93 protein-coding genes, 2 tRNA genes and 1 riboswitch (1 of these 96 cut by a window edge) are annotated in these 115,343 nt (G+C 34.7%); of the genes, 41 read left to right on the top strand and 54 right to left on the bottom strand.

Annotation, left to right across the window (positions count from 1 at the left end):
* Positions 1–16: 16 nt before the first annotated feature.
* From LNP81_RS09170 to LNP81_RS09045, 26 genes are all read right to left on the bottom strand, one after another.
* Positions 17–367: a cytochrome C oxidase subunit IV family protein gene (locus LNP81_RS09170; protein WP_230035195.1), complete on the bottom strand. Its 351-nt coding sequence runs from the start codon at positions 365–367 to the stop codon at positions 17–19.
* An 18-nt stretch (positions 368–385) separates the two neighbouring features.
* On the bottom strand, positions 386–1,369 hold the full coding sequence (locus LNP81_RS09165; protein ID WP_230035193.1) for a cytochrome c oxidase subunit 3: 984 nt from the start codon (positions 1,367–1,369) through the stop codon (positions 386–388).
* Between the two features lie 42 nt (positions 1,370–1,411).
* Complete coding sequence (locus LNP81_RS09160; RefSeq protein ID WP_230035191.1) at positions 1,412–1,999, bottom strand: cytochrome c oxidase subunit 3; 588 nt, start codon at positions 1,997–1,999, stop codon at positions 1,412–1,414.
* Between the two features lie 8 nt (positions 2,000–2,007).
* On the bottom strand, positions 2,008–2,910 hold the full coding sequence (gene cyoE / locus LNP81_RS09155; protein ID WP_230035188.1) for a heme o synthase: 903 nt from the start codon (positions 2,908–2,910) through the stop codon (positions 2,008–2,010).
* A gap of 157 nt (positions 2,911–3,067) precedes the next feature.
* Positions 3,068–5,206 (bottom strand): energy transducer TonB, encoded by a 2,139-nt coding sequence (locus LNP81_RS09150; protein WP_230035186.1) that lies wholly within the window; start codon positions 5,204–5,206, stop codon positions 3,068–3,070.
* On the bottom strand, positions 5,207–5,950 hold the full coding sequence (gene deoC / locus LNP81_RS09145) for a deoxyribose-phosphate aldolase (RefSeq protein ID WP_230035184.1): 744 nt from the start codon (positions 5,948–5,950) through the stop codon (positions 5,207–5,209).
* 109 nt (positions 5,951–6,059) lie between these two features.
* A complete protein-coding gene (locus LNP81_RS09140; protein ID WP_230035182.1) occupies positions 6,060–6,443 on the bottom strand; it encodes a VanZ family protein in 384 nt (127 codons plus the stop codon).
* Entirely contained in the window at positions 6,436–6,816 is a 381-nt protein-coding gene (gene gcvH, locus LNP81_RS09135) for a glycine cleavage system protein GcvH (protein WP_056188370.1), read from the bottom strand. Before gcvH ends, LNP81_RS09140 begins: the two co-directional genes overlap by 8 nt.
* 87 nt (positions 6,817–6,903) lie before the next feature.
* Entirely contained in the window at positions 6,904–14,118 is a 7,215-nt protein-coding gene (gene sov, locus LNP81_RS09130; protein ID WP_230035180.1) for a T9SS outer membrane translocon Sov/SprA, read from the bottom strand.
* A gap of 24 nt (positions 14,119–14,142) precedes the next feature.
* On the bottom strand, positions 14,143–14,724 hold the full coding sequence (ruvA, locus tag LNP81_RS09125) for a Holliday junction branch migration protein RuvA (protein WP_194618038.1): 582 nt from the start codon (positions 14,722–14,724) through the stop codon (positions 14,143–14,145).
* Positions 14,725–14,801: 77 nt separating this feature from the next.
* Positions 14,802–17,093, bottom strand: a complete 2,292-nt coding sequence (locus LNP81_RS09120; protein WP_230035178.1) for an NADP-dependent malic enzyme — start codon at positions 17,091–17,093, stop codon at positions 14,802–14,804.
* Positions 17,094–17,251: 158 nt separating this feature from the next.
* Positions 17,252–17,677, bottom strand: coding sequence for a CBS domain-containing protein (locus LNP81_RS09115; RefSeq protein ID WP_230035176.1), 426 nt, complete (start codon positions 17,675–17,677; stop codon positions 17,252–17,254).
* A 262-nt stretch (positions 17,678–17,939) separates the two neighbouring features.
* Positions 17,940–19,940 carry an OmpA family protein gene (locus LNP81_RS09110; RefSeq protein WP_230035174.1) on the bottom strand — a complete coding sequence of 667 codons (2,001 nt, stop codon included), beginning with the start codon at positions 19,938–19,940 and terminating at the stop codon, positions 17,940–17,942.
* An 11-nt stretch (positions 19,941–19,951) separates the two neighbouring features.
* Positions 19,952–20,863: a PorP/SprF family type IX secretion system membrane protein gene (locus LNP81_RS09105; protein ID WP_230035172.1), complete on the bottom strand. Its 912-nt coding sequence runs from the start codon at positions 20,861–20,863 to the stop codon at positions 19,952–19,954.
* A gap of 55 nt (positions 20,864–20,918) precedes the next feature.
* Positions 20,919–33,188, bottom strand: coding sequence for an Ig-like domain-containing protein (locus LNP81_RS09100; RefSeq protein ID WP_255700743.1), 12,270 nt, complete (start codon positions 33,186–33,188; stop codon positions 20,919–20,921).
* Positions 33,189–33,682: 494 nt separating this feature from the next.
* On the bottom strand, positions 33,683–34,609 hold the full coding sequence (gene queG, locus LNP81_RS09095) for a tRNA epoxyqueuosine(34) reductase QueG (RefSeq protein ID WP_230035170.1): 927 nt from the start codon (positions 34,607–34,609) through the stop codon (positions 33,683–33,685).
* Positions 34,606–35,952 carry a cytochrome P450 gene (locus LNP81_RS09090; protein ID WP_230035168.1) on the bottom strand — a complete coding sequence of 449 codons (1,347 nt, stop codon included), beginning with the start codon at positions 35,950–35,952 and terminating at the stop codon, positions 34,606–34,608. The genes queG and LNP81_RS09090 overlap by 4 nt, the downstream gene beginning before the upstream one ends.
* Before the next feature lie 11 nt (positions 35,953–35,963).
* Positions 35,964–36,986: a Holliday junction branch migration DNA helicase RuvB gene (gene ruvB / locus LNP81_RS09085; protein WP_065447998.1), complete on the bottom strand. Its 1,023-nt coding sequence runs from the start codon at positions 36,984–36,986 to the stop codon at positions 35,964–35,966.
* A 219-nt stretch (positions 36,987–37,205) separates the two neighbouring features.
* Positions 37,206–39,008 carry a cytochrome c oxidase subunit I gene (locus tag LNP81_RS09080; protein ID WP_065448000.1) on the bottom strand — a complete coding sequence of 601 codons (1,803 nt, stop codon included), beginning with the start codon at positions 39,006–39,008 and terminating at the stop codon, positions 37,206–37,208.
* Positions 39,009–39,039: 31 nt separating this feature from the next.
* Positions 39,040–40,224, bottom strand: a complete 1,185-nt coding sequence (locus tag LNP81_RS09075) for a cytochrome c oxidase subunit II (RefSeq protein ID WP_230035166.1) — start codon at positions 40,222–40,224, stop codon at positions 39,040–39,042.
* 19 nt (positions 40,225–40,243) lie between these two features.
* Positions 40,244–41,623 carry a cation-translocating P-type ATPase gene (locus LNP81_RS09070; protein WP_230035164.1) on the bottom strand — a complete coding sequence of 460 codons (1,380 nt, stop codon included), beginning with the start codon at positions 41,621–41,623 and terminating at the stop codon, positions 40,244–40,246.
* Positions 41,624–41,650: 27 nt separating this feature from the next.
* On the bottom strand, positions 41,651–42,196 hold the full coding sequence (locus tag LNP81_RS09065) for a cytochrome c (protein WP_230035162.1): 546 nt from the start codon (positions 42,194–42,196) through the stop codon (positions 41,651–41,653).
* Between the two features lie 8 nt (positions 42,197–42,204).
* The gene (locus LNP81_RS09060) at positions 42,205–42,729 is read right to left on the bottom strand and encodes a DUF3341 domain-containing protein (RefSeq protein WP_041516373.1); all 525 of its coding nucleotides are present in this window, start codon (positions 42,727–42,729) and stop codon (positions 42,205–42,207) included.
* On the bottom strand, positions 42,722–44,122 hold the full coding sequence (nrfD, locus tag LNP81_RS09055; protein ID WP_089048078.1) for an NrfD/PsrC family molybdoenzyme membrane anchor subunit: 1,401 nt from the start codon (positions 44,120–44,122) through the stop codon (positions 42,722–42,724). The genes LNP81_RS09060 and nrfD overlap by 8 nt, the downstream gene beginning before the upstream one ends.
* Before the next feature lie 34 nt (positions 44,123–44,156).
* Positions 44,157–47,222 carry a TAT-variant-translocated molybdopterin oxidoreductase gene (locus tag LNP81_RS09050; RefSeq protein WP_230035160.1) on the bottom strand — a complete coding sequence of 1,022 codons (3,066 nt, stop codon included), beginning with the start codon at positions 47,220–47,222 and terminating at the stop codon, positions 44,157–44,159.
* Between the two features lie 32 nt (positions 47,223–47,254).
* Entirely contained in the window at positions 47,255–48,586 is a 1,332-nt protein-coding gene (locus LNP81_RS09045; protein WP_230035158.1) for a c-type cytochrome, read from the bottom strand.
* 219 nt (positions 48,587–48,805) lie between these two features.
* On the opposite strand from LNP81_RS09045, the gene LNP81_RS09040 reads away from it, so the two are divergent.
* Positions 48,806–49,195 (top strand): SPOR domain-containing protein, encoded by a 390-nt coding sequence (locus LNP81_RS09040; RefSeq protein WP_230035156.1) that lies wholly within the window; start codon positions 48,806–48,808, stop codon positions 49,193–49,195.
* 241 nt (positions 49,196–49,436) lie between these two features.
* Here the strand turns inward: LNP81_RS09040 and LNP81_RS09035 are convergent, their stop codons facing one another.
* From LNP81_RS09035 to rimP, 4 genes are all read right to left on the bottom strand, one after another.
* A complete protein-coding gene (locus LNP81_RS09035) occupies positions 49,437–50,222 on the bottom strand; it encodes an acid phosphatase (protein ID WP_230035154.1) in 786 nt (261 codons plus the stop codon).
* A gap of 416 nt (positions 50,223–50,638) precedes the next feature.
* Positions 50,639–53,524: a translation initiation factor IF-2 gene (gene infB / locus LNP81_RS09030; protein ID WP_230035151.1), complete on the bottom strand. Its 2,886-nt coding sequence runs from the start codon at positions 53,522–53,524 to the stop codon at positions 50,639–50,641.
* Between the two features lie 48 nt (positions 53,525–53,572).
* Positions 53,573–54,820 carry a transcription termination factor NusA gene (nusA, locus tag LNP81_RS09025; RefSeq protein ID WP_230035149.1) on the bottom strand — a complete coding sequence of 416 codons (1,248 nt, stop codon included), beginning with the start codon at positions 54,818–54,820 and terminating at the stop codon, positions 53,573–53,575.
* Positions 54,821–54,833: 13 nt separating this feature from the next.
* On the bottom strand, positions 54,834–55,298 hold the full coding sequence (rimP, locus tag LNP81_RS09020; RefSeq protein WP_065448130.1) for a ribosome assembly cofactor RimP: 465 nt from the start codon (positions 55,296–55,298) through the stop codon (positions 54,834–54,836).
* A 174-nt stretch (positions 55,299–55,472) separates the two neighbouring features.
* Here rimP and LNP81_RS09015 point away from each other — a divergent pair, with 174 nt between their 5' ends.
* From LNP81_RS09015 to LNP81_RS09005, 3 genes are all read left to right on the top strand, one after another.
* Positions 55,473–56,297, top strand: a complete 825-nt coding sequence (locus tag LNP81_RS09015) for a universal stress protein (protein ID WP_230035148.1) — start codon at positions 55,473–55,475, stop codon at positions 56,295–56,297.
* A gap of 197 nt (positions 56,298–56,494) precedes the next feature.
* The gene (locus LNP81_RS09010; protein ID WP_230035146.1) at positions 56,495–57,910 is read left to right on the top strand and encodes an aldehyde dehydrogenase family protein; all 1,416 of its coding nucleotides are present in this window, start codon (positions 56,495–56,497) and stop codon (positions 57,908–57,910) included.
* A gap of 62 nt (positions 57,911–57,972) precedes the next feature.
* Entirely contained in the window at positions 57,973–58,779 is an 807-nt protein-coding gene (locus LNP81_RS09005) for a helix-turn-helix domain-containing protein (RefSeq protein WP_230035144.1), read from the top strand.
* A 234-nt stretch (positions 58,780–59,013) separates the two neighbouring features.
* Here the strand turns inward: LNP81_RS09005 and LNP81_RS09000 are convergent.
* Both LNP81_RS09000 and LNP81_RS08995 read right to left on the bottom strand, forming a co-directional pair.
* A tRNA-Gln gene (locus LNP81_RS09000) sits at positions 59,014–59,084 on the bottom strand.
* 97 nt (positions 59,085–59,181) lie between these two features.
* Positions 59,182–59,252: transfer RNA gene (locus LNP81_RS08995), tRNA-Gln, on the bottom strand.
* Positions 59,253–59,497: 245 nt separating this feature from the next.
* Here LNP81_RS08995 and LNP81_RS08990 point away from each other — a divergent pair.
* A complete protein-coding gene (locus tag LNP81_RS08990; RefSeq protein WP_230035142.1) occupies positions 59,498–62,776 on the top strand; it encodes a glycosyltransferase family 117 protein in 3,279 nt (1,092 codons plus the stop codon).
* A gap of 95 nt (positions 62,777–62,871) precedes the next feature.
* Positions 62,872–63,507 (top strand): polysaccharide deacetylase family protein, encoded by a 636-nt coding sequence (locus tag LNP81_RS08985; RefSeq protein WP_230035141.1) that lies wholly within the window; start codon positions 62,872–62,874, stop codon positions 63,505–63,507.
* A 28-nt stretch (positions 63,508–63,535) separates the two neighbouring features.
* On the opposite strand, the gene LNP81_RS08980 is transcribed toward LNP81_RS08985, so the two are convergent.
* From LNP81_RS08980 to LNP81_RS08945, 8 genes are all read right to left on the bottom strand, one after another.
* Positions 63,536–63,838 carry a thioredoxin family protein gene (locus LNP81_RS08980; protein WP_068844990.1) on the bottom strand — a complete coding sequence of 101 codons (303 nt, stop codon included), beginning with the start codon at positions 63,836–63,838 and terminating at the stop codon, positions 63,536–63,538.
* A 74-nt stretch (positions 63,839–63,912) separates the two neighbouring features.
* A complete protein-coding gene (locus LNP81_RS08975; protein WP_230035140.1) occupies positions 63,913–65,148 on the bottom strand; it encodes a metallophosphoesterase in 1,236 nt (411 codons plus the stop codon).
* Between the two features lie 177 nt (positions 65,149–65,325).
* Entirely contained in the window at positions 65,326–65,514 is a 189-nt protein-coding gene (locus LNP81_RS08970) for a hypothetical protein (protein ID WP_230035139.1), read from the bottom strand.
* 106 nt (positions 65,515–65,620) lie between these two features.
* On the bottom strand, positions 65,621–66,958 hold the full coding sequence (locus tag LNP81_RS08965) for a sensor histidine kinase (RefSeq protein ID WP_230035138.1): 1,338 nt from the start codon (positions 66,956–66,958) through the stop codon (positions 65,621–65,623).
* Between the two features lie 10 nt (positions 66,959–66,968).
* On the bottom strand, positions 66,969–67,643 hold the full coding sequence (locus tag LNP81_RS08960) for a response regulator transcription factor (RefSeq protein ID WP_230035137.1): 675 nt from the start codon (positions 67,641–67,643) through the stop codon (positions 66,969–66,971).
* 189 nt (positions 67,644–67,832) lie between these two features.
* On the bottom strand, positions 67,833–68,015 hold the full coding sequence (locus LNP81_RS08955) for a hypothetical protein (RefSeq protein ID WP_230035136.1): 183 nt from the start codon (positions 68,013–68,015) through the stop codon (positions 67,833–67,835).
* Between the two features lie 48 nt (positions 68,016–68,063).
* Positions 68,064–68,246, bottom strand: a complete 183-nt coding sequence (locus LNP81_RS08950) for a hypothetical protein (protein WP_230035135.1) — start codon at positions 68,244–68,246, stop codon at positions 68,064–68,066.
* Positions 68,247–68,298: 52 nt separating this feature from the next.
* On the bottom strand, positions 68,299–68,496 hold the full coding sequence (locus LNP81_RS08945) for a hypothetical protein (protein ID WP_230035133.1): 198 nt from the start codon (positions 68,494–68,496) through the stop codon (positions 68,299–68,301).
* 313 nt (positions 68,497–68,809) lie between these two features.
* Between LNP81_RS08945 and polA the strand changes: the two genes are divergently transcribed.
* From polA to LNP81_RS08925, 4 genes are all read left to right on the top strand, one after another.
* A complete protein-coding gene (polA, locus tag LNP81_RS08940) occupies positions 68,810–71,656 on the top strand; it encodes a DNA polymerase I (protein WP_230035131.1) in 2,847 nt (948 codons plus the stop codon).
* 121 nt (positions 71,657–71,777) lie between these two features.
* Positions 71,778–71,978, top strand: a complete 201-nt coding sequence (locus LNP81_RS08935; protein ID WP_230035129.1) for a hypothetical protein — start codon at positions 71,778–71,780, stop codon at positions 71,976–71,978.
* Positions 71,979–71,990: 12 nt separating this feature from the next.
* A complete protein-coding gene (locus LNP81_RS08930) occupies positions 71,991–72,344 on the top strand; it encodes a hypothetical protein (RefSeq protein ID WP_230035127.1) in 354 nt (117 codons plus the stop codon).
* Between the two features lie 130 nt (positions 72,345–72,474).
* Positions 72,475–73,596 (top strand): hypothetical protein, encoded by a 1,122-nt coding sequence (locus LNP81_RS08925; RefSeq protein ID WP_230035124.1) that lies wholly within the window; start codon positions 72,475–72,477, stop codon positions 73,594–73,596.
* Between the two features lie 67 nt (positions 73,597–73,663).
* Here the strand turns inward: LNP81_RS08925 and LNP81_RS08920 are convergent, their stop codons facing one another.
* The gene (locus LNP81_RS08920; protein WP_230035122.1) at positions 73,664–74,689 is read right to left on the bottom strand and encodes a LacI family DNA-binding transcriptional regulator; all 1,026 of its coding nucleotides are present in this window, start codon (positions 74,687–74,689) and stop codon (positions 73,664–73,666) included.
* 195 nt (positions 74,690–74,884) lie between these two features.
* Between LNP81_RS08920 and LNP81_RS08915 the strand changes: the two genes are divergently transcribed.
* The 6 genes from LNP81_RS08915 (at position 74,885) to tsf (ending at position 79,580) form a co-directional block, all read left to right on the top strand.
* The gene (locus LNP81_RS08915; RefSeq protein WP_230035120.1) at positions 74,885–75,631 is read left to right on the top strand and encodes a ferritin-like domain-containing protein; all 747 of its coding nucleotides are present in this window, start codon (positions 74,885–74,887) and stop codon (positions 75,629–75,631) included.
* A gap of 26 nt (positions 75,632–75,657) precedes the next feature.
* Positions 75,658–76,470, top strand: a complete 813-nt coding sequence (locus LNP81_RS08910; RefSeq protein WP_230035118.1) for a ferritin-like domain-containing protein — start codon at positions 75,658–75,660, stop codon at positions 76,468–76,470.
* Between the two features lie 192 nt (positions 76,471–76,662).
* A complete protein-coding gene (gene rplM / locus LNP81_RS08905) occupies positions 76,663–77,118 on the top strand; it encodes a 50S ribosomal protein L13 (protein ID WP_230035116.1) in 456 nt (151 codons plus the stop codon).
* A complete protein-coding gene (gene rpsI, locus LNP81_RS08900) occupies positions 77,118–77,504 on the top strand; it encodes a 30S ribosomal protein S9 (RefSeq protein WP_099710716.1) in 387 nt (128 codons plus the stop codon). The genes rplM and rpsI overlap by 1 nt, the downstream gene beginning before the upstream one ends.
* 176 nt (positions 77,505–77,680) lie before the next feature.
* Positions 77,681–78,481, top strand: a complete 801-nt coding sequence (gene rpsB, locus LNP81_RS08895) for a 30S ribosomal protein S2 (protein WP_072954405.1) — start codon at positions 77,681–77,683, stop codon at positions 78,479–78,481.
* Positions 78,482–78,617: 136 nt separating this feature from the next.
* Entirely contained in the window at positions 78,618–79,580 is a 963-nt protein-coding gene (tsf, locus tag LNP81_RS08890; protein WP_230035114.1) for a translation elongation factor Ts, read from the top strand.
* Between the two features lie 564 nt (positions 79,581–80,144).
* Here the strand turns inward: tsf and LNP81_RS08885 are convergent.
* Positions 80,145–82,262 carry a M3 family metallopeptidase gene (locus tag LNP81_RS08885; RefSeq protein ID WP_230035112.1) on the bottom strand — a complete coding sequence of 706 codons (2,118 nt, stop codon included), beginning with the start codon at positions 82,260–82,262 and terminating at the stop codon, positions 80,145–80,147.
* Between the two features lie 180 nt (positions 82,263–82,442).
* On the opposite strand from LNP81_RS08885, the gene LNP81_RS08880 reads away from it, so the two are divergent.
* The 12 genes from LNP81_RS08880 (at position 82,443) to LNP81_RS08825 (ending at position 92,187) form a co-directional block, all read left to right on the top strand.
* Complete coding sequence (locus LNP81_RS08880; RefSeq protein WP_230040892.1) at positions 82,443–83,123, top strand: queuosine precursor transporter; 681 nt, start codon at positions 82,443–82,445, stop codon at positions 83,121–83,123.
* Positions 83,120–83,758: a hypothetical protein gene (locus LNP81_RS08875; protein ID WP_230035110.1), complete on the top strand. Its 639-nt coding sequence runs from the start codon at positions 83,120–83,122 to the stop codon at positions 83,756–83,758. The genes LNP81_RS08880 and LNP81_RS08875 overlap by 4 nt, the downstream gene beginning before the upstream one ends.
* Positions 83,758–84,324, top strand: a complete 567-nt coding sequence (locus LNP81_RS08870; protein WP_230035108.1) for a DNA-3-methyladenine glycosylase I — start codon at positions 83,758–83,760, stop codon at positions 84,322–84,324. The genes LNP81_RS08875 and LNP81_RS08870 overlap by 1 nt, the downstream gene beginning before the upstream one ends.
* 119 nt (positions 84,325–84,443) lie before the next feature.
* Positions 84,444–84,541, top strand: a riboswitch (TPP riboswitch).
* A gap of 86 nt (positions 84,542–84,627) precedes the next feature.
* Positions 84,628–84,834 carry a sulfur carrier protein ThiS gene (gene thiS / locus LNP81_RS08865; RefSeq protein ID WP_230035106.1) on the top strand — a complete coding sequence of 69 codons (207 nt, stop codon included), beginning with the start codon at positions 84,628–84,630 and terminating at the stop codon, positions 84,832–84,834.
* A 282-nt stretch (positions 84,835–85,116) separates the two neighbouring features.
* Positions 85,117–86,940, top strand: a complete 1,824-nt coding sequence (gene thiC / locus LNP81_RS08860) for a phosphomethylpyrimidine synthase ThiC (RefSeq protein ID WP_230035104.1) — start codon at positions 85,117–85,119, stop codon at positions 86,938–86,940.
* Between the two features lie 79 nt (positions 86,941–87,019).
* The gene (locus tag LNP81_RS08855) at positions 87,020–87,610 is read left to right on the top strand and encodes a thiamine phosphate synthase (protein ID WP_230035102.1); all 591 of its coding nucleotides are present in this window, start codon (positions 87,020–87,022) and stop codon (positions 87,608–87,610) included.
* Positions 87,577–88,329, top strand: a complete 753-nt coding sequence (locus LNP81_RS08850) for a hydroxymethylpyrimidine/phosphomethylpyrimidine kinase (RefSeq protein WP_230035100.1) — start codon at positions 87,577–87,579, stop codon at positions 88,327–88,329. Before LNP81_RS08855 ends, LNP81_RS08850 begins: the two co-directional genes overlap by 34 nt.
* Entirely contained in the window at positions 88,322–88,960 is a 639-nt protein-coding gene (locus tag LNP81_RS08845) for a thiamine phosphate synthase (protein ID WP_230035098.1), read from the top strand. Before LNP81_RS08850 ends, LNP81_RS08845 begins: the two co-directional genes overlap by 8 nt.
* The gene (locus LNP81_RS08840) at positions 88,941–89,717 is read left to right on the top strand and encodes a thiazole synthase (RefSeq protein ID WP_305070235.1); all 777 of its coding nucleotides are present in this window, start codon (positions 88,941–88,943) and stop codon (positions 89,715–89,717) included. Before LNP81_RS08845 ends, LNP81_RS08840 begins: the two co-directional genes overlap by 20 nt.
* A gap of 154 nt (positions 89,718–89,871) precedes the next feature.
* Positions 89,872–90,249: a GxxExxY protein gene (locus LNP81_RS08835; protein ID WP_230035096.1), complete on the top strand. Its 378-nt coding sequence runs from the start codon at positions 89,872–89,874 to the stop codon at positions 90,247–90,249.
* Between the two features lie 38 nt (positions 90,250–90,287).
* Entirely contained in the window at positions 90,288–91,400 is a 1,113-nt protein-coding gene (thiH, locus tag LNP81_RS08830) for a 2-iminoacetate synthase ThiH (RefSeq protein WP_230035094.1), read from the top strand.
* 76 nt (positions 91,401–91,476) lie between these two features.
* A complete protein-coding gene (locus LNP81_RS08825) occupies positions 91,477–92,187 on the top strand; it encodes a HesA/MoeB/ThiF family protein (protein WP_230035092.1) in 711 nt (236 codons plus the stop codon).
* On the opposite strand, the gene LNP81_RS08820 is transcribed toward LNP81_RS08825, so the two are convergent.
* From LNP81_RS08820 to LNP81_RS08805, 4 genes are all read right to left on the bottom strand, one after another.
* Complete coding sequence (locus tag LNP81_RS08820; protein ID WP_230035090.1) at positions 92,184–92,978, bottom strand: MOSC domain-containing protein; 795 nt, start codon at positions 92,976–92,978, stop codon at positions 92,184–92,186. The two genes, LNP81_RS08825 and LNP81_RS08820, sit on opposite strands and share 4 nt — an antisense overlap.
* A complete protein-coding gene (gene aat, locus LNP81_RS08815) occupies positions 92,978–93,619 on the bottom strand; it encodes a leucyl/phenylalanyl-tRNA--protein transferase (protein ID WP_230035088.1) in 642 nt (213 codons plus the stop codon). Before aat ends, LNP81_RS08820 begins: the two co-directional genes overlap by 1 nt.
* A gap of 151 nt (positions 93,620–93,770) precedes the next feature.
* Complete coding sequence (locus LNP81_RS08810; RefSeq protein WP_065448055.1) at positions 93,771–94,142, bottom strand: DUF3127 domain-containing protein; 372 nt, start codon at positions 94,140–94,142, stop codon at positions 93,771–93,773.
* A gap of 29 nt (positions 94,143–94,171) precedes the next feature.
* On the bottom strand, positions 94,172–95,047 hold the full coding sequence (locus tag LNP81_RS08805) for a flavin reductase family protein (RefSeq protein ID WP_230035086.1): 876 nt from the start codon (positions 95,045–95,047) through the stop codon (positions 94,172–94,174).
* A gap of 161 nt (positions 95,048–95,208) precedes the next feature.
* Here LNP81_RS08805 and LNP81_RS08800 point away from each other — a divergent pair, with 161 nt between their 5' ends.
* Positions 95,209–96,357: a sensor histidine kinase gene (locus LNP81_RS08800; RefSeq protein WP_230035084.1), complete on the top strand. Its 1,149-nt coding sequence runs from the start codon at positions 95,209–95,211 to the stop codon at positions 96,355–96,357.
* 165 nt (positions 96,358–96,522) lie between these two features.
* Here LNP81_RS08800 and LNP81_RS08795 read toward each other — a convergent pair whose 3' ends face one another.
* Entirely contained in the window at positions 96,523–96,912 is a 390-nt protein-coding gene (locus tag LNP81_RS08795) for an HIT family protein (protein WP_230035082.1), read from the bottom strand.
* Positions 96,913–96,985: 73 nt separating this feature from the next.
* Positions 96,986–97,462: a transcription elongation factor GreA gene (gene greA, locus LNP81_RS08790; protein ID WP_065448058.1), complete on the bottom strand. Its 477-nt coding sequence runs from the start codon at positions 97,460–97,462 to the stop codon at positions 96,986–96,988.
* Positions 97,463–97,617: 155 nt separating this feature from the next.
* Between greA and LNP81_RS08785 the strand changes: the two genes are divergently transcribed.
* A complete protein-coding gene (locus tag LNP81_RS08785; protein ID WP_230035080.1) occupies positions 97,618–98,031 on the top strand; it encodes a Rieske (2Fe-2S) protein in 414 nt (137 codons plus the stop codon).
* 53 nt (positions 98,032–98,084) lie between these two features.
* Here LNP81_RS08785 and LNP81_RS08780 read toward each other — a convergent pair whose 3' ends face one another.
* From LNP81_RS08780 to LNP81_RS08760, 5 genes are all read right to left on the bottom strand, one after another.
* Complete coding sequence (locus LNP81_RS08780; protein WP_230035078.1) at positions 98,085–100,274, bottom strand: TonB-dependent receptor; 2,190 nt, start codon at positions 100,272–100,274, stop codon at positions 98,085–98,087.
* 340 nt (positions 100,275–100,614) lie between these two features.
* A complete protein-coding gene (gene arfB, locus LNP81_RS08775) occupies positions 100,615–101,019 on the bottom strand; it encodes an alternative ribosome rescue aminoacyl-tRNA hydrolase ArfB (RefSeq protein WP_230035076.1) in 405 nt (134 codons plus the stop codon).
* Complete coding sequence (locus tag LNP81_RS08770) at positions 101,019–103,133, bottom strand: DUF4301 family protein (protein WP_230035074.1); 2,115 nt, start codon at positions 103,131–103,133, stop codon at positions 101,019–101,021. The genes arfB and LNP81_RS08770 overlap by 1 nt, the downstream gene beginning before the upstream one ends.
* Positions 103,094–103,717, bottom strand: coding sequence for a nicotinamide riboside transporter PnuC (gene pnuC / locus LNP81_RS08765; RefSeq protein ID WP_230035072.1), 624 nt, complete (start codon positions 103,715–103,717; stop codon positions 103,094–103,096). Before pnuC ends, LNP81_RS08770 begins: the two co-directional genes overlap by 40 nt.
* 28 nt (positions 103,718–103,745) lie before the next feature.
* Positions 103,746–104,474, bottom strand: a complete 729-nt coding sequence (locus LNP81_RS08760) for a phosphoglycerol geranylgeranyltransferase (protein ID WP_230035070.1) — start codon at positions 104,472–104,474, stop codon at positions 103,746–103,748.
* Between the two features lie 82 nt (positions 104,475–104,556).
* Here LNP81_RS08760 and LNP81_RS08755 point away from each other — a divergent pair, with 82 nt between their 5' ends.
* The 3 genes from LNP81_RS08755 to LNP81_RS08745 all read left to right on the top strand — a co-directional run bounded on the left by LNP81_RS08755 (position 104,557) and on the right by LNP81_RS08745 (position 105,928).
* On the top strand, positions 104,557–105,153 hold the full coding sequence (locus LNP81_RS08755) for a Crp/Fnr family transcriptional regulator (protein ID WP_230035069.1): 597 nt from the start codon (positions 104,557–104,559) through the stop codon (positions 105,151–105,153).
* 80 nt (positions 105,154–105,233) lie between these two features.
* Positions 105,234–105,521 (top strand): hypothetical protein, encoded by a 288-nt coding sequence (locus LNP81_RS08750; RefSeq protein ID WP_065448066.1) that lies wholly within the window; start codon positions 105,234–105,236, stop codon positions 105,519–105,521.
* Positions 105,518–105,928 carry a group III truncated hemoglobin gene (locus LNP81_RS08745; RefSeq protein ID WP_230035068.1) on the top strand — a complete coding sequence of 137 codons (411 nt, stop codon included), beginning with the start codon at positions 105,518–105,520 and terminating at the stop codon, positions 105,926–105,928. The genes LNP81_RS08750 and LNP81_RS08745 overlap by 4 nt, the downstream gene beginning before the upstream one ends.
* 404 nt (positions 105,929–106,332) lie before the next feature.
* Here LNP81_RS08745 and LNP81_RS08740 read toward each other — a convergent pair whose 3' ends face one another.
* Entirely contained in the window at positions 106,333–106,983 is a 651-nt protein-coding gene (locus tag LNP81_RS08740) for a 4'-phosphopantetheinyl transferase family protein (protein ID WP_230035067.1), read from the bottom strand.
* Between the two features lie 428 nt (positions 106,984–107,411).
* Between LNP81_RS08740 and ahcY the strand changes: the two genes are divergently transcribed.
* The 8 genes from ahcY to LNP81_RS08700 form a co-directional block, all read left to right on the top strand.
* Entirely contained in the window at positions 107,412–108,728 is a 1,317-nt protein-coding gene (gene ahcY, locus LNP81_RS08735; RefSeq protein WP_065448069.1) for an adenosylhomocysteinase, read from the top strand.
* A gap of 329 nt (positions 108,729–109,057) precedes the next feature.
* Positions 109,058–111,376, top strand: coding sequence for a patatin-like phospholipase family protein (locus LNP81_RS08730; protein WP_230035066.1), 2,319 nt, complete (start codon positions 109,058–109,060; stop codon positions 111,374–111,376).
* Between the two features lie 617 nt (positions 111,377–111,993).
* Positions 111,994–112,569, top strand: coding sequence for a hypothetical protein (locus LNP81_RS08725; protein ID WP_230035065.1), 576 nt, complete (start codon positions 111,994–111,996; stop codon positions 112,567–112,569).
* Positions 112,570–112,573: 4 nt separating this feature from the next.
* Positions 112,574–112,858: a hypothetical protein gene (locus LNP81_RS08720; protein ID WP_230035064.1), complete on the top strand. Its 285-nt coding sequence runs from the start codon at positions 112,574–112,576 to the stop codon at positions 112,856–112,858.
* Between the two features lie 6 nt (positions 112,859–112,864).
* Positions 112,865–113,503, top strand: a complete 639-nt coding sequence (locus LNP81_RS08715) for a hypothetical protein (RefSeq protein ID WP_230035063.1) — start codon at positions 112,865–112,867, stop codon at positions 113,501–113,503.
* Between the two features lie 57 nt (positions 113,504–113,560).
* A complete protein-coding gene (locus tag LNP81_RS08710) occupies positions 113,561–114,403 on the top strand; it encodes a hypothetical protein (protein ID WP_230035061.1) in 843 nt (280 codons plus the stop codon).
* A 94-nt stretch (positions 114,404–114,497) separates the two neighbouring features.
* Positions 114,498–114,830 (top strand): DMT family transporter, encoded by a 333-nt coding sequence (locus tag LNP81_RS08705; protein ID WP_065448073.1) that lies wholly within the window; start codon positions 114,498–114,500, stop codon positions 114,828–114,830.
* 97 nt (positions 114,831–114,927) lie between these two features.
* Positions 114,928–115,343, top strand: partial view of a GNAT family N-acetyltransferase gene (locus LNP81_RS08700; RefSeq protein WP_230035059.1) — the 5' portion only. It continues 49 nt past the right edge of the window; only the first 416 of its 465 coding nucleotides appear in the window; it begins with the start codon at positions 114,928–114,930; its stop codon lies off the right edge, out of view.

Here is a 115,343-nt window from a genome sequence, read left to right as displayed (position 1 = left end):
TCGAATTAATATCATGTTAAAAATTCCATTTAATGGTAGAATCTTTAAAAACCCCATAAATATAATGTCCTTCTGTCAACAGAATAAACAATAAATATAAAACTAGGAAAATAACTGGCGAAACAACTGACCATCTAAGGCTGCTTTTTTCACCTTCCATGTGCATAAATGCCCATACTATATAATATGCTTTGAATATTGTAAGGATATAAAATATCCAGTTCAATAAATTCAAACCTAAAAAATGATTAAATTCTAATGCTCCCGGTTTAATAATTCCAAGAATAACCTCTACTGTAGTTACTGCAGATAGCAATCCAAAAACAAACCAGATTCTTTTTGTATTTGATACGTGTTCGTGTGACATAATAATTAAAATCTAAAATTAAACTAAGTAGAAAACTGTAAATACAAATACCCAAACTAAATCGACAAAGTGCCAGTACAAACCAACTTTCTCTACCATTTCGTAGCTTCTTCTTTTTTCATAAGTTCCCAATAATACATTAAAGAAAATAATGATATTAATGATAATACCTGAAATTACGTGAAAACCGTGGAATCCTGTAATGAAGAAGAAGAAATCAGCAAACAATTTACTTCCGTATTCGTTTCTTGTTAAGTTCGCTCCTTCTACAACATATTTTGCAGTACTTAAACGTTCTTCAGATTCTGCTCTGCTTAAAACTGTTTTTTTCTTTTCTGCTGTAAGGTGTTCTGTTCTTATTAATAATTCAGGATGTGCTTTAAAACCTGCCTGAATATCTGCTACAGAATATGTTGGTACTGTTTCAGCACTTTCCATAAACCATTTTGCTTTTGCTCTTGTAAGTTCTTCCGGCTGATTAGGTAATTTTACAGCAAACTCTTCAAGAGCTACTCTTTTACCATCTTTATCAACAAACTGCAATAAACTTCCTCCTACTGTTTCAACAGCACCATATTCACCTTTAATGAAGTTTTTCCATTCCCAAGCTTGAGAACCAACGAAAATCATACCTCCAATAATAGTTAAAAACATGTAGATTGCAACTTTTGTTTTTTTCATTTGGTGACCTGCATCAACAGCTAAAACCATTGTTACAGATGAGAAAATCAAAATAAAAGTCATTAAGGCTACATAATACATCGGAGCCGAAACACCGTGCATAAATGGGAAGTGAGTAAACACTTCATCTGCCAAAGGCCAGGTTTCGATAAATTTAAATCGAGAAAAACCATAAGCTGCTAAAAATCCAGAGAATGTCAAGGCATCTGATACGATAAAAAACCACATCATCATTTTACCATAACTCGCTCCTAATGGCTGGATCTCATGCCCGCCTCCCCAATTTTTTTCGTTGTTTGCAGTAGTAACTGTCGCTTCCATAAAAGATATTCGTTAAAAAGTTCCCAAATTTACGTTTTTTTCTTATTTAAAGAAATATAAAAATAAAAATAAATATACCCACAATAAATCCAAAAAGTGCCAATACATCGCACCTAGTTCTATACCAAGAGTTTGAGTCGAATTGTATTTTTGTTTAAAATGATTATAAATTATAATTAAAAGTGAAATCAAACCTCCAGCCAAGTGTAATAGGTGTGTTACAGTAACTACATAAAGAAAAGTTGTAGTAATTGAACTACCTTCTCCAGTAAAATAATAACCACTTTTTACGATTTGTCCAAAACCTACAAACTGTAAAACCACAAATAAAACTCCTAAAGCCAATGTACCCAAAAGTAATGCTGTAGTTGCACCTCTATTATCTTTTTGAATAGCTTTCTTTGCCAGATAAAAAGTAATACTGCAACCAATAATTACTGCTGTACTATAATAAAATGCCGTTGGTAATTCAAAATTCTTCAACCAGTCGGCTCTTGATTTACTTACCACAAATGCGCTTGTAAGTCCGGCAAACATCATTGTCATGCTCACCATTGCAAATAACAAAATCAGTTTTGCTGATTTCGCTTTTCTTAATTGCTCTTCACCTGTTGTCATTGTCATTGTCATTTCCATAACTATCTTAAAAATTTATCTACTATAAATACTATTTGCAGTAACGAAATATACGAAACACTTACCAGCATTAATGTTCTGGCTGCTTTTGCGGTTCTTAACTGATACAAACGTACTGCATAAAACAACATCCATAAACCTAACAAAAACACTAATACTGCTGCAATTGGCGTAATAAATAATTGTCCTGTAAATCCTAAACAAGGAAGCAATGACGCTATAATAAGCCAAACTGTATATAAAATAATCTGCAAAGCAGTCTTTCTGTCTTTTTTACCTGTTGGCAGCATAAATATCCCGGCCTTTTCATAATCTTCGTATAAAAACCAGCCAATTGACCAGAAATGTGGGAACTGCCAGAAAAACTGAATTAAGAAAAGCGTTCCTGCCTCGATACCAAATTCTCCGGTTGCCGCAACCCAGCCTAACATAAAAGGAATTGCACCCGGAAAAGCACCCACAAAAACCGATAACGAAGTTACTGTTTTTAAAGGCGTATAAACACTTGTATATAAAAATATTGAAATTGCAGCAAACATTGCCGACTTCGCATTGATTGTATATAATAGTGAAATACCAATAATAGTAAGTAAACTTGCTACAAGCAAAGCCATTTTTGGTGACATACGCCCTGAAGGAACGGGACGATTTTTAGTACGATCCATTAATGAATCGATATCTTTTTCAATTACCTGATTAAAAGCATTAGAAGCCCCAACCATGCAATATCCACCAATCATTAAAACCAATAAAACACTCCATTTAAACGGATGTGCATCATTAACACCTAACAAATATCCGGCAATCGAAGAGAATAGTACACTGATCGCTAAACCAGCCTTGGTAATCTCTTTGAAATCGTTAAATATTGATTTTATTGAAAATGTATTTTTAGTAGCGTTCAATACGGTATTTGTTTGTATGTTTTTTTTGAGTGGTGCAAATGTACAAATTAGATTGTAGAATACTGACCTATAAAATTAGATTTTTTTCAATAAAACCTTTACAGAATAAGGACTTGCAAATCTTTAACATAATTATTTCGAAAAATCTTATTAAAAACTAGTAATCAAAATACCAATTAAAGACATCTGAACGTAATCCGATACTGAACCAGGTTGTATTTTGTTTAAAAGTTGTTACTGTTTCCTGCGTTGGATCAAAATTTCTGTGAATCAAACTTCCAAATAATTTCAAATTGGTCATGGGATTTATTACATATCCTGCCTGAATATCGGCAATAAAAACATTTGTTTTATTACCCTGACCTACTTTTACACCTTTATCGTAAGGTCGGTCTACATCGTAACTTTTGTAGATATTACCACCGTAGTTATAGCTGTCTTCGGCAGTATCAAAATCTAAACCGCGCTTCCCAACCGTAAATTTAGCATCAGCATAATAACGTCCTTTATGATAACGTCCAATTGCAACGAATTCCTCAAAGTTACCGCCCCATTGATGCCCGACACTTTGATTATTATGTCCGTAATTGGTAATTACAGCACTATGAGAATACACATAAGGACGTACATGATTATACTCTAATTGCACTAATAAATCTTTTATCTTAAAAGCATTGAAATATTTTGCACCTAATTGATATCCAAATTTATTTTTCCAGCTATTTTCTCCAGCCGCCATATCGCCTACTGAAAATTCATCGAGTAAAAACTGAGCATATAAATTCACATTATTGTTCCATTTGTATTTTCCTGACATTCCTAAAAGTGCATTTCCACTTCTTGAAGATGATGAAAATTCTACTGAACGATAAAAAATAATCGGATTCACGAAATTAATATCAAAACCTCTATTATTTGTATCTGTCCAAACAACCGATTCAAAGAAACCTAAATTCAGTTTGTTCGACACATTCCAGCTTAAATAATGATTCGCCATGAATTTTGTCGCGTAAGTTTTCTCTAATGTAACATCAGGACGAACATCCTTAAGCCACATATAAGTGTTGGTATATTTTATTTTCCAGAAATTGGTATTAATTTTAAAATAAGGATAAGGACTTGCACCGTCACTTTCGAACAAAGAACGATATCCGTCTCCAATAAAATTTCTTCCGTATCCTAACTGAAAATCAAAAAACTTACTTGGAGCAAAAGTAATATTAGCTTCCGCTAAAGGAAAATCGTAAGCATCAGTTTTAAATCTTTTTGCGATTCCCATACCCGGAATAATGGCCGGATTTCCTCCTGAAGGTTTTAGTGTTTCGGCATAATCATTATAATAACCCGCAAATCGTCCCTGGCTTTCAAAAACTGTTGTTGTAAAATTAAGGGTCTTTCCTAAACCTCCTCTAAAATTTAAGGCTCGTGTATTTACGTAAGTGTACGAAGCATCAATATCTGACGCTTTACCCAATTGCAAATCAAGAATAGGATTTAAGGACAGCCAGTAATCTTCACCCTGAATCTGAACCAGATTTTCGTTCCAGAATTTTCTTCCTAACCAAGTTGAAACATTTTTTTGAAGTGATTCGTTTACTGCTTTTAAATTGTAATACTTAGAAACCTCAGCATAGGTATAGGGTTTTGATGCAGTATGATTATTACTCCCCACTTGATTCATAGCGCCATCAAATTGTGCATAGTAACTGTGTGAGAAAGGGATATTCAAATGACTTTCGAACTCTGGATTATTGTATTTTTTATATACAATACTATCCAGTTCTGTCATTGGTTTTTCGACCGGTTTTAAAATTTGGGCTGCCGCCAAAGCTTCTTCAGCAATTTGATCTGCGCTTTTTAATGGAATATCAATCGAAATGGTATATTTCGAATAGGTTGGTTTTCCATTATAAGTTGAAGGTTTTATTTTAGGAAATTTTCTAAAAACACGTTTTGCTTCTTCTGATAATGCATCATTTGCAGCATTCACATAAATCACTTTAAACTCTCCATTGGCATCTACTTCAAAAAGCACTTTTACTTCGCCTTTATAGTTTGATTGTTTTAAATTTTCAGGAACTTCAAAGTTTTGAAAAACAAAATCCTGAACTTCTTTATAAAAACAATTCTCTAATTTTTTTGATTGTAAATTTTCGCAATTTGCAAAAACAGGAAATTGTTCTGATGTAAAACCCTGCTTGATCGAAGAATTATTCTCTTGTGAAAAAACAGACAAGGCAGAGAATGTCAAAATAAAAGATAAGAAAATCTTATTTACGTAAATGTAGGTTTTCATTTAATATTGATTTGTGGTATTTTCTCCGTTTGCAATTGCTTTTGCAGCCGAAGTTCCGATACGTTTAACTCCTAAACGAATCATTTCTATCGCATCATCATAAGATCGAACTCCTCCGGCAGCTTTTACTGACAAAGGCGATGCATTTTCTAACATTATTATAATAGTGGGAACTGTCGCTCCGTTTGGCAAGTTATCCTGAGTTTCATAAAAACCGGCTGACGATTTTACAAAAACCGAAGCATAATCATCTTCTTTAAAATGCGATATAACAACATTTTTTATCAAAGCCGAAAGCTGGATAATTTCTTTATCGCTCAAAGCCGCAACTTCAATAATCCATTTTACTGTTTTATTGTTCGCTAAACCAATTTGTGTCCCTATTAAGATTTCCTGTTTTACTAAATCAGTTTCTCCGTTTTTAAAAGCTTCATAATTGCAGACAAAATCAAGATCGTCTGCTCCGTCTTCGATGGCTTTATTAGCTTCTTTAATTTTAGTTTCCAAATTTTCTTTTCCTTCCGGAAAATCGATTACTGTCCCCACCAATAAAGTTGAATTGGCTTTCAAAATCATTTCCTTGGCCAAAACTACATGTTCAGGACGGATCATTATTAACTTAAAACCTTCTACAATCGCTTCCTGAATTGCATTCTTAACCACGATAGTATTTTCTGCTTCCGAAAGTCCGGCTTGCGAGGCAGTTTTTAAGTAGGTCGAATCTAAATATTGCTTAACATTCATGATGATATGGAATTGCGACAAAAATACATTTAAAATTCAGAAAAAAACACACTTTTTAGAGCTTGATTTTTTGGCAATAAAAAACCCACCGAAGTGGGTAATTATATTCTTATATTTTATCTATTTGCTTTTTAAAAGCTATTGCAGTAAAAACTCCAACTAGAGCTCCAAGTGCATTTGCTAAAACATCAGTTACGTCAGACGCTCTTGTGACTGTAAAAACACCTTGCAGGATTTCGATTGTTATTCCAAAAAAAACAGAAAATATAAACGAAATCAGATAAGCTTTATAATCATCAGGAGCTTTCCCTTTAAGTTCTTTTTTGAAGAACAAAATCCATGAGATTGTAAATCCAAAATGAAAACAAAAATGTACAATTTTATCTATACTCGGGAAACTTACAGCAGGGATATTACTTGAATCCGTTAAACAAAAATAAGTAATAATACCTGAGCATAATATTGCCCAGAGCAGCAGGAATTGTTTAGGCACCGATAAGTTGTTTGTAAGCTTCGTCAGATAATAATGAATCTATTTCTGATGCATCAGCAATTTTTATTTTAATCATCCATCCAGCTCCGTAAGGATCAGAGTTTACCGTTTCAGGTGCACTTTCCAGGCTGTCATTAAAAGCAATAATTTCTCCTGTTAAAGGTAAAAATAAATCAGATACTGTTTTTACAGCTTCAACTGTTCCAAAAACCTCATCTTTATCAAGTGTCTGATCTAAAGTTTCTACTTCAACATACACGATATCTCCTAACTCTTTTTGTGCAAAATGAGTAATTCCTACAGTTGCAACATCTCCTTCGATGCTAACCCATTCGTGATCTTTTGTGTACTTTAAATTTGCTGGTATGCTCATAATACTATGTTTGAAAATTGATAATTTAATAATTAAGCCACAAATGTAATAATCTTCTAATGAAATCCAGTTTAGAAACTAAAAAAATTAATTTCCGAAATTATATCGAAGTGTAAACCCTGATCTAATGTTCGTTAAAGGAAATGATGTCGAAATTACTGCTTTCGAGAACGAGTGATCGTAATAGAATATTGCCGTCAGGTTTTTACTGAACGAATAATCTGCAGTAAGTTTCAATGCCCATATATTCTGTCCTGCCGCTAATTGATTGTTGTCATAATCTAAATAACGTACCAAAGTTTCATTTTTTCTAAGAGAAAAATCGGCTTTGATATTAATGTCACTTTTGATAATTCCGGTTGGACTGTCAGCCAGTCTTGATGAGAAAATAACATCTTTAAAACGATATCCCATACCTACTATATATTCCATCCCTTTTACTTCCGTCAATAAATTATTATCAAAACTCATTGATAAAGCCCTGTCTTTTTTGATTTCAGTAAGTATTCTTAAAGAACTTTTCAACTCAAAATCTACTCTGATAAGCGGACTAAACTGCTCTACCAAATTGACATTTGACATGATGGTTTTATTAAAGAAATTGGTATTCACATCTTGCCCGTTCGGTTTTTCGGCATAATCAAAATTAGATCTAAACTGATTTATCGTATACGACGCACGGTAATTGTGCTGCAATGAAAAACGCTTAAACTTATCTTTAAAATATTTATAACGCATCAAACCATTATATTTTATACTCCAGTTTGGAATAGGGAAATTTTTAAAAATACTGGTCGAACTATTTGAAGCATCTCCTCCTGAATAAGCAGCTAAAAATGCCGGTAATAAAACGGCCTGATTACTTTTTGTATACCCTATTGGATACCCAAGATTGGCCATATATATTTTATAATTCGCATCTGTTTCAGCAGGAACAGGATTATTTACATCTCCATATCTTGGAATCGCAGTTCCGGAACCATAACGTTCTTCTGCCAAACGGTTCGCAATAACCAAACGGTTTTCTCTAAAATCATCAAATGCTGAAGATTCAGTTGCACTACTTGTCGAGAATGCGGTTTTGATTAATACAGTCGAAATAGAGAACATCCCGTACGTATAAGGTGACAAAGGCATGTATTGTCCGTTTACAACACTGTACTGCTCAGATGTATTTTCAGAATAAGCACGATCCATAGCCAAATCAATTTTTAAATCCGGTAACAAATCGATATTCGCCGTAACTTTTAAAAGCTTATTGGTTACCTGTGTAAAACTTTGATTAAAATCCTGATAATCGGTCAGCCATCCTCTTTTGGCAGCTTCATAACGTACATCATCCTGACTTCCAAAAATAAATCCTAAAGTTGGTCTTGATGTTCCAAAGAAACCTACACCCGGTGTATAACCCGGTAAAACGGTTCCGCTATTTTTAGTATAGTTAACCTGAATATTTTTTATACTAGTCAAAATACCAATCATACCATCATAAAACGGACTGCTGCTTGTTACAGGTTTTGCTGTATTTACAATTTTCTCTCCCGGTTTTGGCGGCGCTGTTGGTTTTGGTTTTGCAGCTGATTTCGATCCTGGCGTTAATCCTAAATATTTATACAACGTATTCATACTTAAAGTTGTCGTAAGCGTATTTGAATTCGCATTTTGAATTGTATTTCCTAAGTTATAACTAGAGAATGATCCATCAGGATTTTGTTCCTCATATTCAGAAAATGCTGTTGACGAACGCTGCCAGTTATAATCGGCCGTATAAGAATAAGATGCTTTTACAAAACTAAAAACCGGAATTTTATTAATAGGAATTTCATAATTCAACACTAATTGTTGCAAGTGCTGATTTGGAGTTCCAATATCCAGATAATCGTCCCAAATATTAAAATCTTCTTTTGGAGTATTATCATCATTTAAAAAGTTTCGTACGATATTATTTGATGCTGCCGTATAATTTATTTTTAATGATTTTGTCAAATTATAACCAAAACCATATTGATAATTAAAAGCAAAATTTCGTCTGTATAAAGGATCAAGACCAATTCCCTGCACTTCGACTTCTCTATACTGCTGGCGATTACTTTGTCTTAAAATATTGGTATTAAAAGTAATATTAGAAGGCAGGTAATTAAAATTAAAATCACTTAACAACTTCCAATATTCACTTTTTTTCATGAATTTAGTTTGCTTGAAAGGCACTACTTCTTTTGGCTGAAAAGTGTACGCGTAATTTACAGCCGAGTTAGATTGTTCATCCAGATAACTTTCTACTTCGTAATCATGTCTTTCTACCTGATTGTATGATTGAGAGAATGTAAAATTCTCAATATCATAAACATGCGGTTTTTGTTCCGGCGCCCTGTCTTTTCTTACTCCAATAAAATTGATACTTCTACGTTTTGTGTAATCAACTGCACGAGTTCTGATATTTTCTCTTTCTGCGGCATCAGTAGTTTCTCTTAATAACTGATCCAGCTTTATATCCTGATTAAACGGATCGTATTCAGGTGTAATTACTTCTTCTCCGATAGCATAATTAAATGGCAGGTTTATTCCCCATTTTGGAGGTAATAGTTTCCCTAAATTAATATTGGTCACAATATTATATTGCTGAATATCTTCACGATCTCTTTCGTTTGCACCTTGTTCTAAAGATCCAAAACCAATTGTACTCTTTTTACCGGTAGCAGAAACTGTCGCAAAATCGGCCATATTGGTATCTATATTCAATATAGCAGCCATACCGCCTTTATTCTCCAAATCGGCTAAACGAAGTTCATTAAACCAAACTTCTCCTTTTAAGCCTTTATGATCTGTTCTGCTCTTTACACCCACCATTAAATTTCGAACCAAACCAAAGTTAGGATTTCCTTTGATACCAAGTACCAGCTTACCATCTCCATCTCCTCCTGCCATATCAGGGTCATTATCCGGATAATAAATACCATTAACATCTCTCTTAGTCGAATTGATATCAATAGACATAGCCTTGATTTTCATTCTGGTCAATAATTCCAGTGCTAAATCAATATTGTTATCTTCAAGCCATACCTGATCCGGGCTAATAGCACAAGACCCTCCGGTTCTGGTTACTTTTAAAGGAATTTCGACCTGATAAAAGTTTTGCGTAAAGTCATTTCCAAAACGAATGAAACCAATCATTTCATCATCCCCCAAAGTATTTTCATTTGGTAAAGATTCAGCATGTAAAAACATTTTTAATTTTTTGTACTGACGCATGTCAACACTTACATTTTTAAATACTGCTCTTGAATCCTGATATTGCAAACCTGCTCCACCAATACGCAATGCCAGTGCTTGTTCGTTTTGATTAATGATAGTATTGTTGTTGTATAACTGCTCTCTCTGAACTCCCGGAGGAACCACATAATTTACAGGGCATTTTGTGCTGTTTTCCTGAATATTAACTGCCGAAACATCAAACTCAGTACCATCATTAGTAGGATCTGTATCATTTGCATCTAATGATCCTGTATATCTTCTCCACTCTCCTCTTACTAAATCTAACGCTCCAAAACGAACGGTCATCTGGCTGCTAAAACCAGTCATAAACATACGCATGAATCGAACAGATCTGAAATCTGTAATATTACCAATTGTATTTTGAGGCTGAGCAACCGGAATTTTAAACTGAATCCATCTTGCTGTAGTTGTTGAACCGTTTGGTAATTCGATATTACTTACATCACGGATATCTGTAATATAATTTTGTCCTACTTGCATTCCCGGTTTAACATCAATACTATACTCATAATACGCATTAATCGTACTCATTGTATTATCACGGTTAATATCTTCAACATCCGGCAAAGTTGTCGATCCTCTATTTGGATCATCTATACTTACTGCTGAGTTATTTTCGGTTCCATTATAATTTTTATAACGATCCAGAACGCCTCCTTCTGTATTTAAATAATAAGTGTAATCATCTGCTGCAGGATCTTTTTCTCCCGCATAATTAGTATAAACCTCACCCTCTCTTGAACTTGGTAAACCGTCTAAACCGACATCCTGATTTCTACGATTTTCAGCATTGGTATCAAACGCATAAATTAATGATTGTGATGCCGGAACGTCTCCCCAAAGTGGTCTCGGATTTACCATTATCTGACCTGGCCCTAAACCATTCTCATATTGTTTTCTTCCGTCTTTTAATACGTCTTCAGAAATTTCACCTAAGTTAAAATAAATTTTACCTGAATTACTAGCTGGTGCTTCTGCATTTCCAACATAAGGATCTAAAACCCAAAACTGAATATATTCGACATTTCCCTGCTCAAAATTGGTTGAATTTAAAGCACGCATAATACCTCCAAAATTTGAATTTGCAGGACTTGTACCAAAATTTGGATTGTTATTATAAGGTCCTCTATCTGATGGATAATAGGTTAAATCAAGTGTATTGATTACCTGAATTTGCCCCTGAGCGATATCTGTATTTGGATACAATTCTTTGCTATAAACTCTTCTTGTTGTATTTAATGACAAATCATCATTGGAGATACCTGATGGTTTTGAAGAATAAAAAATAGGATCAATGGTATACCAGGATAATTTTGCTCGTTTATAACCGTACTCTAAAGTGTTTGAATTTGCATTAAAGGTGTTATCATTTATAGAGTTTACAAAAGGCGTTGAAGCCAAACTCCATGCATAAGCAGAACGCATATCGATGGTAGATTGCGAGCCTTCGAAATCATCAACATATATGGTTGCTTCACCTTCAAAATCACTTGCTTTTGGCGCATCAGGTCTTAAGAAAGCTACTTCTCCTCTTATCGAAAGATTCGAAGGAACATCAGTATCAATATTTGGTAGTTTATTTACTAATCGGGTTAAAAAAGGAACTTCAGTTGAATAATTTCCATTAAATCCAAAAATAGTATTGTTTACAGATTCCTGACCATAACTCGATTTTTGAGTGAATGGTTTTTCTGTCATTTTTAAAAAGGTTCCGCCAATAACAAAATTTTCTGAAATTTTATGTTCGATATTGAATCCCATAAACCTTCGGGTTTGTTGTCCGAAAATTGAATTGTTCTCTAACGAAACTTCAATTGGTGTATTGGAAGCCTGAAGCGACGGATCTAATATCTGAACACGGCCTAATTGATAATCGACACTGTAATCGATACCTTCTACCAGTCTTCTACCGGCTGCCATTACGACAACAGAACCCTGAGGAACGTTGAATGCCCCAATTGGAATACCATTGCTTCCTGATGATTTGTATTTTCCTCTTAAAAGGAATTTATTTTTATCACTATCCTGTAAAGCTCCTGACTGTGTGTTTTTATACATGTTTCTAAACACGTATTTCTGTTGATTTGCGTTGTATGTAGTAGGGTCATTATAACTTTCGCCAGATCCTGAATTTTGCAATTTTTTAAATATAAGTTCTCCAAAAGGCTCTTTGGTGGTAAAAATAATTCGTCCGTTTTGTACGTCTACCGTTACACCTGGTATATAATCGAAGAAACCATCTCCGCCGGTTTGGGGATCGTTATTATAGTTTAATCGATCTAAGTTGAATACATTTAATAAAGGCGTTTGATCGACTTTGTTATCTGCTGTTGGGTTTGTTGGAAAAGAACTCCCCTGAACCGGTGTTATATAATTTATAGGGGAAGGATCTGTATAAAGGATGTTTAACCTAAAGTCATCTTGCTTGATTTGGTAAGCCTGAGGAATTTGATACACGTTTTTCATCATCAGGTTCCAAACCGGATTTTGAACATTTGTCAAATTACTTTTCAGCATTTTTAAAACCAAACTTTGTGTAATAATAGCCTGATTAGCGTTGTTGTTTCCTGTTACTACAGTTCCATCAACTCCATCACTACCAAATTCCCCTACCTGATACACTTTGCCTCCTATAGTATACTCAAATGCTACGGCAAGGATCTCATCATTTGCTAATCGCTGTTGTAAGGAGATATATCCTAATTGTGCATTAAAGGTAAATTCGTTTGTTGTAAGCTTTCTGGCATTTTCAAGTACAGAATAATCTGTAGCTTCGCTGGTATTAGCGTTATTGAATCCTGATTTTGCCGTTACAATTTCTCTAATATTCGAATTTAAAAAAGCTCCTGGCTGACCAATTGTAGCCGGATCGTATTTGTTATTTCTATTATCTGTTGGTGAATCTATAGGATTATTAAAAAAGCCCGTTGTAGGAGTCACTACTACAATTTCATTATCAGGAATACCGGTCATTTGCCCTTCACCTAAATCCTGAAGTGCTATAATATTTCTTAAGTTATTGTTGTTGGTGCTTACTCTGTTTTGTTTATTGGTCACCCAAACCTCTATTCTTGTAATCTGAACACGGCTGTCTATAAATGGATATTTAAGTAAAGAAGCGTCGTATTTGTTTCTAAAATATTGCGATAAGAAAAAGTGTCTGTCATTATCATAATCCAAAGCATATAAATCGAAGTTTTGCACTGTTCCGCCACCTTCTGCAACTATACTCTTTGTTTGTGACTTCTGTTCTGAGAAAACACCTGTTACGGTTGTTTTACCAAATTGCAACTGTGCCTTCACCCCAAACAAACTTTGGGCGCCGCGAATCAGTGTACTATTTAATGGCATACTAACATTACCAACCTCTACTTTTTGAACAATATCATCTTCGTCTGGTGTATAGGCTAGTTTAAAAAGGTTCTGAAAAGCAAATGTAGACTGCGTATCATAGTTGGCATTTACCTCTAATCTGGTTCCTACTTTACCCATTAAACTCATGCTTATTCTTTGATCAAAATCAAAAGTAAGACTTGATCTGTTTCTTGGGGAGAAAGAAGGATTATCTTGTTTGGTGTATCGAACACCAAGATCCATTTCTACTGATCCTGTTGGCTTTACATCGATTGTATTACTACCAAAAACACTTTCGAAAAGACTGGAATTAATATAATATCGCGGTAATAAATCTTTTTTTGCCGCTTCACTGCCGGCTTTTTTACCATCGATAGCATCTGATTTTTTTCTGAAATAATCTCTTCTGGATTCTTTCAAAACTAAATCTTCGTATTCTTTAGGTGTTAATATAATGGGATAATTGATAGAAAAACCATCAACTGAATTGGTGTAAATATAGCGATCTGTAATAGGGTCGTATTTATAGGCTGAAATTACACTTGGTGGATCTTGCAGTTCTACTTTTCCAACAGAGAATTGAGTTTTCGTTGTATCTTTAACCGCTGGATTTATTTGCGCACGCAAAACATTACCGCAAAACAAAAACAGTAAAAAAATACAAATTTTACGCATACAATTCGTTTATATAAATTGAGTTTAAAGGCTTTTTAACGCTTTCTTAATGATTGTTTCTACAGTAGCTTCCGGATCTTCTTTTACGATTTTCTCTACTACTTTTTCTGAAGTTTTTCTAACAAAACCTAAAACTTCCAAAGCAGATAACGCTTCATCTCGATTTGTATTGTTTTGAACTACCGAAACTTCATCTAAATCGTACAACTTTAACACTTTTTCCTTTAAATCAAGGATAACTCTCTGGGCTGTTTTGTTTCCAATTCCCTTAATTGATTGTATTGTACCAACATCTCCGGACGCAATTGCGTTAATAATTTGCCTCGGCTCGATTGAAGATAACATGGTTCTGGCAATATTGGCTCCAATTCCCGAAACAGACAATAACATCCTGAATATTTCTCTTTCTGATTTCTCTACAAAACCAAATAAAGTATGCGCATCTTCTTTGATTTGAAGATGCGTATACAGTTTTATATTTTCTACATTAGGAATTAATGAAAAGGTATGCAAGGATATATTTACCTGATAACCAACACCTCCACAATCAATTACGACCTCGGTAGGATTTTTCTCTACTAATTTCCCCTGTAAATGTGCTATCATAATATAATTTATTAGGGTCAAATATAATAAAAATGCAATAAAAATACGACAATATTATTCGATCCTTATTATTTATACTATTTCGCTAATTTATTTTTTTTACTTTCTTTTTCCTGAGCGTCAATAACCGCAATTGCTGCCATATTCACCATTTCTTCGACACTTGCTCCTAATTGGAAAATGTGAACTGGCTTGCCCATTCCCATCATAATTGGTCCAATTGAGTTTACTTTATACAACTCTTTCAGTAATTTATAGGTAATATTTGCCGATTCTAAGTTAGGGAAAATCAATGTATTTACTTTTTTACCTGCTAATTTAGAGAAAGGAAATTTCTCTGCAAGCATTTCCTGATTTAAAGCAAAATCTGCCTGAATTTCTCCATCAACGATCAATTCCGGGTGATTTTTATGTAAGTAAGCTACTGCTTCTCTCACTTTTGACGCTCCAGGACTTGTAGATGATCCAAAATTCGAGAATGAAACCATTGCAATAACAGGTTCAACACCAAACATTTTAGCTGTTTTTGCAGTCATAATAGCAATATTCACTAAATCTTCAGCTGATGGATTGATATTAATAGCGGTATCTGACAAGAACATTGGTCCACGAGAAGTCATCATCATGTTTGCTGTTGCAACAAGAGAAGCTCCAGGCGCTTTTCCAATCAATTGTAACATTGGTTTTACAACTGTTGGGTAACTTCTTGTATGACCTGTTACTAAAGCATCTGCTTCGCCTTCGTTGACCATCATTGCAGCGAAATAGTTTCTTTCGCGCATATATTTCTGAGCATCAAGCAATGAGACACCTCTGCGATCTCTTGTTTCCCAGTATGAATTTGCAAATCTGTTACGTCTTGCTTCTTCTTCGTTTGTTTTAGGATCAATGATTTCCAATTCAGCATCAAAACCTAATTCAGCTTTCAACTCTAAAATCACCTCTTTGTTTCCTAATAAAATTGGAAGACCAATTCCGTCCTCATGAACGATTTGTGCTGCTTTTAATACGTTTAATTGATCTGCCTCAGCAAAAACAATTCTTTTTGGATCTAATTTGGCGCGATTAGTAATTAAACGAACCATTTTATTATCGTTACCCATACGTTCACGAAGTGCATCTTCATAAGCTGCCCAGTCTGTAATAGGATTTTTTGCTACTCCTGATTCCATAGCTGCTCTTGCAACTGCAGGCGCTACAACCGTAATCAATCTAGGATCAAATGGTTTAGGAATGATATACTCCTGACCAAAACCTAATTTCATTGCACCATAAGCTACGTTTACCTGCTCCGGTACTGGTTCTTTTGCTAATATAGCCAAAGCTTTTACTGCTGCCATTTTCATGGCTTCGTTAATTTTTGTAGCTCTAACATCTAATGCTCCTCTAAAAATATAAGGGAAACCTAAAACATTATTTACCTGATTAGGAAAGTCTGAACGTCCTGTAGCCATAATAACATCTTTACGAGTTTCTGTGGCTAAATTATAATCGATTTCCGGATTTGGATTTGCCATGGCAAAAACAATCGGATTTTCTTTCATTGACAATAACATATCAGCTGATAAAATATCTCCTGAAGATAATCCGATGAAAACATCAGCGCCTTTTACAGCTTCTGCCAATTCAATTTTAGGACCATCAACGGCATATTTCAATTGCAATTCTGATAGTGCAGGATTATCTTTTGTTAAAAGTCCTTTACTATTATACATTTTGATATTCTCTACTTTGACGCCTAACAAAACATATAAGTCTGTACAAGCGATCGCCGCAGAACCTGCTCCGGAAACTACTACTTTTACATCTTCTGCTTTTTTTCCTGCTAATTCAAGTGCATTGATTAAAGCAGCCGAAGAAATAATTGCTGTACCATGCTGATCATCGTGCATTACAGGAATATCCAATTCTTCTACTAATCTTCTTTCGATTTCGAATGATTCAGGAGCTTTAATGTCTTCCAGATTAATTCCTCCAAAAGTTGGAGCAATATTTTTTACGGTCTGAATAAATTCTTCGATATCCTTCGTTCCGATTTCAATATCAAAAACATCAATATCCGAGAAAATTTTAAACAACAAACCTTTTCCTTCCATTACTGGTTTAGAAGCTTCAGGACCAATATCCCCAAGTCCTAAAACAGCTGTACCGTTTGAAATTACGGCAACTAAATTTCCTTTTGCTGTGTATTTATAAACGTCGTCTACGTTTGCTGCAATTTCTAAACATGGCTCAGCAACACCCGGCGAATAAGCCAAAGATAAGTCTCTTTGGGTTGCATATTTTTTTGTTGGAACTACCTGAATTTTTCCTGGAGTTGGCTCTGAGTGATACAGTAACGCTTCTCTTCTTTTACTCTCTTTGTTCATTATTTTTAGCTTTTATTCTAGCTTACAAAGATATAAGTCTTGGCTTAAAATGGCGTATTTTTAAAGTTTTCTTTTCTTAAAATAACATTTATGCTAACCAAAAAAAATAGTCCACTGTTGTTTGGACTATTTAATAAAGATTATTTTTTGAATTTCTGCTACTGAGAAATATAAGAGTTTAGATGATTTATGGTGTCTTTTTGAATTTCAATAATTGCCTTCACAACATCACTAATAGAAACTATTCCTACTACAATCCCATCTTCCAAAACTGGTAAATGCCTGATTCTTTTAGTACTCATTAATTCCATACAATTTTCTAAATTATCTGAAAGTTTTACCGAAAAAACATTGCTTTCCATAATCTCATGAACAAAAGTCTCTTTTGATGACTTGTCTTTCAAAACAATTTTTCGGGCATAATCCCTTTCAGACAATATTCCTTTTAAATCGTTATTATCAATAACAAGGATAGCACCTATGTTTTTGTCTCCCATTACTTTTAAGGCTTCATAAACCGTGGTAGTTGAAAGGACGGAATAAACATTTTTTCCTTTTGCGTTTAGTATTTGATTTACAGTCATATCTGAAAAATTTTAGATCTATAAAGTTAGAAAAAAATGAATACACACAACAACGAAATCGATTTTTTAAAACTTAACCAATTCATTTTAAACATAATAAGTTAATTTTCATATTAAAGAAATTTAATCCTAAAAAAATGAATGAATTTTAATACTTTTTTATGAAAAATGCAACGTATTTTAATCATTACAGATTTATTCTAAATAAAAAAGGCCTTTTCCAGAATCAGAAAAGGCCTTTTTTGCTTTTTTATTTATTAAGTTACATAGTAGTAACAATGAATTCACTTCGCCTGTTTTGCTGATGCTCTGCTTCAGAACATTTTACACCGTCGGCACATTTATTTACCAATTGTGTTTCTCCAAATCCTTTTGCTGTCAATCGCTTTTCATCAATACCTTTTTTAACAAGCCAGTCTTTGGTTGATTGTGCCCTTTTTTCAGAAAGAATCATATTACTTGAATCAGATTGTCTACTATCTGTGTGCGAACGAATATCCATTGTTAATGTTGGATATTGTTTTAATACATCGACAATTTTTTGCAATTGAGGCTCTGATGATTTTCTGATAGTTGCTTTTCCTAAATCAAAAAAGTTCATTGGGATATTCAGTGTTTTTGCTAAATCTGTTCCAACAGTAATTGGTTTCATTTTTACAGATTTAATCGATACTGTCTTAATCATTATTGTCTTAGCTACTAAAGGAACTGCCTTCTTTTCTATTGAAATTGGCAAAATTGTTTTTCCGTTTTCTTTTTTGATTGATAATGGAACTTCTTTTATTTCGTAATCACTTTTGGAGGTTTTTATGAAATAATTTTTTCCACATTTTACTTTTGAAAAAGTATAGTTTCCGTTTTCGTCTGTAACAACTTGTTTTGCATTTTGTCTGGCTTCATCAAACAAAACCAAAGTTACATTTGCAAGAACTTGATTGGTTTCTAAATCGGTAACGATACCTGTTAATTCTTGTTCGCAAATTAGTCTACGTGTTTCTGTAAATCGATAAACATCGTCTAAACCATGTCCGCTTATTCTGTTTGAAGAGAAAAAACCATTTCTGTGTTTACTATCTATTATAAAAGCAAAATCATCGAATCTACTATTTACAGGTTCTCCTACATTTTGTACGTCATCAAAAGTTCTGTCTTCCTGAATTTTCGAAACAAAAATATCAAGTCCGCCTAAACCCGGACGTCCATCTGAAGCAAAATAAAGTTCATTTTCTTCTGAAATAAAAGGGAACGTTTCTCTTCCTTCTGTATTGATTGAAGGCCCCAGATTCTCCGGATTTCCATAAGCTCCATTTCCGTTAATACTTACTTTATACAAATCAGATTCTCCTAATGTTCCCGGCATATCCGAGGCAAAGTATAACGTTTTTTCATCAGGACTTAATGCAGGATGTGCGGTACTGTATTGATCGCTATTAAATGGAAGTTCTTTTGTGTTTTCCCATTTGCCATCTACTAATTCTGCGCTGTATAATTTTAGTAATGTGATCTGTTTTTCACTCGCTCCTCTTTTACCATCTGTAAAATTATTTCGGGTAAAATACATCGTTCTTCCATCTTTTGTAAAAACAGGAGTTGACTCATTATACTTTGAACTTTCTTTTTTTCTAAAAGGTTTTGGTTCACTTACATTTCCGTCAGGCATTAATTCTGCCACATATAATTTAGAGAAAGATTTATTAGTCCATTTGAAATTATTTTTTGCAACTCCACCTGTATCGCGCGCTGACGTGAAAATGATTTTATTATCATACACTGCACTTCCATAATCTGAATAAGAAGAATTCATTCCGGCATCGGCAATATCAAATCGGCCTGAATTTAATTTTATATCTTCCAGATAGTTTTTTTCGTTTCTAATTAAATCCGCTCTTTTTTCTGCAGCAGATTTTTCATTGAATTTTGCTAAAACGGCATCTGCTTTACGATAATTTCCAACAGATTTAAAACATTGGGCATATCTGTATAAATATTCCGGATCTTGTACTTCATTTATTCTAAACAATTGGTCGTACCATTTTAAGGCGTCTCTTAATTCTCCTGTAAAATAATAGGAATTACCCAATCGCCTTAATATTTTTTCATCTGTTGTACCTTTGTCTATCAGCTCTTCATAAGCTTTTATAGCATCGGCGTAAGCATACTCCTCGTACTTTTTATCAGCGTAGATTGTCTTGGATGTTTGCGCATTTATCTGGCAAAAAAAGCTTAGAAATAAAACAGTAAAGCTTAAATTTTTAATTCTCATAGTAGGTATTATTAGAAGAATCTTGGAGATATCATTTTATTATAATTATTAAAGAACTCAAAACGCAGAAAGATTTCATGTGATCCTGAATTGTACTTTCTTAAATTGGTTGTTTCATGATCATAACCATAACCTATATATAAACCATCTGTTACCTGAAATCCTGCCATTGCACTCAATGATGCACTCCAACGGTAGGCAACACCTACTACAAATTTATCATTGAACATAAAGTTACCTGAAACATCAACCTGCAAAGGAGCTCCTTCGACCATTTTTGTTAATAGGGCGGGTTTGAATTTTATGTACTCTAAACGATCTAAATTAAAGACGTAACCTGCCATAAAATAATAGTTTATTTTATCTTTAAAAATTGCGGTATCACTATCATCATATCTATTGGTTTCGATAAAATTAGGTACAGACAATCCTAAATATGCTTTATCTGAATGCCAATAAACACCGGCTCCTATATTGGGTGTGATTTTATTATTCAGATCCTGAAATTGCGGATCACCCTGATTTTCGGGATTTAATTTATTCATATCTAAATTAAAAAGATTCGCTGTAGCTTTTATTCCAAAAGAAAGTTTGTAGGTTTCAGATGTTGGAATTGTATAGGATAAATCTGCCGATAAGGTGTTTTCGTTTGTTGGACCAATTTTGTCGTTTACCAAAGAAACTCCCAACCCTAAATTGCTATTATTTAAAGGTGTATTTACTGAGAAAGTACTTGTTTTAGGCGCTCCGTCAAGTCCAACCCATTGTGTACGATACAATCCAAAAACACTTAGTACACCACGAGAACCAGCATATGCAGGATTTATAGCAATGGTATTATACATATATTGTGTAAATTGAGAATCTTGTTGCGCCGAACACACAACTGTGAAAAACATGAAAATTAAAACTATCTTTTTCATTTAAAAAGGCTTTTTAAAAGCGGTTCGGTTTGCCACCAAACCGCTCATATTTTTTTTATTTGTTTATATATAAATAACCTGAAAGCTCATGAGGATTTGAGTCGTTGTCTTTGTATTTCAGAATATAGAAATAAGTCCCGACAGGCAATCCTTCCGATTTTTTTACTGTCGTACGTCCTTCAGAGAAACCTACAAAAGCCCTATCTTCATTATTATAATTATTAATATCATATACCAAAACTCCCCAACGATTGTATATTTCTACTGTATTATCAGGATAACATTCTAATCCCTGAATATAGAATCTCGTATTTTTTTCATCTCCGTTTGGAGAGAATGCATTAAAGACTTTTATTAAACAGCCATTTAAAGCCAGAACTGTTGGTTTATCTCCCGTTTCGTTTTCATCATCAGATAAATCTTCTACAAGAACTCCTTTTGCACTTCGTGCCTGAACACTTGCCTGATTGCTTACGCTTCCTTTATTAATATCACTTTGTGTAATTTTGTAAGTAGCTGTAAAATTATGCTCGTCTGACTCGTTTACTTCCAGGTTTATTGCTTGTCCTGAAACCACAACTCCAGGTAAAGGATCTGAAATCATAACCCCTTTTAAAGGAACATTACCTGTGTTTGTTACTTTAAATTTATAGGTAATTGTTTCACCTGCATTTGCAAATCCGCTGCCGTTTTCATCATTAAATACTGCTGTTTTGATTATTGCAACAGAAGGAACTTCTACAAAAACACTTAGTATTGCTGATGCACAATTCGTTTGATTTGATTTTTCGCAAACCTGATATGTTAATGAATACATTCCTCCAGGTGTATTTGGTTTTACATTTACAGTTCCGTCTGAATTGAATTCAAAATATGGACTTGGTGTATTTGAAAGTATAATTTCTAAAGGATTAATTGGTAAGCCTTTTATTAAATCATTGTCTAAAACATTGATAAACTCAAGAGCACCATTTATTCCGTCAACATTTACTGTACCATCATTATTAGCAATGATTTGTATTAATGGTGTTATTGGCGGATTATTCACTACTGAAATTTTCGCAATTGCCTGACTACAATTAATCGTGGGATTTAAAGCTTCACAAATTTGATATGTTAATTCATAAGTTCCTGTTGGCGTTCCCGGTTTTACTTCGATAGTACCATCCGCTTTTAAAATTAAATTAGGATTTCGAACAAGAGTCGTTAAAACAAGATCTGCAGGATTAACTTTTGATCCGTTTAAGGTATCATTATCAAATATACTTGTTGTTGAGCTTTGTCCTTTACTACTATCTACAGTTCCTGCATTATCATTATTTGCTTTTAAAGCTGCTCCTGTTACAGGAACATAACTTTTTACTGTAACACAATTAGTTGTAGGATTTAAATATTCGCAAATAGTATATTCAATCTCATAATTTCCTATTGGAGTTCCCGGTTTAACTGTTACTGTTCCGTCTGGATTTAAAATTAATCCTGTTGGAACCTTTACAGCTGTTAAGATCACTCCTCCATTACTGTTTTTTATAACAGCCGGATTTCCGTTTAATGTAACATTATCTATTAATGAAACTGTAGTTCCTCCAATGCTTCCGTTTATAGGAGCTGTTGTTATTGTTGGTGCAATGATTGATCCGTTTTCGACTACAACGGTAACTTCTGCAGTATCACAATTAGAAGTTCCTTTTTCACAGATTTGGTATGTGATTTTATATTCGCCTGATGTTGTATTTGGTGCCAAAGTTAATTCGCCATTAGCATCAATTGTCAACGGACCTGTCGTGATTGGGGTTACGGTTATATTTACAGCAGTAACATCTTCTCCGTTTAACTTGTCATTTGTTATTACATTACCTACTGTTGTTGCAACGGTTGTACCTGGAACTTGCGCAGGATATGTATCATCATTTGCAACTAAAGTACCTTTTACAACAACGGTAACTTCGGCCGTATCACAGTTTACAGGGTTTGCTCCTTTTTCACAGATTTGGTATGTGATTTTATATTCTCCAGATGTTGTATTTGGTGCCAGTGTCAATTTTCCATCAGCATCAATTGTCAACGGACCTGTCGTGATTGGGGTTACGGTTGTATTTGTAGCCGTAACATCTTCTCCGTTTAACTTGTCGTTTACTGTAACATTACCAACTGTCGTTGCTAATGTCGCGCTTGGTGTAGCGGTATAACTGTCGTCTGTGGCAACCAAAGTACCTTTTACTACAACGGTAACTTCCGCTGTATCACAGTTTACAGGATTTGCCCCTTTTTCACAGATTTGGTAAGTGATTTTATATTCTCCAGATACCGTATTTGGTGCCAATGTCAATTCTCCATCAGCATCAATTGTCAACGGACCTGTTGTGATTGGGGTTACGGTTGTATTTGCAGCCGTAACATCTTCTCCGTTTAACTTGTCGTTTACAGTAACATTCCCAACTGTCGTTGCAACTGTTGTACCTGGAACTTGCGCAGGATATGTATCATCATTTGCAACTAAAGTACCTTTTACAACAACGGTAACTTCTGCCGTATCACAGTTTACAGGATTTGCTCCTTTTTCACAGATTTGGTACGTGATTTTATATTCGCCTGATGTTGTATTTGGTGCCAGTGTCAATTCACCATTTGCATCAATTGTCAACGGACCTGTCGTGATTGGGGTTACGGTTATATTTACAGCAGTAACATCTTCTCCGTTTAACTTGTCATTTGTTATTACATTACCTACTGTTGTTGCAACTGTTGTACCTGGAACTTGCGCAGGATATGTATCATCATTTGCAACTAAAGTACCTTTTACAACAACGGTAACTTCGGCCGTATCACAGTTTACAGGGTTTGCTCCTTTTTCACAGATTTGGTATGTGATTTTATATTCTCCAGATGTTGTATTTGGTGCCAGTGTCAATTTTCCATCAGCATCAATTGTCAACGGACCTGTCGTGATTGGGGTTACGGTTGTATTTGTAGCCGTAACATCTTCTCCGTTTAACTTGTCGTTTGTTATTACATTACCGACTGTTGTTGCAACGGTTGTACCTGGAACTTGCGCAGGATATGTATCATCATTTGCAACTAAAGTACCTTTTACAACAACGGTAACTTCTGCCGTATCACAGTTTACAGGATTTGCTCCTTTTTCACAGATTTGGTACGTGATTTTATATTCGCCTGATGTTGTATTTGGTGCCAGTGTCAATTCACCATTTGCATCAATTGTCAACGGACCTGTCGTGATTGGGGTTACGGTTGTATTTACAGCCGTAACATCTTCTCCGTTTAACTTGTCGTTTACAGTAACATTACCCACTGTAGTTGCAACGGTTGTACCTGGAACTTGCGCAGGATATGTATCCTCATTTGCAACTAAAGTACCTTTTACAACAACGGTAACTTCGGCCGTATCACAGTTTACAGGATTTGCTCCTTTTTCACAGATTTGGTACGTGATTTTATATTCTCCAGATGTTGTATTTGGTGCCAGTGTCAATTCACCATTAGCATCAATTGTCAACGGACCTGTCGTGATTGAGGTTACGATTGTATTTGCAGCCGTAACATCTTCTCCGTTTAACTTGTCGTTTACAGTAACATTCCCAACTGTCGTTGCAACGGTTGTACCTGGAACTTGCGCAGGATATGTATCGTCATTTGCAACCAAAGTACCTTTTACCACAACGGTAACTTCCGCCGTATCACAGTTTACAGGATTTGCTCCTTTTTCACAGATTTGGTATGTGATTTTATATTCGCCTGATGTTGTATTTGGTGCCAATGTCAATTCACCATTAGCATCAATTGTCAACGGACCTGTTGTTATTGGAGTTACGGTGGTATTTGTAGCCGTAACATCTTCTCCGTTTAACTTGTCGTTTGTTATTACATTACCGACTGTTGTTGCAACGGTTGTACCTGGAACTTGCGCAGGATATGTATCATCATTTGCACAGATTTTAGAATCAATAATAAAGCTTGAACTATCAGAAATACATCCATTAACTGAAGCAGTAATAATATAATTACCTACCGGAGCTATAATTGTATCCTCATTTTGAACAATTCCCGTTGATGGAGTTATTATATAAGTATAATTAACATCATAATTTGTAATAGTAAGACTTCCTGTTGCAGTTGTACATGTCTGTTGTGCTACTGTACTTAAAAGTGGCTTTGAAGGAGTTTCTACAGTTACTATTCTACTGGAACTTGCACTTGTACACCCACCTGTACCTATTACAGTATATGTAATTGTCGCAGTACCTGAAGCTTTTCCTGTAATCACTCCCGTTGATGAATCAACCGTAGCAATTGCAGTGTCACTGCTTGACCAGCTTCCTGCATCTCCGTTTGAAGTAAATGTAGTAGTTGAGGCAACACAAATATCCTGTGCTCCTGATAATATTCCTGCATTTGGTGCAGCTGTTACCGTTACTGTTCTGGTAGCAGTCGCATTTGTACAGCCGCCTGTTCCCGTTACTGTATAAGTGATGGTTGCTGTTCCGGCTGCTTTTCCTGTAATCACTCCCGTTGATGAATCAACCGTAGCAATTGCAGTGTCACTGCTTGACCAGCTTCCTGCATCTCCGTTTGAAGTAAATGTAGTAGTTGAGGCAACACAAATATCCTGTGTTCCTGATAATATTCCTGCATTTGGTGCAGCTGTTACCGTTACTGTTCTGGTAGCAGTCGCATTTGTACAGCCGCCTGTTCCCGTTACTGTATAAGTGATGGTTGCTGTTCCGGCTGCTTTTCCTGTAATCACTCCCGTTGATGAATCAACCGTAGCAATTGCAGTGTCACTGCTTGACCAGCTTCCTGCATCTCCGTTTGAAGTAAATGTAGTAGTTGAGGCAACACAAATATCCTGTGTTCCTGATAATATTCCTGCATTTGGTGCAGCTGTTACCGTTACTGTTCTGGTAGCAGTCGCATTTGTACAGCCGCCTGTTCCCGTTACTGTATAAGTGATGGTTGCTGTTCCGGCTGCTTTTCCTGTAATCACTCCCGTTGATGAATCAACTGTAGCAATTGCAGTATCACTGCTTGACCAGCTTCCTGCATCTCCGTTTGAAGTAAATGTAGTAGTTGAGGCAACACAAATATCCTGTGCTCCTGATAATGTCCCTGCATTTGGTGCAGCTGTTACCGTTACTGTTCTGGTAGCAGTCGCATTTGTACAGCCGCCTGTTCCCGTTACTGTATAAGTGATGGTTGCTGTTCCGGCTGCTTTTCCTGTAATCACTCCCGTTGATGAATCAACCGTAGCAATTGCAGTGTCACTGCTTGACCAGCTTCCTGCATCTCCGTTTGAAGTAAATGTAGTAGTTGAGGCAACACAAATATCCTGTGCTCCTGATAATGTCCCTGCATTTGGTGCATCTGTCACTTTTACTGTTCTGGTAGCAGTCGTAGTTGTACAGCCGCCTGTTCCCGTTACTGTATAAGTGATGGTTGCTGTTCCGGCTGCTTTTCCTGTAATCACTCCCGTTGATGAATCAACTGTAGCAATTGCAGTATCACTGCTTGACCAGCTTCCTGCATCTCCGTTTGAAGTAAATGTAGTAGTTGAGGCAACACAAATATCCTGTGCTCCTGATAATGTCCCTGCATTTGGTGCAGCTGTCACTTTTACTGTTCTGGTAGCAGTCGTAGTTGTACAGCCGCCTGTTCCCGTTACTGTATAAGTGATGGTTGCTGTTCCGGCTGCTTTTCCTGTAATCACTCCCGTTGAAGAATCAACTGTAGCAATTGCAGTGTCACTGCTTGACCAGCTTCCTGCATCTCCGTTTGAAGTAAATGTAGTAGTTGAAGCAACACAAATATCCTGTGTTCCTGATAATATTCCTGCATTTGGTGCAGTTGTCACTTTTACTGTTCTGGTAGCTGTCGTAGTTGTACAGCCGCCTGTTCCCGTTACTGTATAAGTGATGGTTGCTGTTCCGGCTGCCTTTCCTGTAATCACTCCCGTTGAAGAATCAACTGTAGCAATTGCAGTGTCACTGCTTGACCAGCTTCCTGCATCTCCGTTTGAAGTAAATGTAGTAGTTGAGGCAACACAAATATCCTGTGTTCCTGATAATATTCCTGCATTTGGTGCAGTTGTCACTTTTACTGTTCTGGTAGCAGTCGCATTTGTACAGCCGCCTGTTCCCGTTACTGTATAAGTGATGGTTGCTGTTCCGGCTGCTTTTCCTGTAATCACTCCCGTTGATGAATCAACCATAGCAATTGCAGTGTCACTGCTTGACCAGCTTCCTGCATCTCCGTTTGAAGTAAATGTAGTAGTTGAAGCAACACAAATGTCTTGTGTTCCTGATAATATTCCTGCATTTGGTGCAGCAGTTACGGTAATTTTTCCTGTAGCATTTATAGTACCACAACCTCCAGTCAATGGAATAGTATAATCAAATACACCTGATGCTGTTGGAGTACCACTAATAGTAATCATATTAGATGCCCAAGCAGCACTAACACCTGAAGGTAATCCTGTAGCAGTACCAATTCCGGTTGCTCCAGTTGTAGTATGAGTGATATTCGTTAAAACTGTATTGATACATAATGTTGGTGTAGCTGATGCCGCACTAACAGTATTATTACCAGTAACCGTGATTTTTCCCGTAGCATTTACAGCACCACAACCTCCAGTCAATGGAATAGTATAGTCAAATACACCTGATGCTGTTGGAGTACCACTAATAGTAATCATATTAGATGCCCAAGCAGCACTAACACCTGAAGGTAATCCTGTAGCAGTACCAATTCCGGTTGCTCCGGTTGTAGTATGAGTGATATTCGTTAAAACTGTATTGATACATAATGTTGGTGTAGCTGATGCCGCACTAACAGTATTATTACCAGTAACCGTGATTTTTCCCGCAGCATTTATAGCACCACAACCTCCAGTCAATGGAATAGTATAGTCAAATACACCTGATGCTGTTGGAGTACCGCTAATAGTAATCGTATTAGATGCCCAAGCAGCACTAACACCTGAAGGTAATCCTGTAGCAGTACCAATTCCGGTTGCTCCAGTTGTAGTATGAGTAATATTTGTTAAAACTGTATTGATACATAATGTTGGTGTAGCTGATGCAACACTAACAGTGTTATTAGCTGTAACAGTAATTTTTCCTGTAGCATTTACAGCACCACAACCTCCAGTCAATGGAATAGTATAGTCAAATACACCTGATGCTGTTGGAGTACCACTAATAGTAATCGTATTAGATGCCCAAGCAGCACTAACACCTAAAGGTAATCCTGTAGCAGTACCAATTCCGGTTGCTCCAGTTGTAGTATGAGTAATATTTGTTAAAACTGTATTGATACATAATGTTGGCGTAGCTGATGCTACACTAACAGTGTTATTAGCTGTAACAGTAATTTTTCCTGTAGCATTTACAGCACCACAACCTCCAGTCAATGGAATAGTATAGTCAAATACACCTGATGCTGTTGGAGTACCACTAATAGTAATCGTATTAGATGCCCAAGCAGCACTAACACCTAAAGGTAATCCTGTAGCAGTACCAATTCCGGTTGCTCCAGTTGTAGTATGAGTAATATTTGTTAAAACTGTATTGATACATAATGTTGGCGTAGCTGATGCTACACTAACAGTGTTATTAGCTGTAACCGTGATTTTTCCCGTAGCATTTATAGCACCACAACCTCCAGTCAATGGAATAGTATAGTCAAATACACCTGATGCTGTTGGAGTACCACTAATAGTAATCTTGTTAGATGCCCAAGCAGCACTAACACCCGAAGGTAATCCTGTAGCAGTACCAATTCCGGTTGCTCCAGTTGTAGTGTGAGTGATATTCGTTAAAACTGTATTGGTACATAATGTTGGTGTAGCTGATGCTACACTAACAGTATTATTAGCTGTAACAGTAATTTTTCCTGTAGCATTTACAGCACCACAACCTCCAGTCAATGGAATAGTATAGTCAAATACACCTGATGCTGTTGGAGTACCACTAATAGTAATCGTATTAGATGCCCAAGCAGCACTAACACCTGAAGGTAATCCTGTAGCAGTACCAATTCCGGTTGCTCCAGTTGTAGTATGAGTAATATTTGTTAAAACTGTATTGATACATAATGTTGGCGTAGCTGATGCTACACTAACAGTGTTATTAGCTGTAACCGTGATTTTTCCCGTAGCATTTATAGCACCACAACCTCCAGTCAATGGAATAGTATAGTCAAATACACCTGATGCTGTTGGAGTACCACTAATAGTAATCTTGTTAGATGCCCAAGCAGCACTAACACCCGAAGGTAATCCTGTAGCAGTACCAATTCCGGTTGCTCCAGTTGTAGTGTGAGTGATATTCGTTAAAACTGTATTGGTACATAATGTTGGTGTAGCTGATGCTACACTAACAGTATTATTAGCTGTAACAGTAATTTTTCCTGTAGCATTTACAGCACCACAACCTCCAGTCAATGGAATAGTATAGTCAAATACACCTGATGCTGTTGGAGTACCACTAATAGTAATCGTATTAGATGCCCAAGCAGCACTAACACCTGAAGGTAATCCTGTAGCAGTACCAATTCCGGTTGCTCCAGTTGTAGTATGAGTAATATTTGTTAAAACTGTATTGATACATAATGTTGGCGTAGCTGATGCTACACTAACAGTGTTATTAGCTGTAACCGTGATTTTTCCCGTAGCATTTATAGCACCACAGCCTCCAGTCAATGGAATAGTATAGTCAAATACACCTGATGCTGTTGGAGTACCACTAATAGTAATCTTGTTAGATGCCCAAGCAGCACTAACACCCGAAGGTAATCCTGCAGCAGTACCAATTCCGGTTGCTCCAGTTGTAGTGTGAGTGATATTCGTTAAAACTGTATTGATACATAATGTTGGCGTAGCTGATGCTGCATTAACAGTGTTATTTGCAGTTACTGTTATAGTTCCGTCTATTGTAATAGCAATGCAAGGTGATGTATGCCCAACCGTTGTTATTGTATATTTATAGGTACCACTTACTGTTGGGGTCCCTGAAATAGTTATTGTTTTTGCATCACTATCTACAGTACTTGTTACTCCAGTTGGTAAATTTGATGCCGTAGCATTAATTGCACTTCCTCCAAAAGTATAAACTGCAGTAGGAATTGTTATTCCTGTACACACAGTTGGGTTTTGTGTACCACTAGTAAATGTAATAGTAGAAGCCGTATTTATAACCGCAGCAACTGCAATTCTTGATGCTGTAGTACAACCTTCAGCTGTAGTAGCACCTACATAATATGTCGTAGTAGATGATAAACTTGGCGTAGTAAAGGTACCTCCTGATCCTAATGAAGCGCCTCCTGTTGGATTAGCATACCAATTGATCGTAGCTCCTGCGGATGCTGTAGCTTTTAATGTTACTGCTCCTTCACCACATCTAGATCCTTCTGTTGTTGAATTTATTGTTGGTAAAGTATTTACTGTTGCTTTGATTAGGGTTCTAGCTACCGTTGTACATCCATTATCTGTTGCATCAACATAATAGTCTGTTGTTGTTGATAAACTTGGTGTAGTAAAACTTGACCCTGTCCCTAATGATGGGCCTCCTGTTGATGCTGCATACCAGTTAATTGTACCTGATGAAGCCGTAGCTCCCAAAATAACAGTTCCTGCATCGCATCTTGAATTTGGCGTTGTTGCGGTTATTGTTGGTTTTGGCTTAATAACATAACTTGTTGCAGTTCTACAAGAACCTGAACATGACGCATAATAAATTACAGTCTTTGCTGTATTTGTATCTGTTAAACCTGATTCAGTAACTACTAGTGGATTAAAAGAAGATCCTGTAAAAATTGCTGTACCTCCAGAAGCCTCTGTAAACCATTGTATAGTACCAGAAGAACAGGCAGAAGTAACTATTAATGCTGCGCCAGTGTTGTCACCTTGACAAATTGAAACTCCTGTTGTAGTTGGTGCACCTGCAAGTGCATTAATAGTAATATCTGCAGTAGGAAGCGAAGTACATCCCTCTGAATTAGTTGTAGTAACTTTATATTTACCTGCTACTAATCCTGAAAAGACTCCAGTTGTACTATCTACTGGCGCCGTTATCGGATTTGTACCTGTTAGCGTATATTTTATTCCTGTGCCATTGGCAGGAGTATTTACTGTTATTGTTCCTGTTGGTACCTCACAAGTTGGCTGTGTTGGTGTAAAAGTTGGAACTGCCGGCAAAGCCAAAATCGTTATATCATCGGCTGTCGTACCAGTACCTGGAAAGTTTACTCCTGGAACATCTGCTTGATTATTTCCCTCATATTTTTTATTTACTGAACCATAAGCATTTGTGGCTGCAGTAATTCTTCTTCCAGAATTTGCATCTGTACGTGTCGGATCAAGATATAGTGCTTGTGCATCAGAACTATGTACTCCGGCAGTCATAGTAGCTGCGACTTTCCCTATTAAAATTATAGTAACCACTCCATTTTGAGCGATGTTAAAACCTCCAAATAAAGGATTACCAGGTGCGGTAGTATTAGTATTAGGGAAAGCTCCGGAAGGCCCTGTTGTTCCAATTGAATATGTAGCTGTTGCTGAGTCAAACTGAATACCTGTTGGAAAGCTAAAATCCAAAAATACACCAGCTGCATTTCCGGCTCCTGTATTTTTTATCTGAATTTCGTAAGAAACTTTTCCTCCAATCGAATTACAAGCTTTTGCAGTAGACAAAGATTTTACAGTAGTCTCAAGAACAGGAAAACAATTTGCATTTACCTGAAGATTAGGTGGTACGTCTGCACTCGTAAATTGTGTCGTGTAACCAATTGTTCCATTTACGGCGCCATGAGTATTTCCTTGTCCGGCATTAGATTTTCCTGCAGATCCACCATTTACATTAGCAATTATTGTTCCTGAAGTAGTGATATTATGGCTAATTATTCCACCACCACCACCACCACCTGGTCCGTGCTCGTTGTTGTTATCATTTTCTGTATTTCCTCCGTTTCCTCCATTTGCATTAATAGTTATTGTACCTGTACTATTATTAGAAATATTCAAAAGTACAGTCCCTCCGGCACCTCCCCCTCCAGCTCCGTCAGGAGACCCAGAGTAAGCACCTGCTGCACCATTTCCACCATTAGCATTTATATAACCAATTCCCTGAACCGTACCTGCATTAATGAGTATAATAGCTCCTCCAACTCCACCCTTCACACCGGTCGAAGCGTTATTAGCATCTCCGGCACCTCCACCTCCACCCATTACAAGCTTAGGAAAAGGTGTTGTTGTAATATATGATTTATAACCTGGTCTTCCTCCTCCTGTAGCAGGAAGAACGTCTCCGTTACCACCTTGCCATCCTGCACCACCTAGACCTCCAAAACCACCATTACCGCCGCCGCCGCCGCCAGTATTGTGATCATTACCACCTCCACCTGCATTAGCAGGAGCTCCTCTTCCTGAAGAACCACCTGGTAACCCTTCATTTGTAACTCCATTATCTACTTCATTAGAACCATCCCACATGTATCTTGGTGTACCCGCTATTCCTTCTCCCTTTCCCGAAATTTTATCACTAGTTGATAAACCAACATAAATTGTCGAATTATTTAAATTTGAATCTAACCTAGGGCTATATCCCCCTCTAAAACCTCTCGCTGTTCCATCAATAGTTTTACCGTTAAAATTAAAAGTTCCCGAAACATTGAAGGCGATAATACCTCCAGCACTACCATTAAAAGCAGGCGTTGTTATATTTGAATTTAAATTTAAATTTGAGTATTGTGGTACTCTAACAATTTGAAAAGTTTTTTTTCCTCTATCCGTTGTTGCGTTAGCATTAAAAAAACTATTTCTTGCACCTCCTGAAGTACCAGTCCCTTTAAATGTTAAATTCCCACCTCCTAGTGGTACATTATTAGTTGCAATAACATATTCAAAAACCCCAGTATTACCAATAGCTGTAAATCCTGTACCACCTAAAGCATCCGGACCACTAGTCGTACTTCCTGAACCGTAATTACGATCATTCGTATAATTGATTGAAGCATCCTGCATTTGGATAATCAAAATTAAATCTCCGGCAGAAATTGGAATGGTACCAAAGTTATTCCCTTTACCATCTGTGCCAGGAGATGTAGCTAATAGTATAGATTGAGCTCCAGCATTTAAAGTAGTATTGCCCGAAATAGGATAATAAGTATTTATAGAACTTGTAACAGTAACCGGACCGTCAACACCTGGCGTTCCACAAACTTGTGCAAAAGATGAGAAAGATGCTAATGTTAATAATAAAACAAGAAAATTTAGTCTAAATAATTTAGACTGACTAAGAGTAAAGTTACGCATAGACAACTGTGAATTTAAGAATAGAAATATTGAAAGCAGAAGAACCAAATTTGGTTTTCAGCATTTGAAGCAGATACGATAAAATGAGGGAAATGGATTTTGCAAATCTTAAAAAAGTAATTTTAAGATTGTCATAAAAATAAGGTAGTTTTTGCACCATAAATGTATGTCGTTCAAGACACAAAAAGTGCCTTTAGATTAAATTAGTAGTTTTGGAGGCGCGAAAGTATGCAAACACCTAATTACTAACTACTTTAGTCGACAAACTACTTAGATAAACGCTGAATTGCACTTTTTGTCGACAAAAATTAACCTGAGTATGCAGAAAACTTAACTATTCGATAATAAAACAGGAGAAATTTCTTAATTTTTTGACGTATTGTCGGTTTTTGAAGAAATTCAAGATAAAAATGTAAAAATCTTACAAATACTTGAAAAAAGAAAAATTAAATATTGCATTTAAAAGAAAGAAAAAAGCATTTCCTTTCCTGAAATCACTCTAAAAATCTTACATTTCTTTTTAAGCCATCAAACTTGGTTCTTTTGATTGGGGAGTTTTTAAAAACGGCACGGAAAGTCTCTTCCGTAATCTCAATCCAGTCTTTTTTAGAAAAAGAAAGTAGTTCCGGATTTGGATTAAATAAGGGTTCTGAATGAGGTTTCGAGAACCGATTCCAGGGACAAACATCCTGGCAAGTATCACAACCAAACATCCATTCGTCAAATTTTCCTTTCATTTCGTAAGGAATATTTTCTTTGAGTTCGATCGTGTAATAAGAAATACATTTACTACCATCAACAACATGAGGAGCAACAATTGCCTGAGTAGGACAAGCATCAATACAAGCAGTACAAGAACCACAATGATCTGTCGTGGCATGATCATATTCTAAATCCAAATCAAGAATAAGTTCAGCAATAAAGTAAAAAGAGCCAACCTTTTGAGTAAGCAGATTACCGCTTTTACCAATCCATCCCAAGCCACTTTTAGCTGCCCAGGCACGATCTAAAACAGGTGCCGAATCAACAAAAGCACGACCTGAAACATCGCCTATATTTTCCTGAATAGAATGCAAAAATTCTTTGAGTTTCTCCTTGATTACAAAATGATAATCCTGACCGTAAGCATATTTTGAAATCTTAAAACTATCCTGACTTTGAGTTTCTTCGGGATAATAATTTAATAAAAGCGAAACAACACTTTTGGCATCATCTACTAACAAAGTTGGATCTAAACGCTTGTCAAAATAATTTTCCATGTAGGCCATCTGCCCATGATGATTATTATTGAGCCATTTTTCAAGACGTGGCGCTTCTTCTTCGAGAAATCCAGCTTTAGAAATCCCGCAAGAAAGAAAACCAAGACGTTTTGCTTCTGATTTTATAAATTTCGAATATGTCTCTTTTGCATTAATGCTCACCTTTTCGAAAATAAAACTTCTACACCAACTGGCTTTAATGTAATTAATGGATTAAACTGAACTGTATCTGTACTGGATTTAATCTCGTATTTTTTTACAATTTGAGCAATGGTCAAACACATTTCATAAATAGCAAATCCCGCTCCGATGCACATTCTTGGTCCGGCACCAAATGGATAAAAATATTGCATGGATTGCTTTTTCTGCCCTCCAAGAAATCGTTCCGGATTAAACTCATCCGGATTTTTCCAGTATTTTGGATTTCGATGCAATTCATAGAAAGAAACACCAATGAGAGTTTCTTTCTTTATATGATAACCTGCAAGTGTATCATCGGTAACATTTTGTCTATCGGTAATCCAGGCAGGCGGGTACAAGCGCATTGATTCGTTTAAAACGGCATTGGTATACGTCATTTTCTGTAACTGCTCGACAAGATCATTTGTTTGAGATTCTATTGCTAAAATCTCATCAACAACTTTTTGTTGTATTTCAGGATTTCTTCCTAAAAGATGCAACGTAAAAGTCAAAGCATTTGCTGTGGTTTCATGTCCGGCAATAAATAGAACTTTAATTTCATCTACCAACTGACTTACAGTCATTCCCTCTCCCGTATCTTCATATCGCGTTTCCAAAAGCATATTTAGCAAGTCATTAATTTCTTCTTTCGAAGTCATTCTTTCTTCAATAATTTCCTGAATAATACTATTATTTTCTTCAGCCAGTTCCAGGTGTTTTTTTACCTGGCCGCTTAATGAAAACCACCATGCTTTATGCGGAAGTCTAATTTCTTTTATTAAAAAATTCTGAACTTCTTCGATAATAAATTTTATTCTGTTTAATTTTTCGTCTGAAATCGAAAGTTGAAATAATGATTTCGCTACCACATTAAAGGCTAACTGACTCATTACAGGAAAAAGATCTATTGGCTTTTCTTCGATTAGATCTTTTAATTCTGAACCAATAGTCTGATTCATGTTTTCGACCAACTGATTCATCTTTTGCTTATGAAATGCAGGTTGAATAAGCCTTCTTTGTTTCAGCCAAAAATCTCCATCAACAGTCAATAATCCTTTTCCTAAATATTTTGAAAGGTATACAGATTGAAATTTAGATTTATGATAATTCTTTTGATTCTTCTGTAAAATATACTGCGCAACTTCATTATCTCTTGACAAAATGATATGTTTTGAAACACCAATTTTAAGAGAAAAAGAATCTCCAAACTGATCAAAATATCTTTTATGAAAAGGAATAGGATTTCTACGCACTCCTTCAGCATCCAGAAAGAATCTCAATATCGAAAGCCTATTCGGGTAATTATATTTTCTATTTTCAGACATTCTGATTAAAATTAAAACAATCCGCCCTGAATGTTAGTGTTTAATTTTCCTAAATGCTTATAGGCTTTGTCTGTTACTTCACGACCACGCGGCGTACGCATGATAAATCCTTCCTGAATCAGGAACGGCTCATAAACCTCTTCGATAGTTTCGCTACTTTCAGATACGGCTGTTGCCAAAGTTGAAAGTCCAACAGGTCCACCTTTAAATTTATTGATGATAGTCAATAAGATTTTATTATCCATTTCATCCAATCCATGAGCATCTACATTAAGTGCTTTTAAGGCATAACGTGCAATTTCAAGATCGATAGTTCCATTTCCTTTTATCTGTGCAAAATCACGTACCCTACGTAACAATGCATTTGCAATACGAGGTGTACCACGACTTCTACCAGCTATTTCTATAGCAGCATCTAAGGAGATCGGCATTCTAAGTATCGAAGAACTTCTTTCGACAATACTAGTCAAAAGTTCTGTAGTGTAATATTGTAATCGTGATGAAATCCCGAAACGCGCACGCATTGGCGCAGTTAGTAATCCTGAACGCGTTGTTGCTCCTATTAAAGTAAAAGGATTCAAATTGATTTGAACCGTTCTGGCATTTGGACCAGACTCGATCATAATATCAATTTTAAAATCCTCCATTGCCGAATATAAATACTCTTCAACAATTGGACTCAAACGATGAATTTCATCAATGAACAGAACATCTCTTTCATCAAGATTAGTCAAAAGACCGGCTAAATCACCAGGCTTATCTAAAACAGGACCCGAAGTAATTTTAATCCCTACTTCAAGTTCATTTGCTAAAATATTGGCCAAAGTCGTTTTACCTAATCCCGGAGGTCCATGAAAAAGTGTATGATCAAGTGCTTCTCCTCGCTGATTGGCTGCAGCAACAAAAACTTTTAAATTCTCTAAAACTTGATCTTGCCCCGCAAAATCATCAAATGACAGCGGACGTAATCTTTTTTCAAGATCTAATTCTTCTGGATTGTACCCATTTGTAGTGGGATCTAGGTTCTCATTCATTTTACAAAGATAGACAAAGTAATCAGTTTGTAAAATAGATAAAATCGCAAATAAAAAAAGGAAAATCCAATACCTTAAGCTCTAAATAAAAAATTCCAAATTCCAACAATACTAACCTTTTTTGGAATTTGGAACTTTAAAATATTGAAATTTCTTAATGACTTAGATATTGTACAAAAAAAAAAGACCATCTTTTCAGATGGTCTTTCTTAAATATTTTTAGTGGTGTAAAACTTCTTCACCTTCTTTCATTGGTACATTTTGAGGAACAAAATCTACGTCGTGATTTGGGTTACTGTAGTCATATGGCCAACGGTATACGTGAGGAATTTCACCTGGCCAGTTACCGTGAATATGTTCTACAGGAGTAGTCCACTCTAATGTTGTCGATTTCCATGGATTTTGAACCGCTTTCTTACCGTAGAAAATACTACTGAAGAAGTTGTACAAGAATACTAATTGGAACGCACCTCCTACAAGAGCAAATGTTGTAATTAAAACATTCACATTTTGTAAATCATCAAATAATGGGAAGTTTGTGTTTGTATAATAACGTCTTGGTAAACCAGCTAATCCGATAAAGTGCATTGGGAAGAAAACTCCGTAAGCACAAACTGCTGTTACCCAAAAGTGAATATAACCTAAGTTTTTATTCAACATTCTACCATACATTTTAGGGAACCAGTGGTAAATACCAGCAAACATTCCGTAAAGTGCAGAGATACCCATTACTAAGTGAAAGTGAGCAATTACGAAGTAAGTATCGTGAACGTTAATATCTAAAGTACTATCTCCTAAAATGATTCCAGTTAAACCTCCAGTAATGAAAGTAGAAACCATTCCGATAGAGAATAACATTGCAGGGTTGAATTGTAAGTTACCTTTCCATAAAGTCGTAATCCAGTTGAACGCTTTTACAGCAGACGGAATTGCAATCAATAAAGTTGTGAAGGTAAATACAGATCCTAAGAAAGGATTCATACCCGAAATAAACATGTGGTGACCCCAAACAATAGTTGATAAGAATGCAATTGCAAGAACTGACATAATCATCGCTCTGTATCCGAAGATTGGTTTACGAGAATTCGTAGCCATAATTTCAGAAACAAGACCCATTGCTGGTAAGATTACGATATAAACCTCAGGGTGTCCTAAGAACCAGAATAAGTGTTCGAATAAAACTGGAGAACCACCTTGGTAATGTAAAACCTCTCCTGCGATATAAATATCAGATAAGAAGAATGAAGTACCAAAGCTTCTGTCAAAAATCAATAATAGAGCAGCTGATAACAATACCGGGAAAGAAATAACACCAATTATAGCTGTTACGAAAAATGTCCAGATTGTAAGCGGAAGTCTAGTCATAGACATTCCTTTAGTTCTTAAGTTGATAACAGTTACGATGTAATTTAAAGATCCCATTAAAGAAGATGCAATAAAGATCGCCATAGAAACTAACCATAAAGTCATACCTGTTCCAGAACCAGGAATCGCTTGTGGTAAAGCACTTAATGGAGGATAAATTGTCCAACCTGCAGAAGCTGGTCCAGCTTCAACAAATAAAGAAGATAACATAATTACTGCAGACAAGAAGAACAACCAGTATGAAATCATGTTCATGAATCCAGACGCCATATCTCTTGCTCCAATTTGAAGTGGAATAAGTAAGTTACTAAAAGTACCACTTAATCCAGCCGTTAGTACAAAGAATACCATGATGGTACCGTGAATTGTTACTAAAGCCAAATAAATATCATTTGCCATTACACCATCAGGTGCAAATTTATCTCCTAATAAAACATTAAAGATTTTAAAAGACTCTTCTGGCCATGCTAATTGCATTCTAAAAAGCAAGGACATTGCAATACCAATAATACCCATGATAATACCGGTAATCAAGTATTGCTTAGCAATCATTTTATGATCAATACTAAAAATATATTTAGTAATGAACGTTTCTTTATGATGATGTTCGTGCTCGTGATCGTGTCCGTGATCGTGACCGTGCGCTTCTGCTGACATATATGTGTACTTTAAATTTTCTTAATAAATATTATTTCATAGCAACTTTAGCTATAGCTGCTTTAACAGTATCAATTACCGCTTTAACAGTATCTTTAGCTGTACTATCTGTAGTAGCTTTTGCTCCTTCAGCTGGTGCTTTAGCAGCTGCTGCCGCTTTAATATCCTGAGCTAAAGTAGTTTTTTCGCTTAACCATTTTTTATAATCTTCCGGAGTATCAACAACTACTTTCATTTGCATGTTGTAGTGAGAAGCTCCACAAATTTTATTACATAATAATAAATAATCAAATGTATAAGGATCTAAAGCTGTACCTCCTTTAGCAACTAACTCAATGCTTTTTTCAGCTCTAAGTTTGTTGATGTTTGCTACTTTTTCTACCATAAAAGGCAACTCTCTGTATTCAGCAGTTGTATAAGTTGGAATAAAAGCAAACTCAGTAACCATTCCCGGAACACAGTTCATTTGCGCTCTAAAGTGAGGCATGTAAGCTGAGTGCAATACGTCCTGAGAACGCATTTTGAAATGTATTTTTTTACCTTTTGGAATATGCAATTCAGAAACTACAATATCATCAGTTGAATTTTTATCAGACATATCAACACCTAAAGTGTTCACACCTTCGATCAAACGTACGTTAGCTTTTCCTAAAACATTATCCTGTCCTGCATATCTTGCAGTCCATTTGAACTGTTGTGCATATAATTCAATTTCAATTACATCTTCGTCTTTATCAACGAACATAATGTTATTCCATGCATACAATCCGTAAAGAATCAAACAAGCTAAAACTACAGATGGAATAATACTCCAAATTGCTTCTAATTTGTTACTATCAGCAAAGAATAATGCTTTTTTATCTTTATGACCTCTATTTTTAAAAGAAAACCAGTATAATAAACCTTGTGTAATAAATTGAACTACAAAAATTAAAACCCAGGTAATATTCATCAAATTATCTACTAAAAGCCCATGCTCTGAAGCAGGAGTATGAAGTGCTAAATTACCCCATTTTAGTAAACCGTAAATAGTAAATATATAAATGAAAGCTAAAAAGCCAAACATAATATATCCCTGAATATTATTATCATTATCTGATGCAACTTGCGAATCGTCCGAAGAAGATCCCACTTGAGTAAGATCAAATATCTTGGTCAATTGCCATAATGCAATTGCTAATAAAACTAAAACTACAATTACCAACAAACTTGTCATCTGTTTACTTCTTTAAATATTAATAATGAAAATGTTTACTTTCTTCAATGAAAGGATTTCTTTTTGCTAACAGAGGAGCTTTTGTCAATGCAGTAAACACTACAAAAATAAACAATCCTAAGAAGAAAAGTATAGATGCAATTTCAGGAACTCCAATAAACCATTTATCTCCAACTGTACCAGGCATAATCATATTAAAGAAATCTACATAGTGACCTAGTAAGATAACAACACCAGCCATTACAATTACCCAACTAAGACGTTTAAAATCTGTATTGATTAATATTAATAATGGGAATACAAAGTTCATAACTACAGCACCAAAGAATGGCAAATTGTATAATTGAATTCTTGTTACGAAGTAAGTTACCTCTTCAGGAATATTAGCATACCAGATTAACATGAATTGAGAAAACCATAAGTAAGTCCAGAAAACACTAATACCAAACATAAATTTAGCTAAATCGTGAATGTGGCTTGTATTTACATATTCTAAATATCCTTTTGATTTTAAGTAAACAGTAACTAATGCGATTGCAGTAATACCACTTACAAAGAAAGAAGCAAATACATACCATCCAAATAAAGTACTGAACCAGTGTGGATCGATTGACATAATCCAGTCCCAAGACATGATAGACTCAGATACAATAAAGAATACTAAGAAACCAGCAGTTAATTTGAAGTTCTTTTTGTAATATAGATCATCATTAGCTTCATCCTGAGCTAAACAATTTTTTCTAGATTGGTAACGGTATAAATTCCACCCTACTAAGAAGATAGCAGCTCTGATAATCCAGAAAACAAAGTTCAAATAACCTGCTTTTCCAGCAATGATTTTATCATAGTTTGGACTATTAGGATCTGTAACACCTTCGCCTAACCATACAAATATGTGATTAAAGTGTAATCCACAAAGAATTAATATTATAAAGAAAATAACAGAACCTATTGGTAAATAAGCTGTGATTCCCTGCATAACTCTAAACAAAACCGGAGACCAACCTGCCTGAGCAACTTGTTGAATAGCATAAAATGCTAAAGTTCCCATAGAAAGTAGTAAGAAGAAAATACACGCAACATATAAAGCTGACCAAGGCTTATTTTGCAATTGGTGCAATACATGTGTTAAATGTTTTTCGTGCTCATCAGCAGCATTAACTTTTGCATGTTCGCCACCTTTGTGCGAATCATGCGAAGCCTCAGCAGCTTCGTGATGTGAAGTCTCTGCTGTTGCCTCATGTGCAGCACCGTGAGATCCATGCTCATCCGCAGCTAGAATTTTTTCAACTTCTTGAATATCTTTAGGAGCAGTTAAAAAACCATATCCAATTCCTAATATACCAAGGGCCATTAGGATGATAGAAAAAGTTTTTAATTTACTTGAAAATGTATACATATCTATTACGATCAGTTTGTTCAACAATTATAATTGGCTTTTTAGTTTTAGAACATAGTCAGCAACTAACCAACGTTCGTGGGCACTTAATTGATTTGCATGTGAACCCATTGCATTTAAACCATAAGTTTCAACATGAAAGATACTTCCTTCAGTGATTTCTCTGTCTTTATAGCTAGGTACTCCAAGAAATTTTTCTCTTTCAACCAATTTACCTTTACCGTTTCCAGTTGCACCATGACAACTGATACAGTAAATTTCGAAAAGTTCTTTTCCTTTTCCGGAATTTCTTTCGATAGAATCCAAAGGCGATTTCAAATTAGCTTTTGCCAATTCATAACCTGCAGTCGAATTTTCATACTCATAAGGTTCAAAACCTCTATTGATACTTCCTTGTGCAGGAAGCTGTCCTTCTTTTCCACCTTTAAATATTTTTGCCTCTGAATATGGCTCATATGCCAAAGACTCATACATATTAGGGAAATACTGATAGTTTGGTGCCGAAGTATTGTGGCATGATGAAACTAAAATAGTTATACCAACTAAAAGTGTTATTTTATATATCCTTTTCATAGCTACAATTAATTCTTTTCAATTACTTTAACTTCAACAGCTCCTGTACCTTCGAAAAAAGAAACCAGTTCTGCTTCGTTATCATTTACGGCAACTTCCATTAAAAAATGGTCATCTGTTGTTCTTACATCAGGATTCTCAGCTTCTTTAAATGGCCATAATCTACTTCTCATATAAAAAGTGATAACCATTAAGTGGGCAGCAAAAAATACTGTCATTTCAAACATAATTGGCACAAATGCAGGCATATTCTGAATGAAACTAAAACTTGGTTTTCCACCAATATCTTGTGGCCAGTCATGAATCATGATATAACTCATCATGGTTGTTGCAACAGAGATACCAACACATCCATATAAAAATGCACAAATTGCTAATCTTGTTGGCGCTAAACCCATAGCCTTATCCAATCCGTGAACTGGGAATGGAGTAAAAACCTCTTCAATATGATGATGAGCAGCTCTGGTTTTCTTTACTGCATCCATCAAAATATCATCGTCATTATAAATGGCGTATATTACTTTATTACTCATGATGTGAATCTTTATTTGCTCTTTCTCTAATGTAATTATCTCCTGTTCCTTTCAAAATTGTTTTTACCTCTGCCTGAGCAATTACAGGGAATGTTCTAGAGTATAATAAAAACAATACGAAGAAGAAACCTATCGTTCCAATGAAAATTCCAATATCAACAAATGTTGGTGAAAACATTGTCCAAGAAGATGGAAGGTAATCTCTATGTAAAGAAGTAACAATAATTACGAATCTTTCAAACCACATTCCGATGTTTACTACAATCGAAATAATAAATGAAAACATGATACTTGTTCTTAATTTTTTGAACCACATAAATTGTGGAGAGAAAACATTACAAGTCATCATCGACCAATATGCCCACCAGTAAGGTCCGGTTGCTCTGTTCAAGAACGCATATTGCTCATACTCTACTCCTGAATACCAAGCTACGAATAACTCAGTAATATACGCTACCCCAACGATAGAACCTGTAATCATGATTACAATATTCATTAACTCGATATGTTGTAATGTAATATAAGCTTCAAGATTAGAAACTTTTCTCATAACGATCAGCAAGGTATTTACCATTGCAAATCCTGAGAATACCGCTCCAGCAACGAAGTATGGAGGGAAAATTGTTGTATGCCATCCTGGAATTACAGAAGTAGCAAAGTCCATAGATACAATAGTGTGTACAGAAAGTACAAGCGGAGTAGCCAAACCAGCTAATACCAAAGATACTTCTTCAAAACGTTGCCAATCTTTTGCTCTACCACTCCATCCAAAACTTAGGATAGAATATACTCTTTTATTAAAAGGTGTTATTGCTCTATCACGTAGCATTGCAAAGTCAGGTAATAAACCAGTCCACCAGAAAACTAATGATACTGAAAGATACGTAGAAATTGCAAATACGTCCCAAAGTAACGGTGAGTTAAAGTTTACCCATAATGAACCAAATTGATTCGGAATTGGTAATACCCAGTATGCTAACCATGGACGTCCCATGTGAATAATTGGGAATAAACCTGCCTGAACTACCGAGAAGATAGTCATAGCCTCTGCAGAACGGTTAATCGCCATTCTCCAACGTTGACGGAAAAGTAATAATACCGCAGAAATTAATGTTCCGGCGTGACCAATACCAACCCACCAAACGAAGTTCGTGATATCCCAGGCCCAACCAACTGTTTTATTTAATCCCCATGTTCCAATACCGGTAGATACGGTGTAAATTATACAACCTAACCCCCAAAGGAAGGCTATTAATGCGATTGAAAATACAATCCACCAATGTTTGTTTGCCGGACCTTCAACAGGTGCAGCTACATCTACAGTTACATCGTGATAAGATTTATCACCTATAACTAAAGGTTTTCTAATGGGTGCTTCGTAGTGAGACGACATAATCCTTTATATGTTTCTTAATTAATAATTTATTCTAAGTATTTCTAACTTTAACATGGTAAACCACATTAGGTTTTGTTCCAACATGCTCCAATAAGTGGTATGATCTATCATCAGCAGCTAATTTAGCTACTTTACTTTCAGCATCATTAACATCACCAAATATCATTGCTCCAGAAGAACAAGCATTTGAACATGCTGTCTGGAATTCACCATCAGCAACCGGACGACCTTCATTTTTAGCTTTTAGCTTAGTCGCCTGTGTCATTTGAATACACATAGAACATTTTTCCATAACTCCACGAGAACGAACGTTTACATCTGGATTTAATACCATACGTCCTAAATCATCATTCATGTGGTAATCGAATTCACTGTTTTTGTTGTACAAGAACCAGTTGAAACGACGTACTTTATACGGACAGTTGTTAGCACAGTAACGAGTACCAACACATCTGTTGTATGCCATATGATTTTGACCTTCACGACCGTGAGATGTTGCAGCAACCGGACAAACTGTTTCACATGGTGCGTGATTACAGTGCTGACACATTACTGGCTGGAAAGATACTTGTGGATTATCTCCTGCTTTTTCCATTTCATTAAATGTAGATAATGAACTAGATAAACCAGCGATATTCTCTTTTCTTTCGTTATCACCTTCAAAAGTACTTTCAGAAGAATAATATCTGTCGATACGCAACCAGTGCATATCACGGCTTCTTCTTACTTCTGCTTTACCTACAACTGGTACGTTGTTTTCAGCATGACAAGCAATAACACATGCTCCACAACCTGTACAAGCATTTAAGTCAATTGAAAGGTTAAAGTGATGTCCTGTAGAACGATCAAATGATTCCCATAAATCGACAGTTGTAGCTTTTACCTCTTCGTGATCTAAAGATACCATTGGTTGTTCGTTCCAATGCTCCGGATCCTCATCGTTAAAAGTTTTAAGAGTAGTTTCTTTAATGATATCTCCTCTTCCCATTAATGTTTTCTGTCCTTGAACACAAGCAAACTCATGAACACCATTCGCTTTCGCAATAGTAACAGATTGAACACTATTGAAATTTTTATATAAAGCATAGGCATTTAAACCTACCTGCATTTCATCTTTTAAAGCCGCTTTACGACCATAACCTAAAGCTAAACCAACTGTACCAACAGCTTGTCCTGGCTGAACAATCACTGGAACATTCTCTAATTTAGCTCCATCAGCAGTAGTAATAGTAGCATAACTACCATTCAAACCACCGTTTGCAACAATTTCATTTGTTAAGTTATACTTTTTAGCATCAGCATTCGAAACAGTTACATAGTTATCCCAAGAAACTCTTGTGATTGGATCAGGAAACTCTTGCAACCAAGGGTTGTTTGCTTGTTGACCATCTCCTAAACCTGTTTTAGTATACAATACCAATTCAAATTCTCCACCTGATTTTGATTTTGCAACAGCATTTGCAGCAGAAGCATAATCAACAGATCCAGCAGATAAAGCAGAAGAACCAATTACAAAAACACCATCATGCAAAACTTTGTTCCAAGAAGATCCTGTTACTACTGAAGCTGAATTAGCTTTAATATAATCATAGAAATTTCCAGGAGTTCCGTTTAATGATAATAAAACGTCTTGAAATTGTTTTGTATCGAATATAGGACGAATAGTTGGCTGAGTCAAACTATAAGTTCCTTTTGTAATCACAACATCTCCCCAAGCCTCTAAATAATGAGGTACCGGAGCAGCTATTGTAGTTATTGATGCGGTTTCATCTTCTTTTAAAGAAAAAGCAACCGAAGTTTTTACTTTTTTCAATCCAGATACAAAAGAAGCTGAATCAGCTAATGTATAAACTGGATTAATTCCGCTCATGATTAAAGTATGAACACTTCCAGCATTCATATCTTTTACCAATTGAGATACAACTGCATTAGATCCTTTTCTAATTTGTCTTGTACCTACTGTAGAAAAAGCTTCACTAGCCAACACCTGGTTGATAGCTAAAACTAATAATTGAGCATTTTTATCTTCAATCCCAGAAACTAAAACTCCTTTAGAACCAGCAAGTTTTAATTGCTGAGCAGCTTTAGTTGCTTCATCTTTAAATTTAGCATCCAAAGAAACAGCAACAGAAGAACCTGTGATAATATTATAAATTTGAACTAAAGCTTGTTTTTGATTTGCGGTACTCAAAGGAATACGCTTATCAGCAGCAGCTCCAGACAATGTCATGTTTGATTCGAACTGAAAGTGACGAGACATTTTTTTAGATCCGGTAGGTCCTGCCGGAATTCTACCTTGTGCATATCCTGCGTCATATCCACCACCTTGCCAATCTCCTAAGAAATCAGCTCCAACAGAAACAATTAAAGATGCTTTTGAAAAATCATAATCAACAAGAGCTCTTTCACCGTAAACTGTTTCAAATGCATCTAATGCTTCAGATGAAGAAACTGCATCATAAACAACATGCTTTGCATTAGGATTTTTAGCGATAAATTCACCAATTAATTTCTCAGTAGATGGACTCGCTAAAGTATTTGTCAACAATACCACTTGACCGCCTTTTGCTTTTGCATCAGCAAGACTTGATTTTATTCTCAAATCAACAGCAGACCAGCTACCATTTTTTCCATCCAATTTAGGTTCTTTCAAACGCATACTATCATATAATGATAAGATAGACGCATGAATTCTAGCATTGGCCGAAAACTTAGCTCCAGAAATAGTATTGTTATCAATTTTAATTGGACGACCCTCACGAGTTTTTACTAATAAGTTAGCAAAATCAAAACCATCAAAAACAGTAGTTGCATAATAATCAGCAACACCAGGAATGATTTGTTCTGGTTGTAACACATATGGTATAGACTTGTGAACAGGACCTTCGCAAGCAGCAAGTGTAACGGCTGCAGTACTAAATCCTACGTACTTTAAAAAGTCACGACGTGAAGTTCCAGATGAAGCTAAAGCATCTGCATTTCCTAAGAATTCTTCAGTAGGAATTTCTTCAACAAATTCGTTATTTCTAAGCGCCTCAACAATAGAACTATTCTCTAGTTCTTCAACACTTTTCCAGTATTTTTTGTTTGATGACATTGTATATAAATATTAAAATCTTAATAATTCGATTAATAGTGGCATTTACCGCATTCTAAACCTCCCATTTGCGCTGCAGTCAATTTTTCTACACCGTATTTTTTAGAAAGTTCAGCATGAATTTTATCATAGTAAGCATTTCCTTCCATCTTAACATCGGTTTTTCTATGGCAATCAACACACCATCCCATTGTTAATTTAGAATATTGCTTCATGATCTCAAATTCCTGCACTGGACCGTGACAAGTTTGACATTCAATTCCTGCAACAGAAACGTGTTGAGAGTGATTGAAGTAAACAAAATCAGGAAGATTATGAATACGAACCCATTTTACAGGCTGCGTTTTTCCAGTATAAGCTTGCTTGGCTTTATCCCAACCAACGGCATCATATAATTTTTGGATTTGAGCATCGTAAAATGCTTTGCTGTACTCAGGAGTAGCAGTAGTTTCAGCAACTTCAGAAATGTTTTTATGACAGTTCATACAAACATTCAAAGAAGGAATACCAGCTGTTTTACTCACACGAGCAGCAGAGTGACAATATTTACAATTGATTTCGTTATCTCCAGCGTGAATCTTATGAGAATAGTGAATTGGCTGAATTGGCTCATAGTTTTGATCAACTCCTACTTGCATTAAGAATGCATATACGAAATAACCACTTGCCAAAAGCAAAAATATAGAAGTAACCAATACAAGAAATTGGTTTTTAGCAAAAGCTTTCCAGATTGGAGTTCTAGCTTCTCTAGGAGCAACTTCGATTCCGTTATTACTTGCTACTTTAGTCAACACCTTGTTCACCATGAACAACATAACAACTAAAATTGCCATTACAAGAGCAAGAGCCCCTAAAATAATATTATTTGAGATTCCACCACCTTCAACATTAGTTCCAGGAGGAGTAGCAGCGCCAGGAGCGCCTGCAGCAGGCTCAGCTTTTACCTCAGAAGTATAAGCGATGATATTATCAATATCACCAGTTGACAATTGAGGAAAAGAAGTCATTACTGACTTGTTGTTTTCTTCAAAAAGTTTAACTGCAACAGCATCTCCTGATTTAATCATTTCAGAGCTGTTATGCACCCACTTGTAAATCCATGCCATATCATGTTTGGCAGCAACCCCTCTTAGGGCCGGACCAGTTGACTTAGCATCTAATTTGTGACATGCAGCGCAATTTGCATTAAAAAGTTCTTTCCCTTTTACTGGATCACCACCTGCAGCAGCAGCCGGAGCAGCAGCTTCAGGCGCCGCCGGAGCAGCAGCATCTTGAGCAAATGAAGTTAGGGAGAAAATTAACGTTAGCGATAAGCTAAGTAGTAATTTTCTTGAGATCGAATTATGGTTACCCACCTTTTTCATATAGTATAATAATTATCTACTAATTTTTGGTATGATTTTTTCTATATCAAATCAACGAAAAACTAATACCTTCTTTTAAAACTTGCACAAAAATACGACTTATGAACTATTCTCAAAACCTTAAAATACTCTTAAATATCAATTTATATCAATTCTAAATAATATTAAAATTTTACATACAAACTTTAAATCTTATTTTTGCATAAAAACCATCACATTATGAGAATTTTAACCCCTTCAAAAAGAGTTTTCTTAACACTAACAATGTTCACTTTAGCATATAATATTCATGCTCAAGACCAAAATTTAATCGTAAATCAAGACCCTAAATTTGAGCAGTTACTGAATGAAAAACGAAAAATTAACACGTCAATAAATACAAACGATACTTACAAAATTCAAATCTTTAGCGGTAAAAGCGAAGAAGCAAAGAAAACGTTATCGGATTTTAAAAGGGAATTTAACACTATTGACGGAACAATAATTTTCAATACACCAAACTACAAAGTAATGGTAGGGAATTTCAAAACAAGAATAGAGGCTGAACGAAATTTAGCCGACATTAAAAAGAGATTCAAAAGTGTCTTTTTAATCAAACCAAGCAAATAAACACATTACAAACACACAAAAAGCGAGATTCAATCTCGCTTTTTTTATACAACTAAATGAAGCCTTTTCAATAAAGAAATATCTTTTTTTTGTTGATGCAAGTATTTACCATTTTCAAGCCTATGCATATTTCCACAACTGATTCAAAAATACCCTAAAGAAAAAAAGTACATAAGCACAAATAATTAACCTGAGAACCCTAAATCTATTTTGCAAACAAAACAGTATTATTAAATCAAACTCAATTTTTATCGCCTGTCACTTTCTTATCCAGCAGCTTGATTTCTTCTTTTACCAAAGCCAAATCTACCTGAAAATCACTATTAACATAAAGGCAGTCAACAGTCGCCTTCCCCATTAACCTTCCTTTTTCAACATCACTATACCAATGTGCATTACAAACCACACGACTTTCACCAAAATCGTATCCACGCTTTAGAATAGACTCTTCCTTATCAGGAAAAATATCACTAAAAACCAATGACCATGCCCAGCCAACAGCCGCATGTCCAGAAGGAAAAGAACCAACTTTACGCAACGCATCTTCCTGATCCGGAGTACATGTTTTTGCATTATTAAGCACAAATGGCCGCTCGCGGTTATAATAATTTTTAGCAGCATAAGTGGACAATCCGGCATCAGTCATTACTCTTCGCATAAACACATATAATCTAGGCGTATTAATTTCAGTAATTTCGATACCTAAAGTAGACTCAAAAGATTTAACCGCAGCAGGAAAAGATAAATTTGCATCAAGGCCGGCCTGTAAAAAACGGACACTATCTTTAAATTCTATAGCATTCTTAGCATATTCTAAATCAAACGCCAAAGCTTTAGAAGAGATTTTTGGCGGAGGCGGCAATAACACCAGACTATTTGGCATTTCCTCTTCAGACAAATACCCGCTCAATAAGTCTGGCATTATCTCTCTTAATTGTTCAACATTTTCAAAAGTCCTAAAGACACTATTTGACTTAAAACCTTTATTTACAAGTTTGCTAATAATATGAATTAACTTAAGCTTCATACAGATATTGTTTAACTATATATCATCCTGACAATTTGATCCTAACACATAACATCTTCTACCCAAAATAAACTTCCAACCACTTAAATCACCTCAAAATAAAAACGCTTTAACAACCGCATAATAATAGATACTCCAATAAACACCACAAAAAAATTATAACTTATTTTTGAATAAGAAATAACTGTAATTAAACTACAAAGAAATCAACAATTGACATACAAATCGCAATCAATATCTTACATTTTTGTTTCATTTTATAAATTGCAACAAATAAACAAACATAAAAAAATACTATCAATCGAATTATCACTTCCACCCTGCTCTAACATTTTTTTAGCGTAATCCATCAAAAACTATATAGCGCAAAAAAAGTCCCAATTTTCATTGGGACTTTAAAATATAATTATTGAATATTATTTCAATTTCTTTTTGATTGCAACTTCATGGTATGCTTCAATAACATCTCTTTCTTCGATGTCGTTGTAACCTTTAATCTGAATACCACAATCGTATCCTTTAGACACTTCTTTAACATCATCTTTGAAACGTTTCAATGCAACAAGTTCTCCTGTATGCACCACTACTCCTTCTCTAATAACTCTAATTTTAGAAGTTCTCATGATTTTACCATCCATCACCATGCAACCAGCGATTGAACCCACTTTAGAAATTTTGAAAATCTCACGAATCTCAGCAGTTCCTAAAATTTCTTCTTTCATCTCTGGAGCTAACATTCCTTCCATTGCATCTTTTAAGTCATCGATAGCAGCGTAGATAATAGAGTAGTAACGGATATCGATTTCTTCTTTATCTGCAAGTTGTCTCGCATTTCCTGCAGGACGAACGTTAAATCCGATAATGATCGCATCAGAAGCAGAAGCCAACATAACGTCAGTTTCAGTAATTGCTCCAACACCTTTATGGATAATATTAATCTGAACTTCTTCTGTAGAAAGTTTAGAGAACGAATCTGATAATGCTTCAACAGATCCATCAACGTCTCCTTTAAGGATCACGTTTAATTCTTTAAACTGACCAAGAGCAATACGACGTCCAATTTCATCAAGTGTAATATGACGCTGAGTACGTACAGATTGTTCACGCATTAATTGAGAACGTTTAGACGCAATTTGTTTTGCTTCTTTTTCATCTTCAAACACATTGAACTTATCCCCTGCAGTAGCTGCACCATCTAAACCTAATACTGATACCGGAGTCGAAGGACCAGCTTCTTTAACAATATGCCCGCGTTCGTCATGCATAGCTTTAATCTTACCATGATGCTTACCAGCCAACATATAATCTCCAACTCTTAAAGTTCCGTGTTGAACTAAAATTGTAGAAACATATCCTTTTCCTTTATCCAAGAAAGCCTCAACTACAGTTCCCTGAGCTGCTTTATTTGGATTCGATTTTAAATCTAAAATTTCAGCTTCTAATAAAACTTTTTCTAATAATTCTTTTACACCTGTTCCAACTTTTGCAGAAATATCATGTGACTGAATTTTTCCACCCCAATCTTCAACAAGTAAATTCATACTAGCCAAGCGCTCTTTGATCTTCTCAACATTAGCATTTGGTTTATCAATTTTATTGATTGCAAATATAATTGGCACTCCCGCAGCTTGTGCGTGAGAAATTGCTTCTTTTGTTTGTGGCATGATATCATCATCCGCAGCAACAACGATAATAGCGATATCGGTAACCTGAGCTCCACGGGCACGCATCGCGGTAAACGCCTCGTGACCCGGTGTATCTAAGAATGCGATTTTTTGACCGTTATCTAAAGTTACTCCGTACGCTCCAATATGCTGTGTAATACCTCCAGACTCACCAGCGATAACATTTTCTTTACGAATATAATCCAGTAAAGATGTCTTACCGTGATCGACGTGACCCATTACAGTAACAATTGGTGCCCTAACTACTAAATCTTCTTCTTTATCTTCAACTATTTCAATAGCATCTTCAATATCAACTGTAATAAACTCAACTTCATAACCAAACTCATCCGCTACAATAGTTAATGTTTCAGCATCCAAACGTTGGTTCATAGTTACCATGATACCAAGAGACATACAAGTTCCAATTACTTTAGTAATCGGCACATCCATCATGATTGCAATTTCACCTACAGTAACAAACTCAGTAACTTTAATAGTTTTACTTCCTTCGTCAATAGCTCTTTGCTCTTCATCAGATTTCTGACGGTGCGTATCTCTTTTATCTCTTCTGTATTTAGCAGCTTTTGATTTTCCACCTTTACCCTGAAGTTTTTCAAGAGTTTCTCTAATTTGGTTTTTTACTTCCTCTTCAGTAGGCTCAACTTTAGCAACAATTGCAGGACGGTTTCCTTTTACAAAACCAGGTCTTGCACTTCTGTTAGCATTAAAACCTCCACCACCGGTATTTGGTGTAATTTTATTTGGGTTTGGAGTTCCCGGCGCATGACCTGTTGCAGGTTTTGGCGCACCCGGAGTTCCAGGTTTAGGAGCAATTCTTTTACGCTTATTTTTGTTAGCGTTATTATTAGCTCCAGGAGCTCCCGGTTTATTCGGAGTTATCTTTGGATCTTCTTTCTTTTTCTTAGGCTTATTAAATTGAGATAAATCAATTGTTTGACCCGTAAGAGTAGTTCCAGATAATTTTTGATATTGCGTAGTGATTGTTTCCTCTGCAGTTGCGGGATCAGTTGAAACAACTGGTTCCTGAGCTACTTTTGGAGTCTCAACTTTCACTTCTTTTACTTCTTTTTTCTCTGTAATAATAGGTTTTTCTACCTTTTTCTCTTCAGAAACTACAGGAGCCACCGGCTCAGGCTGTACAATTTCTTTTTGAACAGGTTTTTCTGGTTGAGTCGGAGCAACAACTACTTTTGGCTCTTCAACTTTTGCTGGTTCTTCAGCAGGAGGAGAAACAACAGTAGGTTTCTTCGGATTTAAATCAATTTTACCAACTTGAACAGGTCCGGTTACAACAGCTCTCGCTTTTATAATCTCTTGTTGCTTTTGGCGTTCCTCGTCTTGTCTGCGTTTGTCTTCAATTTCTTTTTCACGTTCTACACGCAAAGCTTCTTTTTCTTTTCTTTTCTCTTCACCCACTTCTTTAGAAGCTTCTTTGTTCCCCTTATCGCCCGCAAATTGGCTTTGTAGGATATTAAATTCGCTATCAGAAATTTTCGCATTTGGATTTGCATCAATAGCAATTCCCTTATCTTTTAGATAATCAACAGCTCTTTCTAACGAAATATTTAATTCCCTTAAAACCTTGTTTATTCTTATTACTCTCTCTTCAGACATATAACCTTTTTATTATTACCTTTTTCGTTGTGTTGTTAGAGCAGATAACTAGCTATCAAACTCTTCTTTTAGTATTTTCATAACATCAAGAATAGTTTCCTCTTCTAAATCTGTTCTTCTTACTAAATCTTCTACTTCTTGCTTTAAGATACTTCTAGCTGTATCTAAACCAATTTTTGCAAATTCTTCGATAACCCAGCCTTCAATTTCATCTGAAAACTCAGTTAATTCAACGTCATCATCTTCACCACTAGCAACATCACCTTCTCTGATAACATCTAGCTCGTAGCCTGTTAGCTGACCCGCTAATTTTATATTATGACCACCTCTACCAATTGCTTTAGAAACTTCTTCTAATTTCAAGAAAACTTCAGCTCTTTTATTTTCTTCATCAATTTTGATTGAAGAAACTTTTGCAGGGCTTAATGCTCTTGTGATAAACAATTGAATGTTACTTGTATAGTTGATTACGTCAATATTTTCGTTTCCTAACTCACGAACAATTCCGTGAATACGAGATCCTTTCATACCAACACATGCTCCAACAGGATCAATTCTGTCATCATAAGAATCCACTGCTACTTTTGCTTTTTCACCCGGAATACGTACTACGCTTTTAACCGTAATCAAACCGTCGAATACTTCAGGAATTTCTTGTTCAAACAATTTTTCTAAAAACTTCTCAGAAGTTCTAGACATAATAATTTGAGGCTTATTTCCTTTTAATTCAACACTTTCAATGATTCCGCGAACGTTATCTCCTTTACGGAAAAAGTCAGATGGAATTTGTTTTTCTTTTGGAAGCACAATTTCATTTCCTTCATCATCGACCAAAATTACAACTCTTGGGCGAACATGGTGCACTTCGGCAGTATAAATATCACCAATAATATCTTTAAATTGTTTATAAAGATTTGTATTATCGTGTTCGTGAATTTTAGATATCAAGTTTTGACGCAAAGCCAAAATAGCTCTTCTTCCTAAGTCAATCAATTTAACCTCTTCAGAAACTTCTTCACCAATTTCAAAATCCGCTTCGATCATTCTTGCTTCAGTCAAGGTAATTTCTTCGTTCTCAAAATCCAGATCTTCATCAGCAACGATTACTCTTCTTCTCCAAATCTCCATATCTCCCTTATCAGGATTTATAATGATGTCAAAGTTATCATCAGAACCGTATTTTTTCTTTAATGCATTTCTAAACACGTCCTCTAAAATTGCCATAAGCGTTACACGATCAATAAGTTTATTATCTTTAAACTCTGAGAATGAATCGATTAATGCTAAATTTTCCATGCGAATTCTTTAATTAAAATGTTACTGTAACAATTGCCTCTTTAATTTCTGTATAAGGTATTTGTTGCTCTTTTTGAACTGTTTCTTTTCCTTTTCCTACTTTTTTCGGTTCTCTAGCCTGCCAAGACAAAATTATAAAAACATCGTTAGCTTCTACTAATTCTGCTTCAATTTTTTCATTATTTGTAGTAACAATCAATGTTCTACCAATATTTTTGATGTATTGTCTTGTCATTTTCAATGGTGATCCTACTCCAACCGATGCTACTTCAAGCGAAAAATCCTGCTCTTCACGATCCAGATTATTCTCGATTGCACGACTCACATCAATACAATCCTGTAGCGCCACTCCATTATCCCCATCTAAACCTACACTAATTTTGAAAGAGTCTGAAATAGCCAGATCAATCAAAAAGATTGATGGCTTTTCTAAAAGAGCCTCCGCTATTAATCCGTTTACTTTTTCTTTAAATGTCATAATTTTATAAAAAGAGGGGACACTTAGTCCCCTCATTATTTAGATTTTAATAAATAACGGTGCAAATATAGTGTTTTTTTTATAAATCAAAATAAATAGATTGCTCTAAAAATATTTCTTACCTTTATGAGTGCATTAAATTAACAGAATTTCACATTATTTAACCCAAAAACTATGAAACGAATTCTAGTACCTACCGACTTTTCTGAACATGCCGAAAATGCCTTAAAAGTCGCTGCACAAATTGCACAAAAACACAACTCTGAAATCATCGTTTTGCACATGCTGGAATTACCCAGCCAAATGAATGATGCTGTCCTGGGAGGCGCAAGCATTCCCGAAACCATGCTTTTTATGAAAAAAGCAAACGAAATGCTGGACGAAGTTTCCTCAAGACCATATTTAGACGGAATACCAGTAACTGAAATTGTAAAAATGGACAAGCCTATTCACGGCATTTCGCAAGTAAGCAAAGAATACAACGTTGATCTAATTGTAATGGGATCCCACGGCTCTTCTGGCATTGAAGAATTATTAATAGGATCAAACACTGAAAAAGTAGTTCGCAATTCTGAAATTCCCGTTTTAGTAATCAAAAAAGACATTTCTAATTTTAATGCCACTAATATTGTATTTGCATCTGACTTTTCAGACGAAACAAAAAAACCATTCGAAAAACTTTTAAACTTTACCAAATTCTTCGACTCAAAACTACATTTGGTTACAATTTGCACACCAAACAGTTTTAAACCAACTCACGTTGTAGAAAAAGCAATGAACGAGTTCGCAAACGAATTTAACCTTACAAATTACGCAACACATATTTACAATGACACCAATATCGAAAAAGGAATCATCAACTTTTCAAACAGCATAAACGCAGATATCGTCGGAATGTGCACACACGGAAGAACTGGTTTCGCTCACTTTTTTAACGGAAGCATCAGCGAAGGTTTAGTAAACCATTCAGTCAAACCTGTAATAACATTCAAAATATAAAACAGGCTTCTTTATAAGTTCAACACAAAATAAAAGCTTCTCAATTGAGAAGCTTTTTCTATTCATTACACATACAATTCTTTCATTTATCACTTTTTTTAATGAGCTTTCCAACAAAGTCACATTGAGCTTTTCAACAAAGTCAGCAGCGTTCTTTATCCAGATCTTTGTCTAATAAAATTCTTAAATATTAGAACATGAAAACAATAGACAAAATCTACATTAACGGAGAATTTACTACTCCACTAGGAACAGAATATTTTGACCTAATAAGCCCTACCACAAATGAAAAACTAGGAAAAGTACTTTTAGGAAATCAAAAAGATACACAAAACGCTATAGCAGCTGCAAAAGAAGCATTTAAAACTTTTTCTAAAACTACAACAAAAGAAAGAATTCAATATTTACAAAGCATCAAAGCTTCTATCGAAAAAAGAAAAAGCGAATTTATTGATGTCATGGTTGAAGAATACGGCGGAACATTACAATTTGCAACGATAAGCTATGAATACATAATAAAAGGTTTCGACTCTACAATTGCCCTGGTAAACACCTACGATTTTACTAAAACAATGGGAGAATCTGAAGTTCAGATGACACCACTGGGAGTAGTTGGAATTATTATTCCCTGGAATTCGAGCAACGGCTTTATCTGCAGCAAGCTATCAACAGCAATAGCAGCAGGATGTACAACAGTGATAAAACCAAGCGAAATGAGCGCACAGCAAAGTCAATTAATCACCGAATGTCTCCACGAAGCAGGATTACCAAAAGGCGTTTTTAACATTGTAAACGGATTAGGCGAAATTGTTGGAGCAGAAATAAGCCGTCATCCGGATATTGCCAAAATCTCATTTACCGGATCTACCAATGTTGGAAAAATCATCGCAAAAGAAGCCGTAAACACCATGAAACGCGTTACTCTTGAACTGGGCGGAAAATCCCCTAATATTATCCTGGATGATGCTAATTTAAACCAGGCAATTCCACTTGCCGTAATCGCTGCCTATATGAACAGCGGGCAAGCGTGCATTGCAGGAACCAGATTACTTGTACCAGAAAACAGACTAGACGAAGTAAAAGAACTTATAAAAGAAACGATATCAAAAACTATTGTTGGCGATCCAAAAAACACAACAACCGCAGTTGGCCCAATGGTAAGCACGAAACAATACGAACGTGTTCAAAACTACATTCAGATTGGTATTGATGAAGGCGCAGAAGTTCTAACCGGAGGATTAGGCAAACCCGAAGGATTAGAGAAAGGAAATTTTGTAAAACCAACTGTTTTTGTAAACGTAAACAATCAAATGCGAATTGCAAGAGAAGAAATTTTTGGACCTGTTTTATCTATTATAACATACAAAACCGAAGAAGAAGCAATTGAAATAGCCAATGACACCACTTACGGATTACAAGCCTACGTAAGTTCATCAGACGAAAAACGAGCTCACAAAGTTGCTTCACAAATAAACGCAGGCCGTGTTCAAATAAACGGAATTGGCCATGATCCGATGGCGCCTTTTGGAGGATTTAAACAATCCGGAATTGGCAGAGAATTTGGCACATTAGGACTCGAAGCATATCTTGAACCAAAAGCATTAATTCGATAAACATCAAAAGATCCAGAAAGTCTTTCAGAAAGATTTCTGGATCTTTTTGTAACTTTACAATTATGACAACAAAATCAACATCAAAACCCAAAATACTCTACTCCTGCTACTATACACGTAGCCGTGAAGGAGAAAATTTCATACCGGAACACGTGTTTAGTTATCAGATTGCCGGAGAAATGATCGCTTCAGACAGCAAAAACACCTACCATTCAAAAGAAGGTGATTTTCGTTTTAGCAAAAGAAATCATTTAGCCAAATTCGTTAAGATTCCGCCAGAAGGAGGCGAATTCAAAACAATTTCACTTTTCTTAGATCAGGAAATCTTACGCGAGATAAGCGCTGAATATAATTTCAAAACAAACAAAAGACCAGATTCTGAAACCATGATTTCTTTAACTCCAAATCCTTTGTATAAATCTTTTATGGATTCGCTTATTTCTTATCTAGAAGTAGAACAAGAAGACAATGAAAGCTTATTTAATTTAAAAATAAAAGAAGCTGTACATCTTTTACTTAAAGTAAATCCAGAATTAAAAGATATTTTATTTGATTTTAATGAGCCCGGCAAAATCGATCTGGAAGCTTTTATGAATAAGAACTTTCATTTTAACGTACATCTTACCCGATTTGCTTATCTCACCGGAAGAAGTTTAGCAACATTTAAAAGAGATTTTCAAAAAGCTTTTCAGGAAACACCAGGGAAATGGCTATTAAACAAAAGACTACAAGAGGCTTACTACTTAATCAACCAAGGAAAATCTCCATCAGAAGTTTATATCGGAGTAGGCTTTGAAGACTTATCCCATTTTTCATTTTCATTTAAAAAGAAATTTGGTATTGTTCCGTCTTCTTTATTATTGAAATAAAACTATTATATAAATTCCAATTTTGAAAATTCCAATTTCCAAACTATATAAATTGAGAAACAATGACGATCCTTGTTCTTAAGATTAAAACCCCGAACTATTAATAAAACACAAATTTCACAATATTCACCTATTTTCCACCTATTCCAGAAATTGAATTTGGAATTTTCAAAATTGAGATTTTCAAAAAGTTCATCGCATAAAAAAAGCCTCTCAATTGAGAGGCTTTTTATGTTGGTCTACAAGGACTCGAACCTTGAAAGACTGCACCAAAAACAGTTGTGTTACCATTACACCATAGACCAGTAAGAATGCTTACGCGAATGCAAATTTAAAGCTTTTTTTAGTTTTCACAACTTTATTTTTGAATAAAAAAGCCTCTCGATTGAGAGGCTTTTTATGTTGGTCTACAAGGACTCGAACCTTGAAAGACTGCACCAAAAACAGTTGTGTTACCATTACACCATAGACCAGCGTTGCTGTTAAGCGAGTGCAAATTTAGAGCTTTTTTTAGTTTGCGCAAACTTTTTGATAAAAAAAATTCGTTTTTTTTCGTTTTTTCTTCTCCGCAACTCGTAATCTTTTTACAAGTATTTCACAAACAACACATTACTCACAACAAATACTTTTGTAGATTTTTATGTTAATGCTCTTCTCTTTCAACAAAAAAACATTTTCTTTGTAAGATAGAAAATACACATAATTATAACACCTAAATATGGCACAATTCAATTTCAATAAATGGAATACAATTATTGGTTGGTTTGCATTTGCAATCGCTTTAACTACCTATACATTAACTGTTGAACCAACTATGAGCTTCTGGGATTGTGGCGAATATATTGCCACAGCAGCTAAATTAGAAGTTGGTCACCCTCCCGGAGCACCTTTATTCCAAATGATGGGCGCTTTTTTTGCCATGTTTGCTATCGATGCTCAGCATGTTGCAGTAATGGTTAATATGATGTCTGTTTTTTCAAGCGCATTTACTATTTTGTTTATGTTTTGGTCTTCATCTATGATTTTGAAAAAGATTATAGAACGTTTTTCTGAAATCAATCAAAACAATTCAATTGTTATTCTGGGAAGCTCTTTTGTTGGCGCTCTTGCCTACACTTTCTCTGATAGCTTCTGGTTTAATGCTGTTGAAGCCGAAGTTTATGCTATGGCTTCTTTATTAATTGCGTTACTTTTCTGGCTTGGTCTTCGTTGGGAACAAGACATGGATAAACCTAAAGGAAATAAATGGTTATTAGTCATTTCATTAGTTATCGGACTTTCGTTTGGAGTTCACTTTATGGCTTTACTAACTATTCCTTCAATAGGATTTCTTTACTATTTTAAGCATTACGAAAAAGTTACAATCAAAAACTTTCTTATTGCCAATGTTGTAGTAATTGGTGTTTTATTATTCATCTTCAAATTGCTTTTACCATTAACAATGGAAGCATTTGCTGATACTGAAGTTTTCATGGTAAACAGTTTTGGATTACCATTTAACTCAGGAACTTTATTTGTAGCTTTAATTCTAATTGCTTTCTTTTATTTTGGATTAAAATTCACCAAACAAAAAGGATTGGTTTTCTATAACACCATCATTCTTTGCATCTTATTTATCTTCATTGGTTTCTCGACCTGGATGATGCTGCCGGTTCGTGCTAATGCAAACCCAGTGATCAACGAGAACAAACCATCAGATGCTGCCGAGGTTTTAGCATATTACAATCGTGAACAATACGGTGTAAACCCTTTGTTTTATGGTCCTCAATACACAGAAGTTTTTGCTGGCCTTGATGCAAAAAACCCATACTCAGACAAAAAACCTAACTACGAAAGAGACTATAAAACCGGCAAATATATCATTACCAATAATTATAAAAATGCCAGTCAAAATTCAGACGACAATCAAAAGGCGCTTTTACCAAGAATGTGGAGTACTGAAACAGGACATATTCAAAACTATATCAGTTTTACAAATCCTCCTAAATTCAAAATAAATCCTAACTACGATTACGAACAGGATTTAGGAAAATACGGAATTGACGCAAGCCAGCTAAGCGAAGATGAATACAATAAAGCTACAGCACAATTGCGTAATGAAGTTGAAAAAACAATTTCTGAATTCAGAAACGCTTATGCTCAAAAGCAAATTGACAACGAAGGATACGTTAAATTCCTAAAAAGTTATGGCGATTATTTAATCATCGAAAAACCAACAGCTGTAGATAATTTCAGCTTTATGTTCGAATACCAATTTGGATATATGTACTGGAGATATTTAATGTGGAATTTCGTTGGACGCCAAAGTGACGTTCAGGGTAAATATGACAATCTTGACGGAAACTGGATTAGCGGAATCAAAGCTCTTGACTCTTTGCATCTAGGTTCTCAAGACAATTTACCATCAGATGTTTTAAACAATAAAGGAAGAAACGTTTATTTCTTCTTGCCATTTATTTTAGGCCTTATAGGGTTAATGTATCACGCAAATAAAGATCTTAAAAGTTTTTATGTGCTTTTAGCATTATTCCTTTTTACCGGAATCGCATTAAAAATTTACCTGAACGAGCGACCTTTTGAACCTCGTGAAAGAGACTATGCGCTAGTAGGATCCTTTTATGTGTTTGCCATCTGGATAGGTTTTGGAGTTTATTCTCTCTATGAAACTATTCAAAAATACATTGCTCCTAAAATTGCAGGCCCGGTTATTATTGCCGCAAGTTTATTAGCTGCTCCTGTTTTAATGGCGGCTCAAAACTGGGATGATCACGACAGATCAGGAAAATATACGGCAGTTGCAATGGCAAAAGCTTACCTGAATTCTTGTGATAAAGATGCTATTTTATTTACAATTGGAGATAATGATACGTTCCCGTTATGGTATGCACAGGAAATTGAAGGCATTAGAACCGATGTTAAAATTGTAAATACAAGTTTATTTATGACAGATTGGTATATTGATCAAATGAAAGCAAAAGCTTATGAGTCAGATCCGTTACCAATATCTTTTACACACGATCAATATGTGGGTGATAATTTAGATTATGTTGCTCATATTCCTAAAATCGAAACACGCTGGAACATAAAAGATTTCATTGATTTTATTAAAAATCCAAAATCGACTGTAGGTTTACAAAACGGACAAACAATTCATTTTTATCCAACAAATAAAATCAGACTTAATGTTGATAAAGAAGCTATAATTAAAAATAAAGTTGTTAATCCTAAATACAACGATTCTATCGTACCTTATATGGATATTGACATCAAAGGAAGTGCGTTATACAAAAATCGCCTAATGATGCTTGATATCCTTGCTAATAACAACTGGAAAAGACCAATTTATTTTAGTGGAGGCGCTTTTGACGATGAAGATTATTTATGGTTGAAAGATTATTTACAACTAGACGGAATGGTGTACAAATTAGTTCCTATTAGAAACACACCTTCAAAAGATGGCGGACCTATGGACATGGGACAAATTGATGCTGATAAAATGTACGACATTGTAATGAAATGGGATTGGGGGAACAGTAACGGTAACATTTACCATGATCCTGAAACCAGAAGAAACAGTATTACATACCGCACAAACTTGTCACGTTTAATGAACCAGCTTATTGCAGAAGGCAAAATTGATAAAGCCAAAAACATTATCAACTTAGCAATAACAAAAATGCCACTTGATAAATACGGATATTACTCTTTAGTAGAACCATTTGCAGGAGGATATTATAAAGTTGGCGAAACTGCAAAAGCACATGATTTGCTAGATAAACTAGTTAACAAATACAAAGAAGAACTAAATTATTACGCAACACTTACACCTGGCGATCAAACCGACTTAGCTATTGATATCATTACCGATATTGAGCGTTACAGAAGCTTATTGCAAGTGATGAAAGAAAATAAAGATCTTGCTTTCTACGAAAAACACAAAGTGACATTTAATACTTATGTAAATGTTTTTGAACGTTTTGGAAGAGAAAAAGAATAATAATATACGAAAAACATAGCAATTAAAAAAATGCAGCGCAACTTGATAAATAGCGCTGCATTTTTTATTTTTACATATCTGTAAAACAAATTAAAATGAGCTTTTATTGGGTAAAAACAAATTCATTCATAAAAAGGGTATTTTCTAAGTACTGTTGGGACATTCCAAACAACGAAAAGAAAATATACCTCACCTTTGATGATGGCCCAACTCCGGAGATTACAGACTGGGTTTTATCTGAATTGAAAAAGTTTGATGCAAAGGCGACTTTCTTTTGCATAGGAAAAAACATAAAAGCCAATTTAGCATTATTCGAAAAACTACTCACAGACGGACATGCCATAGGCAACCATACCATGAACCATGTAAATGGATGGAAAAGCAACAATAATGATTACATAGAGAATGTAAAAAATTGTGCTGCTGTTCTGGAAGAAGAGAAAACATGCAATATGATATTTCGCCCGCCCTACGGGAAAATAAAAAAGGCGCAATCTAAAATTCTAAGAAAACTAGGCTATAAGATTATTATGTGGGATGTTTTGAGTGCAGACTTCGACCAATCTATCACTCCTGAAAAATGCCTTGAAAACGTGACTAAAAACGTAAAGTCAGGAAGCGTAATTGTATTTCATGACAGCATAAAGGCGTCGCCTAATTTAAAATTTGCGTTGCCTAAAACGTTGCACTTTTTAAAGGAAAATGGATATACATTTGATATTATTCACTAAATAATACCAACTAAAGAGTAGTTATATTTTATAGATTGAATTGTTCCTGGACAATTCCGATAATTGTATTGGCATCAAGTTCGCCCGATTGTCTCCAGATCATTTGTCCTTCTTTATAAATCATTAAAGTAGGTAATCCCTTTATACGAAGCGCTTCTGCTAATTCCTGATTTTTATCCACATCAATTTTAATCACTTTGGCTTTATCGCCTAGCGCAGCCGCAACATCCTTAATAACAGGATGCATCGATACAGATGATTCGTTCCAGTCTGTGTAAAAATCAATTAACACCGGAACCTGAGCATTTATAAGTTCTCCAAATTTTGACATAAAACCAAAAATTTAATTCTTTTTTATTCTGTTAAAAAGAGATAATTATATACAAATGTAGCATTTTTAACGAATTAAGCCACATTGTTCCCTTTTTTTAGTTCAATCACTGTAATTTCGGGCATGATACCCACTCGTCCCGGATAAGCGTGAAAACCAAATCCGCGATTTACATAAACGTATCGGCCAACATTTTCGTATAATCCTGCCCATTGTTTATAAATGTATTGCGCAAGACTCCACTTAAAATATCCCGGAATTTCAATTCCAAATTGCATACCGTGCGTATGACCCGCCAACGTTAAATGAAAGTTTTTAGGATGATTTTTTATCTCATACTCCCAATGACTCGGATCATGACTCATTAGCACTTTAAAATCGTCCTGATGCACGTTTTGAGATGCTTTGTTTAAATCTCCTGCCTTTTTAAAATTATGCCCCCAGTTCTCTACTCCAATAAGTGCAATCTTATCATCGCCTTTTTGGATATAAGTATGTTCGTTAAGCAAAAGTTCAAATCCTATTTGTCCGTAAAGACTTTTTATTCCTTTGAAGTTTTCATCTTTTTCTTTTTCAGAAGGCCATGTAACATATTCTCCGTAATCATGATTTCCTAAAACTGAAAACTTCCCGTATTTATAATCTTTTATTCTATTGAAAGTTTCTAACCAAGGATGCATTTCTTTAGCATGAGTATTTACAATATCTCCTGTAAATAAAATCATATCCGCTTCCTGCTCATTAATCAAATCAATAGCATAATTTATTTTATCCGGATTATCAAAACTTCCGCTATGAACATCTGAAATCTGAGTAATTTTAAATCCATCAAAAGCATCCGGTAAATCAGGAAAATAAATCGTCTGTCTGAAAACTTTAAAATTATATTTCCCTTCAAAAATTCCGTAAATCAATGATAAAAAAGGAACCGCCGCCAAACCTAATGCAATCTGACTCACAAACTTTCGTCTGTTTGGCATCATTTCTGAGCGAGGGGCATTATACATGAAATAGTTTAAAATACTTGCTCCTATTCTAAAAATATCTTCGCCAAACATTACTAGCGTTAAAACTATTTTTGGCACATAAACCAATAACATCAAACCCATTGTAAACATGGTTTGCTTGGTTTGCCCAACAGAACGATCAAATTGCGTAAAAGAGTAAATGATAAAAATTAAAAGCAGTAAACTTATAACTTGATAACTCACCAAAACCCATCTTAATCTGATTAAAGTACGAAAGGCTTGATAAGAATAGAACTCAATAAATAAAAAAAGAGCACATAGCAGTACAAAACGTAAGATCATTATTTAATAGTTTTAAGCAAAGTAACAAAGAATGAATTTTTTATTGCTTTTTATTATCAAAAATTTAACTCAAATAAATAACAAAAAGCTGATAGATTTCTCTACCAGCTTTTTCTCTACCAAATTTTTTAAAACCTTTATAATCCACAACACGGTTTAAATCAAACCTGCGTTGTTTTATTTTTTAGCTTCTGGTTTAGCTGCTTCAGCTTTTACTTCGGCTTTTTTAGCTTTTTTATCTGCTTTTTTGTCTTTCTTAGGAGCTTTTGCTTCTTTTGCCGGAGTTGTTTGTGCTGGAGTTGTTTGAGCGCTTACCATTGCAGTTGTTCCTAAAACAGCTACTGCTAACATTACTAATTTTTTCATGATTGAAGTTTTTATGATTATTAATACTTTCATTTATTATACCTCAAAGATATATACGCTAAATGAAGACAAAATGAAGATTGAACGACTTTGAAAAAATTAACGTTTAATTATGTTTTAAAACCTCCGGGAACAGCAACATAAAGGTTGTACCTTCATTTAAAGCAGAAGAAACTTTTATCTCGATATGATGAAAAGATGCAATACTATCCGCAATCGCAAGCCCTAACCCCTGACCTTCCTGATCAGAGCTTATTCTGGCAAACCTGTTGAATATATTTTCGATTTGAGAATCATTCATTCCAATGCCTGAATCAGTTATAGAAATAAAATATTTATTTTCTAAAAAACCATCTGTAACTTCAATGCTTCCTTGTGGCTTATTGTATTTTATGGCATTGGTTACCAAATTATAAATCAGAATATGAATAAGTGTTTTATTTCCTGTAAAGATATAATCATGCTGCATTTTGTTTAAAAACTGAATTTCCCTGTCTTCTATCCTATCCTCCAGATCTTCTTGCAAATCAGTAACAAGTTCATGAAAATTAATACTTTCATTTGCCTCATACTGATTGTTTTCGATTCTGGAAATCAACAATAAGTTATTGATAATTTTTTTCAGCATATCTAAAGTTCTTAACGAACCTGCAATTTTATCGAAAGCATTATCATCAAGAGAATCATTTTGAAGCAAATTCTCAAACTTGTTTTTAAGCAAAGCTATAGGAGTAAGCAATTCATGCGAAACATTCGAAATAAATTGTTTTTCTTTTTTAAAAAGCTCTGCAATACGATCCATCATTTGGTTCAAAACAAAATCGAGCTCCCTAAAATCTCTCGACCTTGCTTTTATTGGCGTATGATCAAATGCTTCAGGTTCGTTGACACGCCTTATTTTGGTATCAATAATTTTATAAAAAGGCTTCAGTAAATATTCAATATAAAAAGTATCTGCCAAAAAGGTAATCAGCAGGATAACCACAAAAACAATGATAATAAAAAACCTGATGATAAAAGTAAGGTCATTTATTTCAGCAAGACTGCTTCCTATTTCTAAATTATATCCCTGATTGCCAAAAGTAAAATGATATTGCAAAATTCTGTATTCATTTTCTTCACCTTCTATAATGCGATATTCATTAGTAAAAACAGCTTTCTTTTTGGCAATTTTTACAGGCGATTTAGAAAGTACTAAAAACTCACTATGTAAGGTAGAAAACTGCGAATAGGTTTCGGTTGAATCATCTGAATTTTCGATAAAATCATTTATTTCATTTTGATCTAAATGTTGTATGAATTTTTGTTTTTTTTCCAGCAATCCATTATTAATATGTCTGTAAACAACATTTTCGACCAGAATAGGCAACATTAGCCATAAAACCAAAATCACCAACAACCTTGTTAGTGCATTAAAAATAGCCAATTGATGCTTTATCTTCACAGTATTTTATTTACTCATTAATACGATAACCAACATTTCTAACGGTTTCAAACCAATCTATAGCCGTATGTTTGTCGAGTTTTTTACGAAGATTTCGAACATGAACATCTATAAAATTAGAATCTGAATTTACCTCGAGGATATCTCCCCAAATATGTTCTGTAAGTTGTAATCTGGTAATTACACGATTTTTGTTTAAAACCAAATACTGAAAAATATCAAATTCTTTTTTGGTAAGACTAATTGGAACACTATCGTAGCTCACTTTATAATCCTGAAGCTGCAGCAAAAAACCGTGAATACTTAAACTGTTTACAGTAAAACCATGAATTCTGCGAATTACAGCAAACAAACGCGCACTAAGTTCTGTTAATGCAAACGGTTTAGTCAAATAATCATCGGCACCAAGATGCAGACCATTTATTCTGTCATCTAATTCACCTCGCGCCGTAAGAACAATAACCGCTATTTTCGATTTTGTTTTTCGAACCGTTTGCAAAACCTCAAATCCATCTCCGTCAGGCAAACCAAGATCCAGAAGCATCGCATCATAATCGTTACTATTTACTTCTTCAAGGGCATCGGCACAATTATGAGCAATCTTGCAAACATAACCTACGTTGCATAAAAAATCATAAACTTCAACAGCTAGTTCCTTATTATCTTCAACAATTAAAATATTCATAACAGAGCATTTAAGCGCAACTAAATTTAATCAATTCTAAAAAACATTATTGCGCATTATTAAAAAATTAACGAATTAAAAAAAGCTGATAAATTTCTTTACCAGCTTTCTCCATCTGCATTCTCATAATCATTACTTCTGTTTTGCCTCCTTTACAATTCTTTGAAAGCAAAACAAAAACAACTTTTATTACTTCATTTTAGTTGCTTCTGCTTTAGGAGCCTCTGCTTTTACTTTTTTATCAGCTTTGTTTTTGTGATGTTTTGTAGCTTTAACTTCTTTTGCAGGAGCTGCCTGAGTTGGAGTTGTTTGAGCGCTAACCATTGCACTTGTACCTAAAACTGCTGCTAATACAATAAATAAATTTTTCATGATGTCTTGATTTTAAATTAAATTAACCTTTTATAACAACCTATTTTCTTATTTTACTTTTGAAGTTTCTGCCTTTGGAGCTTCTGCTTTTACTTTTTTATCAGCTTTATTTTTATGATGTTTTGTCGCTTTAACTTCTTTTGCAGGTGTTGCCTGAGTTGGAGTTGTTTGAGCGCTAACCATTGCGCTTGTTCCTAAAACCGCTGCTAATACAATAAATAAATTTTTCATGATGTCTTGATTTTTAAATTAAATAACCTTTTATATTATAATTCCTTTTTTCTTATTTTTTCACTTTAGCTGTCTCTACTTTAGTAGCCTCGCTTTTTTCTGATTTCACTTTTTTATCCGCTTTGTTTTTTGAATGTTTTGCAGCTTTAACTTCTTTTGCCGGAGCTGTTTTAATATCTTTTGCAGGAAATGCACTTACCATTACACTTGTTCCTAAAACTGCTACTAATAGCATTAATAAATTTCTCATGATTTCTATTTTTTAAAATTGATTCCTTTTATTTTATAGATCAAATGTACCCCTGTAATATGAAGACAAAATGAAGAAAACCTCCTGCATAAATATTTTAACTTGACATTAACTATTGGGGCTTTTTCCTCCATATAAGTAATATAAGTTCATTTAATTTTATCAACGAGATATTAGACATACTGCTTCGCGTCTTTACAATGCTATTCATCTCTACTAAAATGAACTTATATTACTTATATGGTAAAAAATTTCTTTTTTGATTATTTTTTGAGACCCAATTGTTTATTTTTACAGACTAATAATTTTTTTTATGTCAACTCAAAAACGTCTTTTTCTTCTCGATGCTTATGCATTAATTTTTCGTGGTTATTATGCTTTTATAAAAAATCCACGAATCAACTCAAAAGGAATGGATACATCAGCGATTATGGGATTCATGAATTCGCTTTTGGATGTTATTAAACGTGAAAAACCAGATCATTTGGCTGTAGCTTTTGATAAAGGCGGAAGTCATGTAAGAACCGAAATGTTTACAGAATATAAAGCCAATCGTGACGCTACTCCGGAAGCAATTAAAATTGCCGTGCCTTATATTCAGGAATTATTAAGAGCAATGCACATTCCTATTATAGAGATAGAAGGCTGCGAAGCAGATGATTTGATTGGAACAATTGCTAAACAAGCTGAAAAAGAAAACTACAAAGTCTTTATGGTAACACCAGATAAGGATTTTGCTCAATTGGTTTCTGAAAATATATTTATGTACAAACCAGCCCGTATGGGAAATGGTATCGAAATTTGGGGAGTTCCTGAAGTTTTGGCAAAATTTGAAATCGAAAAACCAGAACAGGTAATTGATTTTCTTGGAATGATGGGAGATGCTGTCGATAACATTCCTGGATTACCAGGAGTTGGCGAAGTGACTGCCAAAAAATTCCTGAAAGAATTTGGTTCGATGGAAAACCTTCTTGAAAACACGCATTTACTGAAAGGTAAAATGAAAGAGAATATCGAAGCCAATAAAGAAAAAGGAATTTTATCTAAAAAATTAGCCACTATTATATGCGATTGTGATGTAGTTTTTAATGAAAATGACTACGAACTTTCGCGTCCTGATATCGAAAAAACTGATGCTATTTTCCAGGAATTGGAATTTAGAAGAATGGCCGAACAATTTGATAATTTATTTAAAGCAGGCGGCGGAAATGAACTAGCAAATGCAGGTCAGCCTTCGGATGCTAAATTGTACAAAAAACCACAACCCAAAAACGAAGATCAGTTTGATCTTTTTGGAGGCGGTGCCACTACAGATGAAAACACAGAAGAGAGAACTTCGTTTTACAATACTTTAGAAAACACACCTCACTCCTATCAAGCCATTGAAGGTGATTTAGGAATTAAATTGCTTTTGCAGAATTTACAAAAACAGACTGCTGTTTGTTTTGATACTGAAACTACTGGCCTGGATGCTTTGCACGCAGAACTAGTAGGAATGTCTTTTGCTTATGAAAAAGGAAAAGCATTTTATGTTCCGTTTCCGGAAAGTCAGGAAGAAGCTCAGATTTTAGTAGATAAATTTAAACCGTTTTTCGAAAATGAAAACATCGAAAAAATTGGTCAAAACTTAAAATACGACTTAAAGATCCTTTCTAATTATGGCGTTATCGTAAAAGGAAAACTTTTTGACACCATGATTGCGCACTATTTGATTAATCCGGATATGCGCCATAATATGGATATTTTAGCAGAAACGTATTTGAAATATTCTCCAAAATCAATTGAAACATTAATTGGTAAAAAAGGAAAAAATCAAATTACAATGCGTGATGTAGCTCTTGAAGACATCAAGGAATATGCTGCAGAAGATGCTGATATTACATTACAATTAAAAGAACTTTTTACTGCCGAATTAGACAAAACCGAAACTAAGAAGTTATTCGACGAAATCGAAATTCCATTAGTAAGCGTTTTAGCCGATATGGAAACAGAAGGAATTCGTTTAGATGTTGAGTTTTTAAGTATAATGTCTAAAGAAATGGACATCGAAATTAAATCTCTGGAAGAAAAAATATACGAAACCGCCGGCGAGAAATTCAATCTGGCCTCTCCAAAACAATTAGGAGATATTTTATTTGATAAATTAAAAATTGGCGGAGCAAAACAAAAGAAAACCAAAACTGGTCAATACGCAACTGGCGAAGAGGTTTTGACTTATTTAGCAAACGACAATCCAATTGTAAAACAAATCCTGGATTGGCGTCAAATGGTAAAACTACAAAGCACTTATATTTTGGCTTTGCCGGAACAAGTAGACAAAAAAACATTACGTGTTCATACTGATTACATGCAAACTGTTGCCGCAACGGGACGTTTGAGTTCTAATAATCCGAACTTGCAGAATATTCCAATTCGTACAGAAAGAGGTCGTCAGATTCGTAAAGCATTTGTAGCTCGCGATGAAAACCATACTTTAATCTCTGCGGATTACTCGCAGATAGAATTAAGAATTATTGCCGCTTTAAGCGGAGAAGAAAATATGATTGCCGCTTTCAAAAACGGAGAAGACATTCACAAAGCAACTGCTGCAAAAGTTTTTGATGTTCCTTTGGATGAAGTTTCGCGCGAACAAAGAAGTAATGCCAAAACGGTAAACTTCGGGATTATATATGGTGTTTCTGCTTTTGGTTTAAGTAATCAGACTTCATTGTCCCGTAGCGAAAGTGCTGCTTTGATTGAAGCGTATTACAAAACTTATCCAAGATTAAGATCTTATATTAACGAACAAATAGAATTTGCCCGTGAAAATGGATACGTACAAACGATTTTAGGCCGTCGCCGATATTTAAAAGATATTAACTCTGCAAATGCCGTGGTTAGAAGTGCTGCCGAAAGAAATGCTGTAAATGCACCAATTCAGGGAAGTGCTGCCGATGTGATTAAAATCGCGATGATCAACATCCACAAAAAATTAAAAGAAGAAAACTGGAAATCAAGAATGTTACTTCAGGTACATGATGAGCTTGTGTTCGATGTTCACAATGATGAACTCGAGAAAATTCAGCCTATGATTAAACACGAAATGGAAAATGCATTTATGATGAGCGTTCCTTTAGATGTTGAACTTGGTTTGGGTAAAGATTGGCTGGAAGCGCATTAAATAAACATTTATTACATTTATTTCTCAATAGAGTCTCTTCATTAAAACCAAAATAATGAACAAGAAAATTCATACATTGCAAAAAATATAAAATAATAAGATTAATCTTCTTTAAATAAAAATGAAAAAAAATACCTTATTAGCAATAATATCAATTTGCATACTTGGAACAGTAAATTTATTTTGGTTTATACAATCTGTTGCATCAATACCAATAGATCAGGCAGTATACTATCGGTTATCACAAATCATAGGATTTCTAGAATTTGTAGCGTATGCCGGATTATTGCCTTTTTTTGTAGCATTATACAAAAAACAATAAATAAAGAGTATCATGAATGAAGAATTAAATAAACTTTTTGAGATTAAAAATACTCAACAAGAAGAAGATACAGACTCAGATGTATTCAACATAATTGTTCACATCGTGATCAGAATAATCATTCCTCTTTTTATTTTTTTTCTATTATACTCGATTGTAGATTATTCAGGCAACATAGGAATGGCATATATCGCTTTTTTCTTTTCTCTTTTTATCCTTTTTTTAATAATTGTTGCCCTTTTAATTGAGGCTTCTAACCTTAATAAAAAGAATAAAATATATTTAAGAAATACCAATTATGTCATATTAGCTTTTTATTCCCTTCCTTTTATATTGGGATTAATTTTAATTGCAAGAAATTCTTAAATAAAATCCACAATGTAATTATAAAAAAGACATTGAATTTAAACCAATTTTCGCCAATCATAATGAGTGTTCCTTTAGATATAGAAATTGGTTTGGGTAAAGATTGACCGGAAGCTCATTAAAAACTGAAATGAAAAAGAAAACAATCAAATACTCCATTGCGACAATAATCATTTTGTTTTTAGTATATCAAATTAATGTTGGCCTCGCTTTGGGTATTGATACTTTTTTTATAAATCTTTTTCCTCGCACAAAATTACCAAGCGAACTTGTCTATTATAAAAATTTATCCGAAGTAAAAAAATTCGGCAATCATGACATAACATTATTTCATAAAGGAGGAGCATATAATTTTAATTTTCAGGTTCTTTCAATTTCTAATGATAAAATCATGGTTAAAGTGATCACCAAAACAGAAGCCTTTGATCATGGAGGAGGAAATAGTGGTAGTAATTTTTCTAACACATTATTTAAGTTAGATTCCTTTGGAAAAGTTTTAGACACAACAACCTTTAAAACTTCCTCTTCAGATCAATCTGAGTTTGGTGATATTGTTTTACTTAATAAGCAAATAGTAAACAAAGCGTTTTTATACTATCAAACTTGGCCAGCAGATGGAAACAAAGCAAAACAAGCATTTATCGCCTTAAACAAAGACTTAACCTGGACTACCGAAAGATTATCAAAATATTATTACGACACTATAGTTCCAAATTCTATTTATCTGGAACCTTTTTATGCATGGAGAGATGACTCAATACCTGTTGACAAAAGAGAATCCATAGTTTATTTTGCAAATAACCAATGGCATGTACTATATGGAGTTGGTTCAGAGATATCGAAAAATGCCCGAATTCAAAGCGATGATCATAATAAAAAAATCATTAATGAAAATCTGTTAAGCGATATACCTTACGATAAAATAAAAATCAAATACTATCAGAAATTAAAATACGAATCAAATATGGCTGGACAGACTCAATCTAACAGTCCATATACTTATTATTACTGGCAAGGAATTGCGTATATCAATATCGCTTTTGAAAAAGACACACTAAAATTTAAAAAAGAAGATGTTTATTTGGATGATTATGACAATAAGGAAAGATCAATATATGACTCCACAAGTGACAATAAACAAAAAATGGAAAACTCAGTAAAAGAAAAATACAGCTATTATTTTAATCCTAATTTGAAGTTTACCATAATTTCTGACAACGAAACCAAAAATCTATACCTTGTCAAAAAATAAAATAACAGATTAAAAACATTGTTAAAAACAAAAAACCATTCGTTGCGGCAAATGGTTTTTTTGTTTTTTATTTTTTTCTTGTCGATTCTCGTTCTTTCAACTTCGTCTTAATAACGATAGTTTCATAATCCGAAGTTTCTTCTTCAGACTCTTCTAATCGTTTGATCAATTGTTTGGCAGCAACTTCTCCAATTTCAATTCCGTGTTGACTTACGGTTGTTAAACTTGGCGATAAACGTCTTGAAGCTAAAATTCCGTCAGCAAAACCTATAATCGAAATATCTTCAGGTACTTTATATCCTTTTTTCAAACTTACACGTAAAGCAGCAACTGAATCATTTTCATCCAAAGCAAAAATAGCGTCGATTTTGTTATCGAAAATTGCATCAATCTTAGCTTTCATATCATCTTCAGAATCGGTACGAAGAATAATTTTCTCGTTTACCGGAATATTATTATCCGCCAAAGCTTTCAAATATCCATCTGCTCTTAATTTTCCAACGCTTAAATTATCTACAGAAGAAATTAAGGCAATATTTTTACATCCTAAATTAATTAAATGCTGTGTTGAGTTTAAAGCCGAATCAAAATCATCAACTATCACTTTATCACATTCTACTTCATCTGCAATACGGTCAAACATTACAATTGGAGTTCCGTCATTTATAATAGCAGAGAAATGGCTATAATCCTGAAGTTTCTGAGCTTCTTGAGAAACTGACAAAATAAATCCGTCAATTGTACCATTACTCAACATTTCAAGTGTATGAATTTCTTTCTCTAAAGATTCATTCGAAATACACGTGATTACATTGTATCCTTTTTTATCGGCTACTTTTTCGATACCACTAAAAACCTTAGCAAAGAAGGAGTTTAATATATTAGGTATAATTACACCAATTGTTTTCGTCTTACGATTCTTTAAATTCAGACCAATAACATTCGGTTTATAATTTTTGAGTTTGGCATACTCCTTAATCTTCACCTTCGTTTGCTCACTAATTTCCGGACTGTCATTTAACGCCTTAGAAACCGTAGATACAGAAACGCCTAATTCTTTCGCAATTTGTTTTAGAGTTGCTTTAGCTTTCATTTAAAAATAATTTTATGTAATTAGTACAAATATAGTAGAATTACCTAAAATAAAACAAAAAACACCTACCAGTATTTGAATTTGTAAGGTCTTTTTAAAATAATTTTAAAATAGTGCGATTTTTCAAAACCGCATCTCATAAAATTTCGTTAATAACTTAATACATGTTATTAACCTTTTTAAAAAACCTTGATTATGAAAAACGAAGTTAAAATTCATGAGGTTGACCCTTCATTGAATAACAGAAGGAGCTTCTTAAAGCTCAGCGGCTTGGCATTAGCAGGCGCAGGTCTTGTAATAGCTGGCTGCAGCAATAATGACAATGATAACGATATGGAAGACACATCCCTACCAGGAATTAGAAATGGTGTTTTTGATTTAGGCTCTGGAGATTTTGGAGTATTAACTTATGCTTATGCTCTTGAACAACTTGAAGCCGATTTTTATACTAAAGTTGTAAATGCGACAAATTTTAACGCAACTTTCAACCCTATTGAACGTCAGGTTTTAACTGATTTGTATCATCATGAGGTAGTTCACAGAGACTTTTTTAAAGCAGCTTTATCAGGAGCACTACCTAATCCAAGCTCTCAATTACTTCCTACTCTTGCTTTTAATTACGGATCCCTTAACTTCAACAGCCGTACCGAAGTTCTTGCAACAGCAAAAGCATTGGAAGATACCGGAGTTGCTGCTTATAATGGAGCAGGAAAATTAATTAAAAGTGCTGACTACTTATTATTAGCCGGAAAAATTGTTTCGGTAGAAGCCAGACATGCTTCGGCTATCAGAAGTTTAATCAATCCTAATTCTAAGGATTTTGCCGGTGATGATATTGTAACTGCATCAAATGGCTTAGATGCTGCCAAAGATCCTTCTAAAATTCTACCAATTGCCGGAGGATTTATTACCACAAAATTTACTGCCAAATATTTACCTTAATCTTAACTAGCTAAAACTTAGAAATTATGAATATTTTAAAATTTATAGAAACATTTACTGATGACAGCTTAATGAGAAGCACTGGCTCTAGAAGAGATAGTTTTAATCAGTTTGGAAACATAGGAAAAACACTGGCATATGCATCAATCCCGTTTGGATTATCTGCAATGGCAAACAAGGCATTAGCAAAAGATATCACAGCAACACCTGCAACACCTATTGGAGCTTTGCAATTTGCCTTAACTTTAGAATATCTGGAAAACGAATTTTACGCCATGGCATTAGATTCAGGAGTAATTCCTGCATCAGAAAACGGTGGACGTGATTTAAAAGTTTTTCAGCAAATAGCAGCACACGAATCCAGTCATGTTAAATTTTTAATTGCAGGACTAGGCGGACCAGCAAGTGCTAATTTTGTTGCAAAACCTACTTTTGACTTTACTGTGGGCGGAACATTTAATCCGTTTGGCGACTATCAAACCTTTTTAGCATTGGCACAAGCCTTTGAAGATACAGGCGTAAGAGCCTATAAAGGTCAGGCAGGAAATTTAATTTCTACACCAGATTTATTGACTGCAGCATTACAAATACACTCTGTAGAAGCACGTCATGCATCAGAAGTGCGACGACTACGCGGACTAAAAGGATGGATTTCTAATGATGAAAGAGGTGCAGGAATGCCAGCAGCTACTCAAGCCGTTTATGCTGGCGAAGGCGTTACAGTACAAGCCGGATTTAATACAGCCGCTGCATTTGGAGCTTCCGCAGGATCAGAAGCTTATGATGAGCCACTTACGACACAACAGGTCGTTGACATCGCAAATATCTTTATTGTTTAACAAAACAATTCTAAATATTGAACCACCTTCGCGTTATTGTGAAGGTGGTTTTTTTTTATTGTTTTAAATATAAAACTGATGTCCTGATTTTCAGCAGATAAAATATTCTTTTCAGGTATTTGGTTTTAAAATAATTAATTGTACTTTTGCATCCCCTTTATTGGGGATGGAATGTTTAATTAAAATAATATTATGGACGCATTAAGCTACAAGACAATTTCAGCAAGCAAAGCCACTGTTACTAAAGAGTGGATTGTTGTAGACGCTGAAGGTCATAACTTAGGTCGTCTTGCTTCAAAGGTTGCAATGATCTTAAGAGGTAAGTACAAACCAAGTTACACACCACACGTTGACTGTGGAGATAACGTAATTGTTATCAACTCAGAAAAAATTAACCTTACAGGTAGAAAAATGGATGACAAAGTTTACGTACGTCATACAGGTTACCCAGGAGGACAAAGAACTTTAACTGCTAAAGTATTGCAATCTAAAAACCCTGCATTATTAGTAGAAAAAGCTGTAAAAGGAATGTTACCTAAAAACAAATTAGGAGCTGAACTTTTTAGAAATCTAAATGTTGTTGTAGGAGCTGAGCACAAACAAGGAGCTCAAAAACCTAGAACTGTTAACCTAAACGATCTTAAGTAATGGGAGTTATTCACAAAATCGGTAGAAGAAAAACCGCTGTTGCACGTGTATATGTTTCTGAAGGAACAGGAAAAATCACTGTAAACAAAAAAGAATTCGCAACTTACTTTCCAACTGCAACTTTACAATACAAAGTTTTACAACCATTGTCTATGACAGAAAATGTAAACAACTTTGATGTAAAAGTAAACGTTTACGGAGGTGGTTCAACTGGTCAGGCAGAAGCTGTAAGAATGGCATTAGCACGCGTTATGTGTGAAGTAAATGCTGAAAACAGAGGTATCCTTAAACCAGAAGGTTTATTAACAAGAGATCCAAGAATGGTTGAACGTAAGAAATTCGGTCAGAAGAAAGCTCGTAAGAGATTCCAATTCTCTAAACGTTAATATTACCTGTCTTGTTCAATTAGGACAAGACATGATCAATTATTTATTGAAATTAAAAAACACAGTTGTTGTTGCTCTCCTACCGAGGTAGGAAATAGTTTAGCATCTAAATGTATAAAGCCTGGGAAACCGCCATTTATACATTGCTAATCAACAGAACGTAAACTAGTACAAAAATGGCAAACAAAATAGAAGTAAAAGACTTACTAGAAGCAGGTGTTCACTTTGGACACATGACTAGAAAATGGGATCCAAACATGGCCCCTTACATTTATATGGAGCGTAATGGTATTCACATTATCAATCTATATAAAACTGCAGCTAAAATTGAAGAAGCTAATGAAGCTTTGAAAAAAATCGCTGCATCAGGTAGAAAAATCTTATTCGTAGCTACCAAAAAACAAGCAAAAGACATCGTTGCTGAAAAAGCAAAAGCTGCAAACATGCCTTACATCACTGAAAGATGGCCTGGTGGAATGCTAACTAACTTTGTAACTATCAGAAAGGCAGTTAAAAAAATGTCTTCTATTGATAAAATGAAGAAAGATGGTACTTTCATGACGTTATCTAAAAAAGAGCGTTTGCAAGTTGATCGTCTACGTGCGAAACTAGAGAAAAACTTAGGTTCAATTGCTGACATGTCTAGACTACCAGCTGCATTGTTCGTAGTAGATATCAAAGCTGAACATATCGCAATAAAAGAAGCACAAAAATTAAACATTCCAGTTTTCGCAATGGTTGATACGAATTCTGACCCAAGAGAGGTTGATTACGTTATTCCTGCAAATGATGATGCTTCTAAATCAATTGACAAAATTTTATCTTTAGTTACTGCTGCTGTAATCGACGGTCTTTCTGACAGAGGTTCTGACAAAGAAACTGAAGCTACAACAGAAGAAGCTGCGGCTCCTGCTGCTGTAGAAGCTGCTCCTGCTGCGCCAGCTGTTGAAGCTGCTGCACCTGCAACTGAAGAATAAATCAAATTTAAATTCCAAATTTTAAATTCTAAAATCCAACCACAAATTAAAAACGTTATGTTGATAATTTAATAAAATTGGAATTTAGAATTTAAAAGATGGAATTTTTACTTTTAACATTAAAATTCAAAATATTATGGCAACAATTACTGCTGCAGACGTAAATAAATTAAGACAATCTACAGGTGCCGGAATGATGGACTGTAAAAAAGCTTTAGTTGAAGCTGATGGAGATTTCGATAAAGCTATACAAGTCCTTAGAGAAAAAGGACAAAAAGTTGCTGCTAACCGTTCTGACCGTGACTCATCTGAAGGAGCTGCTGTTTCTTTTATCAATGCTGACAATACTAAAGGAGCTATCATCACTTTAAACTGCGAAACTGATTTCGTAGGTAAAAATGAAGCTTTCGTAACCTTGGCTAAAGAATTAGTAGAAAGAGCTATTAACTTCTCTTCTAAAGAAGAATTTTTAGCTTCAGATTTCAACGGAATTACTGTTGCTGAAAAATTAATCGAGCAAACTGGTGTTATCGGTGAAAAAATCGAAATCGGTGGTTTTGAAATTTTAGAAGGTGCTTTCGTTGGATCTTATGTTCACGTTAACAAAATTGCTGCATTAACTGCAATTTCTGCTGCAATTCCTAACGCTGACGTTTTAACTAAAGATGTTTCTATGCAAGTTGCTTCTATGGGAGCTGATACATTATCTTACAAAGATTTTGATCCTGCTTTCGTTGAATCTGAACTTGCTGCTCGTATTGCTGTAATCGAAAAGGATAATGAAGAAGCAAAACGTTTAGGAAAAACTTTAAAAAATGTTCCTAAATATATTTCTTTCTCTCAATTGACTGAAGAAGTTTTAAAACAAGCTGAAGAAGATGCTAAAGCTGAATTAAAAGCTGAAGGTAAACCAGAGCAAATTTGGGACAAAATTATCCCAGGAAAAGTTCAACGTTTTATCTCTGACAATACTACTTTAGATCAAGAGAAAGCTTTGTTAGATCAAAACTTTATCAAAGACGATAGTAAAAAAGTTGGTGATTACGTTAAAGGATACAACGTTGAAATCACAGGTTTCAAAAGAGTTACTTTAGGTTAATATATTATTTCAATATAAAAAGCCCTGAATATTCATTTATTCAGGGCTTTTTTTTGTTTTAATAATTCTTGTCTTCGCTCAGATTTATAAGATTAATAAAGAGGCTGCAATTTAAGGTTTACATCAGAACAGGAGAAATTTGTTAAAGTTTTAAACCAAGAACGCAAGGAACTTTTTCTTAAACTTTGACAAGGTTTTTTCACTTTTAAACTTGTCAGACATTGCCCGTGATTTCAACCACGCGGTGCAATATTATTACGCCTCATATTGTGCTCCCGTGGTTGAAACCACGGGCTATGTTTTTGAAGACAGAAATTAAATTAGGTACCAACTTTGTCATTTATGAAATGACAAAAATGCGCATACCAACTTTAAAATTGGGTTTTCACAAAAGTTTCTTACACTCTTGGCTTTAAACTTTGACAAAGTTTAGCAAACCTGATAAACTTGCTACTAAAATCTTTATAATCCACAAATCTGTGGCAAAAAATTCAATACCAAACTCCAAAAAAAAATCCCCGAATAATTACATTATCCGAGGATTTCAACAAGAATCTAATCTTATTATTTTTTATCCTTAATCGGGAAATTTCTCGCACGCATTAAAGCATCAGATTTAGGAGCTCTTCCTCTAAAGTTCTCGTAAGCTTTCTCCTGATCAATAGTGTTTCCTACACTAAAAACATTATCATAAAGACGTTTTGCAACCTCTTTATCATACGGTCCTTTACCTTCTGTAAAAGCTTCATAAGCATCTGCATTAATTACATCTGCCCATAAGTAGCTGTAATATCCGGCAGCATATCCATCACCAGAGAAAATATGTCCAAACTGAGGAATTCTGTGACGCATTACAATTTCTGAAGGCATATGAAGCGCTTCTAAAGTCTCTTTTTCAAATTTATGAGGATCAATAGGTGAAGTTGTTAAATGTAGCTTCATATCAATCAACGAACTCGAAATTGTTTCTACAGTAGAGAATCCTTCACCAAAGTTAGACGCTTTTTCAATTCTGTCTACCAATGATTGTGGCAATGGCTGATTTGTTTTATAATTCAAAGCAAACTTATTCAACACCTCAGGAGTAGCCAGCCAATGCTCTAACAATTGAGATGGGAATTCTACGTAATCTCTCGCAACAGATGTTCCTGCTAAACTTGGATACGTTACATTAGAACATAATCCGTGAAGCGCATGTCCAAATTCATGAAATAAAGTTGTAGCATCTTCCCACGAAATCAAAACCGGATCGCTTCCCGTTCCTTTTATAAAATTACAATTGTTAGAAACAATTGTCAGAACCTCTCCATCCATTTTTTGTTGGTCACGGTAAGCATTCATCCACGCGCCAGAACGTTTTCCTGCACGAGCATAAGGATCAAAATACCATAATCCCACCACTTTACCGGTAATCTTATTACTTACTTCCCAAACACGAACATCAGGGTGGTAAACCGGAACATTGGTAATTTGTTTAAAGCTTAAATTAAATAATTCACCTGCAACCCAAAACATACCTTCACGTAAGTTCTCTAATTGCAAATAAGGTTTTACCTCATTTTGATCTAAATCGTATTTTGCTTTTCTAACTTTTTCAGCATAATAACGGTAATCCCAAGGCTGAATTTTAAATTTTCCACCTTCGGCATCCACAATTTTCTGCATTTCAGCAACATCCTGATGTACTTTTTCTACAGCAGGCTCCCAAACCGATAACATTAAATCTAATGTTTTCTTAGGATCTTTTGCCATTTTGTTAGACAAACTCCAGTCAGCAAAAGTAGGGAAACCTAACAAATTTGCTTTTTGAGTACGCAATTGCAAAATAGAAACAAGTGTTGCATTGTTATCATTTGCATTGCCATTATCACCACGTTTTACAAAAATTTCAAAAGCTTTTTCTCTTAAATCTCTACGAGTCGAGAAAGTTAAAAATGGCTCAATAGACGAACGTGTGTTTGCAACGCAACCCATCACATCCAATTTTCTGCTTTTTGCTTCAGCTATCGCAGCATTTTTTGCTTCAGCAGGCAGACCATCAAAATCGCTTTCTGTTTTTAATGCTACATATTGATTGTGCTCTTCTGCCAATAAGTTTTGACTGAATTTAGTAAAAAGACTCGCTAAATCCTGATTAATCTTAGCTACTTTTTCTTTGTCTTTTTCATTCAGTTTTGCTCCTTCACGAACAAAATCAGTATAATACAACCAAATCAAACGTTGTTGTTCGCTGGTCAGTTTTTTACTTTCTTTTGAGTTGTATAACGTCTCTATTTTAGTGAATAATTTTTTATTTTGTAAAATTTTATCATTAAAAGCAGACAGTTTAGGAGACATTTCTGTTTCAACAGCGTCAAATTCCGGAGTACTTAAAGTAGAACCATAAATTCCGTAAACGGTATAAATTCGGGCAATTGTCTTTCCTGAACGCTCTAAAGCAGCAATTGTATTATCAAAAGTTGGTGCCTTTGGATTATTTGCGATAGCATCAACCTCATTTAGTTTTTCCTGAATTGCAAATTGAAGTGCCGGTTTAAAATCCGAAACTTTGTACTCATTAAAAGCAGGAACTCCTCCGTAAGGCCCTGTCCATTTTTTCAGCAACGGATTATCTGAATTGTTTTGCGCAGTGGCCGTAAATAAAGTTGTTCCCATGAGAAAAATTGTCATTAATTTTTTCATTATCATTAATTTGATTTAAAATAAAAATAAAACATGTTATTGTTTCAAATGTAACCAAAAATCAGCATTCGAAGTAAAATTTTAACTTTCAGATTAGCATCTCACTCCACTTAATTCATAACTACCCATTTCCTGTTATAAAGAAATAGTTTAAATTTGGCACATCATTTACCACATCACATGTTTAAAACCCGAAAAGAAATTGTTTTTGTAGTCCTTGCGGGCATTTTTATAACCAATGCCGTTGTAGCTGAACTCATTGGAGGAAAATTAATTCAAATTGGACCATTTGTAATGAGTATTGGTATTTTACCCTGGCCAATCGTTTTTTTAACCACAGATTTAATCAATGAATATTTTGGCGAGAAAGGCGTAAAAAAACTGTCTTTTATAACAGCATGTTTAATTGCCTATGCTTTTTTAATATTATTTATGGCCATCGTAATTCCGGCCGCAAAAGGAATTAGTCCTGTAAACGACGAACAATTTCAGGCTGTTTTTGGCCAGAGTATGTGGATAATTGTAGGTAGTTTAATTGCTTTTATGGCATCTCAGCTAATTGATGTCTGGATATTTTGGTTCTTTAAAAGACGAACAGGAGAAAGAAAAATATGGCTCAGAACAACAGGATCAACTGTCATTTCGCAGCTATTTGACTCTTTTATTGTTCTTGGAATTGCCTTTTGGTTACCAGGAAAAATTAATTTCGAAACTTTTATATCTTCTGGACTAACAGGTTATATTTTTAAACTTTCGGTGGCTGTTTTACTAACTCCGCTAATTTATCTGGGACACCATTTAATAAAAAAATATCTTGATGAAGATACTGCTGCAGAAAAAAAAGACGACACTATCAAATGAAAAATCAAAACACAATTCTGATTTTTATTTTATGCTGCATCGTTAGCTGCAATAAAACAGATCGGGAACAATTATTGAAATCGACAACAACAATTTCAACACAAATAAAAGACATCTCAAAAAGCACCGCAGAAACCTTAACAGCTGTCAAAGATTCTATAGCCAAAACAATATTACCCGCGAAAATAAAAAACGATAAAACCGTCGTCAACGAAGCAACAATTACAAAAGACAGTACTGAAATAGGAACATTAGACAATGAAAAACTGAAAGGCTTTAGCTATTTCAAAAAATTACTTTCGACTTGCAAAACCGGAGAAACATTAACCCAAAAAGAATTAATCGAAGATCATAACATCCCGAAAGAAGGTGTAAAATTAATAAAAAGCATCACCAAAACGGCCGAAGACGAAATTGCCATTAAATGGAAATCGACCTGGCTTGTTGAAAAAATATCCGACGCAAAATTTACAGATGCCAGAATGAAAATCAAGTTCGAAGCCAATAAAATGTACACATCAGGAAAAGCAATCGGAATAAAATACAACAAAAAGATCTACAACGACTTAATTATCATTGGAAACTCTGCATATATTCCCTCTGTAAAAGGGTATCATTGGAAAATAGGAAAATAATGGAAGACAAAATAAGATGCGGTTGGTGTTCTGCCAGCGATTTATACAAAAAATATCATGACGAAGAATGGGGCAGACCCGTTTACGACGATGCGTCATTATTCGAATTTTTAATTTTAGAAACTTTTCAGGCGGGTTTAAGCTGGATTACTATTTTGAATAAAAGAGAAAATTTCAGAGCCGCTTTTGATCATTTCGATTATAAAAAAATAGCCCATTATCCCGAAGAAAAAATTGAATCCCTTTTACAAGACAGCGGAATCATTCGCAATAAACTTAAAATTCGCGCTACCATTTCAAACGCACATGCCTTTATGAAAGTGCAGGAAGAATTTGGAAGTTTCTCTAATTATATCTGGAAATTCACCAACGGAAAACCAATCGACAACAACCCAAAAACACTAAAAGACGTCCCTGCCACTACTCCACTTTCAGACGAAATTAGTAAAGACCTAAAAAAAAGAGGCTTTAAATTCGTAGGCTCAACCGTAATTTACGCTCAAATGCAAGCCACAGGAATGGTCAACGATCACGTCGAAGATTGCTTTACCAGAAAGGAAAAATAGTCTCAGTTTTTAGTCTCAGTCACAGTCTCGGTTTTCAGCTTTTAGAGCTTAATTTTTTAAGTTAAAGACTGAAAACTCAAAACCAAGACTGAAAACTTTAAAAAAAACATTATATTTGCTTCACACTTTAGGGGTGTCTGCTAATAAGCAGGCTGAGATTTTACCCTCTGAACCTGATCTAGTTCATACTAGCGTAGGGAAAAGTAAGATGACTTCTGCGCGCATTTTTATGCGCAATTGTAGCCATTCCTAGAGTAGAGATGCACTATTGTGTATCATCAAAAAACTCTAAATTCAGAAGGAATGGAACTAAAAATCAACCAACAAATCAAACAATTCAATGCTGAATCGCTAAGCGTTCAATCATTGCTCGATCTCGAAATTCCCCACAAACAAAACGGAATCGCCGTTGCCATTAACAATACCGTTGTTCCAAAAATAAACTGGAACCAACATCTCGTACACGAAACTGACGAAATTTTAATTATTTTAGCAACGCAAGGAGGATAATAAGGCTGCCTAAACGGGCTATCCGTTGCAAGTCCGCAGTCGTCAACCAAAAAAATATAGTCTTAGCAAAGCTTCCGCTGGTCGCTTTTCTAATCCTTATTTTTTACGGTTTCCTCCTTTACGGGCTTTCCACTTCTATCCCTGGCAGAAAAAACAAATTCCAAATTCCAATTTCATATCAGACGTAGACGCACTGTTGTGCGCCCCTACAATAACTCATAACTTATAACTCATAACTTATAACTTATAACTCATAACTTATAACTCATAACTTCTTTCCTTATGACTACAGAAGAACAAATCTCCAGAACCCCTTTTCCAAACTCCAAAAAAGTATATGTAAAAGGCGAAATTCATCCCATAGAAGTAGCCATGCGCGAAGTAATCCTTAGCGATACCAAACTTTCTAATGGCGGAATCGAAAAAAATCCACCCGTAACAATTTACGACACTTCAGGTCCATACACAGATCCTAATATCGAAATTGACATTCGTAAAGGATTACCAAGATTAAGAGAAGAATGGATTTTAAACAGAAATGATGTCGAAATCCTAAACGAAATCACATCAGATTACGGACAAACGAGATTAAAAGATGAAAGTTTAAATCACCTTCGTTTCGAATATTTACACCAGCCAAAACGTGCCAAAAAAGGCGCAAATGTTACACAACTATACTACGCAAAGCAAGGAATTATAACTCCGGAAATGGAATACATTGCGATTCGCGAAAACCAACGCATCGAACTTTTGAACGAGCAAACCAAAGCCATGAAATGCCAGCACAGCGGACATAGTTTTGGAGCGAACACACCAAAAAGCAAAATCACACCAGAATTTGTTCGAAGTGAAGTAGCCTGCGGAAGAGCCATAATACCCAACAATATCAACCATCCCGAAAGCGAACCTATGATTGTTGGGCGTAACTTTTTAGTAAAAATAAACGCCAATATCGGGAACAGCGCCGTAACATCAAGCATCGAAGAAGAAGTAGAAAAAGCAGTCTGGGCTTGCCGCTGGGGCGCTGACACCATCATGGATTTATCTACAGGAAAAAATATCCATGAAACCAGAGAATGGATTATTCGTAATTCTCCGGTTCCTATTGGCACCGTTCCTATTTATCAGGCATTGGAAAAAGTAAAAGGAATTGCCGAAGATTTAACCTGGGAAGTTTTCCGTGATACTTTAATAGAACAGGCAGAACAAGGTGTTTCGTATTTTACGATTCATGCCGGAGTTTTATTGCGTTACATTCACTTAACAGCTGATCGTGTTACAGGAATCGTTTCTCGTGGCGGATCGATCATGGCAAAATGGTGTTTATTTCATCATAAAGAAAACTTCTTATACACCCACTTCGAGGAAATCTGCGAAATCATGAAACAATATGATGTTGCTTTTTCTCTTGGAGATGGTTTACGTCCGGGATCTATTGCAGATGCCAACGACGCCGCTCAATTCGCCGAATTAGAAACACTTGGCGAACTAACGAAAATTGCATGGAAACATGACGTTCAGGTTTTCATCGAAGGCCCTGGTCACGTACCAATGCACATGATTAAAGAAAACATGGACAAACAATTAGAACATTGCCATGAAGCGCCATTTTATACTTTAGGACCTTTAACTACAGATATTGCACCAGGTTACGATCATATTACATCGGCCATTGGAGCAGCAATGATTGGTTGGTACGGCTGTGCGATGTTGTGTTATGTTACACCCAAAGAACATCTTGGTTTACCCAACAAAAAAGACGTAAAAGATGGCGTGATAACTTATAAAATTTCGGCTCATGCAGCCGATCTAGCTAAAGGTCATCCGGGAGCACAATATCGAGATAATGCTTTAAGCAAAGCCCGTTTCGAATTCCGTTGGGAAGATCAATTCAATCTTTCTCTTGATCCCGATACAGCACGAGAATTTCATGATGAAACCCTTCCGGCAGATGGCGCAAAAGTCGCTCATTTCTGCTCGATGTGCGGACCAAAATTCTGTTCGATGAAAATATCTCAGGAAATTCGTGATGTTGCTGCGGCCGAAAAAGGTATGCAGGAGAAATCAGAAGAGTTTATTGAGCAAGGGAAAGAGATTTATATCTAGAATAAAGAACAAAGAGGAAAGAACAAAGAGGAAAGAACAAAGAGGAAAGAGGAAAAAACAAAGAGTAAAGAGTAAAGATATGATTGTAATTACAAATCCTTCTTCGATTGCAAATGAAATCAACATTATTGAATCTTTATTTGAAGAAGGATTGTCTTTGCTTCATATTCGGAAACCTGATTTTTCTGAGCTTGAAATGGCACGATTTATTCATCAGATAAGATTGGAATTCCGCTCTAAATTGGCTTTACACAATCATCATCAATTAGCAGAGAATTTTAGAATCAATAGAATTCATTTTTCTGAAAAAGACAGACGAAATAGTTTTTCAATTAATCCTGATCAAAAAACGCTTTCCACATCAACACATGCTATTGAAGAGTTCAATTCTTTAGAAAATGATTTTGATTATGCTTTTTTAAGTCCTGTTTTTACAAGTATCTCTAAGGAAAATTATCATCCAAAAACTAATCTTTTTGAAGCTTTAAAACGAAGAACAAATTACAAAACAAAAGTAATCGCTTTAGGCGGAATTGATGCTAAAAATATCAAAGAAACATTAGAAAACGGTTTTGATGATGTCGCTCTTTTAGGAACAATCTGGAATAACAAAAACCCAATAAAACAATTCAAATTATGTCAACAAATCGCCCAATCGTACTTAGTATAGCAGGTTTTGACCCTATTGGTGGCGCAGGTGTCTTGGCTGACATTAAAACATTTGAGCAACATCAGGTGACCGGATTTGCCATTACAACGGCGAATACCATTCAGACTGAAAATGAGTTTTTTGAAATTGAATGGACTGATTTGAGTTTTGTTATTCGATCAATTGAAACATTGTTTAAAAGCTATAATATTCAATCAGTAAAAATTGGGATTGTTCCTTCGTTAGATTATTTAAACCAAATTCTTTCAGTAATAAAAGCATTATCACCAACAACACAAATTGTTTGGGATCCCGTTTTAAAATCGACTACAGATTTCAACTTCACCACAATTGAAAACCAATTGGAGTTGAATAAAATGCTATCCAAAATTGATTTGATTACGCCCAACTATAATGAAGCTGAAATCTTATTTCCAGGTTTTATTTCGAATCAACTTTCGCTTAAAAATGAAATCTCAACTTCTGTTTTATTAAAAGGTGGGCACAATCCTATTGAAATTGGAACAGATCGTTTATTTCTAAAAGATGAAATTATCGATTTCCTACCGTCTAATAAAAAATGCTTCGAAAAACACGGTTCCGGCTGTGTTTTATCCTCTGCCATCGCCTCAAATCTCGCTTTAAATCAAACGCTAACAGAAGCTTGCAAAAATGCTAAAACCTACATAGAAAAATTCCTGAGTTCAAATTCAACTTTAATCGGATATCATTATGTATAACAAATTACAGTACATCTCACAAGGAAATACAATCGAAGAACAATTGTACAATATTCATCAGGCTCTGGACGCAGGCTGTGATTGGGTACAAATGCGATTTAAAAATCAAACTACCAAAGATACTTTTGCTTTAGCAGAAGCAGCAAAGTTTTTATGCGAAGAATATCTCGCCAATTTTATTATAAACGACAATCTCTATCTCGCTCAGCAAATTGCTGCCGACGGAGTTCATTTAGGTTTAACCGATATGAATATTGCCGAAGCCAGATCCATATTAGGCAGTACAAAAATCATTGGAGGAACAGCAAATACTTTTGAAGATATCAAAAATCATATTAAAAATGGCTGCGATTATATTGGTCTTGGTCCATTTCAATTTACTAAAACAAAAGAGAAACTAAGTCCTGTTTTAGGTTTATCAGGATATGTTGCTATTATTGAAAAGATGAAAAACAGCAATCTCAAAACTCCTGTTTATGCTATTGGAGGAATTACATTAAATGATATAAATCCTTTAATGGAAACCGGAATTCACGGAATTGCCGTATCAGGAATGATTACTAATAGTGATCAAAAGAAGAAGTTAATTCAACAACTAAACGAAAAGTTATATGCAAACGTCATTGTTTAAAATTGGAGATAAAACACTAACCTCCCGCCTGTTTTTAGGAACCGGAAAATTTGGTTCTAACCTTGAAATGGAAGACGCTATTTTAGCCTCAGGAAGTGAGTTGGTGACTGTTGCCCTAAAACGCATCGATTTAGAAACCGAAACCGATGCTATTTTATCGCATTTACAACACCCAAATATTCATTTATTACCCAATACTTCAGGAGCTAGAAATGTCAAAGAAGCTGTTTTCGCTGCACAATTGGCCAGAGAAGCTTTAGAAACAAACTGGCTAAAACTAGAAATTCATCCCGATCCTAAATACTTAATGCCGGATCCCATCGAGACTTTAAAAGCAACGGAAGAATTGGCCAAACTTGGTTTCTTCGTTTTGCCTTACATACATGCTGATCCTGTTTTATGCAAACATTTAGAAAATGCAGGAACTTCTGCCGTAATGCCTTTGGGATCGCCAATTGGCAGTAACAAAGGTCTTAAAACAATAGATTTTCTCGAAATTATAATCGAACAAAGCAATGTTCCCGTAATCGTAGATGCCGGAATTGGCGCACCATCTGACGCTGCAAAAGCAATGGAAATTGGCGCCGATGCTGTTTTGGTTAATACTGCAATTGCTGTAGCGGGAAATCCGAAATTAATGGCTGAAGCGTTTAAGGAAGCGGTTATTGCAGGACGAAAAGCATTTGAAGCCCGAATTGCAAATCAGCAGAATTATGCTGTGGCTTCTAGTCCTTTGACATCATTTTTATATGACTAGTTTTAATCTCTCGCAGATTTGGCAGATTGAGCAGATTTATAAAATTTAACAAAATGAAAAAAAAAAATCTGCTCAATCTGCCAAATCTGCGAGAAATTTTTTTACAAAAAGTAGGAAATTTCATTAAATTTGATTTAAAGTTAAAATCACTATTATGTCCGAAAATGAAATTTCATATAAAATACGAGGTGCTATTTTTACAGTTTACAATACTTTAGGTCCCGGATTATTAGAATCAATTTACGAAAGCGCTTTATATTATCAATTAAATAAGGATGGATTAAACACCATCAAACAAGTTAATCTACCCGTTAAATATGATAACATAGAATTAGATATCACTTTTCGATTAGATTTATTGGTTGAAGACAAAGTAATTGTTGAATTGAAATCTGTTGATGAATTGAAATCCATTCACTTTAAACAATTAAATACTTATTTAAAACTAACAAATAAAAAACTCGGGTTATTAGTCAATTTTAATTGCACAAATATTCTAGATAATATACATAGAGTCGCAAATAAAATCTAATCTATCTGATAAATCTGCGGTAAAACACCAAAATCCAAATGAAAACATTTAAAGCAATATTTGAGCAATATAATTGGGATAATATTCAATCTAAAATATACAAAACATCAGCAAAAGATGTAGAACGCTCCTTGGCAAAAACCAAACGCAATCTCAATGACTTTTTGGTTCTGATTTCTCCCGTTGCACAAAATTATCTGGAGCAAATGGCACAGGAATGCCACGAAATCACTAAGAAACGTTTTGGAAAAACCATCCAAATGTATGCACCGCTTTATCTCAGCAACGAATGCCAAAACATTTGTACCTATTGCGGCTTTAGTTTAGACAATAAAATCAAACGAAAAACTCTTTCTGATGCTGAAATAAAACTTGAAGTTGAAGCTTTGAAAGATGTTGGTTTCGATCACGTTTTATTGGTTACGGGCGAAGCAAATTATACTGTAAACATTAATTATTTCCTGAATGCAATTGCGTTAATAAGCAAGGAGTTTTCGATTATTTCTGTAGAAGTTCAGCCACTTTCTACCGAAGATTATGAGCGTTTGCACGAAGCTGGCGTGTATTCCGTTTTAGTGTATCAGGAAACGTATCATCAGGAAGTTTACAAAAAATACCATACTAAAGGCAAAAAATCAAATTTCGATTACAGACTGGAAACTCCTGATCGAATTGGAACTGCAGGAATTCATAAGATAGGTTTAGGCGTTTTATTAGGTTTGGAAGATTGGCGAACCGATAGCTTTTTTAATGCACTGCATCTCGATTACCTTCAAAAGAAATACTGGCAAACTAAATATTCCGTTTCTTTCCCAAGATTACGTCCTGCCGAAGGCATTATCGAACCTAATTTTATTATGGATGATAAAGATTTGACACAATTGATTTGTGCTTATCGTTTGTGGAATGAAGATCTGGAAATCTCAATTTCGACCCGAGAAAATGAAAAATTCAGAAACAACATTATCCCAATTGGTGTTACAAGTATGAGTGCCGGTTCTAAAACAAATCCCGGAGGTTATGTCGTTGATCTGCAATCTCTGGAACAATTTGAAATCAGCGATGAACGCTCCGCAAAAGAAATTGCACAAATCATAACAAATTCAGGTTACGAACCTGTTTGGAAAGATTGGGATAAAAGTTATAGCTAGAAAATTCCAAAAAATAAATTCCAAATTCCAAATTCCAAAAATCTAAAATCAACAATCTAAAATCTAAAATCCCCAAATGAGTATTATACAAGAATTCCTTCGTTACAACAGACAAACTATATTACCCGAAATTGGTGATGAAGGTCAGGAAAAACTAAAAAAAGCAAAGGCATTAGTTATTGGTGCAGGAGGTTTAGGATGCCCTATTTTGCAATATATTTCGACTGCAGGAGTTGGTTGTATCGGAATTATGGATTTTGACACTATTGAAATTCACAATTTGCATCGTCAGATTTTATATACTGAAAATGAAATTGGTCAGGAAAAATCGGTTGTTGCCAAAGAAGTGGTTTCAAAACTAAATCCGCTGATCGAAGTAATTGCAATTAGAGAAAAACTAAATGCTGAAAATGCTGAAAAAATAATTCAGCACTATGATATTGTTGTAGATGGTTCGGACAATTTTGCAACGCGTTATCTGGTAAATGACACTTGTGTTGCTTTACAAAAACCATTGGTTTACGGAAGTATTCTAAAATTTGAAGGTCAAGTTGCGGTTTTCAATCACAACGGAAGTAAAAATTTACGCGATTTATTTCCTGAAATGCCGGATCCAAAAGATGTTCCGAATTGTAATTTGAATGGCGTTTTAGGAACTCTTCCGGGAATTATTGGAACTATGATGGCGCACGAAACCTTAAAATTGATTTTGGAATTACCTACTTTAAAAAACGAGTTAGTACTTTTTAATACAACCAATTGGAACTTTACAAAACTGAATTTTTAAAATACAATCTCATCGCCTACACTAATAATTCCTGAATTTAAACTCACAATATTTGTCCCGAATAAAACAGAATTATCGACCACTCGATATTTACTTAAGGTTTTGAGCGGTTCTTTTTTTAATTTACCATTTTCAGGATCATTATTTACCATAATACATCTTCCGCATGGTTTTATATTTTTAAATTGAACTTCTGCAATTTTAAAAGTCGTAAAATCATCTTCTTCATGAGGATTCTGGCTGCTTATTACGATGTTAGGGCGAAATCTTAAAACAGTAATTTTATCTGTTAATTTTTCATTTAGAAAATCTAAGCTTTGACTTCCTATCATTAAATACGGATAACCATCAGCAAGACTTACATTGAAAGTTTCTTTTAATTTTGAATTTTCATGTTTGCGATCTCCGTTTTTGATGATTTTAACCAATTTACATTCAAAACCCAAATGTTCGCTAAACCATTTTGAAGTTGATCGATTCACTTCTATAACTTCGCTTTTATCGTCCCAAACATTCACTTTTATCGAATTATCTAAATGTTCATGAATAGAGAATTCATGCTTTTGATCCTGAAAAGTAATGCTAACTTTTCCGTCTGAAATCTGTGGATAAAACTGACTCATAATGCGATGTTCTCTCTGCGTTATCATTTGATTATCTGCATCAATCAACATCCATCTGCGATCGTTTTCGAATCCCATTTCTTCTGCTAAAGCTTGCTGGCAACTAATTCCTGCCAAACTTTTTATCGGGTAGATATAAATTTCTTTTACACTATAAACTGCACTCATTATTCCTTATTTTCTATAATAGACATAAATTCTTCACGATCGATTTCGCGGCAACCTAAACTTTCTAAATGCGGATTGTAAACCTGACAATCTAAAAGTTTGTAATTCTCTTTTTTTAAATAATTTACCAAGGCAATAAAAGCGACTTTTGAAGCATTGGACACTTTCGAAAACATACTTTCTCCACAAAAAACATGTCCCAAATCGATTCCGTATAAACCGCCAACCAAAACCTCATTCTGCCAAACCTCAACAGATTTTGCTATTCCCTGTTCATTCAGTTTACAATAGGCATCGATCATTTCGTTTGAAATCCAGGTTCCGTTTTGACCATCGCGCTTTATGTTCTGGCAATTCGAAATAACCTCTTTAAAGTTCTGATTCAACGTAACTTTAAACTGGTTTCTATTCAAAATATTCCGCATACTTTTAGACACAATCAACTCATCCAAGAACAAAACCATTCTAGGATCCGGCGACCACCAAAGAATTGGATCTCCTTCATTAAACCAAGGGAAAATTCCGCTTTTGTAAGCTAACTTTAATCGTTCCGGATCTAAGTCACCGCCAATGGCCAGAATGCCTTCTTCATCGGCTTCTGAAACGGGAGGGAAAAATAAATCGTTGAATACGTAATACATGTTTTTAAAAATTCCAATTTTTTAAATTCCAAGTGCTGATTAGGTCTACACGATTAATGTGCACTAAAAAGCGTACAAAAACAAAATTCCAAACTCCAATTGCATATTTTATGAATTGGAATTTGGAATTTATTTTTTGAATTTTAAACGCTTAGAAAGGTAAATCGTCTGGTTCGTCTTCGTTTAAGTTTGTTGCTGGTGCAAAAGTTTCAGCAGTTGGCATTGCCGGAGTTTGTCCAGGACCTTCTGGTGCTAATCTTTCGATTCTCCAACCTTGAATACTATTGAAATATCTGGTTTCTCCTTGTGGATTAACCCATTCTCTTCCTCTTAAATTGATAGAAACTTTTACTGCCTCTCCTTGTTTGTAGCTACTTAATAAATCGCATTTATCTTGTGTAAATTCGATCAAAATATGCTGTGGATACTGCTCATCTGTGGTAACAACCAACTCTCTTTTTTTGAATGCAGCACTAACTTGTTGCTCTGGGTTCACCACTTTTACTTTTCCTGTAACTTCCATCTTCTTCTATATTAATTATTGTTTCTTTTCTATTTTTTTGCTAAAAGCACTTTCCATGCCGATGAAATATCATCTTTATTCAAATATTTTTTGGCTTCTAAATGTATCTTTTCCTGATCATCGGAACTTAATACGCCTTTCACCGAAAAGTTTTCTTTCACAAATATACTAACTTCTTCCGTTGTAGGCAAGGCTTCTATATTACCTAATTTTCCTAAATCATTTCCGTTAAAAACCCTGCTTTTCCTGATGTAATCAGGGATTACATCTACACCAACCCCTAATGTTGTAAGAGGTTTTGGCACTTCAAAAAGTCCTTCATTCGATCTTGAATACCAGTTACTTCCCAATCTCGAAACCAGATCAATTTTATATTGATCGATGGCTCCGTTTTCATCTAAAACAGCTTCATGAATATGCATTTTTACCACTTCGCAAAGAACCAAATTCCCTGCTCCGCCCTCATCTCCTAAAGGAATAATCTGCGTGACTTTGCACTCAAACTGCACCGGCGACTCTTTTACGCGATAAGGTTTTACCAAATCTGACGGAATTTGTGTTAGTCCGGCTTTGAGAAATTCGTTTACACCTTCAGCATATTCTGTACTTGCCAACGAGGTTTGCTGTACCATATCATAATTGACAACATTTATCACAACTTCGCGAGTTGCTTCTGCATTGATCAAAGTGTGTTTTACAGTATTATCGCGTACACGGCGTGCTGGGGAAAAAACCAAAATTGGCGGATTGGCACTGAACACATTAAAGAAACTAAAAGGCGACAAATTAGGGATTCCTTTTGCACTAATTGTACTGGCAAATGCAATTGGTCTTGGCCCGACAGCGCTTTGCAGATAGCCGTGCAATTTTGCTGTGGTAATTTCTTTAGGATCGATGCTAATCATAGAATTTTCTTTTTGACCTAATCTCATTTCGGTTACTGCAAAAGTAGAGAAATCGTTTTTGTCAAAGAAATAGTTTTAGATTTAAAAACAAAAAATCTTTAGCCGTTTATAAAATATTAAATGTGTTTATTTCGTTATATTTATACCTCAAAAAATAATTTATGTCTTTTTCTGAAAGAAGAAATACTACTCGTTGGATTATTATTTTCATTTCCTTTTTAATCATTTCTTTGATTCTTTGGAACACTTATACTTTTTTCCAAATTTTCAAAAATGAAGAAAGATTAAAGATGAATCTTTGGGCCAATGCACAAAAAACACTGGTAAATGCTGATGAAAATACTGACCTGGATTTACCTCTTAACATTTTAAACAATAATACATCGGTTCCTGTTATGCTTACTATGTATAACAAAGTGATTAGTTCTGTAAATGTGCCAGAAGAAGTTCTTGCTGACAAAAAGAAATCAATGTCGTATTTAAAGAACTTAAAAAGCGAAAATGAACCTATAATTATTGAATATGCTCCCGGAAAACATCAGGAGGTATATTACGGAAACTCGGCATTACTTAATAAACTTAAGTATTATCCCGTTGCTTTATTGCTGATCATCTTTTTATTTGGCGCACTGATTTATAACTTTTACAGAAGTAATAAAATGGCCACGCAAAATAAACTTTGGGCAGGAATGGCAAAGGAAACTGCACATCAAATCGGGACACCATTGTCTTCATTAATTGGCTGGGTCGAAATATTAAAAACAGAAGATATCGATCAATCTATAACTACAGAAATAGAAAAAGACATCGAGAGACTGCAAACTATTACAGATCGTTTTTCTAAAATTGGATCGGTTCCTGTTTTAGAAAAGCATGATATTATTGCTGAGACACTACATACTTACGAATACTTGCAGTCACGTTTTTCTAAACAAGTTACTTTCTCTTACAATGGTCCAAAAGATCCTGTTTTGGTAATGATAAATCCAACGCTGCACAGCTGGACGATTGAAAATTTAGTCAAAAATGCTATTGACGCCATGAAAGGAAAAGGAAGTTTAGATCTTCGAATTGAACAAGATGCGCATCATGTAAAAATAAACGTAAAAGATTCCGGAACGGGGATTGCTAAAAATCAATTTAAAACCATCTTCGAACCAGGTTTTACTACAAAAAAACGTGGTTGGGGATTGGGGCTTTCCCTTACCAAAAGAATCGTTGAAGAATATCATAGCGGAAAAATAAAAGTCTTACATTCTGAAATTGGAAAAGGAACTACATTTCAGATTTCTTTAAATAAAAAAGTGTAGCAAATTTTACTTTACTACACTTTTAATGTTTTTTTATTTCTGAACGTTTTGTGAGGTTGAGCGAAGTCGAAACCCTTTATGTTCAATCAGGACTTGGCTTCGACTTCGCTCAACCTGACATACGACTTCGCTCAGCCTGACATCCGTCATAACAATTATAATTAACTATAAATTCGCCTGAATACTTTTAGCCAAAGCTTCAAATTCTTCTTTAGAAAGCGATACTTTATCATGAAAACGCATTTCATCCATATGGTTTAATGGAATCAAATGTACGTGCGCATGAGGAACTTCTAGTCCTACAACAGCCATTCCTACTCTTTTGCAGGGAACGGTTTTCTCTAAAGCGATTGCAATTTTCTTAGAAAACTTCATTAGACCTAAATACAACTCATCATCCATATCAAAAATCTTATCGATTTCTTGTTTCGGAATACAAAGCGTATGTCCTTTTGCATTTGGATTTACATCTAAAAAAGCCAGATAATTATCATCTTCGGCGATTTTACAGGCTGGAATTTCTCCGTTTACTATTTTGGTAAATATTGATGACATTGTTTACTTGTTTATTTGTTGAATCGTTAAATCGGTTAAACAAATAAACGATTAACCAATTAAACATTATAATTTAGTCTCTTGTAATTTCAAGAATTTCAAATTTCAAAACTCCGTTTGGTACTGTGATTTCAGCTACTTCTCCAACCGATTTCCCTAGTAAACCTTTCCCAATAGGAGATGTTACAGAGATTTTTCCTGTTTTTAAATCGGCTTCACTTTCTGCAACAAGCGTATATTTCATTTCCATTCCGTTGCCTTGGTTCTTAATTTTTACATTAGAAAGTACCAATGCTTTCGAAACATCCAATTGAGATTCATCTATTAATCTTGCATTAGAATACACTTCTTCCAGTTTAGAAATTCTCATTTCAAGTAAACCTTGTGCTTCTTTTGCGGCATCATATTCGGCGTTTTCAGATAAATCACCTTTGTCTCTTGCTTCTGCTATATCTTGAGATGCCTTTGGACGCATTACACTTTTTAAATGCTCCAACTCATCTTTTAATTTTTTTAATCCTTCTGCGGTATAATAAGATACTTTACTCATAACTTCGTCGTTTATATAAATACAAAAAATCCCATCGGGACGGGATTTTGTATTACAAATATACTATTATTTTTTATAGTACATAATTATATGTTAATCATATAAAAATCAAATCTAAATAAATTATTTTTGTTTCACTAATTCTTATTAAAATAATGAAAAAATTCTGGCTATTAATCGTATTTGTTTCTGTACTTATCTCCTGCAGTGATAATGGCGTAAGTAACAAAAACCCAAACATACCAAGTTACCCTGTTAACCTGACAGTTGATATGAATTTACCGGCTTACTCTAATCTTAAATTTCCTAGTAATGGAGTTATCGTTCCTAATTACGGAGCAAAAGGAATTATTATTTTTAATACCGGAAGTGGCTATAATGCATTTGACGCCGCTTGTCCTAATCAAGCTGTGACTTCATGTATTGCTATGACAATTAATGGTATTAATGCCGTTTGTTCCTGCGATAAAACAGAGTATAGTTTATTTACCGGACTTGGAGGAAAAGAATATCCATTAAAACAATATCGTGTAGAAGTAAGCGGAACCATAATTCACGTTTATAATTAATATAAAAAAAGCCTGAAAATTTAAACTTTCAGGCTTTTTTATTTTCAGGCTTTTTAGAATTTCAAAGTAAGTCCGGCCAGGAAATTAATCCCTGCCTGCGGATAATAGTAAGGATAAACATCCCACATGGCTCCGTTTGAAACATATTTTTTATCCAGAATATTATTTACTAAACCGGTAATCATAATCGATTTGAAAACTGATTTTGGTTTTATCTCGTAAGATACATTCAAATCGTTTACAAAATAATCTGCCAGCTTCGCTTCGGGCAATTCGATATTGTTCATGTATTGCTCTCCAACAAATTTTTGCAATAATGAAATGTGTAAACTCTCCATCGGGCTGTACACAATAATATTTCCGGCAATCACATTTGGCGAATAAGCAATATCTGTTGTTCCGTAGTATTGTCCTTCAACAGCTAAATCAACATTTTTATTGCTGCTTAAAGTGAAATTAGGTCTAAGAAGAAATTTCTCCGAAAGCTTTATTGTCGCATCTACTTCAAACCCTAAACGGTAACTTTTTTCAGTATTGGCACGAATTGGCGCTCCAACATCATCTAATCTTCCGGTTAAGATCAATTGATCTTTGTAACCCATATAATAGAAATTAGAATTCAATTGAAATTTCTCTGAATTGAATCTCCATCCTAATTCAAAATCATTTAATTTCTCAGGCTTTACATTTCCGCCTTCATAATCGGTTCTGTTGGGTTCACGATTAGCGCGTGCGTACGAAAAGTAAAGTGTATTCTTTTCATTGATTTCATAATTCAATCCTGCTTTTGGATTGAAGAAATTGAAAGTATCATCGACTATTCCTGTTTCTTTTGAATTTGCTTTGTACTGAACTCTTCTATATTGTAAATCTCCGTAGAAACTCAATTTTTCAGTAAATTGATAGTTGGCTTTTGCAAAGATATTTCCATCTGTTTTTGTTGAATAATCATCATAATAATGATCGCCTAATTCCGACAGATCAGAATTTCTTGCCCAGATTACTTTTCCGTAATGATCGCCTTCATATTTGTTCCAGCCTCCGCCAAGAATAACATCAAGCTTTTCTTCTTTGTATTTTACAGAAAAAGTTGTTCCGTAGAAATCATTGTCTAACCATTTCTGACGAATTAAATCTGTTCCGGGAACTAATTCTCCCAAATCATTTTCAACCATTTTTGTTGGCTGAATTGGTCCGTATCCTTCAACTGGTTCATTGTATTTATAATTTTCATAAAATCCTTGTCCTTTAGTATAATGAAGAGCAAAATTGCTGCTCCATTTATCAGACCATGATTCGCTCCAATGCAATTGATAATGGTTTTGTTTGTAATTATCGGTCTCATTGTCGTAGAAATGAACATTTCCTGCTTCATCTTTATACTTTCCTGCAGAATTATAAGTTCGATCTGAATTTAAAGTTTCAGCATCAATTCCGTTCCAGGATTGGTAGGTTTTTTCGGTTCCGCCAAAAACCAACGCTTTAATTAAAGTCGTTTTTCCTACGTAAGTTCCTTGCAGAAAATAGGATTTAAGATCAGAACTGGCACGATCTACATAACCATCAGATTTAATGGTAGACAAACGTCCGGCCAATTCAAAATGATCGTTTAATAAACCTGTACTGAATTTTACCGTGTTTTTATTTGAATTGAAACTTCCGTAAGAACTCGAAATTTCTCCGGTTGGTTTTGAAGCATAACTATCTGTAAGCATGTTTAAACTCGCGCCAAAAGCTCCTGAACCATTTGTAGAAGTTCCTACACCACGCTGCAACTGTAAACTTTCTACAGATGAAGCAAAGTCCGGCATATTTACCCAGAAAGTTCCCTGACTTTCAGAATCATTATACGGAATTCCGTTGATGGTTACGTTTACTCTTGTAGCATCGCTTCCGCGGACTCTGATTCCGGTATACCCTATTCCTCCTCCTGCATCAGAAGTAGTAACAACAGATGGCAAATAGTTCATTAAAACTGGAATATCCTGTCCTAAGTTTCTAAATTTAATTTCCTTTTTATCCATATTACTAAATGTAACCGGAGTTTTTGTCGTAACACGAACCGCCGAAACTAAAACATCATCAAGCTTATTGACTTTGGTTGAATCTTGTTCCTGTGAAATAGAAGAAAGAGAATAGAGTAAAGAAAATAGAATAAAGAAAATAGATTTGGTTCTGCCCAATTTTTGAGACTTAGAACCTTTGCAACTTAGTACCTCAGTACTTTTAATAATAGTTTTCATTCGTAAAGAATTACGAATAAAAGGGGGAATTATTCTTTGTTAAAATTAATAAATGTTTCACGACAAAATATAGTGTGCACGCTAAAATTGTCGTTTATTTCCCTTAGCGACATTACTCGCTCAGGTTCGTTGGGTATGATCTCAGCTCGTTATTTAGAGCACCCCTTTGAGACAGTGCAAATGTAGTGTTAAAAATTTCAAAAGTCAAAAGACAATGGCAAAAATCAATTACAATAAATTAAACTCCAAAAACAATAAATCCCAAAAACTGAAATTCCAAATTCCAATTGAAAACTACATAGTGAGCTTTTTGGAATTTGGAATTTTAAAAATTGGAATTTTAATCTAAGTCTGGCTTCTTACGAGATTGTTTTCTCTCAGAAATATTCTTTTTGTCCTTTATTCTTTTCTTAATTACCGATTTTGGTATTTTGGTTGCTTTACGAATTTTAGGAACAAACAATCCTTTTTTAATAATTTCCAGAAAGCGTTTTATCACAATGTCTTTGTTTTTAAGCTGGCTTCTGTCTTCGTCGCAATTTAAAATCAGGATATTTTCTGTTGTTAATCGGGACGAGATATTGGTTAGCAAAAGCAATTTCTCTTCTTCGGATAAAGCCTGAGAAGCATTCAAATCAAAAGTTAAAACTACTTTCGAAGAAACTTTGTTTACATTTTGTCCGCCGGCACCACTACTTCTGACTGCTTTAAAACTTAACTCTGATATGATTTTTTCGATATCCATTATTGTGGCTGATGTGCTGCTTTTAATAAATCGTTTACTGTTTTCACCGGATTAAAAGTAATCAGGGGAACTGCTACAAAAATAGTTAACCAATTGGCCATTGCACCATTCCATAATCCCGGTAATTCGTAGCTTTTGACTGTTTTTCCGTCTACACTTTTCTCGACTATAAAACCTGCTTTTTGATCGACAAATTGCAGCAAATCAAACTTTTCATTTTTATAATTTTTGATTCCGCAAACCAGATCAACCGGATTAAAATGTGTTGCTTCGGCAAGAATTTCCGTTTGTTTTTTATTGGCCAAATCTACTTGCGATGTTTCTACAATCTGTAACGAGACAGCGCCTTTATCATTTCTTACCCAAAATGGTCCTCCACCCGGTTCTCCTTCATTTTTTACCATTCCGCAAACGCGAATTGGCCTGTTGAGTAATTCTTTTATTTTATTGATTTTATTTTTGAAAGTGAATTTATTAAAATCATTACTTAACTCAATATTGAGCTTCTGCATCAAAAAAGCAACAATTTCTTCGATGTTTTCTTCTTTTATTTCCTGCTTTTCAATTGCATTTAAATAGCCGAAAACTTTTTGCTGCACTTTTATTAAAACACCGGCCAAAGCCTTTTTATACAATGCGATTTTATCAATATGATTTTGAATCACATTGTCAATGTTTTTGATGAAAATAATATCAGAGTCGAGTTCTTTTAAGTTCTCAATCAACGCTCCATGTCCGCCAGGTCTAAAAACCAAATTGTTTTCTTTGTCACGAACAGGAATGTTTTTTGCATCTACACAAATAGAATCGGTGCTTTTGTTTTGGTACGAATAACCTATATCAATTTTAACTTTCGAATCTTGTTCTACTTTTTCCTTGAGTACCTCAACTTCATTTTCGAATAAAGTTTGATGTATTTCAGAAACTGTAAAATGTAAATTAGAAACCTGATTTGAAGTTGCATAATGCACACATTCATTCAAATGTTCTTCTATCGGGTTGGCTATATGTGTTTTATATTGATGAAATGGCAAAACTGCTTTTGGCTTGTTTGCAAAATCAAAATATTCCGGAGAAAGTAATGTTTTTACGAAGTAATAATTTTTATAATCCCTGTCTAAAGTTTCAAAATCAGGATAAATCTCTTTAAGCTTTTCGTCTAATGTTTTAAAAAACGGAAACTTATCCATTGCGACAATAAAAATCGACAAATCACTGTCTTTTTTTCTATTGATATACGCATTTATAGTTTCTTTTTTAATGTCGAAATCATTCAGGAAAGCGGTTAAAAATTTAAACATTCTGCTTGCCGCACCCGAAGCCGGAACAAACTTTTTTAGTTTTAATTTTTCTTTTTGAAGATCAAAAAAATTCGCTTTTTCTTCGAATTCAGTTTCTGAAAGACTTAAAATTCCGTTATTGATTGTAGCAGGACTTATTAAGTTGCTTTTTAAAATTCCGTTTTTAAAAATTTCAAGCTGTTTAAGAATTTTATCAAAAGGAATTCCGTGATTGTATATCTGAACAAAATCTGCTGATGAAAAACCATGCTGTTTTGCAAGAGATAAATTATCTATAATTGAAGTTGCTTTTGCCAAACGGCTTTCTTTATTACCGGAAAGTGTTATAAAAGGTTTTTTAGTATCAATCAGGGTTTGTTTAAAAACCGAGAATACCGATTCCCTTCCGTCAGGAGTATCTCTAATGTCGTCTTTTTCCCAGGGAACATCAATATCGGTAAGGAAAAACAAATCGTATTCATGTTCTAATGCAGCTTCGTTTAAAAGCGGATCACAAAAACCATAATACATTTCAGAAAAAACTTTGGTCACCATCAAATTAGTGTCAGAAAACAAATACTTTTTGGCGGAGGCCAATTTTTTATTTTCTAATGCAACTTGTCCGTACGCAATAGGCAACATATCATCGGCCACACAAATGTGTTGGTTCTCTTCCCATTTTTCCTGCAAATAATCACGTGCAAATTCGGGAACCCATTCGGTTTCGTAATATTCTGCAAGTTGTTTTGCCAATGTAGTTTTGCCCGTACTTTCAGGACCAAATAAGGCAATTTTTATGATAGCTGTTTTTTGCTGTCTAAGATTTTTCTCCATTCTAAATAAGCTGAAATAGCCAAAATTGTAAAAATTAAATATTGTAGCGACAACATCCCTAAACCGCGATAGGCATAAAGAGGCACTACAATAATGTCGCCAATGATCCAAAGTGTCCAGTTTTCGATCTTTTTCCTGGCCATGTACCACATTCCTGCAAAAAATATTCCAGACGAAATCATGTCGACATAATTGTCTTTATGAATTTCATAATCGAAATATTTATAAATTCCGAAAACTACAAAAACAGTTACAAAAAACAGTATAACTCCAATTATTTTTTCATTAACATTTGTTCTCGTAATAGGCAAATTATCTTCTGTGATTCCGCCTTTTCCCCAAACGTACCAACCGTAAATACTCATTATAGAGAAATACCCATTGATAATCATATCGCCAATATAACCTGCAACGTATAGCAGATACACTGAAATCACCGTAGCGACTAAACCAGTTGGATACACCCAGATATTTTCTTTCTTCGCAAACCAAACACTTAAAATACCACAAACAAAAACCAAAAATTCCAGGACAATATGCCAAAGCGGAGCGTTTTTGTAACTTTCAAGAAAAAAATCTATCATTGGGCGGGTTGTTTTTGGTGGTTCTTAATTATGATTCAAAAAAATGACTGTCGTTTTCGAAAGCAGTTCCTATAACGACCAAATCTGCACCGGCATTATAGGCATTTTGAATTCCGTGCAAATCTACAATTCCTCCTCCAACAATAATAGGAATATTAATATTTTGAGCAATTAACTGTATCATTTCCAGCGGAACGGGCTGCTTTGCTCCGCTTCCTGCCTCGAGATAGATTAATTGATTGCCTAACATTTCTCCAGCCTGTGCAGTGGCCAGAACCAGATCTAAATTTTCTCTGTTTAATGGCTTTGTTTTGCTTACTCGTGCTACGGCCGTTTCATTACCGCTTTCGATCAAAATATAACCTGTAGCAATAACTTCAAGATTTGTTTTTTTAAGTATTGGAGCGGCCTGAACCTGATATTCTATCAAATAATCAGGATTTCGTCCGGACAATAAAGACAAGAACAAAATAGCATCGGCCTGAGGCGAAATTTGCGACGGATTACCCGGAAATATGACAACGGGCAAATTTGTTTTTTGTTTTAATACTGCAATTAAATCTTCTAAAATTGTAGATTCTACAATGCTTCCTCCCACAAAAATATGCGTTGCAGGCGATTGATTGATTTTAAGCAACAAATGATCTAAATTTTCCCAAACAATTTTATCAGGATCTAAAAGTATAGCGAGTAATTTTTGTCCGTTACTTTTAGCTTCCAGAATTTGCTGGCGTATATTGGGTATTTTTTGTCTCATAACGGGCGTAAAAGTAAAAGTTTTTTAATGTAGAAGAACTATTTTGAATGAATTATATTTGTGTTATAGCTAAAACAAAATTATGATTGCAATTGATCTGTTGGAAAAATATGGCGCCCTGAAAAAATCTTTCGATAAAAACGAAATTATTTTTGAAGATGGTCATCTCCCTACGCATTATTATCAGATCATTTCCGGTGAGGTAAAAATGAGTAATTACAATGATGATGGCCGCGAATTTATTCAGGGAATTTTTTATAAAGGTCACTCTTTTGGTGAACCGCCTTTATTTTTAAACCAAAATTATCCTGCCAATGCAATTGCTGTTGAAGATGCAGAAGTTCTTGTGCTGCCTAAAAACAGTTTTATGAAATTGCTGGAAGAAAACGCAACTGTAAGTATTAAAATCATCGAGAATTTAGCCCAACGATTGTATTATAAATCGGTTATGGCGGCAGAAATGTCTACGCAGGAACCTGAACACCGTGTCCTTAAATTAATCGATCACGGAATCGCTTATTTTAATTTCACAAAAGACGAAAACGGTTACCTCATCAATTTTACCAGACAACAAATAGGAGACTTAACCGGTTTGCGTGTCGAAACCGTAATTAGAACCATTAAAGCTCTTGAAAAAAAGGGCGTTCTAAAGATTATAAACAGAAAAGTATACCGATAAAAAAGTTCTTTTTTTATGATTTTAATCATAAAAACAAGAACTGAAGTGCCTGTACCTTTGTTATTATAAAAACAAATATCATGACACTATATCAAACAACATTCGAAAATTTCAATAAAAATTATATGGGTTCTGCAGCAATGGCTGTAATTGGTCAAAGCTGTTTAGGTGCAGCTGCAGCAATGTATATTCTTTCTCACGGAACCTCTATTGGTCAAATGATACAATTGGCTATTATTGTTCTGGCTTGTATATTAGCTAATACTTCTATACTTGCACAAATGAAACACAAAGTAGTTTTTAACTTTATTATTACAAGTGCTATTTTAAGTGTGTTATTGATCATCCTGAACAATTTTATTCTATGAGAAAACCAATAGAAAACAGAGCTGATATCTCGTATTTAGTACATCAGTTTTATGCTAAAATAAGAGCCGATGAAGAGATCGGCTTTTATTTTAATATGATGATTAAAGATTGGGACACACATCTGGAAAAACTGACTGATTTTTGGGAAACGAATCTGTTTGCCGTAAAAAAATACAAAGGAAATCCGCATGTAGCGCATAATGAAGTAGACGAGCATTTTAATGAAAAAATCACGTCGAATGAATTTGGCATCTGGCTAAACTATTGGTTTCAGACTTTAGACGAACATTTTGAGGGCGAAAATGTAGAAACATTAAAAAGACGTGCCCGTAAAATGAGTACTTTTTTATACATGAGTATGTTTAAGCACAGACAAAAAGAAAGTGAAGTTCCTCCAGAATCGTAAATATTTATTTGTTTTTTTTCAGGAGCTAATCCCGCTATTCGTTCCAATCTTTTGTGCCGAACCCCGGCACAAAAGGATTTCCACTTCTATCGGGGCTAGGAAATGGTTTTCATAATAATATTTTCGTGTAGTTTCTCATTTCGAACAAGGAAAAATCTTCGCAAGGAACTAAACAAAGATTGGCGACATTTTGGACGTGAATTTCTTGTGTGATTTCTCCCTTCGGTCGAAATGACAAAATTGTGATTACATTTCGCAGGATGGATTAAAATCCATCCCTACAATATATTTCGTTCCCCGGGAACTCTTTCTCAATTTTGATTTTTATTATAGAAATCGGCATGACAAGATTATCGCGAGTATTTGAATTTGGATTTTTTTTAAAATTGGAATTTAGTGAAATTTTATTTCTCAAAAGCGTACACCAAAGTAAAATCCTGCCCTGAAGTACTTGACTTGATCTCTTTATAATGTACATCAAAATCTACAACGAGATCATTAAAATGCAAACTGGCTTCTGTTAGATTTTTGTTTAATGAAAAAGCATGTACCCTGATATGATCTTTAAAACTGATTCCTTTTTCGTTTCTGATTTTAAATATCGCCTCTTTTGCGCCCCAGATTACGGTAAGTTCCTTGATATAATCTACCTTATTTTGAGTGTTTAAGTAACTGGTTTCTGTATCTACAAATTTATCGGCAATGCGAAGGATTTTTTCGCGTTGCAATTCCATGTCGATTCCTACGGTTTCATCACTGATTATAATCGCTGCAAAATCGTGCGAATGTGTAATCGAGATATGATTATGACAATTAAAGTAAGGTTTTCCAAATTCGTCATAATGCATTTCATGATCTGTAAAACCCATTTCCTGTATTAGCATACGAACGCTCAAAAAAGCACGCTGGTGCATTTGCGACTTCATTCCGTTGAGTCTTTGCTGCGTTTTTTCTTTTAAGACTACCTTACTCAATAACTCCTCAAAAGATTCTGTTATGTGCCAAATTAAGATTTTGGTAGTTTCGTTGAATTGTATGGTTTGAAATAAAGGCATTCTCTTTTAATTATGAATTATTAATTATGGTTTGTGTGTTCTAAACCATAGTAAGTTATGTAAATACATATAACTTAGCTTGTAACAAATGTCATTAGTAAATTTAAGCAATTAGCGATTAACTTTATTATTAAGAATCTTTTTTAAATGAACTTATATCACTTATATGGTTTAAATATCAAAGTCTCATCTTTTTAGCCCTGATGGGAGCGGCATCCTTTTTCTGGCTTCTTTAGCCAGGAAAAGATATAGTGGACAGCAGGAAATAGCTCCTCAATTTCAATACCTTCTTGTAATAAGTAAATTATTTAGCTAAAGTTCAAAAGATTAAGAAATTAAACATTTCACAAATCTTATAGAAAGTAGGTAGAATTAAAAACCTATTCCGTAAATTTGCAAAAATTTTACAATATACAAATATACTATAAATGAGTACTACAACTACGCCTTTTGTGGCTTTCAAAGTAAAAGACATCTCTCTAGCGGCTTGGGGAAGAAAAGAAATTGAATTGGCTGAAGCTGAAATGCCAGGTTTAATGGCACTTCGCGCTGAATATAAAGACGAACAACCTCTTGCAGGTGCTCGTATCGCTGGATGTTTACACATGACGATCCAGACTGCAGTTTTAATCGAAACTTTAATCGCTCTTGGTGCAGAGGTTACTTGGTCTTCTTGTAACATTTTCTCTACTCAGGATCAGGCTGCTGCTGCTATTGCTGCTGCAGGAATTCAGGTTTATGCATGGAAAGGTCTTGATGAGCAATCATTTGACTGGTGTATTGAGCAAACTTTATTCTTTGGTGAAGACAGAAAACCATTGAACATGATCCTTGATGATGGTGGAGATTTAACTAACATGGTTATTGACCGTTTCCCAGAATTGGTTCCTGGAATCAAAGGATTGTCTGAAGAAACTACAACTGGAGTTCACAGACTTTACGAAAGAGTAAAAGCCGGAACTTTACCAATGCCTGCAATCAACATTAATGACTCTGTTACTAAATCTAAATTTGATAACAAATACGGTTGTAAAGAATCTGCTGTAGATGCTGTACGTCGTGCAACTGACTTAATGTTAGCTGGAAAAAGAGTAATCGTTTGTGGATACGGTGATGTTGGAAAAGGAACTGCTGCTTCTTTTAGAGGTGCAGGATCTATTGTAACTGTTACTGAAATTGATCCAATTTGTGCTTTACAAGCTGCAATGGACGGTTATGAAGTTAAAAAATTAAACACTGTAATTGCTACTGCTGATATCATCATTACAACTACAGGAAATAAAGATATCGTTCTTGGAGAGCACTTCGAGCAAATGAAAGACAAAACTGTTGTTTGTAACATTGGTCACTTTGATAACGAAATTGATATGGCTTGGCTGAACAAAAACCACGGTGCATCTAAAATCGAAATTAAACCTCAGGTTGACAAATATACTATCGCTGGAAAAGATATCATCATTCTTGCTGAAGGTCGTTTAGTAAACCTTGGTTGTGCTACAGGTCACCCAAGTTTTGTAATGAGTAACTCATTCACTAACCAAACTTTGGCACAAATCGAATTATGGAAAAACAGTGCTGCTTACAACAATGACGTTTATATGTTACCAAAACATTTAGATGAAAAAGTTGCTGCTTTGCACCTTGCTAAATTAGGAGTTGAATTGGAAACTTTACGTGACGATCAGGCTGCCTATATTGGTGTTCCGGTTGAAGGTCCTTTCAAACCAGAGTACTACAGATACTAGATTAATTTTAGATTTAAGATTGTTGATCTTAGATTTTTGATACTTATTTCAAACCCGACAGGTTTTAAAAACCTGTCGGGTTTTTTTGTTCCATCGAAACATCTCATTGGTAGCCGAACGTTTGATTTTATAAATAATAATGGTAAAACAGAAACAAATTGTCAAACGTCCCTAAGGCCCGACATTTCTTATGATGCTTTTTTTTCTACCAATGAAATGTTCCTATGGAACAAAAACATTTCTCTCAAAAAATTGCACGTTTATAAATATCTACTTACATTTAATAATCAAAGTAAGGATCTATTTATCAAATACTTAAAAGTACAAACTTGAAAAAAACAACTTATTTAATCGTCTTCTTATTTTTACTTTGCCTTCCGCAAATTATTTTTTCTCAGGAAAAGAAACCTAAAGTCGTTTTAGTATTAAGTGGTGGTGGCGCAAAAGGTATTGCACATATTCCGCTTTTGCAAAAACTTGATTCGTTGCATATCGTTCCTGATCTTATTGTTGGAAACAGTATGGGAAGCATTATAGGAGGTTTGTATGCGATGGGCTATTCTGGCGATAGTATCGAAAAATTAACCAAAAATATTATTTGGGATAAATTATTTGGCGGTGGCCAGTCGTTAAAATCTGTGAGTGTAGAAGAAAAAAGAGAATTTCAGCGGTATTTAGTTGGAATAGGTGTTAAAGACAAAAAACTAAACAGTGTTGGCTCTCTTTTAAACGATCAAAACTTAAGAGAACTGCTTTCTGAATTAACTTATCCGGTATACAATATTAAAGACTTTGACAGCCTGCCAATACCATTTAGAGCCATGGCTACCGATTTGGCCGAAGGGAAAGAAGTTATACTAAGCAAAGGAAGTCTTGCTTATGCCATGAGAGCGAGTATGTCATTGCCGGGTATTTTTAAGCCTATGACATACGAAAAAACAGTATTGGTTGATGGTGGTGTAATGAATAATTTCCCTACTGATGTTGCCAAAGAAATGGGTGCTGACTTTATTATTGGCAGTGATGTCGGCGGCGGATTGGAGCCCATCGCCAAACTGAACAATCTTTTAACGATATTAACTCAAACCAGTATGTTCCCCAGTAATATTAAGAACCCGGCAAACCGAAAACTTTGCAATATCTTAGTAGACCACTTGCCTAACTTACGTTTTTCTACAGCTGATTTTGCAGATAGTGACGAAATCTATAAAGATGGTAAAATTGCAACAGCACAAAACCTTCCAGCTTTAATTACATTATCCGAAAAATTAAAAGGATACACTCAACGAACACACCAATTACCAAACATACCCGCAGAATTTATTCTTGACACTATTGTTTACAAAAAAATAAGTCCGGAAAACCTTGCTCTGGTATTAGGAAGAATAAATCTTAAAACACATGTAAAATATACCACCAAAGATTTAATAGCAGGTATTAACCGGGCAATGGGTACGAATCTTTTTGATGAAATTACATACAGCTATTTCATCAAAGATGGCGACAAACTAGGCGTTACAATATTTGGACATGAACGCGCCAAAAACCAACTGAACACATCTGTACATTATGACACTTACCGGGGCGTAGGAATCATTTTTAATTACACCGCGAGAAATGTTCTTGCCAGAGCATCGCGTCTTCTTTTATCAGTCGATATTGCAGAACAGCCAAAAGCACGAATCAATTATCAGAAAAACTTTGGAAAAAACAGGGACTGGTGGTGGTCATCTGAACTTTATGGAGCCTTTTTAAGGCAGGAGATTTATTTTAACGGCAAAGCTTCAGATAATGTACTTTATAATGCTGTAGAATTCAATAATGAGATCAACAGAAACATAAATTCACTTAAAAGTTATTTTGGCTATGGTTTAAACTATCAATACGCCAATTTAAAACCAAAATACAGCAGAGAATACAATCCTAACGCCATCGATATCACGAATTATTCCTTAAACACTATAGAATTAAACCTGCATTATTCCTACAATGACATGGATAAAGTTTTCTTTGCTGAAAACGGAACAATTATGAAAGCAAATGTAACCAGATCCTTGTTATCAGATGTTTATACCTCTTTTAACGATCCTGATCAAACCAGTATTTCTGGTGCAACAAATGGTTATACAAAATTTGGTTTCAGCTTTGAAAAAAGAGCGCTATTAAGAAAGAAAATTACAGGAATCATTGGCTTTGATTCTTATTTTGTTTTTGAGGATAAACTAAAAGATAGCCAAATCTCATTTTCGGATTTTGGTTATGCTTCAAAATATTTCTTAGGAGGAAATATACCAAGCTCTGGCAGTAATCGTTTTTCATTTCCCGGCCTGCATGAGGACGAACTCAATGTTTCGCAATTTATGGGCTTAAAAATTGCTTCTCAAATCAATCTTATGGGAAAAATTTATCTCACTCCCCATTTTAATATCGCAACTGTGGGGTTTGAATCTTTTGATAAATACATCAATAAAGCCTTTAGTCCAAAAGGAAAATGGGATGATGGCTCAGACCCTAGCCTTGTAATATCAGGAGGAGCCTCTATTTCGTATCAATCTATTTTAGGCCCTATTCATTTTGATACTTCCTGGATAAATAATATCGACAAAGTACGATTGTTTTTTAGTGTCGGATTATCATTCAATCCATAATTTCTTTTTTAATCTAAAATCACAAATCACCATTCTTAAAAATTATAAGGGCGTGCAATTAATTTAAAGATTTTTGATTTTAATGCTGGTAAATATTAAGATTATCAGTTGTTTCAAGATTTCAGACTTCTAAAATAAAATACAGCTAACCAAAAACAACCTGACGAGGTATAATTAACAACTATTTGTTCCATCGGAACATCTTGTCGGTAGAAAAAAAGGCATCGTGAGAAATATCGTCCCATTGAGACGTTTGAGAAATCTCTGTATATATTTTTATCAATTATTTATAAATCAAACGTTCCTACGGAACAAAAAAAAACACCTAATTTATTGGGCTACCGATGAGGTGTTCCGATGGAACAAAAACCGCAAATATAAATATGTGTATTAATAATGTTCGAGATTTATTTATTTTCTAATAATCAAATAAACAACCTGATTAGACATCAGGCTTAACAACCTCATTTAATTTTTTTCCCTTAACTTAATGACATTGGCTTCTATTCTTCACTCTTACGTAAACCAAGAACATTAATATAATCAGATATTATATACGCTTTTTAAATTTAAACTTTACATTTGAACTTCAAATCCCCAATATCTAAAATCCTATTATGAGAACACGCCTAATTTTAACTTTAATACTACTATTGCCTTTTTTGACCAATGCACAATCTAGTCTGCAAAGACAAATGCAGGCTTCGAACGCAATGGTAAGACAGCAAAACCAAATGTTCCTGCAGCAACAACAGCAGCAACGCGCTATGGCAAGTATGATGAACAACATCGAAACAAAAGAATCTAAACTCGCCAAAGAAGAAAAAAAACTTAAAAAACTTCAGGAAAAAGCAACCCAAAAAGAAGCCGATTTAAAGACCAAAACCGACGAACTAAAAACGCTTGAAACTAACTCCGAAAAAAACAGCAATTCTGATATTCTAAAAAATATCGAAAAGTCTAAAAAAGAAATCGCTAAGTCTGAAGAAAAAATAAGCCAATCGAAAACTGATATCGAAAAGAGTTCGAATAAAATTCAGGATTTACAAAACCAGATACAAGCTGATAAAATCAAAAAAGCAGAATTAGAGAAACAACACGAAGAAGAGAAAAAGGCCAAAGAAGAAGAAAAAAGGTTAAAGGAAGAGGAAAAGGCGAAAAAACAAAAAGAAAAGCAAGACAAGAAAAAGTAATACTATGATCGAAAAAGTTGTATGCGAAATGCATGGCACAAAAGACATGTCATTTTCGTGTATTCATATTGCAATGGCAATAGACCAAAAAGAAAAAGTAGGTTTCTTCTATTCTGAAGCCGAAGAAGATCTTCCTCAAATTGCCTGGTGCGGAGCATGCGAACAATGGTTGCTGGATAACGGCGAAGAATGGAATGATGCTTTTGAAGCTAAAGCCGATTTTAAAATATTATGTGCTGATTGTTTTGATGAGGCAAAAGCAATTCAGTTTGGAACTGATCAAATATAAATAACAATGATTACTACAAAAGATTTTAAATTATTACCCAATAAAAATTCATTACAAAATATCTTCAAAGCGATTTCGGTTTTAGATGCTATCATTTGTCAGGAATGGGAATATCGTTATTACTCCTACAACTCTCAATGGGGAAAAGGTGAAGAGTACTGCGAAATGAGAGATGGATCCGGCGATTTAATGAACATTCTTTTTCTTGAAAATCATTCTGTAATAAATGGTTTTGCACACGAATTTCAGCATAATAAAAAAAGTGACCTGACTAAAAATTTACCTGAAATTTATAATGAATTTATATTTGGTGAACCGGTCGCCTCTCTGGGAACTACATTTTGTTTATGGACAAATGAAACCGGAGATTGGCAAGTAGGAATGATTGAAGATTATAATGATAACTCAGCTGAATTGCTGGCTATTTTTGACGGAAATCCACAAACTTACATTGACTGGGCAAGTGAATATTTTGAAGATTCTTATAAAGAAACCGGAATACCATTAAAAACAGTAACCGAAATTTATCAAGGTAAGGTATTAACCAAAGAAATGGTTTTATCAATTGTTGACGAAATCGAAGATTGGAAATTATTAGAAGACGATTTAAAAGAGATAAATTACCCTTATGATTTTAACAACTAAATTTCTTCAATTAAAAAAAACAAAATAATCAAAACCTGAATACATTAAATATCAAAAATGAAAACAAAATTACTTATTACAAGTTTTTTCCTTCTTCTTACTTCTGTCACTTTCTCTCAAAAAATATCCGTTAGTGAAATAAATGAAAAAAGATCAACATCAGATAATTCATTTTACAACGAATGCGAAATTGAACTCAAAATATCGGGAGATGAAGTTCGAAAGTACAAATTTGTTAAAATCAGTAAAATCACTAAGGCAATCGATGATCAGGGAGTTGATTTGATCAATGAGGACAGGACAAATTTCGATTATATAAAAATAGATCAGACCGCTAAAATCAAACTGGAGACCAAAGTTCCATCCCGAAGATCAAAAACCATTAAAGAACTTAGCGGAGAAGTGAGTCTATACAATCCTAATGTAACAAATGGCAGTGAAATTAAAATCGCTAATTACCAAAGTAAAACCAATGTAAATCTTGTCCCTGGCAAATCTGACATTCAAATCCTTTATCTAACAAAAGAGTCTTATGCAAAATATGTCAAAGAGAATAAAGACAAAAAAGCAGAAGAGCTTAAAAAACTACCCGAAGCTGCAAGACAGCTTGCTGAAGGCCTGGTAGGTGCCTTCGACGGCCTTTTTAGCTCTGACGATAATGATGATCCTAACAAAGTTTACTTTTATGTGAATGGTGATAAAACTAAATTTGTCGATTTATTTTTTGAAGATGCAACCGGCAAGAAAATAGAACGAAACGGCAGTATGAGCAACAATAACTTGTTTACTTACTATTTTGAAGAAAAACCAAATCTAAACTGGAAATTAGTGCTTAATATCGAAACAGATAAATCAACCAAAAAAGTTCCTTTTAAACTAATGGATATTGAATTGCCATAATTTAAACTCGAATTAATTCGTAAAAAGTATATTATTCTTACCTATTCGTCTTTTCACATCAACACAAAAGTTAACTTTGTGAAAACCGTTAATCATGAAAAACTTCTTCTTTTTAGGAATTGCTATTATATTCGAAATCATTGCCACTTCTGCCTTAAAAAAATCGGAGCAATTTACACAGATTATCCCAAGCATTATTACGATTGTGGGTTATTTTGCAGCATTCTACTTTTTAAGTTTTGCAATTAGAACCATCCCGGTTGGTATTGCATATGCTATTTGGTCCGGAGTTGGTATTGTTTTGATTACAATTATTGGAGCCGTTTTCTTCAAGCAAATTCCTGATTTACCTGCAATAATTGGTTTGGCCTTAATTATGATTGGTGTTGTAGTTATTAATGTTTTTTCTAAAACTACGGCGCATTAGTTCTATTAGAATAAATTGTTTCAAGTTTCGGGTTGATTAGAGTCCTAAGCCATCTATATTCAACAATTTCAGACCTATTCATTTTAAAAATAAAACAATGGATTTCAAAAAAGCTACGATTTCAGATTTAACAGAAATGCAGGAAATGTATATCGAGACTATAAAATGGGTTTGCAAAAACGATTACAGTCCTTTAGAGATTGATGCCTGGATTTCAGGACTAAACAATGTAGAACGCTGGCTGAAAGTTATTCATGCTCAATTTGTTTTATTAGCTCTTATTGATGATAAAATTGTAGGTTACGGAACCCTAAAAGATGGAAATTACATCGACTTTTTCTGTGTTCATAAAGATTTCCAGCGTCAGGGAATTGCTGATAAAGTTTTTAATGAATTAGAACTCGAAGCCAAAAAGGAAAACTCAGAAATCATCACAGCCGACGTAAGCATAACCGCAAAACCTTTCTTTGAGAAAAAGGGATTTGTTGTAAAAACCAAACAAAAAAATATCCG

This window comes from Flavobacterium piscisymbiosum, from assembly GCF_020905295.1.
GTDB classification, from domain to species: Bacteria; Bacteroidota; Bacteroidia; order Flavobacteriales; family Flavobacteriaceae; genus Flavobacterium; species Flavobacterium piscisymbiosum.
Note: the sequence above shows the minus strand (reverse complement) of the source record. Positions and strands in the feature narration are given on the sequence as shown.

What these genes read in the sequence shown, in the direction of transcription:
- LNP81_RS08850 (WP_230035100.1), top strand. Translation starts at nt 87,577, where the DNA reads ATGTCAACAAATCGCCCAATCGTACTTAGTATAGCAGGTTTTGACCCT.
- LNP81_RS08950 (WP_230035135.1), bottom strand. Translation starts at nt 68,246, where the DNA reads ATGAAAAATTTATTTATTGTATTAGCAGCGGTTTTAGGAACAAGCGCA.
- LNP81_RS08870 (WP_230035108.1), top strand. Translation starts at nt 83,758, where the DNA reads ATGGAAGACAAAATAAGATGCGGTTGGTGTTCTGCCAGCGATTTATAC.
- LNP81_RS09010 (WP_230035146.1), top strand. Translation starts at nt 56,495, where the DNA reads ATGAAAACAATAGACAAAATCTACATTAACGGAGAATTTACTACTCCA.
- LNP81_RS08755 (WP_230035069.1), top strand. Translation starts at nt 104,557, where the DNA reads ATGATTGCAATTGATCTGTTGGAAAAATATGGCGCCCTGAAAAAATCT.
- LNP81_RS08985 (WP_230035141.1), top strand. Translation starts at nt 62,872, where the DNA reads ATGAGCTTTTATTGGGTAAAAACAAATTCATTCATAAAAAGGGTATTT.
- LNP81_RS08710 (WP_230035061.1), top strand. Translation starts at nt 113,561, where the DNA reads ATGAAAACAAAATTACTTATTACAAGTTTTTTCCTTCTTCTTACTTCT.
- LNP81_RS09170 (WP_230035195.1), bottom strand. Translation starts at nt 367, where the DNA reads ATGTCACACGAACACGTATCAAATACAAAAAGAATCTGGTTTGTTTTT.
- LNP81_RS08960 (WP_230035137.1), bottom strand. Translation starts at nt 67,643, where the DNA reads ATGAATATTTTAATTGTTGAAGATAATAAGGAACTAGCTGTTGAAGTT.
- deoC (WP_230035184.1), bottom strand. Translation starts at nt 5,950, where the DNA reads ATGAATGTTAAGCAATATTTAGATTCGACCTACTTAAAAACTGCCTCG.
- LNP81_RS09075 (WP_230035166.1), bottom strand. Translation starts at nt 40,224, where the DNA reads ATGACAAGTTTGTTGGTAATTGTAGTTTTAGTTTTATTAGCAATTGCA.
- LNP81_RS08920 (WP_230035122.1), bottom strand. Translation starts at nt 74,689, where the DNA reads ATGAAAGCTAAAGCAACTCTAAAACAAATTGCGAAAGAATTAGGCGTT.
- LNP81_RS08835 (WP_230035096.1), top strand. Translation starts at nt 89,872, where the DNA reads ATGTCCGAAAATGAAATTTCATATAAAATACGAGGTGCTATTTTTACA.
- LNP81_RS09060 (WP_041516373.1), bottom strand. Translation starts at nt 42,729, where the DNA reads ATGAGTAATAAAGTAATATACGCCATTTATAATGACGATGATATTTTG.
- arfB (WP_230035076.1), bottom strand. Translation starts at nt 101,019, where the DNA reads ATGGATATCGAAAAAATCATATCAGAGTTAAGTTTTAAAGCAGTCAGA.
- LNP81_RS09105 (WP_230035172.1), bottom strand. Translation starts at nt 20,863, where the DNA reads ATGAAAAAGATAGTTTTAATTTTCATGTTTTTCACAGTTGTGTGTTCG.
- LNP81_RS08785 (WP_230035080.1), top strand. Translation starts at nt 97,618, where the DNA reads ATGAAAAAATTCTGGCTATTAATCGTATTTGTTTCTGTACTTATCTCC.
- LNP81_RS09090 (WP_230035168.1), bottom strand. Translation starts at nt 35,952, where the DNA reads ATGTCTGAAAATAGAAAATATAATTACCCGAATAGGCTTTCGATATTG.
- LNP81_RS08705 (WP_065448073.1), top strand. Translation starts at nt 114,498, where the DNA reads ATGAAAAACTTCTTCTTTTTAGGAATTGCTATTATATTCGAAATCATT.
- LNP81_RS09005 (WP_230035144.1), top strand. Translation starts at nt 57,973, where the DNA reads ATGACAACAAAATCAACATCAAAACCCAAAATACTCTACTCCTGCTAC.
- LNP81_RS08970 (WP_230035139.1), bottom strand. Translation starts at nt 65,514, where the DNA reads ATGAAAAAATTAGTAATGTTAGCAGTAGCTGTTTTAGGAACAACTGCA.
- LNP81_RS09065 (WP_230035162.1), bottom strand. Translation starts at nt 42,196, where the DNA reads ATGAAAAGGATATATAAAATAACACTTTTAGTTGGTATAACTATTTTA.
- LNP81_RS08740 (WP_230035067.1), bottom strand. Translation starts at nt 106,983, where the DNA reads ATGCCTTTATTTCAAACCATACAATTCAACGAAACTACCAAAATCTTA.
- LNP81_RS09015 (WP_230035148.1), top strand. Translation starts at nt 55,473, where the DNA reads ATGAAACGAATTCTAGTACCTACCGACTTTTCTGAACATGCCGAAAAT.
- LNP81_RS09100 (WP_255700743.1), bottom strand. Translation starts at nt 33,188, where the DNA reads ATGCGTAACTTTACTCTTAGTCAGTCTAAATTATTTAGACTAAATTTT.
- LNP81_RS08840 (WP_305070235.1), top strand. Translation starts at nt 88,941, where the DNA reads ATGCAAACGTCATTGTTTAAAATTGGAGATAAAACACTAACCTCCCGC.
- rimP (WP_065448130.1), bottom strand. Translation starts at nt 55,298, where the DNA reads ATGACATTTAAAGAAAAAGTAAACGGATTAATAGCGGAGGCTCTTTTA.
- rplM (WP_230035116.1), top strand. Translation starts at nt 76,663, where the DNA reads ATGGACGCATTAAGCTACAAGACAATTTCAGCAAGCAAAGCCACTGTT.
- LNP81_RS09070 (WP_230035164.1), bottom strand. Translation starts at nt 41,623, where the DNA reads ATGTATACATTTTCAAGTAAATTAAAAACTTTTTCTATCATCCTAATG.
- tsf (WP_230035114.1), top strand. Translation starts at nt 78,618, where the DNA reads ATGGCAACAATTACTGCTGCAGACGTAAATAAATTAAGACAATCTACA.
- aat (WP_230035088.1), bottom strand. Translation starts at nt 93,619, where the DNA reads ATGTATTACGTATTCAACGATTTATTTTTCCCTCCCGTTTCAGAAGCC.
- LNP81_RS08715 (WP_230035063.1), top strand. Translation starts at nt 112,865, where the DNA reads ATGATTACTACAAAAGATTTTAAATTATTACCCAATAAAAATTCATTA.
- ahcY (WP_065448069.1), top strand. Translation starts at nt 107,412, where the DNA reads ATGAGTACTACAACTACGCCTTTTGTGGCTTTCAAAGTAAAAGACATC.
- greA (WP_065448058.1), bottom strand. Translation starts at nt 97,462, where the DNA reads ATGAGTAAAGTATCTTATTATACCGCAGAAGGATTAAAAAAATTAAAA.
- LNP81_RS08930 (WP_230035127.1), top strand. Translation starts at nt 71,991, where the DNA reads ATGAATGAAGAATTAAATAAACTTTTTGAGATTAAAAATACTCAACAA.
- LNP81_RS08725 (WP_230035065.1), top strand. Translation starts at nt 111,994, where the DNA reads ATGAGAACACGCCTAATTTTAACTTTAATACTACTATTGCCTTTTTTG.
- LNP81_RS08745 (WP_230035068.1), top strand. Translation starts at nt 105,518, where the DNA reads ATGAGAAAACCAATAGAAAACAGAGCTGATATCTCGTATTTAGTACAT.
- LNP81_RS08720 (WP_230035064.1), top strand. Translation starts at nt 112,574, where the DNA reads ATGATCGAAAAAGTTGTATGCGAAATGCATGGCACAAAAGACATGTCA.
- LNP81_RS09120 (WP_230035178.1), bottom strand. Translation starts at nt 17,093, where the DNA reads ATGAACAAAGAGAGTAAAAGAAGAGAAGCGTTACTGTATCACTCAGAG.
- rpsI (WP_099710716.1), top strand. Translation starts at nt 77,118, where the DNA reads ATGGGAGTTATTCACAAAATCGGTAGAAGAAAAACCGCTGTTGCACGT.
- LNP81_RS08915 (WP_230035120.1), top strand. Translation starts at nt 74,885, where the DNA reads ATGAAAAACGAAGTTAAAATTCATGAGGTTGACCCTTCATTGAATAAC.
- thiS (WP_230035106.1), top strand. Translation starts at nt 84,628, where the DNA reads ATGGAACTAAAAATCAACCAACAAATCAAACAATTCAATGCTGAATCG.
- LNP81_RS09035 (WP_230035154.1), bottom strand. Translation starts at nt 50,222, where the DNA reads ATGAAGCTTAAGTTAATTCATATTATTAGCAAACTTGTAAATAAAGGT.
- ruvB (WP_065447998.1), bottom strand. Translation starts at nt 36,986, where the DNA reads ATGAATGAGAACCTAGATCCCACTACAAATGGGTACAATCCAGAAGAA.
- ruvA (WP_194618038.1), bottom strand. Translation starts at nt 14,724, where the DNA reads ATGATAGCACATTTACAGGGGAAATTAGTAGAGAAAAATCCTACCGAG.
- LNP81_RS08975 (WP_230035140.1), bottom strand. Translation starts at nt 65,148, where the DNA reads ATGATCTTACGTTTTGTACTGCTATGTGCTCTTTTTTTATTTATTGAG.
- thiC (WP_230035104.1), top strand. Translation starts at nt 85,117, where the DNA reads ATGACTACAGAAGAACAAATCTCCAGAACCCCTTTTCCAAACTCCAAA.
- LNP81_RS08760 (WP_230035070.1), bottom strand. Translation starts at nt 104,474, where the DNA reads ATGAGACAAAAAATACCCAATATACGCCAGCAAATTCTGGAAGCTAAA.
- LNP81_RS08910 (WP_230035118.1), top strand. Translation starts at nt 75,658, where the DNA reads ATGAATATTTTAAAATTTATAGAAACATTTACTGATGACAGCTTAATG.
- LNP81_RS09050 (WP_230035160.1), bottom strand. Translation starts at nt 47,222, where the DNA reads ATGTCATCAAACAAAAAATACTGGAAAAGTGTTGAAGAACTAGAGAAT.
- LNP81_RS08820 (WP_230035090.1), bottom strand. Translation starts at nt 92,978, where the DNA reads ATGAGTGCAGTTTATAGTGTAAAAGAAATTTATATCTACCCGATAAAA.
- LNP81_RS08990 (WP_230035142.1), top strand. Translation starts at nt 59,498, where the DNA reads ATGGCACAATTCAATTTCAATAAATGGAATACAATTATTGGTTGGTTT.
- LNP81_RS08925 (WP_230035124.1), top strand. Translation starts at nt 72,475, where the DNA reads ATGAAAAAGAAAACAATCAAATACTCCATTGCGACAATAATCATTTTG.
- LNP81_RS08770 (WP_230035074.1), bottom strand. Translation starts at nt 103,133, where the DNA reads ATGGAGAAAAATCTTAGACAGCAAAAAACAGCTATCATAAAAATTGCC.
- gcvH (WP_056188370.1), bottom strand. Translation starts at nt 6,816, where the DNA reads ATGAGCATACCAGCAAATTTAAAGTACACAAAAGATCACGAATGGGTT.
- LNP81_RS08875 (WP_230035110.1), top strand. Translation starts at nt 83,120, where the DNA reads ATGAAAAATCAAAACACAATTCTGATTTTTATTTTATGCTGCATCGTT.
- LNP81_RS09150 (WP_230035186.1), bottom strand. Translation starts at nt 5,206, where the DNA reads ATGAAAACCTACATTTACGTAAATAAGATTTTCTTATCTTTTATTTTG.
- LNP81_RS08935 (WP_230035129.1), top strand. Translation starts at nt 71,778, where the DNA reads ATGAAAAAAAATACCTTATTAGCAATAATATCAATTTGCATACTTGGA.
- LNP81_RS08810 (WP_065448055.1), bottom strand. Translation starts at nt 94,142, where the DNA reads ATGGAAGTTACAGGAAAAGTAAAAGTGGTGAACCCAGAGCAACAAGTT.
- thiH (WP_230035094.1), top strand. Translation starts at nt 90,288, where the DNA reads ATGAAAACATTTAAAGCAATATTTGAGCAATATAATTGGGATAATATT.
- nrfD (WP_089048078.1), bottom strand. Translation starts at nt 44,122, where the DNA reads ATGTCGTCTCACTACGAAGCACCCATTAGAAAACCTTTAGTTATAGGT.
- LNP81_RS08855 (WP_230035102.1), top strand. Translation starts at nt 87,020, where the DNA reads ATGATTGTAATTACAAATCCTTCTTCGATTGCAAATGAAATCAACATT.
- LNP81_RS09165 (WP_230035193.1), bottom strand. Translation starts at nt 1,369, where the DNA reads ATGGAAGCGACAGTTACTACTGCAAACAACGAAAAAAATTGGGGAGGC.
- LNP81_RS09115 (WP_230035176.1), bottom strand. Translation starts at nt 17,677, where the DNA reads ATGACTGTAAATCAAATACTAAACGCAAAAGGAAAAAATGTTTATTCC.
- LNP81_RS08795 (WP_230035082.1), bottom strand. Translation starts at nt 96,912, where the DNA reads ATGTCATCAATATTTACCAAAATAGTAAACGGAGAAATTCCAGCCTGT.
- LNP81_RS08800 (WP_230035084.1), top strand. Translation starts at nt 95,209, where the DNA reads ATGTCTTTTTCTGAAAGAAGAAATACTACTCGTTGGATTATTATTTTC.
- nusA (WP_230035149.1), bottom strand. Translation starts at nt 54,820, where the DNA reads ATGGAAAATTTAGCATTAATCGATTCATTCTCAGAGTTTAAAGATAAT.
- LNP81_RS08845 (WP_230035098.1), top strand. Translation starts at nt 88,322, where the DNA reads ATGTATAACAAATTACAGTACATCTCACAAGGAAATACAATCGAAGAA.
- LNP81_RS08945 (WP_230035133.1), bottom strand. Translation starts at nt 68,496, where the DNA reads ATGAGAAATTTATTAATGCTATTAGTAGCAGTTTTAGGAACAAGTGTA.
- polA (WP_230035131.1), top strand. Translation starts at nt 68,810, where the DNA reads ATGTCAACTCAAAAACGTCTTTTTCTTCTCGATGCTTATGCATTAATT.
- LNP81_RS08880 (WP_230040892.1), top strand. Translation starts at nt 82,443, where the DNA reads ATGTTTAAAACCCGAAAAGAAATTGTTTTTGTAGTCCTTGCGGGCATT.
- LNP81_RS09080 (WP_065448000.1), bottom strand. Translation starts at nt 39,008, where the DNA reads ATGTCAGCAGAAGCGCACGGTCACGATCACGGACACGATCACGAGCAC.
- LNP81_RS08750 (WP_065448066.1), top strand. Translation starts at nt 105,234, where the DNA reads ATGACACTATATCAAACAACATTCGAAAATTTCAATAAAAATTATATG.
- LNP81_RS08980 (WP_068844990.1), bottom strand. Translation starts at nt 63,838, where the DNA reads ATGTCAAAATTTGGAGAACTTATAAATGCTCAGGTTCCGGTGTTAATT.
- infB (WP_230035151.1), bottom strand. Translation starts at nt 53,524, where the DNA reads ATGTCTGAAGAGAGAGTAATAAGAATAAACAAGGTTTTAAGGGAATTA.
- LNP81_RS08955 (WP_230035136.1), bottom strand. Translation starts at nt 68,015, where the DNA reads ATGAAAAATTTATTTATTGTATTAGCAGCAGTTTTAGGTACAAGTGCA.
- pnuC (WP_230035072.1), bottom strand. Translation starts at nt 103,717, where the DNA reads ATGATAGATTTTTTTCTTGAAAGTTACAAAAACGCTCCGCTTTGGCAT.
- sov (WP_230035180.1), bottom strand. Translation starts at nt 14,118, where the DNA reads ATGCGTAAAATTTGTATTTTTTTACTGTTTTTGTTTTGCGGTAATGTT.
- LNP81_RS09040 (WP_230035156.1), top strand. Translation starts at nt 48,806, where the DNA reads ATGAGAATTTTAACCCCTTCAAAAAGAGTTTTCTTAACACTAACAATG.
- LNP81_RS09160 (WP_230035191.1), bottom strand. Translation starts at nt 1,999, where the DNA reads ATGACAATGACAATGACAACAGGTGAAGAGCAATTAAGAAAAGCGAAA.
- LNP81_RS08780 (WP_230035078.1), bottom strand. Translation starts at nt 100,274, where the DNA reads ATGAAAACTATTATTAAAAGTACTGAGGTACTAAGTTGCAAAGGTTCT.
- LNP81_RS08805 (WP_230035086.1), bottom strand. Translation starts at nt 95,047, where the DNA reads ATGATTAGCATCGATCCTAAAGAAATTACCACAGCAAAATTGCACGGC.
- LNP81_RS09045 (WP_230035158.1), bottom strand. Translation starts at nt 48,586, where the DNA reads ATGAAAAAGGTGGGTAACCATAATTCGATCTCAAGAAAATTACTACTT.
- LNP81_RS08885 (WP_230035112.1), bottom strand. Translation starts at nt 82,262, where the DNA reads ATGAAAAAATTAATGACAATTTTTCTCATGGGAACAACTTTATTTACG.
- LNP81_RS08825 (WP_230035092.1), top strand. Translation starts at nt 91,477, where the DNA reads ATGAGTATTATACAAGAATTCCTTCGTTACAACAGACAAACTATATTA.
- rpsB (WP_072954405.1), top strand. Translation starts at nt 77,681, where the DNA reads ATGGCAAACAAAATAGAAGTAAAAGACTTACTAGAAGCAGGTGTTCAC.
- LNP81_RS09110 (WP_230035174.1), bottom strand. Translation starts at nt 19,940, where the DNA reads ATGAGAATTAAAAATTTAAGCTTTACTGTTTTATTTCTAAGCTTTTTT.